This is a genomic window from Streptomyces sp. NPDC002619 (assembly GCF_042889305.1).
Taxonomy (GTDB): domain Bacteria; phylum Actinomycetota; class Actinomycetes; order Streptomycetales; family Streptomycetaceae; genus Streptomyces.
In genome coordinates this window covers 626,621-741,963 of sequence record NZ_JBIAQV010000001.1, presented here as the reverse complement: position 1 = coordinate 741,963, position 115,343 = coordinate 626,621, and the positions used below count along the sequence as shown (strand labels likewise).

The window sequence follows — 115,343 nt, the reverse complement described above, 5'->3', positions numbered from 1 at the left end:
TAGCTGCTCCGGCTCTGGCCGACTGCCGCCTCTCACCTTTCTGTCTTCGCACGGAAGAGCACTTCGTTTCGTTTTGCCTGATCTGAATCAGTGACGAAGCGCGCCACCGCGACGGTGCGGTGCTCCCCGCTTTGTGGACGTGCCAAACATCCGCAGTCGGAGACGTCCTCATTCCGGGTAGTTCCACCCGTCACCGCGGCCCTTCCGCGCTTCGCTGCCCGCTGCGAAGGAGCCTGTGCCATGTCGATGATCCGCGACCTGCGTGCCGTGGTCCGTCCCTCCCGTCCGTCGCTGCGCAAGGGCGTTCTGCGCATGGACACCGGGGCGTACGACACCACCCGCGACCCCTCGAGCCCCTCGGCCGTCGTCGACTGCGCCGTCTACCGCGACGGCGCCCGCGTCCAGAGCGCGAAGCCGCTGACGCCGCAGGAGGCGATGCGGCTGGTCCGCCGCGACGGGGGGTTCGTCTGGATCGGTCTGCACGAGCCGACCGAAGCCGAATTCGCCGGTATCGCGAGCGAGTTCGGGCTGCACCCGCTGGCCGTCGAGGACGCGGTGCAGGCGCACCAGCGGCCCAAGCTGGAGCGGTACGACGACTCCCTGTTCACCGTGTTCAAGACCATCCACTATGTCGAGCACGACCAACTCACCGCCACCAGCGAGGTCGTGGAGACCGGCGAGGTCATGTGCTTCACCGGACGGGACTTCTTCATCACCGTCCGGCACGGCGGGCAGGGCTCGCTGCGGGCGCTGCGGCACCGCCTCCAGGACGACCCCGAGCTGCTCGCCAAGGGTCCCTCGGCCGTGCTGCACGCCATCGCCGACCATGTCGTCGACGGCTACCTCGCGGTCGCGGACGCGGTGCAGGACGACATCGACGAGGTGGAGACCGAGGTCTTCTCGCCGGGCCGCAAGGGCGGGGTGTCGCGTGGTGTGGACTCGGCGCGGATCTACCAGCTCAAGCGTGAGGTACTGGAGTTCAAGCGCGCGGTGTCGCCGGTGCTGCGGCCCATGCAGCTGCTGAGCGAGCGGCCCATGAGGCTGATCGACCCGGAGATCCAGAAGTACTTCCGGGACGTCGCCGATCATGTCGCCCGCGTTCACGAGCAGGTCATCGGCTTCGACGAACTGCTCAACTCCATCCTCCAGGCCAACCTGGCGCAGGCGTCCGTCGCGCAGAACGAGGACATGCGCAAGATCACGGCCTGGGCGGCGATCATCGCCGTACCGACGATGGTGTGCGGGGTGTACGGCATGAACTTCCAGTACATGCCCGAGCTGCACTGGAAGTACGGCTACCCGGCGATCATGGGAGTCACCGTCGCGCTCTGTCTCGGCATCCACCGCACACTGAAGCGCAACGGGTGGCTGTGAGCGGCGGCCCGGGCGGCTCCGCTGCTGGATAGGCTGGGCGCATGACAAGTGAGCTGCTCGACCGGGCCCTCGTCGAGGAGGCCACGAAGAAGTCCGGCCTCGTCTGGGTCAAGGGCGCCGGCGCTCCGGCGGCGCGCGCGCTGTGGCACGTGTGGCACGAGGGTGCGGTGTGCCTGGTCGGCGACGGGCCCGGGGAGCAGGCGTTGCCCGGGCTGACCGACGGCGGCTCGGCCGAGGTGACGGTGCGCAGCAAGGACAAGGGCGGGCGGCTGGTCGGCTGGACGGCGACGGTGTCCGAACTGGCGCCGGGGTCTCCCGAGTGGGAGGCGGCGGTGGCGGAACTGAAGGGCAAACGGCTCAACGCCCCCGACGGCGAGGCGATGACGCGGCGCTGGCTCGACGAGTGCCGGGTACTCCGGCTGGTGCCGACGGGGGCGACGGCCCCGCTGCCGGACGCCAGCCTGGCGGCACCGCCACTGCCGACTCCGGCGACGACGCGGATGCCGATCCCGGCGGGGTTGCCGAAACTCCTGGCGAAGCGGCGTAGGCGTAAGTAGGCGGGACCCGGCGAGAGTCGGTACGCCGCCTACGACGTCGGCAACTGCTGCCCGTAGTCCACCGTCTCCGACTTCGGGGGCTGGGTCACCGTGAAGCTCTTTCCCCAGTCCGAGAAGCTGAGCGTCCCCGCGTTGCCGGCTCGTTCCAGGCGGAGGGGATACGGCTTGCCCTCCAGGGAGACGTCCAGTGTGCCGCCTGAGCCCTTGTCGCCGGTGATGCGGATGGTGCGGGTGCCCGACTGGGAGTGGTGACCGTCCGTCGCCAGCGTGCCGTGCAGGGTCAGCAGGCCGGAGAGGAGGACGTCCTTGTCCGTGAAGCCGCTGAACTTCTTGTACGCCGGGTCGCCCTGCGGCACCTTCACGTACTTGCCGCCCAGCTTGTCCGCCGCCGCCGTGTCCGGGTGCTTGGAGTTGTCTTCCGTGTGGTTCCAGAAGCCCGCGTCGGCCTTCAGATAGAGCTGCTCGCCGATCCGCAGCAGCCGGAACGTCGCCCCGTTCGAGGTGACCGACCCCGTCCCGCCGTCGTCCTTGAGCTGCATGTCCAGCGTGTACGTACGCCCGCTGGTGACCACGGTCCCCGACAGCCGCACCGTCCCGGCCGACTCCGCCGCCGTACGCGACATCGACTGGATCTTCTCGGGGGGCAGCTTGCCCACCCCGTTGGTGCCCGCGTCCGGGTCCTGTTCACTGCATCCCGTCAGGGCCGCCGACCCCGTCACGACCAGTGCGCACGTCGCGGTCAGCAGCGCGGCGCGGCGGATTCGGCCCCGGGGAATCGCAGTCACAGGTGCAGCTGCCTTTCTGACGGATCCTGATCGGCGTACGGCAGCGTACCGGGGCCGTGGGCACAGAGCGGAGCCAGTCCGTCCGGACCGCTCACCAGGGCGTACCCGATCGGTACGGGCTAGCCTGAAGCCCACTGAGCGGGCAATTCGGAATTCCGGTCGTTCCGATTCGGAAAAGGAACGCGATCAGCAGCACTCGGTACGCGAAGGACCACGCAAAGGAAGCACAGCCATGGCATCCGGCGCTCCCCGGATCTTCGTCTCGCACCTCGCCGGGGTCCCCGTCTTCGATCCGAACGGCGACCAGGTGGGCCGGGTGCGGGATCTCGTCGTGATGCTACGCGTCGGGCGCCGACCCCCGCGACTGCTCGGCCTGGTCGTCGAACTGTCCACCCGGCGCCGCATCTTCCTGCCCATGACCCGGGTGACCGGAGTCGAGTCCGGCGAGGTCATCACCACCGGGGTGCTCAACGTCCGCCGGTTCGAGCAGCGGCCGACCGAGCGGCTCGTCTTCGGGGAGCTGCTGGACCTGCGGGTCAAGCTCGTCGAGACCGGCGAGGAGGTCACGGTCCTCGACCTGGCGGTGCAGCAGCTGCCGGCCCGCCGGGACTGGGAGGTCGGCCGGGTCTTCGTCCGGAAGGGGAGGAAGGGCGGCGCGTTCCGGCGCGCCAAGGGCGAGACGCTGACCGTCGAGTGGTCGGCGGTGACCGGGTTCTCCCTGGAGGAGCAGGGGCAGGGCGCCGAGAACCTGCTCGCCACCTTCGAGCAGCTGCGCCCCGCCGACCTCGCCAACGTGCTGCACCACCTCTCCGCCAAACGCCGCGCAGAGGTCGCCGCCGCCCTCGACGACGAACGCCTCGCAGACGTACTGGAGGAGCTGCCCGAGGACGACCAGATCGAGATCCTCGGCAAGCTGAAGGAGGAGCGCGCGGCGGACATCCTGGAGGCCATGGACCCGGACGACGCGGCCGACCTGCTCGCCGAACTCCCCGAGGCGGACAAGGAGCGGTTGCTGAGCCTGATGGAGCCCGAGGACGCGGCCGACATGCGCCGCCTGATGTCGTACGAGGAGCACACGGCCGGCGGGCTCATGACCACCGAGCCGATCGTGCTGCGCCCGGACGCGACCATCGCCGACGCCCTCGCCCGCGTCCGCAACCCCGACCTGTCCCCCGCCCTCGCCGCCCAGGTCTACGTCTGCCGCCCGCCCGACGAGACGCCGACCGGCAAGTACCTCGGCACGGTGCACTTCCAGCGCCTCCTGCGCGATCCGCCGTACACGCTGGTCAGTTCGCTCGTCGACGACGACCTGCAGACGCTCGCGCCCGGCGCCGCGCTGCCCGTCGTCGCCGGGTTCTTCGCCACGTACGACATGGTCGCCGCGCCGGTCGTCGACGAGTCGGGGTCGCTGCTCGGCGTGGTCACCGTGGACGACGTACTGGACCACATGCTGCCCGAGGACTGGCGGGAGACGGAGTTCCACCTGGCCGAGGAGGCGACCGCGGATGGCGCCTGAGCGCGAGGGCATCGTCGCCCGTGAGCGTGTCCCGGTGGGCGCCACGGCTGCCACCCGGCTGCGGGCGCGGCTGGACCAGCCGCGCGCGCCCCGGCGCCGGCTGCTGCCCGAGTGGGACCCGGAGGCCTTCGGGCGGCTGTCGGAGAAGATCGCGCGCTTCCTGGGCACCGGACGCTTCATCGTCTGGATGACGGTCGTCATCATCCTGTGGGTGCTGTGGAACGTCGCGGCGCCGGTGTACCTGCGCTTCGACCAGTACCCCTTCATCTTCCTGACCCTGATGCTGTCGCTCCAGGCCTCCTACGCGGCCCCGCTGATCCTGCTCGCGCAGAACAGGCAGGCCGACCGCGACCGGGTCAACCTCGAACAGGACCGCAAGCAGAACGAGCGGTCCATCGCCGACACCGAGTACCTGACCCGGGAGGTCGCCGCGCTGCGCACCGGGCTCGGCGAGGTGGCGACCCGGGACTGGATGCGCTCCGAACTCCAGGACCTGTTCAAAGATCTGGAGGACCGGCGGCACCACGACGGACATCTCGTATTCCCGGCAGAACGGGCGGAGCGGTCGCAGGGGCGTGACGTAGAAGACCGGTGACAGGGCTTTCCGCGGCCCGGGCTGCGCGCCGTACCATCGTCCTTATGGCTACGGAAGACGCGGTGCGCGAGGCACTGGCGACGGTGAACGACCCCGAGATCAACCGACCCATCACCGAACTCGGGATGGTCAAATCGGTGGAGATCGGCGCGGACGGAGCGGTCGCGGTCACCGTGTACCTGACGGTCTCCGGCTGCCCGATGCGCGAGACCATCACACAGCGCGTGACCGACGCGGTCTCCCGCGTCGACGGCGTCCCACGGGTCGACGTCACACTCGACGTGATGAGCGACGAACAGCGCAAGGAGCTGGCGAACGCCCTGCGCGGCGGCCAGGCCGAGCGCGAGGTCCCCTTCGCCAAGCCCGGCAGCCTGACCCGGGTGTATGCGGTCGCCTCCGGCAAGGGCGGCGTCGGCAAGTCCTCGGTGACGGTGAACCTGGCGGCGGCGATGGCGGCCGACGGTCTGAAGGTCGGTGTCGTCGACGCCGACATCTACGGCCACAGCGTGCCGCGCATGCTGGGCGCCGACGGGCGTCCCACCCAGGTCGAGAACATGATCATGCCGCCGTCGGCGAACGGCGTGAAGGTCATCTCCATCGGCATGTTCACGCCGGGCAACGCCCCGGTCGTCTGGCGCGGTCCTATGCTCCACCGGGCGCTGCAGCAGTTCCTGGCGGACGTGTACTGGGGCGACCTGGACGTCCTGCTCCTCGATCTCCCGCCGGGCACGGGCGACATCGCCATCTCGGTGGCCCAGCTGGTGCCGAACGCCGAGATCCTGGTCGTGACGACGCCTCAGCAGGCGGCGGCCGAGGTCGCCGAGCGCGCGGGCTCCATCGCCGTGCAGACCCACCAGAAGATCGTCGGCGTCGTCGAGAACATGTCCGGCCTGCCCTGTCCGCACTGCGGCGAGATGGTCGACGTCTTCGGCACGGGCGGCGGCCAGACGGTCGCCGACGGCCTCACCCGTACCACGGGCACCACGGTCCCGGTCCTCGGCAGCATCCCGATCGACGTCCGCCTCCGCGAGGGCGGCGACGAGGGCAAGCCGGTCGTCCTGACGGACCCGGACTCCCCGGCGGGCGCGGCCCTGCGCGGCATCGCGGGCAAGCTGGGCGGCCGGCAGCGGGGCCTTTCGGGCTTGTCGCTGGGGATCACCCCGAGGAACAAGTTCTGAGCGGGTCGGAGTACGACGAAGGGGCGCCGAAATCCAGCGGCGCCCCTCATGTCATGCGTACGCGGCAACGTCCTTGATCATCGCGAACCCGAGCCCATAAGCGCTCATGCCCCTCCCGTACGCCCCGACATGCACGCCCTCCCCGGTGGAACCGGCCAGCACCCACCCGAACTCCGACTCCCGGTAGTGGAAGGGCGTGGGAACGCCGTCCACCGGCAGGGAGAGCGTCGACCACTCGGGGCCGGACAGGTCGTCGGCCAAGGCCCACGCCGTCTCCGTCTGCTGCTCCAGCCAGTTGTCGCGCAGGCTGTGGTCCATCTGCCCGGGCCAGGTGAAGGACAGCAGCCCCACCCCGGCCAGCCAGGCCGCCGAGGAGACGGAGGTGGCCTCCAGGAGGCCCGTGCCGTCCGCGCTGCGCCGTACGGGATTCGCCGCGACGGTCACCACGACGGCGAACTTCTCCCGGGAATCGTTCGCGGCGGCCGCCACCACATGCTCGTTGCGTACGGAGGGTTCGTCGCCGTGGCCGATCGAACCGTGCTCGACGGCGCCGTCCGCCGCCGTACCGACCTGCATCAGCCAGCGCGGCCCCGTGAAGGCCTCGTCGAGGCCGTACCAAGGGAAGGGCGCCAGCAGGTAGCCGTCGACCGTACGCCGGGCGGAGGGGAACTGCCGTCCGCCCTCCGCGCCCGGCGCCTGCGCGACTGCCCGACTTGTCGTCTCCATGTGCCCGGACGCCTCCTCGCTCTCGTCGGATCGGGCGGCCCGCCCCCCTTCGGGCGTACTCGTCCGGTCCGCACAACAACTTGGCAGCATAACCACAGACCTTCGGGGAGCCGGGAATCCGCCTGGTACGTGTGCCCGTACGAACGGCCCGTTCCGGCAGCACGCGACGCGTACGCCGTATGAAACGCGTCACGTCCCGGCGCGAGAGCGCGCCGGGACGTGCAGTTCAGGGACGTACGGGGGCCCGAGGGGGTACCAGAATCAGGTCGCGTCGGCGTCGAACGGCGGACGCTCGTCCGTTCCGGGGTCCTCGGGCTTCTTGGTCATGTCGATACGGCCACCCGAGGCGGAGGACGACGACGAGGCCTCGTTGTCGCGGCTGTGGACCGCGTCGGTGACCTCGGCCATCTCCTTCTTCAGGTCGAAGCCGTTGCGGATCTCCTTCAGCCCCAGTTCGTCGTTGTCCAGCTGCTTGCGCATGAACGTCTTGGGGTTGAGGTCCTCGAACTCGAAGTCCTTGAACTCCGGGCCCAGTTCCTGGCGGATGTCGTTCTTGGCACTCTCCGAGAACTCACGGATCTTACGGATCGTGCGCATCACGTCCTGGATGACCTTCGGGAGCTTGTCCGGACCGAAGACGAGCACGGCGAGCACGACGATCGTCACCAGCTCGAGCGGTCCTATGTCATTGAACACCTGAAGCTCCTTGCGATGTCCTCGGTCCTCGGCCCTCGGCGATGTCTGGTGCGGGTGTTTCCGTGGTCCGGGCCGGGTCCACGGTACCCGGCGTTCCGGTCCGACCGGTACTGTCCCGAGGTGAGGTTTCCGTCAGTTCCGGTCAATAGTTCCCATCAGTTCCGGTTCGACGAGCCGAGCACGAGTGAGATCCGCTTCTCGTGGCCGTCGCGTTTCACGGTCAGGTCCAGACGGTCGCCGGGGCGGTGGGCGCGGGTCCTGACGATCAGCTCCTCGCCCGAGTGGACGCGCCGGCCGTCGACCTCGGTGATGACGTCGCCGGGTTCGAGACCGGCCCGGGCGCCGGGACCGCCCTTGGTGACAGCGGGTCCGCCGTCGCCGCCCTCGGTACCGATGCGGGCGCCGTCGCCGGTGTAGCTCATGTCGAGAGTGAGCCCGATCACCGGGTGGGTCGCCTTCCCCTCGTTGATCAGTTCCTCGGCGACGCGCTTGGCCTGGTTCACGGGTATCGCGAAGCCGAGCCCGACGGATCCGGCCTGGCCGCTCTCGCCGTCGGAGCCGTCGGACCCGTCGTCGGCGGAGCGGATGGCGGAGTTGATGCCGATGACACGAGCCTTGGCGTCGAGCAGCGGGCCGCCGGAGTTGCCGGGGTTGATCGGGGCGTCGGTCTGCAACGCGTCCACGTACGACACGTCGCTCCCGTCCCCGCTCTCGCCGCCGGCGGTGATGGGCCGTTCCTTGGCGCTGATGATGCCGGAGGTGACGGTGTTGGCGAGGTCGAAGGGGGCGCCGATGGCCACGACGGGGTCGCCCACCTGGACGTTGTCGGAGTTGCCGAGGGGCAGGGGGCTGAGCCCGTGCACGCCGCGGACCCGGACGACGGCGAGGTCGTAACCGCTGTCCCGGCCGACCACCTCGGCCTTGGCGGTGTCGCCGCTGCTGAACGTCACGGTGATGTCGCCGCCCGGTCCCGCGGGCTCGACGACGTGGTTGTTGGTGAGGATGTGGCCGCGGGCGTCGAGGACGAATCCGGTGCCGGTGCCCTCCTCGCTGCTGCCGGTCACATGCAGCGTGACGACGCCGGGCAGGGCACGGGCGGCGATCCCCGCCACGCTGTCGGCGGGCCGGTCGGCGGGCTCCTTCCCGGCCTGTGGCAGCTGTACGTCCCGCACACCGCCGTTCCGCTCGAGATAGGCCCCCAGGACCCCGCCGGCGGTCCCGGACACCAGCGCGACCACCAGGGCCCCTCCAAGGACCACCTTCCAGGCACGCCGTCGCCGCTGCTTCACGGTGAGAACGGCGGCACCGTTCTGCTGAAGCGGGGTGGCGGGGGCGGCCCAGGGGTCGTAGCGGCGCCATGGGTCGGGGGTGGGTGTGGGGATGGCTGAGGTGGGTGGCGCGGCCCGGGGCGGTGTCGGAACCGGGTCCGGCGCCGGCGCCGGCGCCGGCGCCGGGATCGTCGTGCCGTGTGCCGGAGTGGCCGCCGGGTGCTGGACCGGTGGGGCGGGGGCCCAGGGGCCTGGCTCGCCGTACGGCGGGGTGCTGTACGGGTCGGGGTCGTGCAGAGGCTTGGGGCTGTCCGCCGACGGTACGACGGGGACGGGCGCGTCGGTCACGGGCTCGGCCGCGGGTTCCGCCAGTTCGAAGTCGCCCTCGTACCCGACGTCGGCACCACCCCGCGTCGGCAGGGGCCGAGCCAACTCGAAGTCCCCGTCCCCCTCTGCCGTCTCCACACCACCACCGCGCACCGCCACGGGCCGAGCCAACTCGAAGTCACCCTGACCACCATCGGCCCCCGCGTCCACGGACGAACCCGTCGAGCCCGGAGCGCGCTCCTCGGACTGCCCGTCAGGCACCTCGCCCGACACAAGCCCGGCGTCGATTCGAGGCCGACTCCACCACCTGCCCTTGGACGGTTTGGCGGACTGCGTCGGGTTGCCCTCGTTCATGCTCTCCCCACGGCCGGCCGCGGCCCGGCGCGTCAGCGGTGGCCACGGTTCGTCTCCTCCGCGCCCCGGATCTCCGTCACGGGCACGGCCCTCACCGGATTCAATCAGGTTCGCGGGCGGCCGCGCAGAGACCGGTCAGGGAGCCGGGCGGGAGGAGAGCGAGGTCGCGGACGACGGGGAGGGCACGGAGGCCGAGTCGGGGACGGGTGCGGCGAGCAGACCGGGACCGGGGGCCTGGGGAGCCGTGGTCCAGGCGGTCAGGGCGATCGGCGGGACCGTACTGAGCGGACGTATCAGCGGCGACATGGCTGCCGCACCGGCCATCACCGGCGTGGTCAGCGTATGCATGATGTCTCCGCCCTGTCCGCTTGCCGGGGCGGGCACCCCGGGCAGCAGCGGCGCGGAGACCGAGGTCGGCGCCGCCGGTGTCGCGCCGAGCGGCGAGCCCTGCGCCAGCAGCGGCCCGACCGAGCGGCGGCGCTGTGTCTCGGGCGCCGTCGGCCCGCCCGCCGTACGCGCCGGGGTCACATTGCTGCCCGTGCCGGAGCCGCCCCGGGCGTCCGCGGCGGAGTCACCGGGGATGCCCGTCGTCACGCCGCCCAGGGCGACCGCGGCCAGCGACACCGCCCCGGCGGCGACGAACGCGAACCGCATTCCGCGCGAGGCGGCCCGGTCGGCGTCGGGACGGCCGACGGGGTGGATGCGGAAGCCACGGTCCGCGGACGCGGGCGACCCGTGCGGGGGGGCAGGCACGTACCCGAACTCGAACCGGTCCTCCCGGCTCACGTCGAAGACGCCGTCGGTGCCCCCGCCGAGGAAGCCTCCGCCACCCAGTGGGGAGTCACCGCTGTCGGGGTCACCTCCCCCGGGGAGCCCCTGGAGACGGGCCAGGAAGCTCTCGGAGGGAGGCGGGGGCGCCGCCTCCGCGAAGACGTTCTTCAGCCGGCGCTGGGCGTCGGCCTCGGCCTTGCACCTGGCACAGGTCACCAGGTGGGCCAGGACGCGGTCGCGCGCCTCATGACCGAGCTCTCCATCCACCAGGGCGGAGAGCCGGTCTCCCAGGTGCTGCTCTGCGAGGGGTACCCCTGCAGGTTTCGGCCGTGATCCACTCACGCGGTCGCGCCCCCTCCTCCCAGAGCGGGAACACGGGCCACGAAGGAGCGGCGCTCGGCCTCCCGGGCCTGCGGGGACCGGTGGGCGAGGGCCTTGCGGAGCTGGGAGCGGCCGCGGTGGATACGGGAGCGGACCGTGCCGAGCTTCACGCCGAGCGTCGCGGCGATCTCCTCGTACGACAGTCCTTCGATGTCGCACAGGACGACCGCTGCGCGGAACTCGGGCGCGAGGGTGTCGAGGGCCTGCTGGACGTCCGCGTCGAAGTGCGCGTCGTTGAACGCCTGCTGGGGCGTGGGCTCGCGGCTGGGCAGTCGCTCGGCCGCGTCCTCGCCCAGCGCGTCGAAGCGGATGCGCTGCTTGCGCCGGACCATGTCCAGGAAGAGGTTGGTGGTGATGCGGTGCAGCCAGCCCTCGAAGGTGCCGGGCGTGTACGTCGACAGGGAGCGGAAGACCCGGACGAAGACCTCCTGGGTGAGGTCCTCGGCGTCGTGCTGGTTGCCCGTGAGGCGGTACGCCAGGCGGTAGACGCGACCGCTGTGCATGCTGACGATCTCCTCCCACGTGGGCGGAGTCCACGCCTGCCCGTCCGCGTCGGTGGCAAAGGTCGCGGTCTGGGCCTCGCCCGCGGCGAGGCTGTGGTCAGCAGCGGTGTCGTTCACGGATCTCGGCCTGCCTGCCGACCCGAGAAAGCGCCGCAGCACTCCTCCCCGATCCACAGGTGCAGCCGCACCTCCCCTGTCGGCTCTGGTGGTGTCCAGTGGAGCCCCTACCATAGCCACCTCGCCCGTTAGCTCCGGATAAGCGGTTTTACGAGAATTTGATCTGGGCTGGCACGGCTCATGCGGCTGCGTCAGCACTTGCTCGGCGTCCCCGTCCATCTCTTACCCCCCGTCACGTCCCCCCACCACCGGCTCATCCCTTTTAACGCCCGGTCCCATCTGCGGGTTCCCGGGGGCAACGGATACAGTCACGCCCAGGCAACCACGGGGACAGGAGAGGGTCATTACCGGCAACCGGCAGACGAGCTGGGCGTTCGCCGACGCCTTTGTCGCCGAGGACGACGCGCTGCGCTGGGCCCGTGACCGGGCCCGGGAGGCAGGGCTGCGCTCGGTGTCGCCCAGCACGGGCGCCGCACTGCGGTTGCTGGCCGCCTCGGTGGACGCGAAGGCGGTGGCAGAGATCGGCACCGGCTGTGGCATCTCCGGGATGCATCTGCTGGCCGGCATGCGGCCGGACGGGGTACTGACCACCGTGGACCCCGAACCGGAGCACCAGCAGTTCGCGCGGCAGGCCTTCCGCGCCTGCGGATTCGCCAGCAACCGGGCCCGTTTCATCCCGGGCCGCGCCCTGGACGTACTGCCGCGGCTCGCGGACGCGGGCTACGACCTCGTCTTCTGCGACGGCGACCGGCTGGAGTACCTCGACTACCTAGCTGAATCGTTGCGCCTGCTACGGCCCGGCGGCCTGGTGGTCTTCGAGGGCGTCTTCGCCAACGGCCGTACCGTCGACTCGGGCCCCCAGCCCACCGAAGTGCTGCGGCTGCGGGAGCTGCTGCGCACGATGCGCGAGAACCAGGAGCTGATGCCGTCACTGCTGCCGGTGGGCGACGGGCTGCTCTGCGCGGTCAAGCGCTGACCCGTTGCCGCAGCCGCTTTCCCGTACGTACGCCTGCGAAAACGTCTGCCCCGGCACCGCGTGCGGTACCGGGGGCAGACGAAAGGATATGGGTCGCTTGCGCGTCAGACGACGACCTTCTTGAGGGCGTCGCCGAGCGCTTCGGCCTCGTCAGGGGTCAGCTCGACGACGAGCCGACCGCCGCCTTCGAGCGGAACGCGCATGACGATGCCCCGCCCCTCCTTGGTCACCTCGAGCGGGCCATCGCCCGTCCGCGGCTTCATGGCCGCCATGCTCGTTCCCCTTCCTGAAACCAGCTCATCGTCAAAGCCGACGGCCCTGGAGGGCACGCGCGGACCGACATGGGACACGCGTCACCGGCATCGAACACATTGCTTCCAAGCCATTATCCCGCATCTCAGGACCCGATGACCAACATCAGTCGGCATCGCTTGGGCAACGCGCGCGAGCAAAACCACTCAATTCGGCGATGTGACTGCGATACTGCGCCGCCGCACGGACGTCTCCCGACCTGATCCGGACGAAAATTCTTTGACGCAGGTCACACGTCAGGTCCGGCGCTTGGACGGAGATCTCCGCCATGCTGTGCGTCAGACAACGGCGTACCGAGCGGTACGCCGGAGCCGCGACACTGAGGGGATGCGCCATGGCCGACACCGTGCTCTACGAGGTGAGCGACGGGCTCGCGACGATCACGCTGAACCGCCCCGAGGCGATGAACGCGCTGAACGTCGCGACCAAGGTCGCCCTGCGTGACGCGGTACGAACCGCCGCCGAGGACGACGCCGTACGGGCCGTGCTGCTGACCGCGGCCGGGGACCGGGCGTTCTGCGTGGGCCAGGACCTCAAGGAGCACATCGGGCTGCTCGCGGCCGACCGGGAGACCGGGTCCGGGCAGACGATGAGCACGGTGCGGGAGCACTACAACCCGATCGTGCGGGCCATCGCCGGGGCGGCCAAGCCGGTCGTCGCCGCCGTGAACGGGGTCGCCGCCGGGGCCGGCTTCGGCTTCGCGCTCGCGGCGGACTACCGGGTGGTGGCGGACACGGCGTCCTTCAACACCTCCTTCGCAGGAGTCGCGCTGACCGCCGACTCCGGGATCTCGTGGACGCTCCCGCGTGTCGTCGGGCCGGCGCGCGCGGCCGACCTGCTGCTCTTCCCGCGCAGCATCAGCGCGCAGGACGCCTATGAGCTGGGCATCGCGGGCCGGGTCGTACCCGCCGCCGAGCTGCACGCCGAGGCCGAGAAGGTCGCGCGGAAGCTCGCCGAGGGACCGACGGTGGCGTACGCCGCGATCAAGGAGGCGGTGGCCTACGGGCTGACGCACACCCTGGACGAGACGCTCGACAAGGAGGAGGAGCTCCAGTCGCGGGCGGGTCGGTCCGAGGACCACGCGATCGCGGTGCAGGCGTTCGTGAACAAGGAGAGGCCGAAGTATCTGGGCCGCTAGGGCCTGTCCGGCGGATCAGGTCGCAGAGAAGCGACGGTGCCAAATCAGCCCAGGTGAGCGGGGCCTGGTGCGTGCAGCTGCAAGGCGGAGGAGGGCGTCGACGCGGAGCGTCGGCAACCGACGACAACGCCGCAGATGTGCGTGCCAGGCCCCGCGCCTGTGGCATGATCCGCCGGACAGGCCCTAGGCGTCAGGGTGCGGGCGGGGTGTACCGGCTGACGCAGGCCACCAGGTGGTCGTCGACCAGCCCGCACGCCTGCATCAGCGCGTACGCCGTCGTCGGGCCCACGAAGCGCAGGCCCCGCTTCTTGAGGGCCTTCGACAGGGCCGTCGACTCCGGGGTGACCGCGGGGACGTCGGAGACGGTCTCGGGGGCCGGGCGGGCCGCCGGGTCCGGGGCGTGGGACCAGATCAGGTCGTCCAGCTCGCCGGCGTCCCAGTCGGCGAGCACGCGGGCGTTGGCGAGCGTCGCGTCGATCTTCGCGCGGTTGCGGATGATGCCGGCGTCGGCGAGGAGGCGTTCGCGGTCGTCGTCGGTGAAGGCCGCGACCTTCTCGATCCGGAAGTCAGCGAAGGCCGTACGGAAGCCCGGGCGGCGGCGCAGGATCGTGATCCACGACAGGCCCGACTGGAACGCCTCCAGGCTGAGCCGCTCGAAGAGGGCGTCATCGCCATGGACCGGGCGGCCCCACTCCTCGTCGTGGTACGCCACGTAGTCCTCGGTGGACAGCGCCCACGGGCAGCGCAGCGCGCCGTCCGGCCCGGCGATCGCGGCGCCGTCGCTCACTGGTGGTCCTCCGGATGCGCGGGCTTGTCGAAGCGGGGGCGCGTCGGCGTGTCGTAGCGGGGCTGGGCGGGTGTGTCGTACCGCGGGTGCGCGGTGTGCGCGGCGGCCCGGGCTCCGGCCAGAGCGGATTCCAGGTCGGCGATACGGGCGTCCCGCTCGGCGAGTTCCGCTCCGAGGCGGCCGAGGGCGTCGTCCACGTCCGCCATGCGGTAGCCGCGGGCGGCGAGCGGGAAGCGGAGGCTCTCCACGTCCGCCTGGCCGACCGGCCGGTCCAGGGGCAGTTGGTCCCGCAGCCGCTCCGGCGCCGCCTCCGGGAGGGGCGCGCTCTCGCCGCCGCCCACCACGGCGAGAGTCACCGCGGCGACCACGACGGCCAGCGCGACGACCAGGAACAAGAACATAACCATCGCTGGGTCCCCACGCTCGAGGTACTAGTCGGTACTCGTTGTCGAATGTGTCTGGGTCCGATCGTGCCATGCGACGCTGACAGTTAGGGTCGCAGGCGGTCGAAAGCCGGGACGTACGAGGAGAGGTCACAGCGGATGCTCAGGCTGGGCAGGCGGGAATTCGGGCCGCACGAGCAGGTGATCATGGCGATCGTGAACCGGACCCCGGACTCCTTCTACGACCAGGGCGCCACGTTCCGCGACGAGCCGGCCCTCGCGCGCGTGGAACAGGCGGTGGCCGAGGGGGCCGCGATCATCGACATCGGCGGGGTCAAGGCCGGACCGGGGGAAGATGTCTCCGCGGCGGAGGAGGTACGGCGGACGGTGGGGTTCGTCGCCGAGGTGCGGCGGCGGTTTCCCGACGTGGTCATCAGCGTCGACACCTGGCGGGCCGAGGTCGGGGAGGCCGTGTGCGAGGCGGGGGCGGATCTGCTGAACGACGCGTGGGGTGGGGTGGACCCCGGACTGGCGGAGGTCGCGGCGCGGTACGGGGTGGGTCTGGTGTGCACACACGCCGGTGGGGCTCAGCCGCGGACACGGCCGCATCGGGTGTCGTACGACGATGTCATGGCCGACATTCTTCGGGTGACCGTGGGACTGGCCGAGCGGGCGGTCGCGCTCGGGGTGCCCCGGGAGTCGGTGCTGATCGATCCCGGGCACGACTTCGGCAAGAACACGCGGCACAGCCTGGAGGCGACGCGACGGCTGGACGAGATGGTGGCCACGGGTTGGCCGGTGCTGGTGTCCTTGTCCAACAAGGACTTCGTCGGTGAGACGTTGGACCGCCCGGTCAAGGAGCGGGTGGTCGGAACGCTGGCGACGACGGCGGTGTCGGCGTGGCTGGGGGCGCGGGTGTACCGGGTGCACGAGGTTGCGGAGACGCGACAGGTACTGGACATGGTGGCGTCGATCGCGGGATGGCGAGCACCGGCGGTAGGACGCCGGGGCTTGGCCTAGGCCCCCTCCTGCCCACCCGACTCGGTGGGCTGCAAAGTTCCCGCACCCCGGGGCTCCGCCCCGGCCCCCGGCGGGGACTCCGCCCCCTGCACCCCTCTCGCCCGCCCACCCGACTCGATGGGCTGCAAAGGTCCCCAGGCCCGAAACTCCACCCCGCACCCCGCTGGGGACTCCGTCCCCTACACCCCTCTCGCCCGCCCACCCGACTCGATGGGCTGCAAAGGTCCCCAGGCCTGGGGCTCCGCCCCCGACCCCGGCGGGGACTCGGTCCCCTGCACCCCTCGCGGGGCTCCGCCCTGCGCCTCAGCAAGCTCCGCGGTCCGCGCCTCGGTGTGCAGCGCCCCGCAGCCTTGTCGGGCCTCGCCCCGCATGTGCTCGAGGCCCGACCCGACCCGCTCTGAGGGCTCCGGGGCACCCCGCGACCCGCGCTGGGGCTCTCCGCCCCGGCGCGCGGAAATCAGGCCGTCCGTCGTTTGCGGACGAGGCCGTTCAGGGCGATCCGGGGCGGGGCAGCCGGCGGCGCCCTCCCCGGGACCGTCCGCCGAAGCCCAGCGCTAGCGTGCCGCCTCCTTGGAGACCAGGGCCACCGCCTCCGCCACGTCGTCCGTGACGTGGAACAGGAGGAGGTCCTTTTCCGAAGCCTTGCCCGTGGCCACCAGGGTGTTCTTCAGCCAGGTGACCAGGCCGCCCCAGTACTCGCTGCCGAAGAGGACGATCGGGAAGCGGGTGACCTTCTGGGTCTGGACCAGGGTGAGGGCCTCGAAGAGTTCGTCAAGGGTGCCCAGGCCGCCGGGGAGCACCACGAAGCCCTGCGCGTACTTCACGAACATCATCTTGCGGACGAAGAAGTAGCGGAAGTTGAGGCCGATGTCGACGTAGGGGTTGAGGCCCTGCTCGAAGGGGAGCTCGATGCCGAGGCCGACCGAGAGGCCGCCCGCCTCCAGCGCGCCCCTGTTGGCCGCCTCCATCGCACCCGGGCCGCCGCCCGTGATGACCGCCCAGCCCGCTTCCACCAGACCGCGGCCGAGCCGCACGCCGGTGTCGTACTCCGGTGAGTGCACAGCCGTACGCGCCGAGCCGAACACACTGATCGCGGGCGGGAGTTCGGCCAGCGTGCCGAAGCCCTCGATGAACTCCGACTGGATGCGCAGTACGCGCCAGGGGTCCGTGTGGACCCAGTCCGAGGGGCCGCCCGCGTCCAGCAGCCGCTGGTCCGTCGTGCTGGCCGTCACCTGGCCGCGCCGGCGGAGGACCGGTCCCAGCCGCTGCTCCTCCGGAGGCTGCTTCTTGCCCTCGGGGTTGCCAGTAGCCATGTGCGCTCCCTCCACTTGCAGGACGTTCCGGGTCAGCGTAGATCGACGCCGGTTACGGGCGGGGGACCTGGGCGTGTCCGCAATGGAGCACGCTCCCCCCGTCCACGGCTCAGCTTGTCAGCCACGCGCGCAGGCGTTCCTCGCCCGCCAGGATCTTTCCGGTTTCTACCCGTTCGTCCCGCTTGTGCGCCAAGTGCGGGTTGCCGGGGCCGTAGTTGACCGCGGGGATTCCCAGGGACGCGAAACGGGAGACGTCCGTCCAGCCGTACTTCGGCTGCGGGGTGCCCCCGACCGCCTCGATGAACGCCGCCGCGGCCGGGTGCGACAGGCCCGGGAGCGCTCCGCCGCTGTGGTCGTCCACCACGAACTCCTCCACCCCGCAGTCCGCGAAGACCTCCCGGACATGGGCGATCGCCTCGTCCTCGGTGCGGTCTGGCGCATAGCGGAAGTTGACCGTCACGACGCACTCGTCGGGGATGACGTTGCCCGCGACCCCTCCGCCGACGCCGACCGCGTTCAGGCCCTCGCGGTACTCCAGGCCGTCGATCACGGGGTAGCGCGGCTCGTAGGCGGCAAGACGGGCCAGAATGGGGGCCGCCGCGTGGATCGCGTTCGCGCCCATCCAGCTGCGCGCCGAGTGGGCACGCTCGCCCGTGGTCTTCAGCAGCACGCGCAGCGTGCCCTGGCAGCCGCCCTCGACCTCGCCGTCCGAGGGCTCGAGGAGCACCGCGAAGTCGCCCTCCAGCCAATCCGGGTGGGCCTCGGCGACGTGCTTGAGGCCGTTCAGCTCCGCCGCGACCTCCTCGTTGTCGTAGAAGACGAAGGTCAGGTCGCGATTGGGGGCGGGGACCGTCGCCGCGATGCGCAGCTGCACCGCGGCGCCCGACTTCATGTCGCAGGTGCCGCAGCCCCACAGGACGCCGTCCTCGTCCAGCCGTGAGGGGACGTTGTCGGCGATGGGGACCGTGTCGATGTGACCGGCCAGGATCACCCGCTCCGACCGGCCGAGGTTCGTCCGGGCGATCACGTTGTTGCCGAACCGGTCGACGGCGAGGTGCGGCAGGGCGCGCAGGGCGGCCTCGATGGCGTCCGAGAGCGGCTTCTCCGTGCCGCTCTCCGAGGGGAAGTCGACGAGCTGCGCGGTGAGCGCGGCGGCGTCCAGCGTGAGGTCAAGCGTGGTGTCGGCCATGGTCCCGACCCTAACGCGCCAGCCCCGCACACCGGCTGCGTACCGGGCGGCACACCCGCCGCAGACGACTCAGGCGCCTCCAGTACCTTGTACGCGTGCCAGAGCCGTCCCCCACCTCTCCCAAGCGTCGTCGAGGCCGTCTCTTCCGTTTCGGCGCGGCCCTCGTGGTCCTGTTCGCCCTCGCGGGCTATCTCGTGGTGCAGTACGTCACGGGAGGAACGAGCGCTCCGGGCTGCAAGGTGGTCTCCGGCAGAGCCGACGGGAAGGCGTACGAGTTCACGCCGGAGCAGGCGGTGAACGCGGCGACGATCGCCGCCGTCGGCACCGGGCGTGGCATGCCGCAGCGGGCCGTGACCATCGCGCTGGCGACCGCGCTGCAGGAGTCGGGACTGCGCAACATAGAGCACGGCGACCGGGACTCGCTGGGCCTGTTCCAGCAACGGCCCTCGCAGGGCTGGGGCACCGAGAAGCAGATCATGGACCCGACGTACGCGGCGGGCATCTTCTACGAGCACCTGACCAAGGTGCCGGACTACAAGGACCTCCCTCTGACTGTCGCCGCGCAGCGCGTGCAGCGCAGCGGCTATCCGGAGGCGTACGCCAAGCACGAGCCGGACGCCGAGCTGCTGGCCGCGGCACTGACCGGGCGTACGGCGGCGTCGCTGACCTGCGAAGGTCGCCCGAGGACCGAGACGGCAACCTCCGCCGACACCGGCACCGGCACGAGCGCCGAGGCCGCGGTGACGGCCACCGGTCCGGACGCCGTACGGGCCGCGCTGGTACGGGACTTCGGGCGCGACGCGCTCCAGGAGGCCGGTGCGGAGGTGGGCGGCGCGCCGACGCCGACGCCCACGCCGAGCGTGACCGCCGAGGCACGGGGGCGGACCGTGACGGTACCGGTTCCGGACGACGCAAAGGCCGACGCGGCCGGACGCAGTGAGCGGGAGCGCGGTTGGCAGCTGGCGCACTGGGCGGTCGCCAACTCCGCGGCGCTGCACATCCGGCAGGTGGTGTACGCCGGGCGGGAGTGGGCCGCCGGGAGCACGGACAGCGCGTGGCGCAGCAGCGCCGGGGCGGGCGCGGACGGTGCGGAGAAGTCGGCGGGGTCCGTCCGGATCGTGACCGGGCAGTAGTACGAGGGGTCGCCCTCAGGAGTTACGGCGGGTAGGTCTTGGCCTGGGGTGCGCAGGTTTTCGTGCGGTCACTCTCGTGATCGCGAAAGCCCTTGGAAACACAGGGGCGTAAGGATCCTGCAGCTGCTCACTCCGGGCGCCCTTTGCCCGTTTTTATCCACACCCGATAATGCGATGCGTTATCAATTCTTTACCTTTGGGCTCCGCAACCTTCCCGGGCTTCGAGCGGTAGTCAGTGCGTCCGAGCCCGGACGATCACGACGTGAGGATCAACTGCCGGGCGCAGCAGGACAGTTCACCGTTCTTATCGATCTCATCGTTCTCCCGTCGAATGGAGCATCATGTCCCTCCCCCTGACCCGCCGGATCGCCCGTGCCGCGCTGCTCGTCGCAGCGGGAGCGGCCGCCGGGGTCGGTGCGGCCGGCTCCGCCGGCGCTGCGCCGAGCCTCCCGGCCACCCCGAACCTCGACGGGCTGACCGCCCTGGACACGGCGAGCGTCGGCAATACCGTCGACGGCGCGGCGCAGCACGTCACCGAGGTCGCCGGTGACACCGGCAGCAAGGCGGTCGAGAAGGCCGTACCGGCCGCGGGCAAGACCGGCAGCAAGGCCGTGAAGAAGGCGGCGCCCGCGGCACAGAAGGCCGCGGGCGCGGCGGCCGGGTCTGCCGCGGGCATCCTCGGGGACGCGGCCGGTTCGGTGACGAAGGGCGGACTGCCGACGGATTCCCTCACGAAGGGCGGACTGCCGACGTCGTCGCTGCCGCTCAAGGGTCTGCCGCTCGGCTAGCGCCTGGCTTTGGCCGGTGGCGGGGTCCAGGGGGTTCCCTGGACCCCGTTCTTGTGTGCTCGTCATCGGCAGGGGGCGCCGGTGTTCTCCGGTGCCCGGCACAAGGCTCATGGCCGACGCTGTGACTACTTGGTCAGCCGCTTTACCGCTGCCGCCACCCGTTCGTCCGTTGCCGTCAGGGCCACCCGTACGAACTTTTCGCCTGCCGTGCCGTAGAAGTCGCCCGGGGCGACCAGGATTCCTCGGTCGGCCAGGTGGGAGACCGTGGTCCAGCAGGACTCGTCTCGGGTTGCCCAGAGGTAGAGGCTGGCCTCGCTGTGTTCGATGCGGAAGCCGTGGGCGAGGAGGGCCTCGCGCAGGGCGGTGCGGCGGGTCGCGTAGCGTTCGCGCTGTTCGCGGACGTGGGTGTCGTCGGACAGGGCCGCGACGACCGCCGCCTGAGTGGGTGCCGACGTCATCATGCCGCCGTGCTTGCGGATCTCCAGGAGAGGGCCCAGGACCGCCGGGTCGCCCGCGAGGAAGGCCGCGCGGTAGCCCGCGAGGTTGGAGCGCTTCGAGAGGGAGTGGACCGCGACGATGCCGTCGTACGAGCCGCCGTTCACATCGGGGTGCAGGACCGAGACCGGGTCGGCCTCCCAGCCCAGTTCGAGGTAGCACTCGTCGGAGAAGAGCAGGACGTCGTGCTCGCGGGCCCAGGCCACGGTCCGCTTCAGCTCCTCCGTGCTCAGCACCTTGCCCGTCGGGTTTGAGGGGGAGTTCAGCCAGAGCAGCTTCAGGTTCGCCGGGTCCAGGGCCGTCGGATCGTCGTAGACCTCGTACTCGGCGCGGGCCAGGCGGGCGCCGACCTCGTACGTCGGGTAGGCCAGGCGCGGGTACGCGACCCTGTCGCCGGGGCCGAGGCCGAGCTGGGTGGGGAGCCAGGCGACGAGTTCCTTGGAGCCGACGATCGGCAGAACGTGGTGGTGGGTGACCCCGCGGGCGCCCAGACGGCGCTCCAGCCAGCCCGTGATCGCGTCGCGCAGCGCCGGGGTGCCCCAGACCGTCGGGTAGCCCGGGGAGTCGGCCGCGTCGATCAGGGCCTTCTGGATCAGCTCGGGGACCGGGTCGACGGGGGTGCCGACGGAGAGGTCGACGATGCCGTCCGGGTGCGCTGCGGCCGTCTTCTTGTACGGCTCCAGCTTGTCCCAGGGGAAGATCGGAAGGCGGTCGCGAAGCGACTCATTGGAAGGGTGGTGGCGGGCGACGGGCGGGGGGTCGGAGACTGCGGACACGGGAATCTGGCTCACTTTCGTCAGTACGGCAAACGCCTCGGTCCCGTGCGGCCGTGATCGGGGGGCGATCAGGCCGCACGGGACCGAGGCGGCACGAGTACGCGGGCCGCTTGAGGGTTACTCGGCCTGCGGCGGGAGCGCGGCGATGAACGGGTGGTCACGCTCGATCAAGCCGAGCTTGCTGGCGCCGCCGGGAGAGCCGAGTTCGTCGAAGAACTCGACGTTCGCCTTGTAGTAGTCCTTCCACTCCTCCGGAGTGTCGTCCTCGTAGAAGATCGCCTCGACCGGGCAGACCGGCTCACAGGCACCACAGTCGACGCATTCGTCCGGGTGGATGTACAAGGACCGCTGGCCCTCGTAGATGCAGTCGACCGGACACTCCTCGATGCACGCCTTGTCCTTGACGTCGACACAAGGCTGCGCAATGACGTAGGTCACGCTGTCGTTCCTCCTCGATAGGGCGCTGGCGGGCCTCCTCAGGCCCGCCGCCTGGGCGCGCGGAAACGCGGCGTCGTCGATGCCCGCCTCTAGTATCTCCGTTCTTGGGCATGATCCGAACAGGAGGGGTGAACTGACCTGTGGAAATCTCTGCTGCCGGGCGATTCGAGGTCCGTATCACCGCTGCTGACGTGGGCAAACGAGTCTCCGTACGGCGCTTGAGCGAACTTGATCGCCCGGGGGACAAGTTCACCGACACGGTGGGGGTTCTCACATCGTGGGACGACGGTGTGCTGCTGATCACACGGAAGGACGGGGAGGCCGTCCGGATCGCGGAGTCCTTGCTGGTCGCGGGCAAGGTCGTTCCCGCCGCTCCGGCGCGCCGGCGTGGTCCCGCGGCCACCTATGAGGAGCTGGCGCGGATCGCCTCGCGGGCGTGGCGGCCGGTGGAGAGCGAGTGGCTCGGTGGGTGGGAACTGCGGGCCGCCGGCGGGTTCACCCGGCGGGCCAACAGCGTGCTGCCGCTCGGCGACCCGGGCCTTCCACTCGACGCGGCACTGGAAGCCGTACGACGCTGGTACGGCGGGCGCGGACTGCCCGCGTACATCCAGACCGCGACCGGCGCGGAGAGCACGCAGGAACTGCTCTGCGCGGAGCTCGAGCGGCGCGGCTGGGTGCGCGAGGTGACCGCCGAGCTGTGGACGGGCGCACTGGCACCGGTCGCGGACCGGGCCGAGGGTGCCGGGGTGGTCCTGTCCCGCGTGGCGGACGAGGCGTGGCTGGCCGGGTATCAGCGCAAGGGGGTGAGCGAGGTGGCCCTGCGGGTGCTGGGGAGCGGTCCTTCGGTGTGGTTCGCGAGCGTGCCCGGTGCGGGCCGGGGTGCCCCCGCCGCGATCGGGCGGTGTGTCGTGGACGGGCGGTGGGCCGGGTTCGCCGCCGTCGAGGTGGATCCGGCCGTACGACGCCGGGGGCTGGCCACCGAGGTGATGGCCGCGCTGGCCCGGCGCGCGCTGGAGGAGGGCGCCTCGGCCGCCTGGCTCCAGGTCGAGACGGACAACGCGGGAGCACGGGCGCTGTACGCCAGGATGGGCTTCGCGGCGCACCACGCGTACCACCACTACCGCGAGCCTGACGTGGACGGGCCGGACGCCGTCGACCACGTCCGCGAGCCGGACGCCATCGGCCGCCGCCGCGAGCCGGACGCCGTCACCCACCACCGCGAGCCCGACCCCACCGCTCGCCACCGCGAGCCCGACCCCACCGCTCGCCACCGCGCGCCCGACCCCGTCGCCCACTCCGACGAACCCGACACCACCGGCGACCACCGCGAGCCCAACACCTTCGCCCACCACCGCGAGCCGCGCGCCGTCAGCCACCACCGCGAGCCCGACGCCGTCGCCGACGCCCCCGCGCCCGACCCCGTCGCCCACCACCGCGAGCCGGACGCCGTAGCCACTGACCGGCCGCGCGGATCGTCGTGAAAAGGCACAGGTCCGTCATGCCTCCGCCCTACCCCCCGCCCCCGGAACGGTCCGCCGAGCTGCGGCTGCGGTTCGGGGACGAAGCGCGGTCCGAGCGGCCCGATCTGTCGGCGCTGTGCCTGTTGATCGGCGCGGAGGCGGACGGGTCGCTGGACGAGGCCGGTATCGATGCCGCGCAGCTGGAGCTGGACCGGCTGGCGGGGCAGTTGCCGTACCGGCCCGGTGGGCCGCTCGCCTGGGCCAACGCCACGCACCAGCTGCTCGGCGTGCGCTGCGAGTTCGGTGGCGTTCCGGCGGACTACCAGCGGCTGGAGTCGTCGTTGCTGCACCAGGTGCTGCGGCGTCGGCGCGGGCTGCCGATCCTGCTGTCGGTGGTGTGGATGGAGGTGGCCAGGCGGGCCGGGGCCCCGGTGTACGGGGTCGCGCTGCCGGGGCACTTCGTCGTCGGGTTCGGGGAGGCTCAGGAGCAGGTGCTGGCCGATCCGTTCCGTGGGGGGCGGGTGCTCACAGGGACGGATGCCGAGCTGCTGGTCGCGGGGGCCACGGGCGCTCCGCTGCACGCGTCGATGCTCGTGCCCGCCGCTCCCGTCGATGTCGTACGGCGGATTCTGAACAACATCCGGGCGTGGGCCGCCGCGCGGCCGGAACGGTCCGATGTCGCCCTGTGGGCCGTGGAGTTGTCCCTGCTGCTGCCCTCGCATCCGGCCCGGCTGCGCTACGAGCGGGCGCAACTGCTCGTGCAGCGTGGTGAGTTCCTGACGGGAGCCGCGGAACTGGACGCCTACGCGGAACTGGTGTCGGTGGTCGACGAACCTACCGCGCAGCGCGTGCGACGGCAGGCGAACGCGGCCCGCGCCAAGCTCAACTGAGCGGCTACAGCCAGCCCTTTTCGCGTGCCGTGCGGACCGCCTCCGCCCTGTTGCGGACCGCCAGTTTCTGGATGGCCGTCGAGAGGTAGTTGCGGACCGTGCCCTGGGACAGGTGCAGGGTCCTGGCCAGTTCCGCGTTGGTCGAGCCGTCGGCCGCCGCGCGGAGGACCTCGCGTTCGCGGTCGGTGAGGGGATTGGCGCCCTCGGCCAGGGCCGCCGCGGCAAGGGTGGGGTCGATGACCCGCTCGCCGGCGAGGACCTTGCGTACCGCTTCGGCGAGTTGGGCGGCGGGCGCGTCCTTGACCAGGAAGGCGTCGGCGCCCGCCTCCATGGCGCTGCGCAGATAGCCGGGGCGACCGAAGGTGGTGAGGACGACGAGCTTCAACGCCGGGAACTCCCGGTGGAGTTCGGCCGCCGCCTCGATACCCGTGCAGCCCGGCATCTCGATGTCGAGCAGCGCCACGTCCACGTCGTGCTCCCGCGCGGCGGCCAGTACCTCGTCGCCGCGCGCGACCTGGGCGACGACCTCGATGTCGTCCTCCAGGCCGAGCAGGGCGGCCAGGGCCTCACGGACCATCGACTGGTCCTCGGCGAGGAGGACCTTGATCGTGCTGCTCATGCCCCGGATCCTACGTCCGCCGCCGTGGCCGCGGGCACGCGGGCGACGAGCCGGAAGCCGTGCCTGACGCGGCCCGCCTCCAGGGTGCCGCCGACCTTCTCCAGGCGCTCGGTCAGACCGGTGAGCCCGTTGCCGGGCCCTTTGCCGGAGCCGCCGGATCCGTCGTCCTCGACGGAGAGTTCGAGGACCGGTCCGTCCAGGGTCTGGCGGCGCAGCACCTCCACCGTGCAGCGTCTGGCGCCGCTGTGCCGTACGACGTTGGTGACGGCCTCCCGCAGCGCCCAGGCGAGCACGGACTCGGCGTCCTCGGGAAGACCGGCGAGGTCCGGTTCGGCGGGGACGTGGGCGACGACGCCGGCGGCGGTCAGGGCGACCTGCGCGCCGGCGAGTTCGGCGGCCAGGCGCGGGCGCCGGTAGCCGGAGACCGCCTCGCGCACGTCGACCAGGGCCTGGCGGCTGACCTGTTCGATGTCGGCGACCTGCTGGGCCGCCTTGTCGGGGTGGCCGGGCAGCATCCGGCCCGCCAGCTCGCTCTTCAGCGTGATCAGGGAGAGCGAGTGACCGAGCAGATCGTGCAGGTCGCGGGCGAGGCGCAGGCGCTCCTCGTTGGCGGCGAGCTGGGCGACGGTCGCACGGGCCTTGCGCAACTCGATGGTCGTGCGGACGAGCTGGCCGACACCGGTCATCGCGAAGCCGATGAGGAGGAGGATCAGGATCAGGTCGCGGGCCATGCCCGGGCCCACGCGCCAGCCGACCAGGAGCATGAGCCCGCCCGTCGCCGGGACCGCCCAGTACGCCCCGCGCGGCGGGAGGGTGGCCCCGCAGGCGACGGAGACGTAGCAGAACAGGCCGAGCCACGCCGCGCCGAGCGTGAGGCACAGCACGCTCGCCAGCGCGCTCAGGATGAGGATCAGGACGATGACGAACCGCGGGCTGAACGGGGCGCCCATGTTGCGGAAGACCAGCGCCAGATAGGCCCCGACGAACACCGTGAGGCCCAGCGAGCCGGCCACGGTGCCGCCGGTGCTGTGGTCCCCGGCGACGAGGTCGTGGACCGGCGAGCTGAGGAAGACGAGCCAGACGCCGATCCACACCAGCTTGCGCAGCACCATGTCGCGCTGGTTGCGCGGCGGCTGTCCGATGGGGACCAGCGGCCCGCGCCTCGCCTCCCCTGTCAGGGGGTCCGTCATGATGCTCACGCCTTCAGCGTGTCCTTCCGGTACAACCAGGCCGCGCCGCCCGCGAACAGGACGAAGAAGACGGCGAGGATGGCGATGTCCTGGGCCTCGGGGGCCCGGCTCTGCTCGATGGCCCGCCCCAGGGCAGCGTACGCGTGCGTGGGCAGCCACTTCGCGATGTCCTGCAGCCACTGCGGGAAGGTCGTGCTCGGCATCCACAGGCCGCCCAGGATCGACAGCCCGAAGTAGGTGATCATCGTGATCGGGCGGACCGCGTCCCCGCTGGCCAGATAGCCGAGGGCGACCCCGAGGGCGGCGAAGACCAGGCTGCCGGCCCAGATGGCGCCGGTGAGGGCGAGCCACTGCCAGGCGTCGAGCCGTACGTCCTTCACGATCGCGGCGACGACGAAGACGATGACGATGGACGGCAGGCTCACCACGGCCGCGCTCGCGGTCTTCGCGAGGACATAGCCGTGCCCCGGCAGGGTGGTCAGCCGGAGCTGCCGTACCCAGCCGCTCTCGCGCTCCTTGGCGATGCGCTCGCTGTTGCCCATCAGGACGGCGGTGAGGGCGCCGAAGGAGGCCATGGAGACCATCATGTACGTCGCCACGGTCAGGCCGGTGCCGTCGACCCTGGCCGTGCGGCCCGCGTTGCCCGCGATGATCAGGAACAGCACCGACGGGTACATCACCGAGAAGAACAGGAACTTGCGGTTGCGCAGGGCTCGGACGAGTTCGAGCTTGATGAGACTGTTCATGACTGCCGGGCCTCCTCGGCCTCCGTGATGGCGACGAAGGCCTGCTCGAGCCCGAGCCCGGCGACTTCGAGATTGCGGGGGTAGACACCGAGGCCGTACAGGGCGTGCACGGTGGCGTCGGCATCGGTGGACTGGATGCGGACGGTCTGGCCGCTGACGTCGATGGAGGTGAGGAACGGGAGGGTCCGCAGGGGCTCCTCGTCGATGACGTCCTGCAGGTCGAACGACACCCGCCGCGCCCCCGCCTTCGCCTTGATCTCGGCCGCCGTGCCGTCGGCCAGCAGCCGCCCCCGGTGCAGCACGAACACGCGGTCGGCGATCGCGTCCGCCTCCTCCAGATAGTGCGTGGCGAACAGGACCGTACGGCCCTGGTCGGCCTGTTCGCGCATGGTGGCCCAGAAGGCCTGGCGGGCGGAGACGTCCATACCGGTGGTCGGTTCGTCCAGGACGATCAGATCGCTGTCGCCGGCGGTGGCGAGGGCGAAGCGGACGCGCTGGGACTGGCCGCCGGAGAGCTTGTTGACCTTGCGGTCGGCGATCTGCGCGATGCCGGCGCGGGCGAGGACATCGCCCGACTTGTACGGCTTCGGGTGCAGCGCGCAGGCGAGCCCGACCAGTTCGGCGACGGTGACCTCGTCCATCAGCCCGCCGCTCTGCAGCATCGCGCCGACCCGCCCGGCGACGATCGCCTCGCGCGGGCTGGTGCCGAAGACGCTCACCGTGCCGCTGTCGGGGTACTTGAGGCCGAGGAGCAGGTCGAGGGTGGTGGACTTGCCGGCCCCGTTCGGCCCGAGGAGCGCCACGGTCTCCCCCGGGTGCAGCCGGAGCGAGAGCCCGTCCACGGCCCGCACGCTCCCGTACACCTTGCTCACCTGGTCGAATCCGACCACCGAAGCTGTCGTTGTCATGACGTCCATGCTGGCGGCGGTGGCCCCGGGCTCGGCAGTGTCGGCGGTCCTGACTGCGGCATGACAGATGTCATACGGAGGCCGTGGCATGCGAAAGGGGCGCCCGGCCGTCACCGAGCGCCCCTTCGCGGGCCGTGTCAGTTCGGGTTCGTCTGGATGACCCCGACCCGGTTGGTCTTGCTCGTCAGTGCCGTGCGCAGGGCGACGTACACGTCCTGCGGCGTGACGGCCGTCTTCGAGCCGTTGGCACGGGTGATCTTCACGCCGTCGAAGGTCTGGCCGTACAGCGCCTTCAGGGCGTTCAGGTCGGGCTTGTCGACCAGCTTGCCGTCGACGGCCGTCACCTTGAGGAACTTCCACAGCGAGTTCTGCGGGCTGAACCGGATCGAGTGCACGGCATCGGTCTGCACGGTCACGTTGTCGGACATCGCCGGCTCGGCGAAGGCCTTCATCTCGCGGTCGACCTCGGCGTTGGAGACCGCCGGCTGTTGGGTCGTCGTGGGCACGGTCACCGGGGACGCCGTGCCGGTCTCCACCAGCGTGCGGTACGCCTGCGCGACCGCCGGGGTCGCCTGGGCGGCCGCGATGCCCTTGCCGGCCTTGCCGTAGACGGCGACAGCCTTGCCGGACTCGAACTTGATCGTGCCCTCGGTCACCGAGCCGGAGCCGCCGCCCGAGGCCTGCAGGGCCGCCTGGAGCTTCTCCTCGTCGACCGGCATGACGGGTTCGATCTCGCGCTGCTGACCGAAGAGCGAGCCGATCACGGTGACCGGGTTGTAGTCGCTCCTGGCGGCCTCGCCGACCGTGGCCTGGAAGTCGAACTGGAGCCCGGCCTTGTCCGGTTCGAGCTCGATCGTCTTCCCGTCCACGGACAGTTTCAGCGGCTTGTTGACGCTCCCGCCGAACGTGTCGTCGAGCTTCTTGACCGCGTCGTCGCGGGTGCCGCCGCCGATGTCGACGCCGAGCACGGTGGTGCCCTTGGGCACGTCGGTGTGGTTCATCAGCAGCCCGGCGCCGTAGGCACCGCCGACCACGACGACCGCGCCGACACCGAGCAGGACGAGCTTGCTGCGGCCCTTCTTCTTGGGCTTGGCGGCCGCGGGCACGTTCTGCGCGACCGGCTCGGGCAGCTTCGGGGGCGTGTGCGGCACGGGGCCGTCGGGGTGCGTGCCCGGGCCGAACGGCGAGGCGGCGCCGGACGGGACGACCGGGATGCCGCTGGTGACGGTGTGCCCGGAGATGTTGTCCGCCGGATTGCCGTAGCCGGGCGTGCCCTCCGGGGCCGGCTTCTGCGGGGTGAGGATCGCGGTGTCGTCGCTCAGGCCGCCGCCGGGGCCGAGGTTGGCGCCGGGGCCGGCATGCCTGCCGGGGCCGCCCGCGCCGCCGCCGGGCGGCACCATCGGGCCGTCGCCGGTGACCGGGCCGCTGGTCGGGCCGGCCGGACCGTTCGTGCCGCTGAAGCCGCCGGGGCCGCCGGGGGCACCCGGGCCGCCCTGGCCGTTCGTGCCGCCGGGGCCGCCCGGGCCGCCGCCGTTCTCCGAGAAGTACGGCAGGTCGTCTCGGCGCGGTTCGCCGGGGCCGCCCGTGCCGGGCCGCGAGCCACCGCCCAGCGGGCCCGCGGCGAGGGCCTCGGTGACGTCGAAGGAGCCGGTGCCGCCGCCATGGCCGGGGGCGACGGGTCCGCCGGTGGCACCGGGCAACCCGGCGCCGTTCGTACCGCCGGGGCGGGGACCGCCCGGCGCGCTCATGGAGCCGACGACCCCGCCGGGCCGGCCGGCGCCCGGACGGGCACCGCCGGGGGCGCTCGCGCCACCGGGCCGCGCACCGCCGGAGGCGCCCGGAGCGGCGCCCGCGGCGGCGGCTCCGGCCGCCGAACCGGCGGACGTCCCGGCGCCGTTCGTGCCCGTGCCGCCCTGACCGCCCTTGGCCGGGCCGGACTTGCGCGGCGCGAACCAGTCGCTGGTCTTGTCCTCGGCGGCCGGCGCGGCGGGCTCGGCGGGAGCCTCCGCGGCGGCCGGAGCCGAGGACGGCTGCGGGGCCGCGGCCGTGTCGTCGGCGGAGCCCTCGGCGTCCGCGACGGGCGTCCGCACGACGACCGGCGGGATGGGCCGCGATCCGGGGATGTTGATCCGGATCCGGGTCGTCAGCGTGGTCTCGGTCTTGCGTTCCTCCGGCTGCGCGGCCGCGCGGCCCGCGTCCGTGCCGTCGCCGGAAACCATGGGGGTCCCGTACGGCGGCGTGCCCGAGGGGTATGCGGCTCCGCCGCGCCCGTTGGGCCCGGAGGACGGAGTGTCAGTTTCACGACTCAAGGCAGGTTCTCCCGGTTGGCTCCGCCGCCCGTCTCGACGTTGCTCGGGCTGCTCGGCGGCGCGCACCACCATACTGGCCACTTCCGGCCTGTATCCCATGACCGCCGGGGAAACCCACACGGCACTTGCACGCGCGCCTCACGGCGAAGTGGTACGTCACTTGGCAAGTCGGGCGCCGTTGCCGCCCGGTCGCCTCCCCAGTCCGATGGTGGCGCAGATCACAGCCACGGCCATGCCGCCCAGGAGGAAGAGATAGGAGCCACCTCCCGCGCCGAAGAGGAAGTCACCTTCCGGACGGCTGGCGGTGAGCAGGATGACGGCGAGCATCCAGCCGGCCGCGGGCGCGACCGCCCCGCCGCGGCCGCCGGTGGCACGTGCCCCGCCGAGGAAGAGCCCGGCCGAGCCGGCCAGGGCGAGCAGCAGTCCGCCGGGCAACCAGCCCGCTTGCACCAGCGAACCGGCGATTCCGACGACGGCACCGAGCACGAACAGTCCGAGGTGCGCGGCGATCCGCCCGGCGGAGGGGCGCTGCAGCGGCTGGGCGAGCATCGGGCCGCGTCCCGCCGTACTCATGGCGTCTCCTCGTGGGTGGCGCCGGTCCCGGCGAACAGATCGGTCTCGCCGGTCGCCTCCCCGTTCACCAGCTCGTAGTACTCGGTGGTGAAGATCGGCTGCGCCAGCTCGTTGGACAGCGCGAAGTACTCTCCGGCGACCTCGACCTGCGTGGCGTGGGCCGCCATCGCGGCGGCCTTGGCGGCGGCGTGGGCGGTGCCGTCGATCACGGTGGTGATCCGGTCGGCGTCCACCACGCCCGGCACGTCGTCGACGGCGCCGCTCTTGGCGAAGGGGAGGTCGGGCAGCGCGTCCGCGAGGCGGGCGAAGGCGGCCTCGGCGACGGGGCGCGGGACGCGGTTCCAGTAGACCTTGGCGATGCGGTGACCGGCGTCGGCAGCCAGCTCGACGGCGCGCATGGCGACGCGGTGGGCCTGGATGTGGTCGGGGTGGCCGTATCCGCCGTCGGCGTCGTAGGTGACCAGGACCTGGGGGCGGACCTCCAGGATCACCTCGGTGAGGAGTGCGGCGGCCTCGTCGACGTCGGCCTGCCAGAAGCAGTGCGGGTCGTCGTTGTCGGCGAGGCCCATCATCCCGGAGTCGCCGTACCGCCCGGCGCCGCCGAGCAGGCGGAAGTCGTCGACGCCGAGTTCACGCATCGCGGCCGTGAGCTCGCGTCGGCGGTGGGCGCCGAGGGGCGCGCCGGTCAGATGCCGCAACTCGGGCGGGATGACCTCGCCCCGCTCGCCCAGGGTGCAGGTGACCAGGGTGACCCGCGCGCCCTCGGCCGCGTACCTGGCCATGGTCGCGCCGTTGTTGATCGACTCGTCGTCCGGGTGCGCGTGCACCAGGAGCAGACGCCGGTCGGGCAGTTCCGTCATGGACCCCACCCTACGAGGCGGCACGGACGGTGCCGAGCAACGCGGGGTGGGAGGGCGGTCAGAACTTGATGCTACCGATCATGCTGGCGAGGTTCGTCGTGAGGTCGCTGATGGTGGGGGCAACCGTCGAGGAGGCGAGATAGAAGCCGAGGAGCATGCAGACGACCGCATGGCCGCCCTTCAGCCCTGACTTCTTGATCAGTAGGAAGACGATGATCGCCAGCAGCACCACCGCCGAAATCGAGAGTGCCACGGCGGCTCACCTCCAAGTGTCCCGGGGATTCGGGGGGTTCGGACTATGGGGGTTGTAGATCGGTACAGCAAATCCATGCGGATGCCTGCGGGTTGATACCCACGCAGCGGTAGTGATCATAACTATCCGTGCTCGCGCATCGCGCGGCGCACAGCCGCACAAGGGGGCGCATGGCCAATATGGTCAGGGCATGACGACCGAGCCTGACTCCTTCCCCCGACGGCACGCACGCACCCAGCGGTTCACGCTCGGCGCGCCGCGCGCGTTCACCGTGGCTCCCGACGGTTCCCGTGTCGCGTTCCTGCGCTCGGACTCCGGTACGGACCGGGCCAACTCACTCTGGATTCTCGATGTGGCGGACGGCGGGGAGCGCGTGGCGGCCGACCCGCGCGCCCTGCTGGGCGGGGCCACGGAACACCTCTCGCCCGAGGAGCGGGCGCGTCGCGAGCGCAGCCGCGAGGGTGGCGCCGGCATCGTCGGCTATGCCACCGACACGGCCCTGGAACTGGCGTCTTTCGCCTTGTCAGGGCGCCTTTTCACGGCGGAGCTGCGGGCCGGTACGGCACGTGAACTCACCGTCCCCGGGCCGGTGATCGACCCCCGCCCGTCCCCCGACGGACGGCATGTCGCGTACGTCGCGGAGGGCGCCCTGCGGGTGGTGGGCGCCGAGGGCGAGGGCGACCGGGCGCTGGCCGAGCCGGAGAGGGCCGATGTCACCTACGGGCTGGCCGAGTTCATCGCGGCCGAGGAAATGGGGCGTGAGCGGGGATTCTGGTGGGCGCCCGAGTCGGACCGACTGCTGGTGGCGCGCGCGGACGACACGCCGGTGCAGCGGTGGTGGATCGCCGACCCCGCCCATCCGGAGCGTGAGCCACACCACGTCGGGTATCCGGCGGCGGGCACGGCGAACGCGGAGGTGCGGCTGTTCGTGATCGGCCTGAACGGGGCGCGCACGGAGGTCGTCTGGGACCGGGCTCGCTATCCGTATCTGGCGCGAGTGCACTGGTCAGAGGCGGGTGCGCCGCTGCTTCTGGTGCAGGCGCGCAACCAGCGCAGCCAGCTGTTCCTGGCCGTGGACCTGGACACGGGGACGACCCGGATGGTGCACGCCGACGAAGATCCAACATGGCTTGAACTTTTCCCTGGGGTGCCCTGCTGGAGCCCCTCGGGACAGCTGGTGCGGATCGCCGACGAGGGGGGCGCGCGGGTGCTAACGGTGGGTGAACGCCCGCTGACAGGAGCCCAGTTGCACATCCGTTCGGTGCTCGACGTCGGCGCCGACGACGTGCTGGTCTCGGCGTCCGCCGGCGAGGAGGCGGAGGCGGCCGAAACCGGCGAGGTGCACGTCTACCGGGTGAACGAGCTCGGCGTGGAGCGCGTGTCGCAGGAGCCGGGCGTGCACTCGGCGGTGCGCGCAGGCGGGGTGACCGTGCTGGTCTCCGCAACGCTCGACCGGCCGGGTTCCCGGGTCCAGGTACTGCGTGACGGGAAGCCGACGACGACTGTCACGTCGTACGCCGAAGATCCCGGTTTGTCTCCTCGGGTGACCCTCACCGAGGGGGGCGCACGCCGAATTCCGTGCGCCGTGCTTATGCCACAGGACTACCACGGCGACACTCCCCTGCCGGTTTTGCTGGACCCCTACGGGGGTCCGCACGGGCCGCGGGTGGTCGCCGCGCACAACGCGCATCTGACCTCGCAGTGGTTCGCCGACCAGAGCTTCGCGGTGGTCGTCGCCGACGGCCGTGGCACCCCGGGCCGCTCCCCGGCCTGGGAGAAGGCGGTCCACGGCGACTTCACGGTCTCCCTGGACGACCAGGTCGAGGCGCTCCAGGACCTCGCGAAGCGCTTCCCGCTCGACCTGTCCCGGGTGGGCATCCGCGGCTGGTCGTACGGCGGCTGGCTCGCGGGCCTGGCAGTGCTGCGCCGCCCGGACGTCTTCCACGCGGGCATCGCGGGCGCGCCGGTCACCGACTGGCGCCTGTACGACACCCACTACACGGAGCGGTATCTCGGCGACCCGGCCCAGGACCCCGAGGCGTACGCGCAGAGCTCGCTTGTCACCGACGAGGGTCTTTCCGCCCCGGCCGAGCCGCACCGCCCGCTGATGATCGTGCACGGCCTGGCCGACGACAACGTGGTGGTCGCGCACACCCTGCGGCTGTCCTCGGCGCTGCTCGCGGCGGGCCGCCCGCACGAGGTGCTCCCGCTGTCGGGCGTGACGCACATGACCCCGCAGGAGCAGGTCGCGGAGAACCTGCTGCTGCTCCAGGTGGACTTCCTCAAGCGCTCCCTGGCGTAACATGACAAACAGCCATGAACTGCGTTAACACGCAGGCAACTCCACGGAAGCGGTGCCGATATACGGACGCGCGAGGCTGAACAGCGTACGGCCGTGCGGGTGCCGTAAACGGGCCGGGGTGCGCCATGTCACCCCGGCCCGTTGCCGTTCCCGGGCTCCTCCGTCGGCACCACCTGCTTCTCTTCCGCAAAGAGGCACGCCGAGTCGTGCGCCGCCGGGCCGCCCCTGAGCCGGAACTCGGCGGGCACCGCGAGCGCCGGCACCTCCAGGGCGCAGCGCTCCTGGGCCTTCCAGCAGCGGGTGCGGAACCGGCATCCCGAGGGCACGTTCGTCGGGGAGGGGACGTCACCGGTGAGGATGATCCGCTCGCGGTGCTCCCGGGCGTCCGGGTCGGGGACGGGGACCGCGGACAGCAGGGCCTGGGTGTAGGGGTGCGTGGGGTGCTCGTAGATCTCCGCGTCCCGGCCGATCTCCACGATCCGCCCCAGGTACATCACCGCGACCCGGTCCGAGATGTGCCGCACGATCGACAGGTCGTGCGCGATGAAGACGTACGACAGCTCGAACTCGGCCTGGAGCCGGTCGAGCAGGTTGATCACCTGCGCCTGGACCGACACGTCCAGCGCGGACACCGGTTCATCGGCGACGATCACCTCGGGGCGCAGCGCCAACCCCCTTGCGATGCCGATGCGTTGGCGCTGGCCACCGGAGAACTGGTGCGGATAGCGGTTGATGTACTCGGGGTTGAGGCCGACCACGTCGAGGAGCTCCTGGACCCGGCGGCGCCGGTCGCCCTTGGGGGCCGCCTCGGGGTGGATCTCGTAGGGCTCCCCGATGATGTCGCCCACGGTCATCCGGGGGTTGAGGGAGGTGTACGGGTCCTGGAAGACCATCTGGATGTTGCGGCGGACCGCCTTGAGGGCCTTGCCCGACAGTCTCGTGATGTCCTCGCCCTTGAACCTGATCGAACCGGCCGTCGGTTTCTCCAGGTTGCACAGCATCTTGGCGACCGTCGACTTGCCGCAGCCCGACTCGCCCACGAGGCCGAGGGTTTCGCCGCGGCCGAGCGTGAAGTCGACGCCGTCGACCGCCTTCACCTCCCCGATGTGCTTCTTGAACAGGATGCCCCGGGTGAGGGGGTAGTGCTTGACGAGTCCGCTGACCTCCAGGATCGGCTCAGTGGTCGACGTCATGCAGGCACTCCCTCCAGAAGTGGCAGGCGCTGGCGCGGTCCTCGGAGACCTCGTACAGCGGCGGCTCGTCCGTACGGCACACGTCACGGGCCATCGGGCAGCGGGGGTTGAAGGCGCAGCCGGGCGGGATGTTCATGAGGTTCGGCGGCAGGCCCTTGATGGCGTAGAGCTCCTGGCCCTTCTGGTCCAGGCGCGGGATGGAGTCCAGCAGACCCCTGGTGTACGGATGGGCGGGCGCCTTGTAGATGTCGTGGACAGGGGCCGACTCGACGATCCGGCCCGCGTACATGACGGCGATACGGTCGGCCACGTCCGCGACCACCCCGAGGTCGTGGGTGATCAGGATCAGTCCCATGCGGTACTCGCGCTGCAAATCCGCGAGCAGGTCCATCACCTGGGCCTGGACGGTGACGTCGAGGGCGGTGGTGGGTTCGTCGGCGATGACGAGCGCCGGTTCGAGGGCCAGCGCCATGGCGATCATGATGCGCTGGCGCATGCCGCCGGAGAACTGGTGGGGATAGTCGCGCACCCGCTCGGCGGCGGCCGGAATGCGCACCCGCTCCATCAGCTCGACGGCCTTGGCCCGCGCGTCCTTCTTCGACATCCCGCGGTGCACGACGAACATCTCGCCGAGCTGGTCGCCCACGGAGAGCACGGGGTTGAGGGCGGACAGCGCGTCCTGGAAGATCATCGCCATCCCGGCGCCGCGGACCTTGCGCCGCTCCTCCTCCTTCAGCTTCAGCAAGTCCGTGCCCTGGAAGAGGATTTCCCCGCCTGTGATCTTCCCGGGTGGCATGTCGAGGATCCCCATCACGGCCTGCGCGGTCACCGACTTGCCGGACCCCGACTCACCGAGCACGGCCAGGGTCTCCCCCGCGTCCACGCCGTACGAGACACCGTTGACGGCGCGGGCGATCCCGTCCCGGGTCCTGAACTCCACGTGCAGATCCCGCACTTCGAGCAGCATGGCGGCGCGTCACCTCAGCTTCGGGTCGAGGGCGTCGCGCACCGCGTCGCCGAGCATGATGAAGGCCAGGACCGTGATCGCCAGCGCTCCCGAGGGCCACAGCAGGGCGTGCGGGGCATTGCGGATATAGGGGGAGGCGGCGGAGATGTCGATTCCCCAGGAAACGCTGGGCGGTTTCAGGCCGACACCGAGGTACGACAGGGTCGCCTCCAGCGAGATGTAGGTGCCGAGCGCGATGGTCGCCACGACGATCACCGGCGCGACGGCGTTGGGCGCGATGTGCCGCAGCAGGATGCGGGAGTGGGAGGCGCCCAGGGCGCGGGCGGCCTGGACGTAGTCGTTCTGCTTGGACGTGATGACCGAGCCGCGGGCGATGCGGGAGATCTGCGGCCAGCCAAGGAGCACCATGAACCCGATGACGGGCCAGACCGTGTTGCTGGTCACCACGGACAGCAGGACAAGACCGCCGAGGACCACGGGAATCGCAAAAAAGACGTCGGTGATGCGGGACAGGACCGAGTCCCACACCCCGCCGTAGTACCCGGCGAGCCCGCCGAGCACCGAGCCGAGGATCGCCACCCCGAGCGTGGCGCAGACGCCGACCGTGACGGACGTACGTGCGCCGTACACGGTGCGCGTGTACACGTTGCAGCCCTGTCCGTCGTACCCGAAGGGGGCACCCTGCTGCGAACCCTGCTGGGACTTGGCGAGGTTGCAGGTCAGGGGGCTGCCGGAGGCGATCAGCGAGGGCCACAGGGAGATGACGACGAGGAAGAGGATCACGAGCGCGGAGACGATGAAGACCGGGTTGCGGCGCAGGTCGCGCCAGGCGTCGGACCACAGGGAGCGGGGCTTGCCGGCCGGGCCCGTGCCGAGCGGTCCGCCCGGAGTCCGCTCCAGGGTCTCGGCCTCGCTGGTCGCGAGGTCCATCCCGCCGCCCATTCCGGTGCCCGCGATCACACCGTCCGGCTCGTGCGGCTGATCAGGCATAGCGGATCCTCGGGTCGAGTACGGCGTAGAGGAGGTCGACGAGCAGGTTGGCCACCAGGAAGACGAGGACGAGGACGGTCACGAAGCCGACGACGGTCTGGGTGTTCTGCCGGAGGATGCCCTGGTAGAGCTGGTAGCCGACGCCGTGGATGTTGAAGATGCGCTCGGTGACGATGGCCCCTCCCATCAGCGCGCCGATGTCGGTGCCGATGAACGTGACGACGGGGATGAGGGAGTTGCGCAGCAGATGCCGGGTGACGACCCGGCGCCGGGGCAGGCCCTTGGCGATCGCCGTACGGACGTAGTCGGACCGCTTGTTCTCCGCGATGGAGGTGCGGGTCAGCCGGGTCACATAGGCGAGGGACACGGACGCGAGGACCAGGCCCGGCACGATCAGTTCGCCGAACGTGGCGTCCGAGGAGACGGACGGCTGGATCCACTGCCACTTGATGCCGAGCAGCAGTTGGAGCACCAGGCCGGTGACGAAGACGGGCACCGAGATGACGACCAGGGTGAGCACCAGGACCGTCGTGTCGACGGGCCGGCCGCGGCGCAGCCCGGTGAGCACGCCGAGCGTGATGCCGACGACGATCTCGAGGAGGATCGCCACGATCGTCAGCCGGATGGTGACGGGGAACGCCGTCGCCATCAGCTCGGTGACCGGCTGGCCGTTGAACGCCGTACCGAAGTCACCGGTGAAGAGGTGCCCCATGTAGGTCAGGTATTGCTGCCACAGGGGCTTGTCGAGCCCGAACTCCTTCTTCAGCTGGGCGGCCGTCGCCGGGTCGCACTGCCGCTCGCCGCACAGTCCCGCGATGGGGTCGCCCATCACGTTCACCATCAGGAAGATCAGCAGCGTGGCCCCGATGAACACCGGGATCATCTGGAGCAGCCGCCGGACGACATAGCGTCCCATGGCGGCTCAGCTGACCTTGATCTCGTTGTAGACGGGGACGCTGAACGGGTTCAGCGCCACATTGGACAGGCGCTGCGAGTAGCCGGCGCTGCCGTTCTGGTACCAGAGCGGGATGGCGGCCATGTTGTCCCGGACGACCTTCTCGGCCTCCTGGAAGGTCTGCACCGCCGTGGCCGTGTCGGTCTCGGCGTTCGCCTGATCGACGAGTTTGTCGAAGTCCTGGTTGGACCACTTGCCGTCGTTGGAGGAGGCGTTGGTGTAGTAGAGCGGCTGGAGGAAGTTCTGGATCAGCGGGTAGTCCATCTGCCAGCCGGCCCGGAACGGCCCGCTCATCTTGTGCTGCCCGATCTGGTTGCGAAAGTCGGCGAAGGTGCCGACGGGGTTGCCGACGCAGGCCTTCTCGTTGCCGAGCGCGTTGTTGATGGAGTTGCACACGGCGTCGATCCACTCCTTGTGCGAACCCGTGTCGGCGTTGTATGTGACCTTGACCTGGCCGCCCGGGATCCCGCCGCCCTCCTGGACCAGCTTCTTCGCCTCGGCCGGGTTGTACTCGCAGCCGTCCCCGCACAGCCCCTCCTTGAAGCCGCCCTCCGTGCCGAGGACCGGTGAGGTCCAGTCGGTGGCCGGGGTGCGGGTCTTCTGGAAGATGGTGTCCGTGATCTGCGCCCGGTTGATGGCCATGGACAGGCCCTTGCGGACCTTCTCCGAGCCGCTCTTGTTCCAGGCCGGGTCGTAGTACGGGAACGCGAGCGTCTGGATGATGCCGGCCGGGGTGTTGATGTACCGGTCGCCGAGGTCGTTCTTGACGTTCCTGAGCTGGGCCGCGGGGATGTCGTCGACGAGGTCGAGGTTGCCGGCCAGCAGGTCGGTGTAGGCGGTGTTGCTGTCGGTGTAGACCTTGAGCGTCACGCCAACGTTCTGCGCCTTGTCGTCGCCGGGGTAGCCGTCCCACTTCTTCAGCTCCATCTGCGAGCCCTTGGTGTACGACTCGATGGCGTACGGCCCGTTTCCCACCGGTTTGCTCAGCCAGCCGGCGTGATCGGTGAAGAAGGACTGCGGCAGCGGGTCGAAGGCCGCGTAGCCGAGGGTGTCGGGGAAGCTGGAGAACTTCTGGTTGAGCTTGACGGTGAAGGTCTTGTCGTCGACAACCTTGAGCCCGTCGAGCTTCTCGGCGGTCTGTGAGCCGCCCTCCGGGTGGACCTTGTCGTAGCCGTCGATGTAGCCGAAGAAGTACGCGTTCTTCTGGTTGTTCTTCAGGCTCGCGCCGTAGTTCCAGGCGTCGACGAACGACTTGGCCGTCACCTTCTCGCCGTTGCTGAAGGTCCAGCCGTCCTTGATCGTGACGGTGAAGTTCTGCGAGTCCGAGGTCTCGATGTTCTCGGCGAGCATGTTCTCGGCCGCGCCGGTCTTCGGGTTGTAGTGCTTCAGCCCCCGGAAGATCATGTCGAGGACCTTGCCGCCCTGCACCTCGTTGGTGTTCGACGGCTCCAGCGGGTTCTGCGGGTCGCCCCAGGAGGAGCTGAGCACCGCGCCGCCACCGCCGCCGCTGCTCCCGCCCCCGCCACCGCAGGCCGTCGCGGCCAGCACCACCGCCACCGCACCCGCGGCCCATCGGGTGTGTCTGGCTCCCCGCATGGCGTGCCTCCTCCGTGCGTACCGATCACGAATACTGACCCATTACCGGTCAATATCGGTCCGATCGGCTCATACCGCATGCACGCACCACCCATCCGAGGAGCTTTGAGCGGCCGGATCATCCGGATGCACGCAGCTCTCCGGGACGGGCTGGACGATCTTGAATCAGTGGGCAATGGATCTTCGCGTTCCGATGCCGAACCGTTGGATTGCGACCCTCAGGTGTACGGATTTCGACACGCTACCGTCCGCATATCGAACTCGTTGCCCGATTGGTCAAATTAGCCCGAATTAAGACACGGATCGATCACAGGAATCTACCCGCGTAGCTACGGAATGGTCATGGGCAGGCAAAGAAGGTAAAGAGAAACCCAACGTGCCCGAGATTTTGTTGACCGTGAATGAATTGCGTTGAAAAAGTCCGGCATAGCCCGTAGGGGAGCGTGCCCTGCGGAGTCATCAGACCCTCCCTTGGGCCAGGAGCACCATGACCCCCCCAACTCCATCTGCGTCTGCCCCGCTTGAGGTGACCGACGAGATCGTCGAGAAGTCGATCACTGTGGGCAACTCGAAGGGCAGCGAGAGCCGCTCTCCGGGACGCTTGGCCTGGAAGCGGTTCAAGCGTGACCGTACGGGCGTTATATCCGCGTACATCGTGATCTTCTTCTTCGTGATCGCGATAGCGGCGCCGCTGATATCCAAGCTTTACGGCAAAGACCCGTACACCACCTACGCGAGCCAGGACCCGAGCCTGCTCGACGCCTTCTCGTACCCCGCGGGTCCGAACGGCGGCATGAGTTCGCAGTTCTGGTTCGGCATCGAACCGCAGCTCGGCCGGGACGTCTTCACGTTCCTGCTGTACGGCATCCGGACCTCGCTGGGCATCGCCGTGGCCGCCACGATCCTCACCGTGGTCGCCGGCGTCGTGGTCGGCGTCACGGCCGGCTACCTGGGCGGCAAGACCGACTACCTGGTCGGCCGGGTCATCGACATCCTTCTCTCGTTCCCGTCCACGTTGTTCTTCATCGCGTTCATGCCGGTCGTCTACGGCATCTTCGTCGCGCCCGACGACAACATCCCGACCTGGCTGCGCGCCACCGCCCTGATCGTGGTGCTGTCCACGTTCGGCTGGGCTTCCATCGCGCGTCTGCTGCGGGGTCAGGTGCTGGGCCTGCGCGAGCGTGAGTTCGTCGAGGCGGCCAAGGTCACCGGTGCGCCCCCGATGCGCATCGTGTTCAAGGAGCTGCTGCCGAACCTGTGGACGCCGATCATCATCCAGTCCACGCTGCTGCTCCCGGCCCTCGTGACCACCGAGGCGGGCCTGTCCTTCCTCGGTGTCGGCATCATCGACCCGACCCCGGACTGGGGCGTCATGATCGCCCGAGGCGCCCAGTTCTACTCCCAGGACATCACCTTCATGCTCTTCCCGGGCATCTCAATGGTGATCTTCGTCGTCGCCTTCAACCTGCTCGGCGACTCCGTGCGTGACGCGCTCGACCCGAAGTCGAAGCGGTAGCACTCACCTTTTCACCCGGCCCGGTTCGATGACGTCCGGCTGGTTCCGACCGCCCGAATTGACCTCCCTAGGCAGGCTCAGCATGTCTTTTTCTCGTAGAAACTTCCTGATCGCCACCGGCGTGGCCGCGGCCTCCACGACTGTGCTGAGCGCCTGCGGCAGCGGCAGCGGCGACAAGGGCGCCACCGACAAGAACATCCCGTCGGTGAGCAAGGCCAAGACCATGAACATCCCGGTCGGCACCAAGGCCGACTCGACGGGTCCGGCCCCGGAGGTCGCGGGCGCGGTCAAGGGCGGGACCGTCTACGGCCTTGACCAGTTCGACATGGACCACATGGACCCGGCCCAGATCTACGTCGCCACCGAGGGCGCCATCACCCGGCCGATCCTGCGCGGCCTGACCGGCTACAAGGTCGACGACAACGGCGGCTGCACGCTCGTCGGCGACGTCGCCACCGACGCCGGCACCATGAAGAACGGCGGCAAGACCTGGTCGTTCACGATCAAGGACGGCATCAAGTGGGAGGACGGCACCGACCTCTCCCTGGACGACGTCCGCCACAGCTTCGAGCGACTCTTCGCGTCCTTCGTCACCGAGGGTCCGCGCTACGTCCAGCAGTGGCTGGTCGGCGGCGACAAGTACAAGGGCCCCTACAGCGGCAAGAAGCTCGGCTCGATCGACGTCTCCGGGAGGACCATCACCTTCCACCTCACCGAGGCCCGCACCGACTTCAACTTCACGCTGGCCATGCCGGGCTACAGCCTCGTGAACAAGAAGAAGGACACCAAGGAGAAGTACGACAAGCGTCCGTACGCCCTCGGCCCCTACAAGATCGGGGACCGTAAGATCGGCAAGTCGCTGACGTACGTGCGCAACGAGCACTGGGACCCGCAGACGGACTCGATCCGCAACGCCTACCCGGACCAGTACGTCTTCCAGTTCGGCTTCGAGCTGGTCGCCTCCACCGACCGCTACATCGCTGACCAGGGCAACGACCAGTCCGCGGTGTCGATCTTCAACGAGGTCGCCCCGGAGCGCATCGCCCAGGTCCTCACCAACGCCACGCTGAAGCAGCGTGTCCTCAGCCAGGTCGACACGGTCACCTACTACTGGCCGATCAACATGACCCGGGTCAAGGACCTGAAGGTCCGCCAGGCCATCAACTACGCCTGGCCGCACCTGCAGCTGCAGACCATCGCCGGTGGCAAGGCCGCCACCGAGATCGCGACCACCATCCTCAGCCCGGTCACCCCCGGCTACGAGAAGTTCGACCTGTACGGCACGGACAAGAAGCCGGGCGGCGACCCCGTCAAGGCGAAGGCCCTGCTGAAGGAGGCCGGCAAGGTCGGCCAGAAGCTGGTCATCGCCTACCAGGCGTCGGACACCGCGGTGAAGAGCGCCGTCGCCATCAAGAACGCGCTGGAGGCGGCCGGTTTCCAGGTCGTCAACAAGCAGGTGGACAAGTCGACCTTCTACACCCAGATCGGCAAGATCGACAACGGCTACGACCTGTTCGCGGCCGGCTGGAGCCCGGACTGGCCGAATGGCTACTCCGTCTTCTACCCCTGCTGGAGCGGCAAGAACATCGGCGACGGCCGCAGCAACTACGCCCAGCTGAACGACCCGAGCGTGAACAAGGCGATCGACGCGGCCGCGAAGATCACGGACCCGGACAAGGCCAACAAGGCCTGGGGCAACGTCGACCGCATGGTCATGGAGGTGGCGGCGGTCGTCCCGGACTACCACAAGATCCGCAACTGGATGTACGGCTCCAAGATCGGCAACGTCGTCTACGACGCCGGCAACACCTGCATCGCGCTCACCAAGCTGTACGTCAAGAAGTAAGCGCGCCAGCCCCCCGAGGGGCGGTCACGACCTGGCCGCCCCTCAGGTCCACCCCCCTAGCCCCGGCGACGGCGCCCCGTCCGGAAAGTCACGGCCCATGTTCCGCTTCCTTGTCCGCCGAGTCCTCGGCGCGCTGGTCATCCTGTTGATCATCAGCGCCGTCACCTTCTGGCTCTTCTACGCCATCCCGCGTGACCCCGCCATGATGTCGTGCGGCAAGAACTGCACGCCCGACATGCTCCAGCAGGTCCGGCACAACCTGGGCATCGACCACCCGGTCCCGGTCCAGTACTGGTACTGGCTGAAGGGCATCTTCGTCGGCCGCAGCTACGGCGACTTCGGCAACTGCAGCGCGCCCTGCCTGGGCTACTCGTTCGCCAACCGCGAGCCCGTCCTCGGTACGATCCTGGACCGGCTCCCGCTGACCCTCTCGCTCGCTTTCGGCTCGGCCGTCGTCTTCCTGATCTTCGGTATCGGCGCCGGCATGATCGCCGCGGTCAAGCAGGGCAAGTGGCAGGACAAGCTGGCCAGCTCGGGCTCGCTGATCGCCTCCTCGCTGCAGATCTACTTCGTCGGCTACATCGCGATGTACTTCCTCGTGTCCAAGCTCGGCATCCTCGACAACCCGTCGTACACGGCCATCACCGACAACCCCGTCAAGTGGGCCTCGGGGCTGCTGTTGCCCTGGCTGGTGCTGGCTCTGATCTGGACCGCCAACTACACCCGTATGACGCGCTCCCAGATGGTCGAGACGCTCAACGAGGACTATGTCCGCACGGCCCGCGCCAAGGGCATGTCCTCGCGCACCGTGTTCTTCCGGTTCGCCTGGCGCGGTGCGATGGGTCCGATCGTCACCATCTTCGGCATCGACCTGGCCACGCTCATCGGCGGCGCGATCATCACCGAGTCGGTGTTCAGCCTCCAGGGCGTCGGCCGGCTCGCGCTGGACGCCGTGAACAAGAGCGACCTGCCCATGGTGCTGGGTGTGACCCTTCTGTCCGCCGGCGCAATCGTGTTCTTCAACATCATCGTGGACGCCGTCTACGCCTCCATCGACCCGCGGATCCGGCTCGCCTGACCTCCGCCCCACCCCCTACCTCTCGCATCACCCCCCAGGAGCGTCACCGTGACGAGCACCGATCAGCAGCCGTTCCTCTCCGTCAAGGATCTGAGGGTCCACTTCTCCACCGAGGACGGCATCGTCAAGGCCGTCGACGGGCTCAGCTTCGACCTGGCCAAGGGCCAGACGCTCGGCATCGTCGGTGAGTCCGGCTCCGGCAAGTCCGTGACCAACCTGACGATCCTGGGGCTGCACGACCCCGCCCGGACCACGATCGACGGCGAGATCCTGCTCGACGGCAAGGAACTGCTCAGCGCCTCCGAGAAGGAACTGGCGCGGCTGCGCGGCAACAAGATGTCCATGATCTTCCAGGACGCGCTGGCCTCGCTGTCGCCGTACCACACCGTCGGCACGCAGATCGCCGAGACGTACCGCAAGCACACCGGTGCCTCCAAGAAGGAGTCGCGGGCGCGGGCGATCGAGATGCTGCGGCGGGTCGGGATCCCGCAGCCGGACGTCCGGGTGGACGACTACCCGCACCAGTTCTCCGGCGGTATGCGCCAGCGCGCGATGATCGCGATGGCGCTGGTCTGTGACCCGGAGCTGCTGATCGCGGACGAGCCGACCACGGCCCTCGACGTGACGGTCCAGGCGCAGATCATGGACCTGCTCAAGGATCTCCAGCAGGAGTTCGGCACGGCGATCATCTTCATCACCCACGACCTCGGTGTCATCGCCGACGTCGCGGACGACGTGCTGGTGATGTACGGCGGCCGGTGCGTGGAGCGCGGTACGAAGCGCGAGGTGCTCGGCGCGCCGCAGCACCCGTACACCGTGGGCCTGCTGAGCTCGATGCCGAGCCTGGAAGGGCCGGTCGACGTGCCGCTGTCGCCGATCCCGGGCGCCCCGCCCTCGCTGCTCAACCCGCCCACCGGCTGCCGCTTCCACCCGCGCTGTGCCTTCGCCGAGAAGGTCGCGGGCGGGCGCTGCTCCAGTGAGCGGCCCGCGCTCGACGTGGTGGACGGCCGGGGTTCGGCCTGCCATCTCACGCTGGAGCAGCGTGCGGAATTCTTCGCCGACCTCGCCGGTACCCGGCACCACTGACGGACACGAGACGGGACTTCACGATCATGAGCAACACGAACCCCCTCCTGGACGTCTCCGGGCTGACCAAGCACTTCCCGATCAAGGGCGGTTTCCCGATCCGGCGGACCGTCGGGGCGGTACAGGCCGTGGACGGGCTGGACTTCCAGGTCGCCGAGGGCGAGAGCCTGGGTCTGGTCGGTGAGTCGGGCTGCGGCAAGTCGACGACCGGCCGGCTGATCACGCGCCTGCTTGAGCCGACGGCCGGCAAGGTCCTCTACCGCGGCCAGGACATCACGCACGCGGGCCGCAGGGCGCTGGCGCCGGTGCGGTCCGAGATCCAGATGATCTTCCAGGACCCGTACGCCTCGCTGAACCCGCGGCAGACGGTCGGCAAGATCATCTCGGGTCCGATGGAGATCAACGACATCAACCCGCCGGGCGGCCGCGAGGCGCGCGTGCGCGAACTGCTGGAGATCGTCGGCCTCAATCCCGAGCACTACAACCGCTTCCCGCACGAGTTCTCGGGCGGCCAGCGCCAGCGCATCGGTGTCGCCCGTGCGCTGGCCCTGGAGCCGAAGCTGATCGTGGCGGACGAACCGGTCTCGGCCCTGGACGTCTCGATCCAGGCGCAGGTGGTCAACCTGCTCCAGAAGGTCCAGCAGGAACTCGGCATCGCGTTCGTGTTCATCGCCCACGACCTGGCGATCGTGCGGCACTTCTCGCAGCGCGTCGCGGTGATGTACCTCGGCAAGATCGTCGAGATCGCCGACCGCGAGGACCTGTACGGCAACCCGCGCCACCCCTACACCCGGGCGCTGCTGTCCGCGGTGCCCGAGGCCACGGTCGACGAGGACGCACCGGCGCGCGAGCGCATCCGCCTCGTCGGTGACGTGCCGTCCCCCATCAACCCGCCCACCGGCTGCCGCTTCCGCACGCGCTGCTGGAAGGCGACGGAGAAGTGCGCGACCGAGGCCCCGCCGCTGGTCCAGGTCGAGGGCAACAAGCCCGGCCACCTGACGGCGTGCCACTACCCGGAGACGGCGGGCACGATCTCGGCCGGCCTCTCCAAGAACCCCGAGGCGGCGGCCTGACACACCCCTTTCCGTCAGCCGCCCCTCGCGGAACGGACTCTCACCGGCCCCTTGACCCGAGCCCACGAACGTCCGCTCCAGGGGAGCGAGGGCCCGCACATCACATGATGTGCGGGCCCTTCTCGTTGCCTGGCGAGCCCCCACTTCCGTGCCCCCGGAACCGTGGAACCCGTGATGACGTACACGTCCGTATGACAGACTGCCGCGGTGGTCGATCATTCGTTCGCCGATCTCTCGCTCGCCGCGTTGTACGACAGACTCAATCCGTGGGGGCCGGGGGACGACTTCTACCTCGATCTGGTGATGGCCGCGGGGGCGGTGCTCGATGTCGGCTGTGGGACCGGACGGTTGCTGCGGCGGGCGTACGAGGACGGTCATCGTGGGCGGTTGATGGGGCTCGATCCGGCCGCGGCGATGCTCGTGCAGGCGCGGCGGGCCGTGCCCGGATGTGAGTGGGTGCTCGGGGATCTGCGTACGCGGCTCTGGGGCGGGGAGTTCGAGCTGGTCGTGATGACCGGGCATGCCTTTCAAGTGCTGCTCGACGACCATGAGTTGAGGGCCTGTCTGGGTGCCGTACGGGACGCGCTCCGGGACGGCGGGCGGTTCGTGTTCGAGACGCGCAATCCGACCGCGCGGGCCTGGGAGACGTGGACGCCGGACCGGGTTCGTGAAGTGACCGGCCCCGACGGCACCGCCGTACACGTGTGGCACGAGGTACTGGGTGACGGGCCCGTCGGGGACCGTGTCACCTTCACCGAGACCTTCGAGAGCTCCGTCTGGCAGCGTCCCCGCGTCAGCCGCGCCACCCTTCGGTTCCTCGAACCCGATTCTCTGTCCGGCTTCCTGGCCGAGGCCGGATTCGAGGTCCTGGAGCAGTACGGAGACTGGGCGCGGGGGCCGCTGACGGACTCCAGCCCGGAGATCATCACCGTGGCCGGCAAGAGCACTTCCTGAAGGGCAAGTCCCGGAGATACGCGAACAGCCGACGCGCCCGGGGCAGTTGCCCCTCGCGCGCCGGCTGTACGTCCAGCTGCTTGCCGGGTCAGTCGTCCGACTCCGCCGCCTCCTCCAGCGCCGCCAGCGCCGGGTCCAGGACGATGTCCTCGTCCCTCGCCTCGATCGTCGGCTCCTCCGGGAAGTGACAGGCCGTCAGGTGGCCCGTGCGGTTGCCGGAGATCCGGACCAGCGGGGGCTCCTCCGTGGCGCACTTGTCCTGCGCCTTCCAGCAGCGCGTGCGAAAACGGCAACCGGAGGGCGGGGAGATCGGTGACGGCACGTCACCGGCCAGGCGGATGCGCTCGCGTCCTACCGAGTCGTCGTCCGTGAGGTTCACCTCGGGCACCGCGGACAGAAGCGCGTGGGTGTAGGGGTGCCGGGGGCGAGTGTAGATGGAGTCCCGGTCGCCCACCTCGATGATCTTGCCGAGGTACATCACCGCGACGCGCTGCGAGAAGTGCCGTACCACCGCGAGGTCGTGGGCGATGAAGAGGAACGCGATGCCGAGTTCCTTCTGCACCTTCTGGAGCAGGTTGACCACCTGCGCCTGGATCGAGACGTCCAGCGCCGACACCGGCTCGTCCGCCACGATCAGCTTCGGCTCCAGGGCCAACGCCCTTGCCACACCGATACGTTGACGCTGGCCGCCGGAGAACTCGTGCGGGAAGCGGTTGTAGTGCTCGGGGTTCAGGCCGACGATCTCCAGTAGTTCGCGGACCCGCGTCTCGCGGCCGCCCGCCGGCTCGATGCCGTTGATCTCCATCGGGTTCGAGATGATCTTGCCGACCGTCTGCCGCGGGTTCAGCGACGAGTACGGGTCCTGGAAGATCATCTGGATCTCGGAGCGGATGGGCGCCAGTTCCTTGCGCGAGGCACGGCTGATGTCCTTGCCCCGGTACGAGATCCGCCCGGCCGTCGGCTCAAGGAGACGCGTGATCAGCCGACCGGTCGTCGACTTACCGCAGCCCGACTCCCCCACCAGGCCGAAGCTCTCACCCACCGCCACGGTCAGGTCGACGCCGTCCACGGCCTGCACCGCGCCGACGGTCCGCCGGATCGGGAAACCGCCCTTGACCGGGAAGTGCTTGGTCAGCCCCGAGACCTCGAGGAGCGGTTCGCCCGCTGCTCCTTCGGACGTCTCGAGCGGGCTGGGGAGGACGAGGTCCTCTTTCATGACGTGTCCTCCTAGCCCAGACGGGGCTTGATCTCTTCGATGAAGATGGTCCGCTTCTGCTCCGCCGTGAGGTGGCACGCCGAGGCCCGGTCAGGACCCAGCAGCGGCCGTACGTCGACACAGCGGTCGCGGAACTCGACGCGGTCCTGGAAGGTGCACCGCGGGTGGAAGGGGCAGCCGCTGGGCGGGTTGAGCAGCGAGGGCGGGGCGCCGGGGATAGGCTCCAGCGGAGCGTCGAGGTCGGCGTCCAGTCGCGGCATCGAGTTCAACAGGCCCCAGGTGTACGGGTGCTGGGGCGAGCGCAGCACCTCGTCGACCGTGCCTCGCTCCACCGCCCCGCCCGCGTACATCACCATGATGTCGTCGGCCATGTCGGCGATGACACCGAGGTCGTGCGTGATGAAGACGATGCCAGTCCCGAACTCCCGCTGCAGGTCCTTCAGGAGGTCGAGGATCTGGGCCTGGACCGTCACGTCGAGGGCCGTGGTCGGCTCGTCAGCGATCAGCAGGTCCGGGTCGCACACCAGCGCCATCGCGATCATCGCGCGCTGGCGCATACCGCCGGAGAACTGGTGCGGGTAATCACTCGCCCGCTCCTTGGGGTTGGGGATGCCCACCTTGCCGAGCATCTCCACCGCGCGGTTCCAGGCGACCTTCTTGGAGGCGCCGGTGTGCTTCATGTACGGCTCGGCGATCTGCCGGCCCACCGTGTAGTACGGCGACAGCGCGGTCAGCGGGTCCTGGAAGATCATGGCGACCTTGTTGCCGCGCAGCTTCTCCAGTTCCGACTCCCGGGCCGTCGTCAACTCCTGCCCTTCGAGCAGGATTTCGCCCTCGACGGTGGTGAACATGGGGTTGTGCAGGCCGAGGACGGTCAGATTGGTGACCGACTTGCCGGACCCCGACTCGCCCACGATGCCCAGGGTCCTGCCGCGCTGGAGGTCGAAGGAGAGCCCGTCCACGGCCTTGACGATGCCGTCCTCGGTCTTGAAGCTGACGTGCAGGTCCCGCACCGAGAGCAGGGGTCCGGCACCGGCCGGGGAAGGAGTACCGGCTTCCTTGGTGAGAGTGGTCACAGGTGCTCCTAGGCCAGCCGTACGCGCGGGTCGATGAAGGCGTAGCACGCGTCGACGATGATGTTGAACAGCAGGATCATGGTCGCGGAGAACAGCATCACGCCGAGCAGCAGCGGCAGGTCACTGAAGAAGACGGACTGCACCGCGAGGTTGCCGAGCCCCGGCAGGCTGAAGGTGTACTCGGTGATGATCGCGCCGCCGAGCAGTGATCCGAGGTCGATACCGAAGATGGTGACGATAGGGATCAGCGAGCCGCGCCAGGCGTAGCGGAAGAAGACGTACCGGCGGGACATGCCCTTGGCGCGGGCGGTGCGGACGTGCTCCTCCTGGAGCTGCTCGATCATCGACGAGCGCGCCATACGGGTGTACTGCGCGGCGAAGATCGTGGAGAGGACCGCCCAGGGGATGATCAGGCCCGTGAACCAGCTGACCGGGTTCCCCAGGAAGTCGTTGTAGGCCGGTTTGTCGAACAAGTGGGTCTGGTAGACGAGGATCGCCAGTGCCAGCGGGCCGAGGAAGTAGATCTGCATCGAACTGAGCACCATCGCCCCGGCGGTGGCCGTCTTGTCCACCATTGTGCCGCGCCGCCACGCGGCGAGCAGTCCGGTGCCGAGGCCGACGATCAGGAAGCAGACGGAGCCGCCGATGGTGAGCGAGACGGTGGTGGGCAGGCGGTCGATCAGGGTGCCCCAGACCTGCTCGTTCGTGTGGTACGAGTACCCGAAGCAGGGGGCGGGGCAGGGGCCTTGGGCAAAGTCGTTGCTGCCCAGGACGAGATTGTGCAGGAAGATCCAGTACTGCTCGGGGACGGACTTGTCGAGGCCGAGCACATGGTGGATGTTCGCGATGCTGTCCGGGTTGCAGGTCTTCCCGCACATCAGCAGCGCCGGGTCGCGTGGCACCCCGAAGAACAACACGAACGTGACGATGCTCAGCAGGAAGAGAATGACGACGGCGCCGAGAAACCGGCGGACGAGGAAGCGCAGCATGACAGGGGCAGCTCTCTGACGTCAGCGGGCCGCACCGTACCCGGTGCGGCGCCGCGCGAGGCGGACGCACGCACCGGGTACCGGCCGGGGACGATTACTTGATGAACAGGCGACGCGGGTCGATGCCACCGATCACGTCGTCGTAGACGAGGCCGCCGACCTTGGAACCGGCGATCTGGGACTGCTTGTAGTACGCGGTCGGGACGACGTTGGTGACGTCCTTCACGATGTACTGGTCGAGCTTCTCCCACTCGGCCGCGGCCTTGACCGGGTCGGTGATCGTGTTGATCCGGTCAATCTCGCTGTTGACCTTCGGATCGTTGACCTGCGAGTAGTTCTGCGCACCGTCGGCGATCACGCGACCGTCGTACAGCGGCGGGATCACGGTCGAGGCGGACGGCCAGTCGGCACCCCACGCGGTGTGGAAGATGTCGTAGTTGTTGTCGAGCTTGCTGACCTGGTCGTAGTAGGTCTCGGCCGGGATCTCCTGGCGCTGGACGTCGAAGCCGGCCTTCTTCAGGCCCGCCGCCATCGCGGTGGAGTACTGCTGGCCCTCGGGGGTGTTGATGTAGCCGAAGGTCAGCTTCATGTTGAGCTTGCCGGCCTCCTTGAGGAGGGACTTGGCCTTCTCCGGGTCACCGGCCGGCTTCTTCTTCTTGCCGAACGGGTCGAAGGAGGCGTCGTAGCCGGAGACGGTCGGGGAGATCAGACCGCCGGCGACCTCCATCGCGTCGGTGCCGCCGTAGGCGCGGACGAACGGCGTGATGGGAAGGGCGTAGGCGATGGCCTCGCGCACCTTCTTGTCCTGCATCGCCGGGTGCTTCATGTTGATGTTCATCTGCCCGACGTACGGCTGGTAGCCGGACACCGTGCGGGACTTCATCTTCGGGTCCTTGAGGACGTTGGACAGGTTGCCCGCGTCCACCTGGTTGTTGAAGCTGACGCCGGTCTGGTCCGCGCCGCTGTCCGCGAGCAGGGCCTTGGTGGACGTCTCGAACTGCTGGTTGAACGTGAAGTTGAACTGGTCGATGTACTGGTGGCGGATCGGGTCCGTCTTCGCGTCCCAGTTGGTGTTCTTGACCAGCACCATCGACTTGCCGGACTTGAACGACTGGATCTTGTACGGACCGGACGTCACGGGCGCCTTGTCGTAGCGCTCCTTGGTGTCGCCCTTCTCGGACACCACCGCGTAACCCGCCATGGCGAGCGCGTACGGGAAGTCGGGGTGGGCCGTCTTGAAGTGGAAGACGATCGTCTTGTCGTCCGGCGTCTCGAGGATCGAGTTCGGCAGGTGCTTGCCCTTGTAGGGGCCGTCCTTGAGGAGCTTGCGGTAGTCCGCACCCGGGGTGTCGGCCAGCCACTGCTGGATGTACGCCGGTCCCTGGTTGATGAACGGCGCGAACATACGCTCGAAGGTGTGCCGGACGTCCTTGGACGTGATCGCCGAGCCGTCGGCGAACTTGATGCCGTCCTTCAGCGTGTACTTCCAGGTCTTGCCGCCGTCCGTGGTGGTACCGGAGTCGGTGGCGAGGTCACCGACGACCTCGTGCTGGGAGCCGTCGTTGCTGGTCGCCTTGTAGCCCGTCAGGCCTCTGTGCAGCAGCGTGGCCAGCGAGCCCTCGTCGGAGACGTAGATCTGCGCCGGGTCGAGGTGCGCGTAGCTGTCGCGCTGCAGCACCTCCATCGTGCCGCCGGGCTTGGCGCCCGGGACCTCCGCGGCCGGACCCGTGGAGTCCGCGGCGTCGCCGAACTTGATCGACGCCTGCTGACGCTTGGCGTTCGCGTTGTCCTTCTTTTCGTTGCCGCCGCTGTCGCTGCCGCCCTTGCTGCAACCGGTGAGCACAAGAGCTCCGGCCGCGAGCACGGAGAGTGCGCCGTATACGTGGCGTCCGCCCCTACTCATCACTGAAGTTTCCCACCCATCTGTTGTGTCACCAGTGCGAAATCACTGCTGTGAAAAGCAGCTCCGGGAAAGAACCGGAACTCGTGGTACTGGCTGGTCAGCGCGCGGTCTTGGGGTCGAAAGCGTCCCTGACCGAATCCCCGAGCAGGTTGAACGCGACGATGAAGATGATCATCGAAATGCCGGGGAAGAACATGTAGGTGATGTCGTTCTGCATCACGAGTTCCGTCGACGCCTTGGAGAACATCTGTCCCCAGTCCGGCGTCGGTTCGACGATGCCCACACCCAGGTAGGACAGTCCGGCCTCGGCGGTCACGAAGGCCGGCAGCATGTACGTCGTCTGCACCAGCAGCGGTGTGACGACGTTGGGCAGGATCTCCTTGCGGATGATCCGCCACGGCGAGGCCCCGCTGACCTTCGCCGCCTCGATGAACTCCCGCTCGCGCAGGGCGAGCGAGGTGCCGCGCAGGATGCGGGCGAGACTCATCCAGCCGAGGAACCACTGGACGAGGATCAGCGCAACCACACGGACGTAAGTCGGCGTCTCATCACGGGGACTGACGAACAGTGAGACGACCACCGGCATGCTCGCGATGAAGAACAGCTGCGCGGGGAACGCCAGCAGGAAGTCGATGACCCGGCCGATGGCGAAGTCGGCGCGCCCGCCCAGATAGCCGGCCGCGACACCGAGCAGGATGCCGGTGACGACGACCGCGATCGTGACCGCGACGGAGATCATCAGCGAGGTGCGGATGCCGTAGATCAGCTTGGTGAGGACGTCGTAGCCGTTGCCGGGCTCGAGTCCGAACCAGAACTCGCTGCTGATACCGCCGTTGGGCTGGACGGGCACACCCGCGCTGTCGAACAGCTCGGGGCGTTCGTCCGCGTAGATGGTGTAGGGGTCCTTGCCGTAGAGCTTGGAGATCAGCGGAGCGAGCAGGCCGATCAGGAAGAAGAAGAGCACGACGTAGGCAGAGATCACGCCCGTGCGGTCCCGCTTGAAGCGGATCCACATCAGCTGGCCGGGAGACCGGCCCTCGAGCTTGACGGCCTCGGTCTTCGTCTTCGGGCCGGGTTCGCCGTCGACGATCACCGAAGTCCCGCCGCCCTCAATGTCGATAGGACTTGTCACGGTTCGTCCGTTTCACAGGTATGGGTGGAGGAGGCCCTGGGTACTCCGAGTACCGCGAATCCGCAGCCGGACGCGCGTAGTTGATCGGCCGCACTGAACGGCCGATCGATGACTCAGAGCTGGCCGCAGGACGAACGGTCGGGGTCCGGCCTGCCGGACGGCGCGAACGCGACCCACCTGGTGTTCGTGACACCGCGCATGGGTGTTCCTCCTCATGACTTCACGTCTTCACCAACAGGAGGGGGTAACCGTCCGAAACCTCCGACACCCCTGACGGAGGGTCAGACACCCCCTGGTGCTCGTGAGTCGGCGCTGTCCCCACAGCGCGTGACCCGTTGACCCGAGCGCTACGCGGCTAACTATCTGCCATGAGCCAACACCCGACCACTGTTCTTAAATCTCAATTCAGTCACAGCTGCCACCTAGACCTTCCAAAATCTGGACAAACTGTTCGAGCGAAGAAGGCCACGAAACGGACGTGTTACATGGCTATCGGGCAGCGATCTCCGCGTTTCGGACATCGGGGCCCGGAAAACGAGTTGCAAAAAGCCCGGGTGCCCCCACGATGGGGGGCACCCGGGCCGTACTTTTTGCGTCAGCTTTTATGACACCTGCGCCGGTTGTGTCAGCGGCACTTGTCGGGTCAGCCGTGCTTGGCCCGGCTGGCGGCGCGGGCGCGCTCACGGGCGTCCAGGTTCACCTTGCGGATGCGGACCGCCTCCGGGGTCACCTCGACGCACTCGTCGTCGCGGCAGAACTCCAGCGACTGCTCCAACGACAGCTTGCGCGGCGGGACGATCGCCTCGAACGAGTCGGCCGACGACGACCGCATGTTCGTGAGCTTCTTCTCCTTGGTGATGTTGACGTCCATGTCGTCGGAGCGGGAGTTCTCGCCGACGATCATGCCCTCGTACACCTCGGTGCCGGGCTCGGTGAACAGCACGCCGCGCTCCTGGAGGTTCGTCATCGCGAACGCGGTGACGGCACCGGAGCGGTCGGCGACCAGCGAGCCGTTGTTACGGGTGGCCAGCGTGCCGAACCAGGGCTCGAGGCCCTCGTGGATGGAGTGCCCGATGCCCGTGCCGCGGGTCTGGGTCAGGAACTCGGTCCGGAAGCCGATGAGACCGCGGGACGGCACCACGAACTCCATGCGCACCCAGCCGGAGCCGTGGTTGGACATGTTGTCCATACGGCCCTTGCGGACACCCATGAGCTGCGTGACCGCGCCCATGTGCTCCTCGGGGACGTCGATCGTCATGCGCTCGACCGGCTCGTGGACCTTGCCGTCGATCTCCTGGGTGACGACCTGCGGCTTGCCCACGGTCAGTTCGAAGCCCTCACGGCGCATCTGCTCGACCAGGATGGCGAGCGCGAGCTCACCACGGCCCTGGACCTCCCAGGCGTCCGGACGCTCGGTGTCGAGCACGCGGAGGGAGACGTTACCGATCAGCTCACGGTCGAGGCGGTCCTTGACCTGGCGGGCGGTGACCTTGCGGTCCTTGACCGCGGCCTTCGCGTCGGCGCCCTTGCCGGTGCCGCCGCGGCCGACCAGCGGCGAGGTGTTCGTACCGATGGTCATGGAGATCGCGGGCTCGTCGACCGTGATCAGCGGGAGCGCGATCGGGTTCTCGGGGTCGGCCAGGGTCTCGCCGATCATGATGTCCGGGATACCGGCGACGGCGCAGATGTCACCCGGGCCGGCCTTCTCGGCGGGCTTGCGGGTGAGCGCCTCGGTCATCATCAGCTCGGTGATGCGCACGTTGCCGATGGAACCGTCGCGCTTGATCCAGGCCACGGTCTGGCCCTTTCGCAGCTCGCCCTGCTCGACGCGCAGCAGCGCGATACGGCCGAGGAAGTTGTCGGCGTCGAGGTTGGTGACATGGGCCTGGAGCGGCGCGGCCTCGTTGTACGTGGGCGCCGGGATGCTCTCCAGGATCGTGGAGAAGAACGGCTCCAGGCTGTCGCTGTCGGCCGGGACCGTGCCGTTGTCCGGCTTGGTCAGCGAGGCGATGCCGTCGCGGCCGCAGGCGTACACGATCGGGAACTCGATCTGCTCCTCGTCCGCGTCCAGGTCGAGGAAGAGGTCGTACGTCTCGTTCACGACCTCGTCGATGCGCGCGTCGGGCCGGTCCGTCTTGTTGATGCACAGGATGACGGGCAGGCGGGCCTGGAGCGCCTTGCGCAGCACGAAGCGGGTCTGCGGCAGCGGGCCCTCGGAGGCGTCGACGAGGAGGACGACACCGTCGACCATCGACAGACCACGCTCGACCTCGCCGCCGAAGTCGGCGTGGCCGGGGGTGTCGATGATGTTGATCGTGATCGGGTCCCCGCCGTCCTTGGGGTGGTACTTGACCGCCGTGTTCTTGGCGAGGATCGTGATGCCCTTCTCACGCTCCAGGTCGTTCGAGTCCATCATGCGGTCATCGACCGAGTCGAGCTGGTGGGCGGCGAAGGCACCGGCCTGCTTCAGCATGCCGTCGACGATGGTCGTCTTGCCGTGGTCGACGTGGGCGACGATGGCGACATTACGGATGTCGTGGCGCGTGGCCATATTGCGACGTACTCCCAGAGTGTGAGGAAGGCCCTCTGCGTACGTCCGTGTGACGCGGGCCCTGCCGGGCTTGACATGCCACGGCCTCACCCCATATTACGTGGCCCCGCGAGGGTCGGCCTCCTCAGGGCCACGCGGGCCTCAGTTCCCGGAGGGGCTGGGCGACAGCTTCGCTCCCTTCTTCAGGAAGCCCATGTCCTCGTATACGGGTGTCTGGAAGCCGAAGGCACCCGCGTTGACCAGGTCCTTCCTGGCGCCGATCAGCTGGGGGCGCTGGTAGAGCGGGATGGAGCCGGCCGCCGCCCAGATCCGGGAGTCGGCCTTGCGGATCAGGGAGCGGGCCTCGTCCTCGTCGAGGGTGGCGGCGGCCTCGTCGAAGAGCTGGTCGACCTGGTCGGTGCCGATGCGGGTGTAGTTCTGCTCGACGTTCAGGGAGCCGTCGGCGGCCGCGGCCGGCTTGGCGTAGATCGGGCGGGCGTCGGTGGCGGGGAACGGCGTGGAGGGCCAGGAGTACAGGGCGAGGTCGTACTGGCCTGCCGCGATGTGGTCCTTGAAGTAGCTGTCGTCCGGGACCTTGGTGATCTCCGTGAGGATGCCGACCTTGTCCAGCATCCGCGTGATCTGGTCGGCGACGGCCCGCAGGCTCTCCGAACCAGGGCCCGAGGGGAGCACGAAGCGCAGGCTGAGCGCCTTGCCGTCCTTGGCCAGCGGCCGGGACACGGCGTCCGCCGGGGCCGCGGTGCCCTTGGGCGCGTAGGCGCCGGGCGCCCCGCCCTGCGGCGGGTGCTTGTCCGTGGACTGCTCGCCGTTCTGCGCGAGCCGCCTGCCGCTCTCCTCACCGTGCTCCGTGTGGTCGCGGGGGTCGGCCATGAGGGCCTGGGCGGTCTCGTGCGGCGCCTTGTCGTCCTCGGGGATGATGTACGTGCCGCCGTGACCCTTGTCGGAGTCGTCGGCCTTCTTCGCCTCGGGACCGGCCGCCTTCTCGGCCTTCTTCTGCGCCTTGACCGGCCCGCCGGGCACCCATCCGGCGTCGGCGAGGAGTGCCTGCGCCTCCGCGGTGTCCTGGCCGCCCAAGGCGCCGCTGTTGTCGGCGTAATCGACCTGACCGGAGAGCGCGAGGTGGCTGCCGACCGGCACGGCGGGCAGGCCGAGCGGGGCCAGGACGACCTTGGCGAGCTGCTTGCGGTCCAGGGCGCGGGCGACGGCACGCCGCACGCGCTCGTCGGCGAGGGGGCCGCCGGAGCCGTTCAGGGCGAGCTGGGTGTAGGCGGGCTCCAGGGACTTGCGGACCTCGACGCCGCGCAGGGCCTCCTGCTCGCGCAGATACGTCGCGATGGCGCGGGCCAGCTTCTCCTCGCCGGTGGGGATCTTCTCCGAGTCGAAGCCGTGGGCGAGGGCCCAGGTGCGCAGCTTCTTGGCGGAGGTGCGCCCGGCGCCCTGGAACGGAGTTCCCACGCCGTTCCCGCGGGCGGCCAGGGTGATGCGCTCCGCCTCGGCCGGGTCGACGTCGGCGAGGTCCACGGTGCCGGCGGCGAGCGCGGCGGCCCGCTGATCGCGGGGCACGGCCTGCAGCACGATCTCGGACAGCTTGGCGGGGTGGCCCCACCAGCGCGGGTTGCGGGTGAGGACGACTTCCTTGCCCTTGGTGTCGACCTTCTGGATCCGGAAGGGCCCGGCGCTGACCTTGAGCTTGCGGCGCGCCCCGTCGTTGAAGGCGTCCGGAGTGCCCATGACGTCCTTCGGGTACAGCGGTGAGAACAGGGACTTCCAGTCGGCGTAGGGGCGGCTGAAGGTGACCCGGACCTCGAGGTCGTTGGCGCCGCGCTCGATCTTGTCGATGCGGTCGTAGCCGGCGTTGCGGGCGGTCCAGTAGGCGGTGTCCTTGCCGGACAGGGCGCGCCACTGGGCGGCGAAGTCGGCGGCGCCGATCTCCCGGCCGTCGCTCCAGACGGCCTGCTGGTCGAGCTTGTAGAGGACGACCTGGCGGGGCTCGGTCTCGATGACCCGGGCGGACTCCAGGAAGTCGGGGTTGCGGTCCGGGCGGCCGTTCTGGTCGAGGCGGAACATCGATGGCAGGACGGCCTGGGCGATCTTGGTGGTGCCGGCGTCGGCGTCCGCCTGGAAGGTGTTCAGGGTCTGCGGCACGGCGTCGATGGCCCAGTGCAGGGTGCCGCCGTCGGTGACCACGTCGCGGGCGGCGGCGGCGATGTCCTGTCCGGCGAGCGGGCGGCTCACCTCTTCGTCGGAACCGCAGCCGGCGAGGAGCGGCACCGCGAGCACACCCGCGGTGAGGAAGGCGACCGAGCGCATGACCGCGCCAGGCGTCGCGTGGCAGGCGGGAGATTGACGATCAGGCCTAGGGCCGACGCCGTCGTGGGACATCTCTGCTACCTCCGGGGAGCCCGGTGACTTGGGTGTGTTCTGTTCACATTTGGCTGTATTTTGGTGCTGATCAGATCTATGGACCCGCGGACCCACTGAAGAGGAAAGGGTTCGCCCGCCGAGGGCGACACGGCGACGCGGGCACCCAAGCCCACCCGTGCGGCGCAACACGCGCCCCGGCGCACACACAGCGCGCGTGCGAGCGTGCGTGGCGGAGCACGATCCGCCAATCGCTGCACATGCCTTCACACCGGCACGTGTGACGCGCAACACTCGCAGGCGCATGAACGTTGCCACCTTGGACCGCGAGGTCCGTGGAAGTGAGGTCACGTCATGTCCGTGCACGACGACCTGACATCAGTCCAGCGCTGTCTAGAAGACCTACAGAGGTCGATCGGCCGTCTCGAGCAGCAGCTCGGGAGCGGTGGCCTCGAGATGCGCCGCGTCCGCGCCGACGCCGACCATCTGCGCGAGAGCGTGGCACTGCTGCGCGAGGCGGCCCCCGAGCTGTCCCCGCCGCGCCGCCCCGATCTCGTCACGATCTCCGACACCCCCTACGACATCAGCCTGTGGACGGACTCGGACGACGAGGGTCTCGGCGCCCGCGACCGGCACGCCCCCTGACCCGACCGGAGTCATAAGTTGGCCACTGGTACGGAACCTCATCCCAGCAGCGGCGGCGTACGCACCCCTACGCGCGCCGCGATCACCGCACCGCATCTGCGGACCGACCGCTGGTGGCTGGCACCCGCCGTCACCGCGGCCGGTCTGTTCGCCTTCGTCGTCTACTCGACCTGGCGGGCCTTCGCCAACGCGGACTACTACGCGGCGCCGTACGTCTCGCCGTTCTACTCGCCCTGTCTGGCGGAGAACTGCAAGACCATGCACGCGGGCCCGAACGCCGACCTCTTCGGGAGCTGGTGGGCGATCTCCCCGGCGATCATCATCCTGATCTTCCCGCTCGGCTTCCGGCTGACCTGCTACTACTACCGCAAGGCCTACTACCGCAGCTTCTGGGCGTCCCCGCCTGCCTGCGCCGTGGCCGAGCCGCACAAGAAGTACTCCGGCGAGACCCGCTTCCCGCTGATCCTGCAGAACGTCCACCGGTACTTCTTCTACTTCGCCCTCCTGGTCGCCGGAGTCCTCACCTACGACACCGTGCTCTCCTTCCGCAACGAGCACTACGAGTGGGGCCACATGGGCCTCGGTACGCTCGTGTTCCTCGTCAACATCGTGCTGATCTGGGCGTACACCCTGTCCTGCCACTCCTGCCGGCACATCGTCGGCGGCAAGCTCAAGCACTTCTCCAGACACCCCGTGCGGTACCGGGCCTGGCAGTACGTCGGGAAGCTGAACGCCCGTCATATGCAGCTGGCCTGGGCGTCGTTGGTGAGCGTGGCGCTCGCCGACTTCTATGTGTACCTGGTCGCGTCCGGTGTCTTCGACGATCCGCGCTTCTTCTAGATGGGGTGAGGCCTTCAGATGTCTGTGGTCGACCGACAGGAGTGGGACGTCGTCGTGATCGGCGCCGGCGGTGCCGGGCTGCGAGCCGCGATCGAGGCGCGGGAGCGGGGCGCCCGTACGGCGGTGATCTGCAAGTCGCTGTTCGGCAAGGCGCACACGGTGATGGCCGAGGGCGGGATCGCGGCGGCCATGGCCAACGTCAACGAGCACGACAACTGGCAGGTCCACTTCCGCGACACCATGCGCGGCGGCAAGTTCCTCAACCAGTGGCGGATGGCCGAGCTGCACGCGCGTGAGGCGCCCGACCGGGTGTGGGAACTGGAGACCTGGGGCGCGCTGTTCGACCGTACGAAGGACGGGAGGATCTCCCAGCGCAACTTCGGCGGCCACGAGTACCCGCGCCTCGCGCACGTCGGCGACCGTACGGGCCTGGAGCTGATCCGCACCCTCCAGCAGAAGATCGTGGCGTTGCAGCAGGAGGACAAGGAGGCGACCGGTGACTACGAGTCGCGGCTGAAGGTCTTCCAGGAGTGCACGGTCACGCGGATCCTCAAAGACGGGGAGCGGGTGTCCGGGGTCTTCGCCTACGACCGCGAGTTCGGTCGCTTCTTCGTCCTGGGCGCTCCCGCCGTGGTGATCGCGACGGGCGGCATCGGCAAGTCCTTCAAGGTGACGTCCAACTCGTGGGAGTACACGGGCGACGGGCACGCCCTGGCGCTGCTCGCGGGCGGTTCCCTGCTCAACATGGAGTTCGTGCAGTTCCACCCGACCGGCATGATCTGGCCGCCGTCGGTCAAGGGCCTCCTGGTGACCGAGTCGGTGCGCGGGGACGGCGGGGTGCTCAGGAACTCCGACGGCAAGAGGTTCATGTTCGACTACGTCCCCGACGTCTTCAAGGAGAAGTACGCGGAGTCGGAGGAGGAGGGCGACCGCTGGTACGAGGACCAGGAGAACAACCGGCGCCCGCCCGAGCTGCTCCCCCGGGACGAGGTCGCCCGCGCCATCAACTCCGAGGTGAAGGCGGGCCGCGGCTCCCCGCACGGCGGTGTCTTCCTGGACGTCTCCACGCGTATGCCCGCCGAGGTGATCAGGCGCCGACTGCCGTCCATGTACCACCAGTTCAAGGAGTTGGCGGACGTCGACATCACGGCGGAACCGATGGAGGTCGGGCCGACCTGTCACTACGTGATGGGCGGCATCGCGGTCGACTCCGACACGGAGGGTGCGCGCGGCGTGCCGGGACTGTTCGCGGCCGGTGAGGTCGCGGGCGGCATGCACGGCTCGAACCGGCTCGGCGGCAACTCGCTGTCCGACCTGCTGGTGTTCGGACGCCGCGCGGGCTGGCACGCGGCCGAGTATGCGGCGGGGCTGGCGGGCTCCCGCCCGCCCGTGGACGACACACAGGTGGACCTGGCGGCGGCCGAGGCACTGCGGCCCTTCTCCGCGGAGGGCCCGGCCCCTGGCGAGGACGACGGGCGCCCGCCGGAGAACCCGTACACCCTCCACCAGGAACTCCAGCAGACCATGAACGACCTGGTCGGCATCATCCGCCGGGAGGGCGAGATGGAGCAGGCCCTGGAGAAGCTGGCCGAGCTGCGGGTACGCGCCCGCCGGGCCGGCGTGGAGGGCCACCGCCAGTTCAACCCCGGCTGGCACCTCGCCCTCGACCTGCGCAACATGCTGCTGGTCAGTGAGTGCGTGGCCCGTGCCGCCCTGGAGCGCACGGAGTCGCGCGGCGGGCACACCCGCGAGGACCACCCGACGATGGACCGGCGCTGGCGCAAGATCAACCTGCTGTGCGCGCTGGCCGACCCCACGGGGGGCCTCGAAGCCACGGACCCGGTCCGCAGCCAGATCACTCTCACCCGCCTGACGACCGACCCCATCCGCCCGGACCTGCTCGCCCTCTTCGACAAGGAGGAGCTGGTCAAGTACCTCGCCGAAGAGGAGCTGTACGAGTGAGCAGCTACGAGGCCCGCTTCAAGGTGTGGCGCGGCGACGTCGAGGGCGGCGCCCTGGAGGACTTCAAGGTCGAGGTCAACGACGGCGAGGTGGTCCTGGACATCATCCACCGTCTCCAGGCCACCCAGGCGCCCGATCTCGCCGTCCGCTGGAACTGCAAGGCCGGCAAGTGCGGTTCGTGCTCCGCGGAGATCAACGGGCGCCCGCGTCTGATGTGCATGACGCGCATGTCGGTCTTCACCCGCGACGAGACGATCACCGTGACCCCGCTGCGCGCCTTCCCGGTGATCCGCGACCTGGTGACGGACGTCGGCTTCAACTACCAGAAGGCGCGCGAGGTTCCGTCGTTCGTGCCGCCCGCCGGTGTCGGTCTGGGCGAGTACCGCATGATGCAGGAGGACGTGGACCGCTCGCAGGAGTTCCGCAAGTGCATCGAGTGCTTCCTGTGCCAGGACACCTGCCATGTGGTCCGCGATCACGAGGAGAACAAGACGGCGTTCGCCGGCCCGCGCTTCCTCATGCGGGTCGCCGAACTGGACATGCACCCACTGGACGCGGCCGCCGAGAGCGGCCTGGACCGCAAACGAACGGCCCAGGACGAACACGGCCTCGGCTACTGCAACATCACCAAGTGCTGCACGGAGGTCTGCCCCGAGGGCATCAAGATCACGGACAACGCCCTGATCCCCCTGAAGGAACGCGCGGTGGACCGAAAGTACGACCCGCTGGTGTGGCTGGGGTCGAAGATCAGGAGGCGGACTTCGTAGGGGGCAGTCGGGGGGGACGGCCGGGGCGCTGGGCCAGCATCTGAATGCCCAGGCTCCCCATGAACACGAACCAGCCGATGAGCGGGATCACATCGAATTTGGCGGGGAACACACCGAGGAACATCCACAGAGAGGACCCGACCGCGCCGAGCAGCTGGCCGTACCCCCACAGCTTCGGCCGCAGGATGCGGTGCCGGCCGAACGGCACCACCCAGCCGGTCGTGATGCCGGCGATACCGGACACGGCCATCAGCGTCACGACCAGCGCTCCCGCGACGACCAAGTACAAGTGCATGACGGTCAGCATCCCACGTGGGCCAGAGCCCGCACCAGGTTGTACTCCGCGATGCCGCGCATGAATTCCCTGGCCGGATAGTCCCCGTCGAGCAGCCGGAGCGGGCCCGCCACCAGGTTCAGGTGCATGGCCAGCCGGTACAGCCGCAGGCGGTGTTCGTCGAGGTCCGGGACGCGCAGGACGTCGTAGTGGGGGCCGAAGCGGAACCGCAGGAACACGTGCTCCCACTCGGCGTCGAAGTACATCAGCCCCTCGATGTCGATGAGCACCGGGTCGCCGCCGGCGTCCACGAGGACGTGGTCCGGGCCGAGTTCGCCGTGGACGAGGGTGCGGTGGGCGCGTGGGCGGACCTCGGCCGCCAGAGAGTGCACGGCCTCCTCCAGCGCGTCGCGGGCTTCGGCGACCCTCTCGTCCCGTACGGCGGTCTCGGCGATGTCGGCCAGCGCGCGGTCGGTGACGAGCCGCTCACAGGAACCGCCGTACGAGGAGCCGCCGTTGTCGACGAGCGCGACCTTGCCGTAGCCGGCGGTGGTGCAGTCACGCATGATCTCCAGCATCTCGGCCAGACGCTCCACGGTGGGGCGCGCCGCGTCCGGGTCCCGATCGAGCGCCTCCTCCAGGCTGCCGCCCGGGACGTCCTCCACGACAGCGGCGTTCGCGGTGCTGTCCACGTGGAGCAGTCGGGGCGTGCGGACGCCGAGGGCGGACAGACGGGTGTGCGACGCCGTGAACAGGTCGAGGCCGGAGGCGTGCGAGAACGGGTCGCGGGGGTCGCTGTCCGGCTGGTCCCAGTAGTCCTCGTCCGGCGACCAGACATAGGCGACGGCTGTGGTCGCGTCGTCGAAGGCGAGGCGGTACACGCCCTTCTTGGAGCCGCCGCGCAGACGCGTGACGGCGGAGAGGGCGCGGGCCGGGCCGACGGCGACGCGGGCGAGCGGGGCGAGTTCGGCGACGGTCAGCTGCTGTCGTGTACGGGTCACCGGACCCAGTCTGCCTTGTACGCCGTCCAGTCCGCCTCCGTCGCCGCGAAGTCCACGTACAGGGCGACGCCGAAGTTCGCGCGCTTCGCGTCCGTGCGGGACAGGCCCAGGCGGACGCCGTGGACGGCGGCGGGGACCGTCTCGGCGTGTGCCCAGTGGCCGAAGCGGTTCTCGTGGAAGAAGGGCAGGCCCATCAGGAGGTCCGTGTCGGCGGGGGTGACCTCCAGGGCCAGGGAGGTCTGCTGGGCGACATAGCCGCCGTACAGGCTCTGGAGCGGCTGCACGGTGTCGTACGACATGACGGCGATCTGGTCGACCCGGCGCGCGACCTGCCCGAAGTAGGCCTGCGACCACCACTTGGGGTGGCCGGTGGTCGTGCCCCAGAAGGAGTGGAAGGCGGGCACCGGGTCGATCTGGTGGGCGGCGACCGAGAGCTGGGCGCCGTGGTCGCGGGTGACGTTGCGCAGGTTGTCGAGGAGGGAGAGGTAGTTCCGGTCGCCGGAGTGGAGCGGCTCCAGGTCGAAGTGGGCGCCTTCGAAGCCGACGGCGAGGATCTCGCGGGTGGAGCGGACCACGGCGGCGCGGGTGCCGGGGCGTTCGAGACGCAGGCCGTCGGGGCTCTCGGTGGCGAGCTTGTCGCCGAGCCAGGCCTGGACCCGTACGCCCGGGAGGTCGCGGTGCACCGCAGCGATCAGCCAACGGGCCTTCGGATACGCCGACTTGGGAAGCGTGCCGTCGTGCTCCAGCGGGCCCGAGTGGACGTACAGGTCACGGATGCCGGTGTCCTTGAGGCGGCGGGCGAGGGCCTCGACGTCGGGGTCGCTCTTGCGGCCGTCGACCCAGGCGTGGCCGAGCCAGATCGCGTCCTTGTGCCGGGTGTACGTGCCGTCCGCCGGGTCACCCGTGTAGTTCACGCGCAGGGCGATCTCGGCGGCGAGGAGGGGGACGAGGAGCACGAGGACGAGGGTGAGGGCCACGCGCCACGCCCACCTGAGCCAAGGGCGCCGACGCGCCCGGGGTTCCTCCCGTCCGGTCTCTTCCCGTTCGGTTTCCCCCTCCGCCAGTCCCGCTTGCTCTGCCATCCCGTACCCCCCTGTCCTCGTTGTTCTCGGCGTCCCCCACGCGTATCCACCCCGGTCGCGGACCCGCTCACCTGCCCATACGCTCCGAAATGTGACGCCATCCTTGATCCGGGGCCGGCCCAGGCGCGCCAGGTCGCACATATCCGTGCGGGTGGCACACACCGTGCTGGGCGGTGCGGTCGGCGTCGTGTGGCTGGTGTTGCCGGGGATGACGATCGGCGCGGAAGATCCGGTTCCCGCGGCGCGCGCCGAACCGGTGGCGGTGACCGCCGCGCCGCCGGAGCAGGACGAGACGTCCGCCGTCGACCTCGTCCTGCCGCTGGCCGCCGTCGCGGCGGCGGGCGTGCTGGCGACGTACACGTACGTACGGCGGTCACGGCGTGCCCGGACCCGGACGACGCCCGGCGTGGTGTCCGTGCGGCCGCCTGTGCCGACACCGGACGACTTCGAGCGGCAGACGCGGACCGCGCTGGTCGTCGCGGACGACAGCGTGCGCACCAGTCGGGAGGAACTCGCCTTCGCCGAGGCGCGGTTCGGGGCGGAGGCCGTCGAGCCGTTCTCCCATGCCGTGCGGGCCGCACAGACCGAACTGTCGGCCGCGTTCGCGATCCGGCGGCGGTACGAGCAGGGCGTACCGAAGGACGACGCCGCCCGGCGGCAGGCACTCGTCGGGGTGATCGGGCGGTGCGCGGAGGCCGGGCGGCGGCTGGACGCTCAGGCGGAGGCCTTCGATCAACTCCGGGCGCTGGAGCGGGGCGTGGGCGAGGCGCTGGAGATCGCGGAGGGGCGGTTCCGGGAGCTGGCCGGGCGGACGGGGGCCGCGGAGGCGACGCTGGCGGGGCTGGGCGATCAGTACGCGTCCTCCGCCTCCGCTCCCGTCCTCGGGTACGGCGAACAGGCCAAGGATCGCCTGGTGTTCGCCACGTCCGAGCTCAACCGGGCGCGCCGGACGGCGGATTCGGGAGCGGTGGAGCAGGCGGCCCGCCCGCTGCGCGCTGCCGAGGGTGCCATCGCGCAGGCCGACGTCTTCGTCAGCGGGGTGGAACGGCTGTCGGCGGAGCTGGAACAGGCCGCGAACCTGGTCCCGGCGGCGCTGACCGGCGCGGAGGCGGAGCTGGCGTCGGCACGGGCGTGGCTGCGGGACGGACACGACGTACCGGTCCCCGCCGGTGAGTTGCGGGCCCGGATCGGTCACGCCGGCGTGGTACTGGCCGCCGTACGCGAGGAGTTGACCGGTGGACCGTACGACCCCCTGGACGCCCTGCGCCGGATCGCGCGGGCCGTCGCGCCGCTGGGGGTGAGGCGGGCCGGTGTCGTGCCGCTCGCCGGATGGCTCGCCGCCCGCAGTGCCGTGGCCGCCGTGACCGACTTCGTGAGCACGCACCGGGGAGCGGTGGGCGCCGAGGCCCGCACCCTGCTGGCCGAGGCGGTACGCCTCCTCGCCACCGGCGACGACACGGCGACCGCCGACGAACTGGCCCGGCGGGCACGGGAGTCGGCCGAACGGGACGTACGGGTGCACGGGAACCCGTACGACGGTCCGGGTGACCACGTGAGCGGCCTGGCCGGAGCCGTCCTCGGCGGCATCCTGCTGGCCGAGGAACCGGACGGCGGCCCCCCGGTATCCTTCGGCGGCCCAGCGACACGCGGACGCCGCAGACTCCCGGAGGGGTAACCGCGACGGCCCCGGCCCCGTCGGAACAAGCGCCGCGACGCCCCCCGCCTCGCCGAAGTCATGACCGGCGCCGCGACAACCCGGCCTCGCCGGAGTCGGAGTCGGACAAGCGCCGCAACACCCCGGCGCCGGGAAACACGCGGAGTCCGCAGACTCCCGGAGGAGTAACCCGTCAGAACAGGCTGAGCAGCGCCTCCGCCGGGTCTGTCAGGCCCGTTTCGCCGTCGGGGAGCGGGAGTTCGAACCAGACCGTCTTGCCGCGCGGCGTACGGCGTGAGCCCCAGGCCGCGCTGAGGAGGCCGACGAGTTGGAGGCCCCTGCCGCCCTCGTCCGTGTCGCGGGCGCGGCGGCGACGTGGCTGGACCAGGCCGGAGTCCCAGACCTCGCACACCAGGGTGCGGTCCAGGAGGAGCCGGAGGCGGATCTCGCCCTCGCCGTAGCGCAGCGCGTTCGTCACCAGCTCGCTGACCAGGAGTTCCGCCGTGTCGACGAGCGGTTCCAGGTCCCAGGCCATCAACCGGCCGCGCGCGAGCTCCCGGGCCCGGCCCACGCTGCGCGGCTCGCGCGGCAGCGTCCAGTCGCCGACGGACTCCGCGGGCAGGCCCTGGACGCGGGCCATCAGCAGGGCGATGTCGTCCTCGCCGTGGTGGGTGTCGAGGGTGTTGAGGACGTGGTCGCAGACGTCCTCGAGGGGACTGGCCGGATCCGTGAGCGCGCCCACGAACGCCTGGAGGCCCTCGTCCAGCGGGTGGTCACGGGACTCGACCAGACCGTCGGTGTAGAGGGCGAGGAGGGCACCCTCGGGGAGTTCGACCTCGACCTCCTCGAAGGGTTCGCCACCCACGCCGAGCGGCATCCCGGGCGGCACGTCCAACATCAGCGCCGGCTCGCCGGGTTCGACCAGGACCGGTGGCAGATGGCCCGCGTTGGCGAAGGTGCACCGTCTGGTCACCGAGTCGTACACCGCGTACACACAGGTCGCCAGGTACACCTCGGAGAGGTCGGCGTCCCGGGGCTGGCGGGCCGCGCGGGTCGCCTGCTGGACACCGCCGGGCGTGCCGAGGCCGCGGGCGATCTCGTCCAGCGCCGAGAGGACCTCGGCCGGTTCCAGGTCGAGCAGGGCCAGGGTGCGGACGGCGGTGCGCAGTTCACCCATGGCGACCGCCGCGCGCAGCCCGCGGCCCATCACGTCGCCGACCACCAACGCCGTGCGGTGCCCGGGGAGTTCGATCACGTCGAACCAGTCGCCGCCGACCTCCGTCGCCGCGTTGCCGGGAAGGTAGCGGCAGGCGATGTCCAGGCCGGAGGCCTCGGGGTCGCCGGGCGGGAGCAGGGAGCGCTGCAGTATCAGCGCGCGCTCATGCTCGCGGCGGTACAGGCGGGCGTTGTCGATGCAGACGGCGGCTCGCGCGGCGAGCTCCACCGCGAGGTCCCGGTCACGGTCGCCGAACGGTTCGCTGCCCTTCGTACGGGAGAACTGCGCGAGTCCGACCACCGTGTCGTGGGCGACCATCGGGACGGCCAGCGTGCACTGGACGAGGCCGGTCTCCTCGGCCGGGACGTGCTGCGGGCGGGCGGTGCGCAGGGCGTCCGCGCAGGGCGAGTTGAAGGCGAAGTGGTGGACCGAACCGACCGGGACGGTGGCGCCGCCGTCCACGAAGGGGGCGTCGGAGACCGCGCTGGCGTAGGCGACGCGGCGCAGTTCGGCGCTGCCGTCGGCGAGGCCGGGCGGGGCCTCGTCGCCGGCCAGGAGGCCCTGGTAGAGGTCGACGGTGGCCAGGTCGCAGAAGCCGGGCACGACCACGTCGAGGAGTTCGCGGGCGGTGGTCTCCAGGTCGAGGGAGTTGCCTATGCGGGCGCCGGCCTCGTTGAGGAGGGCGAGATTGCGCCGTGCGGCGGCGGCCTCGCGGGCGGCGGCGCGGCGGGCGGTGATGTCGGTGCCGAGCCAGGCGATGCCGATGGGCCGGCCGCTGCCGCTGTGCACGCGGTAGAGGTTGATGGACCAGTGGCGGCGCTGCTCGGTACCGGGCGCGAAGCCCGTGACGTGCATGTCCGTGACGGAGTCGCCGGTCCGCAGGACCCGGCGCAGGACGGCGGAGACCCGTTCGGCCTCGGTCCGCGGCAGATAGTCGTGGACGCCGTTGCCGCGGTGGTCGTCGGGGGTGCCGCCGAAGATGGAGGCGAACCGTTCGTTGGCCCGGCGGACCCGCAGGTCGGGGTCGATCAGCAGGAAACCGAACGGAGATTGGCCGAATATCGCCTGCGAGGCGGCGAGGTCGGTCTCGATGCTGCGCAGGGTGCGGACGTCGACGACGATACAGACGGCGGCCCTGTCGCCCTCGGCGGTGCGCGTCGGCATGACGTAGACCTCGGCGAGCCCGTCCTCGCCGCGCTCCCCCTCCGCGCTGTCCGGCATCCGGAAGGGGACGACGCCGGTCCACTCGCGGCCGTCGAGGATCTCGGCCATCTTCCGCTGGCCGCGGTCGCGCAGGTCGGGGTCGATGAAGGCCTCGATGGGGTCCATGCCTACGGCGCGCTCGGCGGGGATGCCGAAGATCTGCTCGGCGCGCAGACTCCACTGGTCGACGAGCCCGCCGGGGCCGATGGAGAAGGACGCGACCTTGATGTAGTCGTAGATGGAGCCGGGCGGACTGCTCTGCCACATGGCGTCGCCGGGCACGGCGGCAGACCCCGCGGCCCCCACCCTCGCGCCGTCCGACGGGTCCTCGGACTCCGTGGCCTTCGCTGGTATCTCGCTCACGCGAACCGTCCCCTCCAGCTCACCGCGTCCGGTACCGGTCACCGGAGGCGGCTGCCCGCAGTATCCAGCACTACGGCGCCGCACGACACGGTGTTCACGATCACAGCATGGTCCAGCCGGTTTTCGGACCGGACTGGGACCGCACTCCCAGTCTTCTAACCAGGGAGCACGCGGTCGAATCCCGCGCTCCGGCACGCGTACGCGGCCCGCGCCTCGGGCTGGACGACGGGTGGGGGTGTGTACACCGTTTCATCCCGGAATCGGGATCATCCGGGATCGACTTCATCCAGGATCGACTTCATCCTGGAAGCGGGGTCATCACGGGACGGCCAGCTCGAACCAGACGGTCTTGCCGGTGTCTCCGGGGCGGGTGCCCCAGCGGCGTGAGGAGCTGGCGACCAGTTGGAGGCCACGGCCGCTCTCGTCGTCGGGGGTCGTGGCGCGCTCGCGCGGCGGGTCGGGCAGCGGGTCGGAGACCTCGACGCGCAGCGTGTCCGCGAGTCCGGCCGAACGCACCAGGCGCACGCCGATCGGACCCGCCGCATGCCGCAGGGAGTTCGTCACCAGCTCGCTGACCAGCAGCGCCGTGACGTCGGCGAGACTCTCGAGCCCCCACCCGCGCAGTTGCTCGCGAACCGCACGGCGGGCCGTGCGCACGGCGCCCGGGTCCGCGGGAAAGGTCCACTCGGCGCAGTCGCCTTCGGTGTCGATCACACCGATCACTTCCCAGGCAGCGAGCTCACCATGTCCGGTTTCATAGGGTTAATGGGCACATACCCGATATGCGGGGACGAGTACCGCCCGGAACGGCGCACTGTGGCGCGAACGGCGTACCCCGCGCTCAACGCGCCCCCGTCTCGAGACGGGCCACCACCTCGCGCACGGCGGCGACGTCCTGGTCGAGCCAGTCCACGTCCCAGATCTCGCCGGGGGCGAGGCGGCGCAGTGCGTCGTGGTCCTGGAGGGGTTCGGGCTCGGCGGAGCCGGGGCGCAGCCGAACGGTCCAGACGTGCAGAACGTAAGGAGGTTGCAGCGGCCACTCCCCCGGGACACGCTCGACGACCTCGGCGTCGACGCCGAGTTCCTCGCGCAGTTCGCGCTCCAGCGCGTGTTCGGGACTCTCGCCCGGTTCGACCTTGCCGCCGGGCAGTTCCCAGCGGCCGGCCAGCTCGGGGGGTGCGCTGCGGCGCGCGGCGAGCAGTCGGCCGTCGTCGAGCAGGGCGGCGCCGACCACCACAATCCGTTCCGTCATGCGCCGGAGCCTACGGGAGCGCGGGCGGGGTCAGTGGCGTGCACCGTCTCCGTTGTGGCCGATGCGCTCGACCCAGTAGAGCTGCTTGTGTCCGCGGTCGTCGAGGCTGTCCGCGATCTTCTGGGCCTCGGCGCGGGTCGCGTACCTGCCCACGCGATAGCGATTGCCGTTGTCGTCCTGCCGTATGACGAGCCAGGGGAGAGAGACCGTGCCGTCGCTCATCGCACCCCTCCGCTGTCCGTCGCCTCGCCCTCTAAGGAAACCGCAATCCGCATATGCCTGAGCCTACGCCCAACCTTCACTCAGCGAATACGCCTTTTCACAAAGAGGTACGCAACCAGCCAGAACGGTGGGGGCGCACGATGCCGAACGCGCCGTCTGTGCGCCCCGGTACAACCGGTCCGAGGCATCCCGGGGCAGCCGGGACCACCTGCGAGAACGGCCGGATTCCAACGGCCCGCGGACGGAGGCGGATCGGTGCGGAATGGGAGGTGGTGGGCAGTCAACTGCCCGGGGGTGTGCGCTACTTCACTGGCAGGTGGTACGACACACGGTAGCGGTCGGCGGGAATCACCACGTCGGCCGTCTCGACCGGGCGGCCGGAGGCGTAGTAGGTGCGCTGGACGACGACGACGACATGTCCGGGGACGCCGCCCAGGGTGAGGAGTTCCTCGGCGAGGCCGGGGCGGGCGCCGACCTCCTCGGTGACGTTGTCGACGATGACGTCGATGGCCCGCATGCGCTCGACGACACCCATGCCGCCCAGCGGGCCCTCCTCGGGCAGCATCACGGGGGTGCGGCCGGTGACGGCGAGGGGCTCCCAGGAGGTGGAGAGCATCATCGGCTCCCCGGCTTCCCGGAACAGGTACTTGGTGCACATCACGCGGTCGCCGGGCCGGATGCCGAGCCGCTCGGCGACGCCCCGGCTCGCCTCGGTCTGCGCGCTACTTGACTCCCATGTACCGCGTGCGGCGGCGTCGGCCTGCTCCTGCCGGAACGGGGTGGCCCCGCCGACGGGCCGGTACCCGGAGCGGGCCACGCTCCGCGGCACCGGCCGCTCACGCACATACGTCCCGGAGCCGGAGCGGCCCTCGACCAGCCCCTCGGCCATCAGCACCTTGCGCGCCTCGAGAGCGACGGTGTCGGAGACGCCGTACTCCTCACGGATCCGTGCCTGCGACGGGAGTCGGGTATGCGGTGGCAGTGAACCGTCGACGATCTTCTTGCGGAGATCACCCGCGACGCGCAGGTACGCCGGCTGCTCACCGAAAGTCACTGGCCGCTCCCATCAGGTTGTACAGACAGCAACAGCGTGGCAACCGTGGGTTGAGACGTGCAAGCGAAGGCCAGAGAATCACTCGATGTGATGAGAAGTGGTGGCGGTGGGGTTTGCCCAGGCACTTTCTCCCCGGTCCGCCCGCCGTCACACCTCCATGCCGCCGCCGTCTCCTCCGCTGCCCGTGCCGCCGCCGTCCGTGTCGCGCTCCGGCGGGGTCGTGGCGAGGCCCAGAGCCTTGCGCGCGGTGACCGTCGTGGTGGGGTCGAGCAGGTCGAAGCCCTTCTCGTAGTGCGCGTAGAAGGCGTCGGCGTCCTTGGCTTCGGCGGCCGCCGCCCACTCGGACCGGGCCCTGCCGAGGCCCGGGATCAGGCCCGTGACCGGCTTCTTCGTGTCAGCCGCCCAGTCGTGCGCGCGCAGCATCCCGGACTGCTCGCCCAGCGCGGCCGAGACCCGCCCCGCCCAGGCCTTGTGTCCCGGCAGGTCGTCCTCGACGTACTCGGCGTCGGGCGCGCTGTCGAGCGCGGCGTTCAGGACGTGCGCGGCCTTGAGATAGGCGACCTGGTCGGCGTCGAGGACGGTCTCGTCGTTGCGCAGCGAGCCGGTCAGCCCGGCGTCCTCGACCGTGTTGCCGAAGACGCAGGTGACCTCGCGGTCGCCCGCCCGCCAGCTCTCCCGGGTGGGCGTGAGGTAGTAGACGTCGACGTCGTCGGGGAGGGCCCAGCCGTCCATGGCGTAGCTGTCCTGGAGCGCGTAGCAGCGCTCGTCGGCCGTGTCGGTTACCGAGTCGAGGCCGGGGAAGCGGCCGCCGGGCAGCTTGAAGGTGGCGAACACCTCGCCGTCGTGCTCGCCGTCGCAGGACACCTGGTCGACGTCGTACGTCTCGCCCTCCAGCGAGCCGCCCGGCGCGTCGAAGCATTCGCCCTTGCTCAGCGAGATGCTCGCGCCGCCGTTCGCGCCCTCCTTGAACCCCTCCCAGAAGTCCGACACCCCGCCCGTGGCGAGGGCCAGCGCCCATACCGCGAGCCCGAGTACGGACAGCACGGAGCCACCGATCGCCAGACCCTTGCCGCGCTCGCCCCGCTTCTTGATCTGGCGGAGCGCGATCAGCCCGAAGACCAGTCCCACGCCCGGCAGACAGCACAGGACGCCGAGGACGAGGGAGGTGATGGCGAGCCCGTTGACGGGTGCCGGCTGGTTGTACGGGCTGTAGCCCTGCGCCCAGGGCTGGTACGGCGGTTGGCCGTAGGTGCCCTGCGGGTATGGCTGCTGCCCGTACGGGCCCTGCGGGTACGGCCCCGGCTGCGACGAGTACTGCCCTTCGGGCTGGTGGGGACCTGGGGGCGGAGGTATGGACACGGGTACCGTGCTCCTGGGTTCGGGCGGCGGCGGTGCTGGACCGGCGTACTGGCGTACGACAGGCCGCATGGTAAGCGCGTAACTGGCGGGGGCGGAACGCGCTGTGTCACCACCAGGATCCGCGCCGCCTACGACCACCCCTTCGGCTTCCTCGCCGTGCGTCGCCGCTCACGCCTCGTCCTCGCGGCCGGCCGGGTCGCCGAGGCGACGCCGTACGACGCGAGGACGAGGGACGACCTCATGGAGCGAGCGTCAGAACTGGAGCGCCCAGGAGTTGATCCTCCCGGTGTCCAGGGACGCGTTGTCGCTGACCCGCAGCTTCCACGTGCCGGCTGCCACCTCGGACGAGGCGTTGACCGTGTACGTGGTGTCGATGTTGTCCGCGCTGCCGCCGGTGCCGTACGCCTTCAGCGTGTACGCCGAGCCGTCGGGGGCGATCAGCTGGACCTGGAGGTCACCGATGTAGGTGTGGACGATGTGCACCTCGACGGCAAGGGCCGAGGGCGCGTTGCCGCTCACGCCGCTGACGGTGATCGGGGACTCGACCGTCGCGTTGTCGTTGATCGCGTAGTCGGTGGTGTTCTCGAAGCGCGGGCCGGTCGGCGGCGGGGGCGTCGAGCCGTTACCGACGTACAGGAGCCGGTTGGGCGAGCCGGTGCCGGGGCTGCCGACGACGCCGGTGGTGGCGGCGCTCACCAGGGCGGAGGAGACCGCCGAGGGTGTGGCCGTCGAGTGGTCGGCGAGGTAGAGCGCGGCCGCGCCGGTGACGTGCGGGGTCGCCATCGACGTACCGGAGATGGTGTTGGTCGCCGTGTCGCTGGTGTTCCAGGACGAGGTGATCGATGAGCCCGGGGCGAACAGGTCGAGGACCGAGCCGTAGTTGGAGTAGCTGGCGCGGGCGTCGCTGGACGTGGTGGCGCCGACGGTGATGGCCTCGCTGACGCGCGCGGGCGAGTAGTTGGAGGCGTTGGCACCGTCGTTGCCGGCCGCGACCGCGAAGGTGACGCCGGCCGCGATGGCGTTGCGGACGGCCGTGTCGAGGGCGCTGTCGGCGCCGCCGCCGAGGGACATGTTGGCGACGGCGGGCTTCACGGCGTTCCGCGCGACCCAGTCGATACCGGCGACGACCTGCGCGGTCGTACCCGAACCGGCGTTGTTCAGCACGCGCACGCCGACGATCTTCGCCTTCTTGGCGACGCCGTACGAGGTGCCCGCGACCGTGCCGGCGACGTGCGTGCCGTGGCCGTTGCCGTCCTGGGCGGTGTTGTCGTTGTCGACGGCGTCGTAGCCGTAGGAGGCGCGGCCGCCGAAGTCGCTGTGCGTGATGCGGACACCGGTGTCGATGATGTACGCGGTCACGCCCTGCCCGGCCGAGTCCGGGTAGGTGTACTTACTGTCCAGCGGGAGGTTCCACTGGTCGATGCGGTCCAGGCCCCAGGAGGGCGGGTTGGTCTGGGTCGCGTCCATGTGGAAGGTGCGGTTCTGGACGACGGAGGCGACGGCCGGGTCGGCGGCGAGGCGCTTGGCCTCGGCCGCGGAGGCCTCGATCGCGTAGCCGTTGAGGGCCTTCTGGTACGTGCGCTGAATGCTGGCCCCGTACTCCTTGGCCAGCGCGCGGCCCGCGACGGAACCGGCCTTCGGGGCACCGGGCTTGAGGGTCACGACGTAGCTGCCGGGGACGGCGTTCGCGGCGCCCTCGTACTGGACGGTGCCCTCCCGGTCCTGAGCGGCACCGGCAGGGAGGGCGGAGACGAGGCTCGCGACGAGGGCGGCGGTGGCCGCCGCGCCGAACACGGCCAGTCTTCGGCGGGCGTGACGTATCACTGCCATCTGAGGGGTCCTCCTTCAGTTAGACATGATCATGTCAATTTTGGGTTTCTTTGCCTCTGCTGTGCAATTCCGGTACCTGAGCGAAAGATTGGGGCCTGCGGAGGAATTGCACAAGGGCGCCGGACGGGGCGTGCCACGGGCGTCGTCGGTGACACCGACGACTCACGTGGGCTCGGTGGGGCCCGTGTTGGTGACCGCCCAGGGCTTGGGGTCACGCGTCGAAGGCGGTGGCCCGGGTGAGTTTCTCCCAGGCGGCGATGTCGGTGCGTACGGCGTCCAGCTGCGCGAGTACGGCGGTCACCGCGTCGTCGCCCAGGGACAGGTGCAGCGGTGTCTCCTCGGCGTCCAGCGCGGCGAGGATCAGCGCGGCCGCCTTGGCCGGGTCACCGGGCTGGGTGCCGTCGCCGCTCTCGACGTAGCCCCGGGTCTCGGTGACGCTGGCGTACACCCCGCTGTCGGCGCTGGCCCCGGCGCGTCCGGCGTCGAACAGTGAGGTGCGGAAGGCGCCCGGCTCCACGATCAGCACCTTGATCCCGAACTCCCGCACCTCGTCCACGAGCGCCTCGGACATGCCCTCCAGCGCGAACTTCGTGCCGCTGTACGCCGAGAACCCCGCGAAGGACATCTGCCCGCCCACGCTGCTCAGCTGCACGATCGCCCCCGAGTGCCGCTCCCGCAGGTACGGCAGCACCGCGCGGACGAGGGCGGCCGGCCCGAAGACGTGCAGGTCGAACAGTGCGCGCAGTTCGGCGTCCGTCGTCTCCTCGAAGGCGCCGACGTGCGTGCGGCCCGCGTTGTTGACCAGGACGTCGATCCGCCCGTGCCGCGCCACCACGTCCCGTACGGCCGGTTCGGCGGCGGCCGTGTCCGTGACGTCCAGGCGCAGCGGCTCCAGTCGGCCGGGGTGTGCGGCGGCGAGCCCGTCCAGCGCCTGCGGCCGCCGGGCGGCGCCCACGACGGTGTCACCGGCGGCGAGTGCCGCCTCGACGATCGCGCGCCCGAACCCACTGCTCGCGCCGGTGATCAGCCACACCCTGCTCATACGACCGCTCCCTGTTCTCCGGTGCTCCTACGGTCCCGGAAACCAGCGAACCACCCTCCCCCGGGCGCCAGTTCACGTCCAACGGGTTTCGCCGCGCGTTCACCGGCCCGGCGTACGCGACCGCGCTCGGCTCACCCCCCGACGAGCGCGACCAGTTTGATGAACACCAGGTCGGAGTCCGTCCCGAGGTCCACCACTTCGTCGAGGCTGTCGACCTGCCGGTCGCCGGTCAGGACGAAGAAGCCGTTGGCGAGGAAGGCACGTTCGGCGACCTCGGCCTGGCGCTGCCAGTCGAGGGGGCGGGGTGTACGCAACCGGTAGCCGTTCAGGTCGGTCTCGGCGTCGTCGGGCCGCACGAGACCGTTGAAGCGGTGACCGGGCCGCGCGTTGTACCGGGCGACCTCCTCCCGCACCCGCAGCCGTATCAGCTCCCGCACGGTCATGAGGTCCGGCACCCCCTCGACCTCCCACGCGGCGACCGCTTTCCCGGTCGCGGTCTCGTCCCGGAACGTCACGGTGGCCATCAGGCACTCCTCTTGATCTGACGGAGGATGGTGGGGTCGGTGATCTCGCTGTCGGCGGCGAGCAGGAACGCCTTGCTGAGGATGAGGGAGAGCCGCTCGTCCTCGAAGGGCAGGAACAGCTTCCCGTCGCCCTTGCGGCGATCGGGGACGACGCACAGGTAGGCGTCGTCGGGCGCCATGAGGATGTTGGCCGAGCCCAGATGGATCCGGTACGTCGTCACATCGCCCCGGACCGTGAGGTAACGCCCCTCCAGCGAGCACCGGTCGGCGATCTTCAGGCGGGGCAGGATGCGGGCGAGCACGTCGCGGCGGGCCTCGGCGCTCTCGGTCAGCTCGGCGAAGCCGGCCCGCTCCCAGTACGTGCGGGCGGGGCCCCGGTCGGTCCAGTCGGGGTCGGCGGCGATCGAGGTCACGCCCACGAACAGGTCGACGTCCCGCATCGCCTCGCTGAACACCAGCGACGGCACCTCGGACAGGGCCACTTCGCGCCAGGTGCCGCCGTCCCGTCTCCGGAACCGCACCTGGTCGGTCGAGGCGAGCAGGTCCTCGCCCGCCGAGTCCGCCATGGCGTGGTGGAAGTCGACCCGCCACTCCCCCGCCGCCAGGGTCCGCTCGGCCGCGTCCTCGTCTCCGAGGTCCCACGGTCCGAGCCTGCGGCTCTGCCAGCCACGGGCCCGGAACAGCGCGAACATCCGGTGGTAGTGGACGATGTGGGCGGCGAAGCGGTTGGAGTAGACACGGGTCTCCTCCTCGGCCGGGGTGAGGACGTAGATCTCGCGGAACGCCTGCTTGAAGGGCTGGCGTATGCGGTGTTCGGTGATCAGGTCCCGCCACGCCCGTACCGCGTCGGGCTCGGAGCGGATGGGGTGCCAGAGGCGTACGGAGGTGTCGTCGGGCGCGTCGGGCAGCTCAGCCGCCTCCGGCAGGACGGCCCGCCAGTCGCCGGGAGCCACCTCGATCTCCCAGATCAGCCGGCCCACGACGGACCGGGCGAGCGGATGCCCCAGCAGTTCGGCACGCCACCAGCCGTACGGATGGACGGTGTCGACGACCAGCCCGCCCTCCAACGCCCGGGCAAGCGTGCTGAGTTGGATGCCCGCCCGCTTCACCAGGTCGCGCAGCTCCTTGACCAGGCCGGCGTGCTCGCGGCGGACGGGCGCCGGGACCGAGCGCAGGGCGCGGCCGTCCTTGGCCCAGGTCAGTTCCACGCTCTCGCCCACCGTGACGACGGCCTCGTACCCCCCGGCCTCGCGGCGCAGCACCCCGTCGGCGCCGAAGCCCAGCGCCGGCAGCCGCAGCGCCACGTCGGTGCGCTCGGCCAGGGCCGCGTCGAGCTTCTTGGACATCTTGTCGAGCCGCTTGGGCACTCCGGCGTGCCGGATGGTCGCCCGCACGGTGCGCAAGGCGGTCACCAGCTCGGGGGTCGGGAACTCCTGTCCGGCGCGGACCAGTTCGTACAGCAGCGCCTGTGACGGCAGGGTCCTGGCCGTTGTGGGGGCGAGGCAGATGCCGGGCAGGAGCCGGTCGAGCAGGTCCGGCAGCCAGGGCTCGTCGCGCAGCAGCGCCACGCGCGCGGCCCGGCCGAGCGCGCCGACCTCGCCGTCCGTGAACGCCTTGTCGGACCGGTAGGGGATCGTGCCCGCGTGGATCGCGTCGGCGCGGGCGAGCGCGGCCTCCAGCGCGCGGCGCGCGAACACGGCGTACGCGGGGATCAGGGCGATCCGCTGCCAGGTGTCGGGGAGCATCGGCGGCGAGCTGTACGTATGGGTCTGGCCGGCCTCGACCAGCAGCGCCCGTTCGGCCGGGGCGAGGCCGGCGACTACGGCGGTCTCGTCCTGGTGGATGACGCCTTCGGTGCGGCCGAGCCGCTCCACGACGGCGGCGAGGGGCTCGGCTCCGGCGAGTGCTGCCACGGCGAGCAGTGCGTGCGGCTGGCGCATGTCGTCCTTCTCCAGGAAGAACTCGGTGAGGGTGCGGGCGGGTTCGGCGAGGTCGGGCCAGGGTCCGGTGCAGCGCAGCAGCGTGCCCGTCCCGCGCGTGAGGTCCGCCCAGTCGCGCTCGGGGAGCCGTTCGACGAGTGCCTCGAACATCCGGCGGCACGCGTCGGGCGTGTAGCGGGGCTGGCGCTCCCGGCCCTCGTACTCGACGGCGAAGCGCACCGACGCCACCCGGTGAGGGGCCTTCGCGCCCACCCGGTAGGCCTCGGGGAGCAGTTCGCCCAGCTCGTCGTCGGAGATCCGCGCCAGATCCGGCCGGCCGACGTCGATCCCGCAGTCCGGGTCGGTGAGTACGCGCATCAGCTGCGCGGCGAGCTCCATCAGGCACCCCTGTTGATCTGGCGGAGGATGGTCGCATCGGTGATCTTGCTGTCCGCGGCGAGCAGGAACGCCTTGCTGAGAATGAGGGCGAGCCGCTCGTCCTCGAAGGGCAGGAACACCTTGCCGTCGCTCTTGCGGCGGGCCGGGACGATACAGAGATAGGCGTCGTCGGGCGCCATGAGGATGTTCGCCGAACCCAGGTGGATCCGGTACGTCGTCACATCACCCCGGACCGACAGATAACGGCCCTCCAACGAGCAGCGGTCGGCGATCTTCAGGCGGGGCAGGATCCGAGCCAGCACGTCGCGGCGGATCTCGGCGCTGGGGGTGAGCTCGCCGAACGTCGCCGTTCGCCAGTATGCGGTGTGGCGGGCCTCTCCCCGGTCGGTCCACTCGGCGTCGGCGGCGATCGAGGTCACGGCCACGAACAGGTCGACGTCCCGCATCGCCTCGCTGAACACCGGCGGCGGCACCTCGGACAGGGGTGCTTCGCGCCAGCGGCTGCCGTCCCGTCGCTCGAAGCGGACCTGGTCCGTCGCGGCGTACTGGGGTGCGTAGTCGCGGCCGTCGTCCTCGGCGGGCTCGTGGTGGAAGCAGGCCCGCCACGCGCCGTCGCCGAACTCGGCCCGCGCCTTTCCGTCGTACCCGCCGTCGTGTCTGCCGAGGAAGTTGGCCTGCCAGCCGCGCTCCTTGAACAGCGCGTAGAGCTGCCGGTACCGGACGATGTGGGCGGCGAAGCGATTGGAGTAGACGCCGGTCTCCTCCTCGGCCGGGGTGAGGAGGTAGATCTCGCGGAACGCCTGCTTGAAGGGCTGGCGCAGGCGTTCGGTGACGATCCGCGTCCGCCATGTCCGGATGTCGTCCGCCGAGGCGCCGATCGGATGCCACAGCCGCACCCGTACCGAGTCGGGGTCGTGCGTGGCCGGAAGTGCCGTGTGCCAGACGCCGTCTGTGTCCTGGAACTCCCAGATCAGGGCGCGGGTCAGGGCGCCCGTGACGGGGTGGTCGTGGTAGTGGCGGCGCCATTCGTCGTACGGCCACTCGCGCGCGGCCGACAGCAGCGCCTCGACACGGACCCGCTCTCCGGACACCGTGCTCCGCACCTTCTTGGCCAGGGCCTTCAACTCGGCGAGTCCGTCCGGGAATCCGTCCTTCACCGCCGCCGGGGCCGTACGCGACGTATCTCCGTCCGGGCCCGTGAACGTGAGCCGGACCGTCGTCCCGTCATCGATCGACAGCCGTACCCGGAACTCACCCAGCGTGCGCTCCAGCGAGCCGTCGTCGGCCAGGCCGTGCCGGGGCACACCGCGCTCGACGAGCTGCCCGGCCGTGATGCCCTGCCGCGCGGCGGCCGTCACCAGCGCGGTGTCGAGTTGCTTGCCGAGGGCCCGGTGCCGGATCCGGGACCGCAGCCCCCACAGGGCGTCCAGGGCGGCCGGATCGCCGATCGCGGCCAGGGCGTTGAGCGCGGCACCGGCGAGTTTGTGGTCCGGCGTCACACCAGTCCCCCGGCCGGCGGCCCGGCGGGCGAGAGCGCCGAGGTGCGCCACCGTCTCCGCGTCGCCGGTGAGCGCGGCGGCCCAGACGGCGCCGCGCGCCAGGTCGCCGTCGTTCTGGTGGACGAGGTAGTGGTAGTGGTACCTGCCCTCCTTGCGGCGGCACACCGGGTCGCCCTCGGCCAGCTCGCGCAGCGTCCCGGCCACCGTCTCGCGCGCCGCCGCCCGGTCCGCCAGTTCGACGCACGTCCGCCGCCAGCGCTGAGTGGGGCGGGGGCTGCCAAGACTCGCCAAGTGCCGTACAAAACCAGCCAGTTCCGGTGTCGCCGCGATGTCCGCGGCGTCCCGCAGCGGGGCCGCCCAGGGGGCGTCCGCCGGTATGAGCCCGTCGGGGATGTGCGCCTCGTCGACGCTCGCGAGCAGCGTGCGCAGGCGACCGGCCAGGGACGGGCGCCGGTGTGCGTCGCCGTCGGTGTCCATGAGTTCCGCGTGCGCTCGCCGCAGCCAGGGGGCGAGGGCCCGGCGGCCGTCGGCGTCCAATTGCTCGGCAGCGATCAGCACCTTCGCGAGGGAATCGAAGTACCAGAACCCCATGTCGTACTCGGCGACGCGCACGAGCATCACCGCCACCTCCTCCGGCGTCCAGCCGCGCACCCGGTCGATCAGGGCGGCGATCTCCGCCTCGTACTGCCAGAAGCCCCAGTTGTCGAAGCACGCGGCGAGCAGGAGGGTCAGGGTGGCGGCGCGGCCGTCCTCGTCGGACCGGTGCGCGAGCCAGGTGTCGGTCTCCGCCTGGATCGCCGCGCAGCGGGCGCGGAAGCGGTCCTGCTCGTCCGGCCCGGCGCCCCCGGCGTGCTCGGCCCGCTGGCGCTCCAGGAGTGCCACAAGTTCACGGGCGCGGGCGAGCGCGGCGGTGCGTACGTCGTCGAGCGAGTCGTCGCGTCGGGATTCGGCCACGAGGGCGTCGTACAACATGCCGGGATCATGGCAGGGGGCACTGACAACGCCCTCGACTCGGCGCCGTGCCAGGCCTGTTCACCGCCCTCGACGGGCTGACGGAGGGGACTGTCAGTGGGCCCGCTTACTGTGGGCGACACCTGATCAAGCGATCACCACTGGGCATGGAGTCGGCGGAGGAGGGGCTGTGCGGCGCTGGGAGTTTATCGGTGACGGGTCGTCGAAGTTCTGGGAGGCGGCGGCGGAGGACGCCACGGTCACCGTGCGCTACGGACGGGTGGGCACGGAGGGCCGTACGCAGCTGAAGGAACTGGACTCGGCCGAGGCGGCGCGGGCGTACCTCGAGAAGGCGATCGCGGAGAAGGAGCGCAAGGGGTACCGGGAGATGCAGGGTGTCCCGGTCCCGGGCCCAGTTCCGGTTCCGGTCCCGGCGGAGGGCCGTGCCGATGACGCTCCCGTGGCGCCCGGCTTCCCCGACGAGGACACCTTCACGATGCCGGCCGCATGGGCGCGGCAGGTGTATCCGCGGCGGGGCGGGATCCGGCGCGCGGTCGCCGCGCCGCACGCCGAGGCCGAGCAGTTGACGCGGAAGCGGCTGACGGAGGAGGCCGGCTGGGTCGAGCGGATGCTGACCGCCCCGAAGAGCGATCCCCGGATCGTGGAGGCCACGCGCGCGCATCTGGACGGGAGCCACAATCCGCTGGGCGCGGCCGTCGTGGCGACGCTGACGATGCACTGGCAGCTCCCCGACGGCGTCTTCGTGGACGCCTGGACCGGCGCTCACGGAACGGCCTTCGCCGCGCGCGCGGTGGTGGAGTACTTCGGCGTCGAGGCCCACTGGATGCAGCACGGGGGACAGCGGAGCGATCCCTGGATCGCCTTCCGCTCCGGGTCCGCCGACGGGTACTGGGCCCGGCCCAAGTTCGCCGACCGGATGCGCTTCGTGCTGGCCGCGGCCGACGAGGAGACGTACGGCCAGGTGGTCGCGGCGCTCGCGGACTGCCGGGACGACGTGACGCGCCGGATCGTCGTGTCGTATCTGCTGCCCGGCGAGCAGGAGTGGGTCGCCGAGTGTCTGGCGGACGTGCCGACGGCCGACGAGACCCTCCGGGCCATGCTGCTGTGCTCGGTCGGCTCCCCCGAGCAGCTGACCCACTTCGGGAACCGGTCGCACATCGGCTGGAACGGCTGGACGACGCAGCTCGTCGCCACGCTCGCCGAGGGCACGGGCAAGGCCTTCGCACCCTTGCTGGACGAGGCTCTGGACGCCGCGTACGGCTCCGACCGGACCAAGTCCTTCGGCTCGGCGCTGGTGCAGTTGCCGTCCGACGACGCCTTCCGGGTCCTCCTCGCGCGCGTGGAGGACAAGTACATCCGCCCGTTCCTGCTGGAGGCGATGCGCCGCTACCCGGTGCGCGCCCTGCGCCTGCTGAGTGCGGCGGCGACCGGCACCGCCAAGTACGCGTCAATGGCGGAGCAGTTGCTGGCCGCGCACGTCCGCTCCCACCCGGAGCTGACGGCGGCCGCGCTGCCGGACCTCCCGGTGGAGGTCGCCCACCTCGTCGAACCGCTGCTCGGCCGGGCCGACCGGGTGCCCGAGGCCCCTGTCGAGGCGCTGCCCGGACTGCTGGTCGCCCCGCCGTGGACGAGGAAGCGTACGGCCCGCAAGGCCCGGGTGGTCGCACAGGCGGCGGTGGCTCCCGCGCCCCAGGTCGTCTGGCAGCACGGGGAGCGGGACGCCTGGGCCGGCACCAAGTCCTGGTACTCCCGGTGGCGCCGGACGTACGACTGGTCCCGGGAGATCGCGGTCCTGCAGCGCGGCGAGCTGTTCAAGGACGTCCGGGACGCCTTGCTGTTCGTCCGCGGTCCCGAGGACGTGGTCCGTCCGCTGCTGGCCGTCTGCGAGCCCGAGGACTACTGGGACGGCGAGGCCACGCTCAAGCCGGTGGCCGCGAAGTGGGGCGTGGAGGCGCTGCCGCTGCTGCTGCGGGCCGCCGCCCGACACCCCGCCACGATGGGCGGACTGCTGCTGCCCTATCTGGACGTCGAGGTCACCCGACTTGTGTGCGACTGGTTGGCACGGCTCAAGTCGGCCGACGCCACGGCCCGTTCGTGGCTGACGCGGCACGGGCTCGCGGCCGTCCCCGTGCTCGTCCCGCACGCGGTGGGACCGGCCGGCACGGTGCGGCGCGGTGCCGAGAAGGCGCTGCGGCTGCTGGCGGCCGGCCACGGTGACGAGGCGGTACTCACGGCTGCCGCCGGAAGCGGTGCGGAGGCCGTGGACATCGTCGCGGACCTGCTCGCCGCCGACCCGCTGGAGAGCGCCTTGCCCGCCCGCATGCCCGCCGTCGGTGCCTGGGCCGACCCGGCGCTGCTCCCGCAGATCCTGCTGACCGAGGGCGGTGCGCTGCCCGACGACGCGGTACGGCACGCCCTGACCGTCCTCGCGCTGTGCAAGCCGGGCGAGCCCTACCCCGGGCTGACCGTGCTGGTCACGCACTGCACCGCCGACTCCCTCGCCGCCTTCGCCTGGGGCCTGTTCGAGCAGTGGCGGCTGGCCGGCATGCCCGCCAAGGACAGCTGGGCCCTGCACGCGCTCGGTGTGCTCGGGGACGACGAGACCGTACGGCGGCTCACTCCCGTGCTGCGCGCCTGGCCCGGCGAGGGCGCGCACCACCGAGCGGTGGAGGGCCTGAACGTGCTGGCGGAGATCGGCACCGACGTGGCGCTGCTGCATCTTCACGGCATAGCGCAGCGCGTGTCGTTCAAGGCGCTCAAGCTGCGCGCCCAGGAGAAGATCGCCGAGGTCGCGGAGGGGCTGGGGCTCACAGGCGAGCAGTTGGGCGACCGGCTCGTCCCCGATTTCGGCCTGGACGCCGACGGCAGCACGGTCATCGACTACGGCACCCGCCGCTTCACCGTGGGCTTCGACGAGCAGCTGCGCCCCTATGTGCGCGACGCCGACGGGAAGCGGCGCAAGGCCCTGCCCGCCCCCGCCGCCAAGGACGACCCGGAGCTCGCGCCCGCCGAGCGCAAGCGGTTCGCCGCACTGAAGAAGGACGTGCGCACGATCGCCTCCGACCAGGTACGGCGGCTGGAGGCCGCGATGGTGGCCCAACGCGCATGGACGGCCGCCGAGTTCCAGGAGCTGTTCGTGGCCCACCCGCTGCTGTGGCACCTGATCCGCCGGCTGGTCTGGCTCAGCGAGAGCAACGGCGAGGTGACCGCCTTCCGGGTCGCCGAGGACCGTACCTTCGCCGACGTCCAGGACGACGAGTTCACGCTGCCCGCAGAGGCGAGCGTCCGGCTGGCCCACCCGCTGCACCTGGGCGCTGAACTGGCCGCCTGGTCGGAGCTGTTCGCCGACTACGAGATCCTTCAGCCCTTCCCGCAACTGGGCCGGGCCGTCCAGGCCTTCACCGAGGAGGAGGCGACGGGCCACAGGCTGACCCGGTTCGAGGGCGCCACCGTGCCGGTCGGCAAACTGCTCGGCCTCACCAAGCGCGGCTGGGAGCGCGGCGAACCGCAGGACGCGGGCGTGGAGCGCTGGTTCCACCGGCGCATCGACGACGACCACTACGTGGTGATCGGCCTCGACGAGGGCATCGCCGTCGGCGTGGTCGACATGTTCCCCGACCAGACCTTCGAGAACGTGTGGCTCGACAGCAGCCCGGGCGACTACTGGAGCAGCCGCTCGCACCCGCTGCGCTTCGGCGACCTCGACCCCGTCATCGCCTCCGAGATTCTCGCCGACCTGACCGAGGTGACCGCGAAGTGACCGCGACCGTCTCCGATGAGCAGCTTCAGCGTCCGCCCGCCGAGGTGCGGTACGCCGACGAGCTCGCCGCCCTGCGCGCCGCCGACGACGATCCGCGTCCGCCGGGCTGGCAGCTCAGCCTGCGCGCCGCCCGCCGGTTCGTGGTCGGAGACGAACGGGCTGGCATCAGCCGGAAGTTCGTCGGCAACACGTCCCTGGTCGAGCGGGCCCTGGTGACCCTGGCCACCAATCGCGGCCTCATGCTGGTGGGCGAGCCCGGCACCGCCAAGTCGCTGCTTTCCGAGCTGATCGCGGCGGCCGTCAGCGGCAGTTCCGCGCTGACCGTGCAGGGCGGCGCGGCCACCACCGAGGACCAGATCAAGTACTCCTGGAACTACGCCCTGCTGGTCTCCGAAGGCCCCTCGACCCGCTCCCTGGTGCCGGCGCCCATGCTGCGTGGCATGGCCGAGGGCCGGATCGTGCGCTTCGAGGAGATCACCCGCTGTCCGCTGGAGGTGCAGGACTGCCTGCTGTCGCTGCTGTCCGACCGGGTCATCGCCGTACCCGAGCTGGACGGGCCGCAGGGCATGGTCTTCGCGCGTCAGGGCTTCAACGTCATCGCCACCGCCAACACCCGTGACCGGGGCGTCAACGAGATGAGCGCCGCCCTCAAACGGCGCTTCAACTTCGAGACGGTCTTCCCCATCCCCGACTTCGACACCGAACTGGCGCTGGTCGAGGCCGAGGCCACGGCCCTGCTACGGCAGTCGGGGGTGGAGCCGGCGCCACGCCGGGACGTGCTGGAGGTCCTGGTCGGCACGTTCCGCGAGCTGCGCGGCACGGCGGCGCCGGGCGAGCGGATGTCGACGGTGATGAGCACCGCCGAGGCCGTGTCCGTCGCGCACGCGGTCGGGGTGCGCGGCTGGTTCCTGCGCGGGGAGCCGGGCAGCGCCGCCGACGTGGTGGCGTCTCTCGCGGGCACCGCCGCCAAGGACAGCCCGGAGGACCTCGCCCGGCTGCGCCGCTTCCTGGAGCAGGAGGTGCCGCGTCGCAAGGGCTCGCAGTGGCGGGAACTGCACGACGCGCGTCATCTGCTGGCCGACTGATGCAGCCCGCCACTCCCGACCCGGTTGTCTTCATCGGCGTACGGCATCATTCGCCCGCCTGCGCCCGCCTGGTGAGCGAGGCGATCCGGGCCCTGCGACCGGCATACGTGCTGGTCGAGGGCCCGGCGGACATGAACACGCGGCTGGACGAGCTGCTGCTCGGACACCGGCTGCCCGTCGCGGTGTTCAGCCACTACCGCGACGAGTCACGCGTCGCCACGTCCTGGGCCCCGCTGTGCGACTACTCACCGGAGTGGATCGCCCTGCGGGAGGGGCACGCCGCCGGTGCCGAGGTGCGGTTCATCGACCTGCCCTCCTGGCATCCGGCGTTCACCGAGCGGACCGAGCGGTACACCGACCGCTACGCCGACGCCGAGGCCCGGTACGCGGAGGCGACGGCCCGGTTGTGCGCCCATTTCGCCGTCGACTCGGTGGACGCCCTGTGGGACAGCCTGTTCGAGGTGACCGACGCGGCTGACCTCCAGCCGCGTCTGGACGCCTACTTCGAGCTGGTACGGGGCGACGCCGAGGCGGACCCGGGCGACCAGGCACGCGAGGAGTACATGGCGTCCTGGGTACGGGCGGCACTGGCCCACGCCGGCGGGCGGCCGGTGCTGGTGATCACCGGCGGCTTCCACCAGCCCGCGCTGCGCACCCTGGCGCACAGAAACGGACCCGCCGACTGGCCCGAGGTGCCCGCGCCGCCGGAGGGCGCTCTCGGCGGAAGCTTCCTGGTGCCGTACTCCTTCCGGCAGTTGGACGCCTTCGCCGGATACCGGTCCGGTATGCCCTCGCCCGGCTACTACCAGCGCCTGTGGGAAACGGGCCCGGAGACGGCGGCGCGAGATCTGCTGCGCTCGGTCGCCGAGCGGCTGAGGGCACACGGGATCCCTGTGTCGACGGCCGACCTCATCGCCGCGCGCGGGCTGACCCAGGGGCTGGCCCTGCTGCGCGGTCATCCGTACGAGACGAGGGTGGACGTCCTGGACGGCCTCGCCGGTGCGCTGATCGGCGACGACCTGGAGGCGCCACTGCCGTGGACCACCGGCGGGCCGCTCGGCGCGGGCTCGCATCCGGTGGTCGTGGAGATGGTGGCCGCCTGCACCGGCGACGCCGAGGGACGGCTGCACCCCGGCACACCCGCACCGCCCCTGGTCCACGACGTCGCCGAACAGCTCGCCCGTCTGGGCCTTGCCGACGCCGACGCGTCCCTGACCCTCGACCTCACCGATGCGGCCGGCCGCGCCCGCAGCCGGGCACTGCACCGACTGCGTGTGCTCGGCATACCCGGCTTCACCCGCGCCGCCGGCCCGGCCCACGGCGCCGACCCGGTGTTCACCGAGCGCTGGGAGCCCGGCCCGGCGACCGGGCGCGAGGCCGCGCTCATCGAGGCGGGTGCCTACGGCGCGCGGCTGGACGAGGCGGCGTCGGTGGTGCTCGGCGAGCGGGTGCGGGCGGCGGGCACGGACGTGGGACCGCTCGCGGGGCTGCTGTTCGACACGGTGCTGTGCGGGGTCGGCCCGCTGTGCGCCGAACTGCTCGGCACGCTCGTCACCCAGGTGAGCCAGGTCCCCGAACTCGGCCCGCTCGGCGAGGTGTTGGCGGCGGCGCTCGGTCTGTGGCGGCACGACCGGGTGTTCGGCGTGGCCCGCGACCGGCTCCTTGGCGAGGTGGTGGCGAGCGCCGTCGACCGGGTGTTCTGGCTGGCGGAGGGGCTGCACGGTGGCGCCGGGGTGGACTTCGCCCGGCTGCGCGCGCTGACGGCCGCGCGGGAAGCGCTGCTGCACGCGCCGGACCTCGTGCCGGTCACCCGGGAAGCCGCCGCAGCGGCCGCCGCCCGGATCGGCCGCGATCCCCGGGCCCCCGCCGACCTGCGCGGAGCCGCCTTCGGCCTGCGCTGGGCGCTCGGCGCCCCGGACGACCCCGCCCCGGCGGTGCGGGCCCTGGCCGCCGACACCCTCGGGGACTGGCTCGCGGGCCTGTTCGCACTGGCCCGCGAGGAGGTGACGCGCGGTACGGCCGCCGAGGGCGAGGGGCTGGTCGACGTGCTCGACGGGGTCGTATCGGCGCTGACCGAGAACGACTTCCTCACCGGCCTACCCGCGCTCCGCCAGGCCTTCGCCTTCTTCCCGCCCCGCGAACGCGAGCGCATCGCACAGCGCCTGCTGGACCGGCGCGGCGCCCACGGCTCCGCCCGCTCCCTGCTGCGCACCACCGCCGACCCGCTGCTGCTGGCCCGTGCCAGGGCCCTGGAGGACAACGTGGCCCGACTGCTGGAACGACACGGGCTGGGGGCGTCGCGATGAACTCCCCTTCGTCGGACCCCCTTTCGGCACCCGACCCCACCCTCGAACGCTGGCGGCTGATCCTCGGCGCCCCCGCCGAACGCTGCACCGGCCCCCTGCACGGCGAGGCCGCTGCCCGCGACGCCGCACTGGACTGGCTCTACGGCCGCGACGAGGACCTGCGCCGCCGAGGTGTACGGCGCGGCCCGGCCGACTCGCGCGATGGCGGCACCGGACCCTCCCAACTCACCGCCGTGGACTGGCTGGACGACGTCCACCGACTGTTCCCCAAGGAGACGGTGGAGCGGCTGGAGCGCGACGCCGTGGAGCGGTACGAGATCCACGAGATCGTCACCGACCCGGACGTCCTCGCCCGCGTCGAGCCCAGCCAGACCCTGCTGCGCGCCGTCCTGCGCACCAAGCACCTGATGAACCCCCAGGTCCTCGCGGCAGCACGCCGGATCGTCGAAACGGTCGTACGACAGCTGATGGAGCGCCTGCGACCGGAAGTGCACCGCTCCTTCAGCGGCTCCCGCTCCCGCCGCCCCAGCCGCATCCCGCTGGCCCGCGACTTCGACTTCAGGGGCACCATCCGGGCGAACCTCGCCCACTACCAGCCCGAGGAGCGCCGCGTCCTCATCCAGCGGCCGCACTTCCACTCCCGCACCCGCCGCCATCTCGAGAACTGGCAACTGGTCCTGCTGGTCGACCAGTCGGGCTCCATGGCCGGCTCGGTGATCCACTCCGCGGTGACGGCGGCCTGTCTGTGGAACCTGCCGGGGCTGAAGACGCATCTGGTCGCCTTCGACACCCAGGTGGTGGACCTGACGTCCGACGTGACCGACCCGGTGGAACTGCTGATGCGGGTCCAGCTGGGCGGCGGCACCGACATCGCCCGGGCCGTGGACTACGGCGCCGCCCTGGTCGACAACCCGCGCCGGGCCATCGTCGCGATCGTGTCCGACTTCTACGAGGGCGGCGACCCGTACCGGCTGGTCCGTACCGTGCGAGGGCTGGTCGAGCAGGGCAGCACCGTGCTGTGTCTGGCCGCCCTGGACGAGGAGGCGGACCCCGTCTACGACCGGGCCCTGGCCGGGCGGCTGGCGGAGGCCGGCGCGCAGGTCGGGGCGATGACGCCGGGCCGGCTCGCCGAGTTCGTCGCCGAGAAGGTCGGCCGGGGAGGACAGGCCCGATGACCCGCGCGGATCTGCTGTCCCTGACCCCCGAGACGCTCGCGTCCCTGGCCAACCGCGGCCTGGTCAAGCGCGCGGAGAAGGACCTCGCGGCGGGGTCCGGCCCGGAGTTGACCACGACTGCCGAGGGCGCCGTACGCGGTTCGTTCCCGGACGGCACGCAGACCGTACTGCCGCCAGGGCTCGGCCTGGACGCGGTGGGCTGCACCTGCGGCGCGACGGGCGTGTGCCGCCACCGGATCGGACTCGTGCTGGCGTACCAACGGGCCACCGAGGCCGGAACGGAGAGCGCCGGGGCGGCGTACGAGGACTGGTCCCCGGGCGAGTTCGACGACGAGGCGCTGGCCAAGGCCGTGGGCCTCCCCGCGCTGACGGCAGCGCGCCGGGTCAGGGACCGGGGCTACACCGCCCGCGTCCACCCTCCCACCGCCGAAGACCCGGTACCGCGCGTGGAGTTGCCGACGTGCACGGTCCGTTTCCCGGTCCCGCACGAGCTGGGCTACGCCCTGACCGACGCGTCCGCCGCACTGCGCGGCGAGATGGTCGCGCTGGCGGTGTGGGCGTTCCGGGCGGCGGACGAGGGGGAGACGACGGAGGTGAGCGTCGGAGGACGCGCGACGCCCCGCGCGCAGGGTGCCGACGACGCCCTGCGCACGGCCCTGTCCCTCGCCGACGAACTCCTCCTGGACGGCGTGCAGCAGGCGGGCCCGGTGTTCGCCGGCTCCCTGGACCGGGCCCGGCAGGAGCTGACCGCCGCCTCGTGCCACTGGCCGGCCGGAGCGGTGGCGGATCTGGCGGAGCAGCTCGACGCGTACGCGGCACGCGCCACCCGGTACGAGCCGGAGCGCTTCGCCTCCCTCCTCGCCGAACTCCACGCCCGTCACCGCGCCGCCGACCGAGACCCGGTCGGCGTGCTGGGCACCGGAGAGGCACCGCAGACCCCACTGCGCCGGGTGCGCCTGGTGGCCCTCGGCTGCCGCATCACCGGCACCACCCGGGACCGCACGGCGGAGACCTACTTCGCCCACGCCGACGCCGGAATCGCGCTGGTGCTGCGCAAGCGATGGGAACTGACGGACGAACAGGCGCCCACCGGCCACGAGTTGTCCACCCGTCGACTGCTCGGCTCCCCGCTCCACGCGCTGGCCACGGCGAACGTGGTGAGCGAACACACCGCACGCGCGGCGGACCGTACGGTGTCGATCTCCCGGGGCCGGATCGCCGCCACCAGCGTCACCCCGGTCGGCTCGGCGTGGACCGAACTCCCGGCGAGCCTGCTGCTCCACGACACGGCAGCGCACCTGCGGCGCACCCTCGCGGACCGTCCCCCGCGCCTGATCCGCCCACGGGTGGAGGCGGATGCGCTACGGGTGGTGGCGATCGGGACGATCGATTCATTCGGCTACGACCCCGCGGCCCAACTCCTGGAAGCGGCCCTGCGCGATTCGGCGGGCAACGACATCCTGCTGCGCGCCGAGTACAACCCCCTCTCCCCCGGCGGCCTGGACGCCCTGGCCAAGGCACTCTCCGAAGACCGGATCACCCACATCAGCGGCCTCCTGACCCGCACCCACGGCCGGACAACCCTGGCCCCCATGGCCCTACTGACCCCCACGGGCGTAGTGGTCCCCGACCTGTCCCCCGGCACGGGCGACACACCCCTCACCACAACCCCCGCCCACCGGACCGACCCGATCACCACGGCCCTCCGCTCGGCCCTCACCACCCTGGCCGACGCGGCCCACCAGGGCCTGCGCCACCTCACCACGTCGACCCGCACCCGCCTGACGGACGCCGCGGCCCGCCTCCACCGCACGGGCCTGCACACGGCCGCACGCCTCCTCCGCGACCTGGACCAGACCCTCACCGGGCAGGGCGCGACGTCAGCCGTCCCGTTCTGGGTGAACGCCCAGATCAACCTGGTGACGAGTCTGGAACTACACGAAGAGGGACAAGAGGGATCGACCGGTCACACGGACCCCGGATGAAATATCTATTCACAGTTGGTACACCTTTCACTCAATCTTTACCGCGGGGTACAGTGCGCTGACCCTCACCGCTCACTCGTTCGAGCGGCATCCGCATGTCCACCGTCGGCGGCTTGTGCCCTGTTTTAGCCAAGGAAGTCCGTGAAGCGCATCCTCATCCGGTCCGGCAAGAGCCCCTTCCGCGTCGCCACGCCGACGGAGTTCATCCACCAGGACCTGATCGGCACGAACACCGGCAACCTGCTCTTCAGCGACTCGGCGCACAAAATGCTGCTGACCCCGAACACCGAGGTCACCTCCAACGGCATCCGTACCGATCACTCGGCGGAGCGCGCGGCAGAGATCAACGAGGCGTACGACGTCTTCGTCGTACCACTGGCCAACGCCTTCCGCCCGCAGTTCCAGGCATCGCTGGACCGGCTCTCCACGCTCATCGAGCAGCTCACGATCCCGGTCGTGGTCTTCGGCGTCGGTGCCCAGGCCGGCGACGACTACGAGACCGAACGTCTCAAGCCGATGGAGGGCTCGGTCAGGCGCTTCGCGGCAGCGGTCCTGGAGCGCTCGGCCAGCATCGGTGTCCGCGGTGAACTGACCGCCCGTTACCTGAACAGCATGGGCTTCGAGGACACCGAGATCATCGGTTGCCCGTCGATGTTCCTGTACGGCGACACCTTCCCCACGATCCGCGACTCGGGGCCCCTCACCACCGGCTCCCGCATCGCCATCAACCTCTCGCCCGACGCGATTCCGGTCGGCGACGTCTCGGACATCGCCCGGTACGCCCACGAGCACTACCCGAACCTGACCTACTACGCACAGAACCTGGTCGACGCCGAGACGCTGCTGTGGGGCGACACCACCGTGGAAGCGGGCGGGGACAACCCCTTCCCTCTCGAGCGTTCGCACCCGCTGATGCGCGAGGGCAAGGTCCGCATGCCCCTGGACCCGGCGACCTGGATCAGGGAACTGGGCACGTACGACTTCGCGTACGGCACCCGTATCCACGGCAACGTCGCCGCGTTGCTGGCCGGCACCCCCAGCGTCGTCCTCACCCACGACTCCCGGACCCTGGAGCTTTGCCGGTACTTCGACATCCCGCACCGTCCGCTGAGCGGGCTGCCCGCCGACACCGACCCGCGCGACCTGCACGAGGCGGCCGACTTCTCCGCCATGCTCAAGGGCCACCGCGAGCGTTTCGAGCGCATGACGGCATTCCTCGATCACAACGGTCTGGAGAACACCTACCAGCACGGTGACGGCGGCGCCGCCTACGAAGCCCGCGTCGCCGGCCTGGAGCTGCCGGAGTCCATGCGCGTCTGGAACGGCGAGGACGACGGCCACCTGCCCTACCGCATCGGCCGGCTGCGCGAACGCATCGCCGTCACCGACGACAAGGTGCGCACGCTCACGCAGAAGAACCGGGACCTGACCACGCGCCTGGCCGCCGTGGAGAAGAAGGCCACCGAGACCGCCACCCTGCGCAAAGAAATCTCAGCCGCCCGCGAGGAGCTCGAAGCGCTCCGCAAGCAGCTGGCGGCAACCACCCGCCGAGTCGACGGCATCGACCGCCGCGTCCTGGTCCGCGTCGGCCCGGCCATCCGCCGCCGCGCCCGCAAGCTCTCACCCCAACGCACGAACGACTGACCTGGCGCCCGCAAACACAACGGCGTTGAAGCGGAACCTTCAACACGGAGCTCCGGCCTGTGGAATCGCGGATTTTCGCGACCGCATCCAGCACCGATCCAGCACGGTGGGGGGGTACGCCCAGCACGCCCGACCGCTACGCCGCGAAGCCCATTCGGCCACGATGGCGCACACCCTGGGTGCCGTTGTGTACACATGCAACACTCGGTACCCTTGGGCGCATGACACGGCCGCTGCCCATAGAGTCCATCCGCGACGTGCGCGCACACCTCGCTGAGGTCGTGGAGCGTGCCGATCGCGACGACGTGCCCACCGTGATCACCCGCCGAGGCAAGGAGGTCGCCGCCGTCGTCTCCATCGAGGTGCTGCGCAAATACCAGGAATGGGAAGAGCGCGAGATCAACCGGATCATCGACGAGCGCATGGCCAATCCAGCGCCCGGCATCCCGATCGAGGACATCATGAAGGAGACGCTGGCGCGCAGTGAGTGAGTGCCGAACCGTCTTCCGGCCCGAGGCGCAGGCCGAACTTCGGAAGATCCCTCGCGACATGGCGCTGCGTATCCTGGCCAAGCTGACCGAGCTGGAAAGCGATCCGCTCGGCTTCAACACCACCGCACTCGTGTCGCAGCCAGAACGCCGCCGACTGCGAGTCGGCGACTACCGGGTCGTCTACACGATCGACAACGGAGAGCTGGTGGTGTGGGTCGTGCACGTCGGACATCGCTCCACGGTTTACGACACCTGATCCCGGCCGGCCCAGCATCAGAATATGCAGCACCCATCCAGCACCGGGATGGCGAAGGGGCCGACTCCCGGAGGAGCCAACCCCCTCCTGACCTGCATGCTTGACGAATCACTTAACGCATAGTGGTGCGCTACTTACACGTTGAACCTGAACTCCACCACGTCGCCGTCCTGCATCACGTACTCCTTGCCCTCCATGCGCGCCTTGCCCTTCGCGCGGGCCTCTGCCACCGAGCCGGTTTCCATCAGGTCGGCGAAGGAGATGACCTCGGCCTTGATGAAGCCCTTCTGGAAGTCGGTGTGGATGACTCCGGCGGCCTCGGGGGCCGTGGCGCCCTTCTTGATCGTCCAGGCGCGGGCCTCCTTGGGGCCGGCCGTGAGGTACGTCTGGAGGCCGAGGGTGTCGAAGCCTACGCGGGCCAGGGTGGCGAGGCCCGGCTCCTCGGCGCCGACCGACTCCAGGAGCTCCAGCGCGTCCTCCTCGTCCAGCTCGGCGAGGTCCGCCTCGAGCTTGGCGTTGAGGAAGATCGCCTCGGCGGGGGCGACCAGCGTGCGCTGCTCGTTCTTGAAGGTGTCGTCGGTCAGTTCGTCCTCGTCGACGTTGAAGACGTAGAGGAAGGGCTTCGTCGTCAGCAGGTGCAAGTCGTGGAGGAGTTCCGCGCGCTCGCTGCCCTGGACGATGCCGTGCGTGAAGAGCGTGTCGCCCTTCTCCAGGATCTCCTTCGCCGCCTCGACCGCGGCCACCTTGGGCGCCACGTCCTTCTTGATGCGCGACTCCTTCTGGAGGCGCGGCAGGACCTTCTCGATGGTCTGCAGGTCGGCGAGGATCAACTCGGTGTTGATCGTCTCGATGTCGTCCTTCGGCGAGATCTTGCCGTCGACATGGACGACGTTCTCGTCCTTGAAGGCACGGATGACCTGGCAGATCGCGTCCGACTCGCGGATGTTCGCGAGGAACTTGTTGCCCAGGCCCTCGCCCTCGGAGGCGCCGCGGACGATGCCCGCGATGTCCACGAAGTCGACCGTCGCCGGGAGGATGCGCTGCGAGTGGAAGATCTCGGCCAGCTCGGTGAGGCGCGCGTCGGGGACACCCACCACGCCTACGTTGGGCTCGATCGTGGCGAACGGGTAGTTGGCCGCCAGCACGTCGTTCTTGGTCAGGGCGTTGAACAGGGTCGACTTGCCGACATTCGGCAGACCGACGATTCCGATCGTGAGCGACACGTTGCGACTTCCCGTATGTGGAGTGGGCCAGGAGGCCAGGGGACCGGCCGATCCACCAGTTTACGGCGTGCCGGGGCCCACCCCGGCGGCCGCGTCGAACCCTTGCGCAAGCTCCACTCAACGGCGTGTCTGAAGGGCGAATCGGCACATAAGCCGACCTAAGTTGGTCCAGTGGAGCAACACAGGACCCGCCCCCCGCACCCCGGACCGCGTCGCGGCACCCCGTCCGCGCCCCTGCCGCCGCAGGCGAGACGCCGCCCGGCAGGCGTCCGGCAGCCCACCGCGGGTCCGGCGGTACGTCTCGTGCCGACCGATCGCCGGTGGCCCAACCCCCGGCTCACCGGGCTCGGCGCGGGTCTGTTCTGCGCGCTGGCGATGTTCCTGCTGGGCTTCCTCGACGAGCTGCTGTTCGGGGCGCGGCTGCCGGTGTACGGCGTGCTGTTCCTGCCGGTGTGCGTGCTGAGCGCGCTGTGGGTGCGCGGGAGCGATCTGATGACCCCGCCGATCGTCCTGCCGATCGCCTTCACCGTGGGCCTGCTGCCCGTCGCCGACGGCGGCGGGGGGGCCGCCGGCCGGCTGATGGGTCTGGTGACCGCTCTCGCCACCCAGGCCGTGTGGCTGTACAGCGGGACGCTCGTCGCCGGTGTGATCGTGATCGTCCGCCGGGTGCGGCTGGTGAGGCGGCGCAGGCGCGCCTGACGGCCGGCCTCGGCTCACGGCCCCGTCAGCTTGCCGAAGCGTCCCTCGAGGCGTGCATCGCCGCCCCCACGATCCCCGCGTTGTTCTGCAGCTGCGCCGGCACGATCTCGGCCTTGATGCCTTCGATGAGCGGCAGGAACTTGTCCGCCTTGCGGCTGATCCCGCCGCCGATGATGAAGAGCTCGGGCGAGAACAGCATCTCGACGTGGGCGAGGTACTTCTGGACGCGGCGCGACCAGTGCTCCCACGTCATCTCGTTGTCCTCCTTGACCTTGCTGGAGGCCCGCGTCTCCGCGTCGTGGCCGCCCAGCTCCAGGTGGCCCAGCTCGGTGTTGGGGACGAGCGCGCCGTCGAGGAAGACGGCGCTGCCGATGCCCGTGCCGAAGGTCAGCAGGATGACGGTGCCCCTACGGCCGCGCCCCGCGCCGAAGCTCATCTCGGCGACGCCGGCCGCGTCCGCGTCGTTGACGACCGTCACCTCGTGACCGCCCAGCCGCTCGCTGAACAACGTGCGCGCGTCCAGGTCGATCCAGCTCTTGTCCACATTGGCCGCCGTACGGATGGTGGATCCGCCGGTGACCACGCCCGGGAAGGTGAGTCCGACCTTTCCCGTCCAGCCGAAGTGCTCGACGACCTCCTTCACACCGTCGGCCACCCCGTCAGGCGTCGCCGGGTGCGGAGTGAGCACCTTGAAGCGCTCCTCCGCCAGGTCGCCACGGTCCAGGTCCACGGGTGCGCCCTTGATCCCGGATCCACCGATGTCCACGCCGAAGATCTGCATGGATCTACGTTACGTCGCACGACTGACGGTCACGCATCGGGCGTACGGACACTCACGCGTCCGACGTACCCGACCCGCCGCGCTCGGCCACCAGGGCCACCGCCTCCTCGCGCAGGTCACGGCGGAGTTCCTTGGGCAGCGAGAAGGTGATGGACTCCTCGGCCGCCTTGACGATCTCGACGTCGCCGTAGCCACGCTCGGCGAGCCACTCCAGGACCTGCTCGACCAGCACCTCGGGGACGGAGGCGCCGGAGGTGACGCCGACGGTGGTCACGCCGTCCAGCCAGGCCTCGTCGATCTCGCTCGCGAAGTCCACCAGGTACGCCTCGCGGGCGCCGGCGAGCTTGGCGACCTCGACGAGCCGCTTGGAGTTGGAGGAGTTGCGGGAGCCGACCACGATGACCAGCTCCGCCTCCTCGCCCATCTGTTTCACGGCGAGCTGACGGTTCTGCGTGGCGTAGCAGATGTCGTCGCTGGGCGGCGAGATCAGCTGCGGGAACTTGTCCTTCAGGGCGTCGACGGTCTCCATCGTCTCGTCGACGGAGAGCGTGGTCTGGGACAGCCAGACCACCTTGGAGGGGTCGCGGACCTCGACCTTGGCGACGTCCGAGGGGCCGTCGACCAGCTGGATGTGCTCGGGGGCCTCGCCGGAGGTGCCGATGACCTCCTCGTGGCCCTCGTGCCCGATCAGGAGGATGTCGTAGTCCTCCTTGGCGAAGCGGACGGCTTCCTTGTGGACCTTGGTGACCAGCGGGCAGGTGGCGTCGATGGTGGCGAGGCGGCCGCGCTCGGCCTCCTCGTGGACGACAGGGGCCACGCCGTGCGCCGAGAACATCACGATGTTGCCCGGCGGCACCTCCTCCGTCCGTTCGACGAAGACGGCGCCCTTCTTCTCCAGGGTCTGCACGACGTACTTGTTGTGGACGATCTCGTGCCGGACGTAGATCGGGGCCCCGTACTGCTCCAGGGCCTTCTCGACGGCGATCACGGCGCGGTCCACGCCCGCGCAGTAGCCCCGGGGGGCGGCGAGCAGGACACGGCGGCCAGGCGAAGCGGTCATGTGCACCATCGTAAGGCCGCGTTCGGGGGGTCAGAGATCCCGTCCGGGTGACGATCCCGGGGAGACCGGGACGCAGGCGACGCGAGGAGGCAGTCGATGTCCGAGACCGCCGTGCGCGGCCGTGAGCATCCTCGTGGCGGCGGTGTGGGTGGCGCGGTGGGGCGACGGCATGGACGACCTGGTGTCGGTGGTCGACATCGGCGCGCTGAGCGCCTTCACGTTGCTGCACGCGAGCGTGGTGGGTGGTTCGCGGTGCGGCGGCGGGGTGGCGTGGTGGCGGTGGCAAGTGGCTGCGCCCGTGCTGGGGACGGTGATCACGGTGGCCGTGATCGGTACGGCGTCCGGGGCGGCGCAGGTGGTGGGGGCGGGGTGGTTGGTGATCGGGGTGGGGGTGTTGGTGGGGCAGCGGGGGCGGTCGGCGGGGGTTGAGTGGTGGGCTGCCTGCAGCCGCGGCCCGTAGCCGGGGGGGTGTCGGTGGGGGCGGTTAGTCTCGGCGGCATGGCTGCTAACACGTCTCCCGAGGCGCCCCTGCCCGTCGGTGAGGTCTCTCGGCTCATCGGGGGGTGGATCGATCGGCTCGGGGCGGTTTGGGTCGAGGGGCAGATCACTCAGTTGTCGCGGCGGCCGGGTGCCGGGGTCGTGTTTCTGACGTTGCGGGATCCGTCGTACGACATCTCGGTGAGCGTGACCTGTTACCGGCAGGTCTTCGATGCCGTTGCCGATGTCGTCGGCGAGGGCGCGCGCGTCGTCGTACTCGCGAAGCCCGAGTGGTACGCCCCGCGTGGCCAGCTGTCGCTGCGCGCCACCGAGATCAGGCCGGTCGGAGTCGGTGAACTGCTCGCCCGGCTGGAGCAGTTGAAGAAGTCGCTGGCGGCGGAGGGGCTCTTCGCAGCCGAGCGGAAGAAGCCCCTGCCGTTCCTGCCCCAGCTCATCGGCCTGGTCTGCGGCCGGGCCTCCGCCGCCGAGCGGGACGTGCTGGAGAACGCCCGGCACCGCTGGCCCGCCGTCCGCTTCGAGGTGCGCAACGTACCCGTGCAGGGCGTGCACGCGGTGCCACAGGTCGTGCAGGCCGTGAAGGAGCTCGACGAGACCGACGCCGTCGACGTGATCATCGTCGCGCGCGGTGGCGGCAGCGTGGAGGACCTGCTGCCCTTCTCCGACGAACAGCTGGTCCGCGCGGTCGCGGCCTGCCGTACGCCGGTCGTGTCGGCCATCGGCCACGAGCCCGACACGCCGCTCCTGGACTATGTGGCCGACCTGCGCGCGTCCACGCCGACCGACGCCGCGAAGAGGGTCGTACCGGACGTGGGCGAGGAGTTCGAGCGGGTGCGGTTGCTGCGCGACCGGGCGCGGCGGTGCGTGGAGGGGTTCCTGGAGCGGGAGGAACGGGGGCTCGCGCACGCGCTGGCCCGGCCGTCGATGGAGGACCCGCACCGGATGGTCGAGGAGCGCGCGGACCACGTCGCCTCGCTGGTCGAGCGCTCGCGGCGCACGCTCGGCCACCTCCTGGACCGCGCGGACTCGGAGCTGACGCACACGCACGCACGCGTGGTGGCCCTCTCCCCCGCGGCGACGCTGAAGCGCGGGTACGCGGTGCTGCAGAAGGCCGACGGGCACGTGGTCCGCGACCCGGCCGTGGTGGCGGAGGGCGAGGCGCTGCGGGCGCGGGTCGCCGAAGGCACGTTCACTGTGGCCCGCGTCGACTGAGCGGCGTGGACGAGTTCGGGTCCGGCCGGGGGTCCGGGGGTAGCCCCCGGGAAAGCACAGCACGGTACGAGTCGATGTCTAGGGTGGGCGGATGACCAGCAAGGTGCAGGAAGAGGCGCTCTCGTACGAGCAGGCGCGGGACGAGCTGATCGAGGTTGTACGGCGGCTGGAGGCGGGCGGGACGAGCCTCGAGGAGTCGCTCGCCCTCTGGGAGCGCGGCGAGGAACTGGCCAAGGTGTGCCGACGCTGGCTGGAGGGGGCGCGTGCCCGGCTGGACGCCGCGCTGGCCGAGGAGGAGGGAGAAGAAGAGGAGGACACCGCCGCGTCCGAGTGACCGGCCCGGCGGGACCGTGAAGCGGATCACCACCCTTCGCTATTTGTAGAGTATTGAATCTTCTCGGAGGTACCGTCGTTCCGTAAGCCGGACCGGGACTCGGATCCGGACACGCTCTCGAGGAAGTCCACGCATGTCTCTCGTTCTTGACCCCGCCGCCCAGGACCTGCTGTTCCGTGAGGCTCGTACCGCGAACACCTTCACCGACGAGCCGGTGACCGACGAGCAGGTCAAGGCCATCTACGACCTGGTCAAGTACGGCCCGACCTCCATGAACCAGTCGCCCTTGCGCATCACCCTGGTCCGCTCCCCCGAGGCCCGCGAGCGTCTCGTCCAGCACCTGGCCGAGGGCAACCAGAAGAAGACCGCCGCCGCCCCGCTGGTCGCGATCCTCTCCGCGGACAACGAGTTCCACGAGGAGCTGCCGGAGCTCTTCCCGCACTTCCCGCAGGCCAAGGACGCCGTCTTCGGCGACCGCGCCATGCGCGAGAGCAACGCCGCTCTGAACGCCACCCTCCAGGCCGCGTACTTCATCATCGGCGTCCGCGCCGCCGGTCTGGCCGCCGGCCCGATGACCGGCCTGGACTTCGAGGGCGTCCGCAAGGAGTTCCTCGACGACGACCACACCCCGTTGATGGTGGTCAACATCGGCAAGCCCGGCCCGGACGCCTGGTTCCCGCGCTCCCCGCGGCTGGACTACGACGCGGTGATCACCACCGTCTGAGCGACCCCTCGGACACGAGAGGCCCCCGGCAACGGCGCCGGGGGCCTCTCGTACGTCAGGGGACAGGTCCAGGGGCGTCAGGCCAGCTTCAGCGCACCGGCCATCGTCGCCAGCTCGCCGAAGGGCGCCGTACCCGCGACCACCGTCGTGGAGCCAGGGGTGTCCTCGAGCACGAGGGCGTCGTAGCGACCGCCGGTGTAGCGCGTCCAGGTGCGGTCGCCGATCTTCTGTGTGACCTTGGTGGCCCTGGCGCCCTGACTGGCCTCGTCGATGAACTCGGCGCGCTTCTGAGTGGACTGCTCGATCTGCACGTACTGACCGTCGGGGATCTGGAACCCCAGGTGCCAGCGGTCGGCGTTCGCCCCCTGGAAGCGGACCGAGGTGGCCTTCCAGGTGCCGGGCAGGCCCTCGGGTGCGGCCACCGGGTAGCTCGCGGCGCGCCTCGCCGTGAGGAGCTCCACGCGGTAGTCGACCCGCTTGATGTCGGGAGCGTGGTCGTCGTGCGGGATGAAGACGTAGATGACGCCCGCCGCGATCCCGATCAGGCCCAGGGAAAGGATCATGTCCCGGACCGACTTCTGCTTGCCGTTCGAACCTGCCACGTCCCTATCGTCGCAGGTGCCCGTCCCGCTCATCCGTGGGGGCCCCTGCTCATTTTGTCTGTCTGACGATAGAGTCGGGACGAAAACCCTCATCCGGCCGTCGCCGTATCAGAAAGGTGCGCTCCGATGACCGAGCATCATCACCTGCCGTCCGAACTCGATGTCCCCTCCGAAGCCCCCGACCGCAACCTCGCCCTGGAACTCGTACGGGTCACCGAAGCCGCCGCGATGGCCGCGGGCCGCTGGGTCGGGCGCGGCGACAAGAACGGCGCCGACGGAGCCGCGGTGCGCGCGATGCGTACCCTCGTCTCCACCGTGTCGATGAACGGCGTGGTCGTCATCGGGGAGGGCGAGAAGGACGAGGCCCCGATGCTCTTCAACGGGGAGCGTGTCGGCGACGGCACCGGGGCCGAGGTCGACATCGCCGTCGACCCGATCGACGGCACCACGCTGACGGCCAAGGGCATGCCGAACGCGATCGCCGTCCTCGCCGCCGCCGAACGCGGCGCCATGTTCGACCCGTCCGCCGTGTTCTACATGGACAAGCTGGTCACCGGCCCCGAGGCGGCTGACTTCGTCGACATCGACGCGCCCGTGTCGGTCAACGTCCGCCGGGTCGCCAAGGCCAAGCGGTCCACGCCCGAGGACGTCACCGTCTGTATCCTCGACCGGCCGCGGCACGAAGGCATCATCAAGGAGGTCCGGGAGGCCGGCGCGCGCATCAAGCTGATCTCCGACGGCGACGTCGCCGGCTCGATCCTCGCGCTGCGCGAGGGCACCGGTATCGACCTCCTGCTCGGCGTCGGCGGCACCCCCGAGGGCATCATCTCGGCCTGCGCCGTGAAGTGCCTCGGCGGCACCATCCAGGGCAAGCTGTGGCCGAAGGACGACGCGGAGCGCGGGCGTGCGATCGACGCGGGGCACGATCTCGACCGGGTGCTCACGACGGAGGATCTCGTGACCGGGGAGAACGTGTTCTTCGTCGCGACCGGGATCACGGACGGGGAGTTGCTGCGGGGGGTTCGGTATCGGTCGGAGACCGCTACCACCGATTCCATCGTGATGCGGTCTCGGTCCGGGACCGTGCGACGGATCGACTCCGAGCATCGGCTCAGCAAGCTGCGGGCCTATAGCGCGATTGACTTCGATCGCGCCAAGTAGGGCGCCGTGCGGTTTCGGGTGCGGGTGCGTGGGGGGCTTCGCGCCCACGCGGCGGAGCCGTATATCGACACTGCCCCGCGGCCGTTACAGGTAGGACCAGTGCCCGCTCATTGAAAAGGGCGCCCCCTTTGTGCGGAAGGGGGGCGCCCCACTCACATGTACCGGACTTCGTCAGCCCGCCGCCGCTATGCGGTTCGTCGCGCGTGCCGCCTTCTTCAGTTCCAGGTCGCGGCGGCGGCGCCGGGCCAGGACCACGCGGCGTTCGGCGGCGGTCAGGCCGCCCCAGACGCCGTACGGCTCGGGCTGGAGCAGTGCGTGCTCGCGGCACTCGACCATCACCGGGCAGCGCGCACAGACCCGCTTGGCCGCCTCCTCTCGGGACAGCCGGGCCGCCGTGGGCTCCTTCGAGGGCGCGAAGAACAGGCCGGCCTCGTCGCGTCGGCACACCGCCTCGGTGTGCCAGGGTGCGTCTTGGTCCCTGTCGCGCGCCGGACCCCGCTGGGCCGGTACGGCAGCTACCTGCAGGGACGAATGCGGCGGTTGCAGCACGGTCTACTCCTGACGACGGCTTCGCGAGCGAGAGACGATGCAGCAAGCCCTACCCGTTGTACGTACGCCTATGCACTGCGTTCGCAACCGAGGGCGCGCGACGGCCGGTTCACGACCCCCCGCGGCGGACCGGGTTCACGACCGTCAACGGTCGAGGTGTTTGCGCAGTGTCCGGTCGACCTTCTGGTGAACGCGGTCGAGGATGTCCGCGACTAGCTTGCCGCGCCGCGGCCGCGCCTCGACATTGCCCAGCACGGCCCACCCGTCCACGTAGACGACGGGCGCCTCGGAGTCGACCGAATCCAGCGTGTCCACCTCGAAGTTGCCGAGCACGCCGCCGCCGGTGCCGCGCAGCGACACGTTCTCCGGGACGCGGATCTGGACGTCACCGAGGACCGAGACCGCCTTGATCACGACCTGCTGGTACTCGAAGATCGCCTCGCTGAGGTCGATCTCCACGGTGCCGAAGACGGCGTACGCGTGCAGCCGGCGGCCGGCGCGCCAGCGGCCTTTGCGGGCGGCGGAGCTGAACACGGCGACAACGTTGGCGTCGGCCTCGGCCGGGATCGCGCCGGATTCCGGTCGGGGTGGCACAGGGGTATAGGCGGGCGCTGCGGAGCGCTGGTGGGCCGCGGGCAGGTCCTGGATGAAGACCTCCAGCTCACCGACCGTCTTGGCGTTCAGCACCCCCTCCACGCGCTCGGCGTGCTCTTCTGCCGTGACGCGCCCTTCGCCGAGGGCGTCGCGCAGGATGTCGGCGATGCGGTCACGGTCGGCGTCCGAGGCGCGCAGCTCGGTCACGCGCGGCGCTGCGGTCTCCTGTTGGGCGTGCTTCTGAAGGTCCACGACAGCAGCGTACCGAAACGCGATAGATCGCGACTAGGGTCTGTTCCGAGTTCCCCGTCGTTCGCGCGGAACGCGAGCGACGCGGCGTTCGGTGCGTGCGATCGGCGTGCGGCATCGCAGGTCATGTGGCGGAGCCACCTGTCCTGTGGCGCAGGCCCCAGGAGGTCTAGGCCAGCCGTGGCGTGAACTGAGCCCAACCTCACAGAATCGCCGTCAGTGGCAGGTTCTACGCTGGTGGGCGCTGCCAATGGAGGCCAGCCGCTGTCTGCCGAGTGAGGAAATGGCTGAGATGCCTGAGTTCGCGTATACCGATCTGCTCCCCCAGGGAGAGGACACCACCCCCTACCGGCTGGTGACCTCCGAGGGTGTCTCCACCTTCGAGGCCGACGGGCGGACGTTCCTCAAGGTCGAGCCAGAGTCGCTGCGCAAGCTCGCCGAAGAGGCCATCCACGACATCCAGCACTACCTGCGGCCCGCGCACCTCGCCCAGCTGCGGCGCATCATCGACGACCCGGAGGCGTCCGGCAACGACAAGTTCGTCGCGCTGGACCTGCTGAAGAACGCGAACATCGCGGCGGCGGGCGTGCTGCCCATGTGCCAGGACACCGGCACCGCGATCGTCATGGGCAAGCGCGGCCAGAACGTCCTCACCTCGGGCGAGGACGAGAAGGCCCTGTCGCACGGCATCTACGACGCCTACACCAAGCTGAACCTGCGCTACTCGCAGATGGCTCCGCTCACCATGTGGGAGGAGAAGAACACCGGCTCCAACCTCCCGGCGCAGATCGAGCTGTACGCGACGGACGGCGGCGCCTACAAGTTCCTCTTCATGGCGAAGGGCGGCGGCTCCGCCAACAAGTCCTTCCTGTACCAGGAGACGAAGGCCGTCCTGAACGAGGCCTCCATGATGAAGTTCCTGGAGGAGAAGATCCGTTCGCTCGGTACGGCCGCCTGCCCGCCGTACCACCTGGCGATCGTCGTCGGCGGTACGAGCGCCGAGTACGCCCTCAAGACCGCGAAGTACGCCTCCGCGCACTACCTGGACAACGCGCCCACCGAGGGCTCGCCACTCGGCCACGGCTTCCGGGACAAGGAGCTGGAGGAGAAGGTCTTCGAGCTGACTCAGAAGATCGGTATCGGCGCTCAGTTCGGCGGCAAGTACTTCTGCCACGACGTCCGCGTCGTCCGCCTCCCCCGCCACGGCGCGTCCTGCCCGGTGGCCATCGCCGTGTCCTGCTCCGCCGACCGCCAGGCCGTCGCGAAGATCACCGCGGAGGGCGTGTTCCTGGAGCAGCTCGAGACGGACCCGGCGCGGTTCCTGCCGGAGACGACGGACGAGCACCTGAACGAGTCCTCCGACGTCGTGAAGATCGACCTGAACCAGCCGATGGAGTCGATCCTCGCCGAGCTGACCAAGTACCCGGTGAAGACCCGGCTTTCCCTCACCGGTCCGCTGGTCGTGGCCCGCGACATCGCGCACGCCAAGATCAAGGAGCGGCTGGACGCGGGCGAGGAGATGCCGCAGTACCTGAAGGACCACCCGGTGTACTACGCGGGCCCGGCGAAAACGCCCGAGGGGTACGCCTCCGGTTCCTTCGGGCCGACCACGGCGGGCCGCATGGACTCCTACGTCGAGCAGTTCCAGGCGGCGGGCGGCTCCAAGGTCATGCTGGCCAAGGGCAACCGCAGCAAGCAGGTCACCGACGCCTGCGGCACCCACGGCGGCTTCTACCTCGGCTCCATCGGCGGCCCCGCCGCCCGGCTCGCTCAGGACTGCATCAAGAAGGTCGAGGTCGTCGAGTACGAGGAGCTCGGCATGGAGGCGGTCTGGAAGATCGAGGTCGAGGACTTCCCGGCGTTCATCGTCGTCGACGACAAGGGCAACGACTTCTTCCAGGATCCGGCACCGCAGCCGACGTTCACGACGATCCCGGTGCGCGGGCCCGGGCTGGCGTGATCTGACACCGACCGGCGTGAGGGGCCTCGGGCGCTGTCGCCCGGGGCCCCTTCGTGTGCCGGTATCCGGGTGGCGTTCGGGGCGTCGGGGGCTGTCGGGAGCACGCGCGTGACAGGAATAGCCTCGGCGCGGACCGCGCTGACCCGGACGGAGGTGATCGGCTGTGGCCGACGGTCAGCAGGAGCAGACGTACCGGATCGAGCACGATTCGATGGGTGAGGTGCGGGTCCCCGCGGATGCCAAGTGGCGTGCGCAGACCCAGCGGGCGGTGGAGAACTTCCCCATTTCCGGTCAGCGCATCGAGCGGGCGCACATCGAGGCACTGGCCCGGATCAAGGCGGCCGCCGCGAAGGTGAACGCCGAGCTGGGTGTGGTGGACAAGGAGGTCGCGCAGGCGATCCAGGACGCGGCGGCCGAGGTCGCCGAGGGGGCGTGGGACGCGCACTTCCCCATCGACGTGTTCCAGACGGGGTCCGGGACCTCGTCCAACATGAACACGAACGAGGTCATCGCCACCCTGGCGAGCGAGCGGCTCGGCCGGGACGTGCATCCGAACGACCACGTCAACGCCTCGCAGTCGTCCAACGACGTCTTCCCGTCGTCCATCCACATCGCCGCGACCGCCGCCGTCACCCGCGATCTGATCCCGGCCCTGGAGCACCTCGCCGCGGCGCTGGAGCACAAGGCGGAGGAGTTCGCGGACGTCGTGAAGTCCGGGCGGACGCATCTGATGGACGCCACGCCGGTGACCCTGGGGCAGGAGTTCGGCGGGTACGCCGCCCAGGTGCGGTACGGGATCGAGCGGCTGCGGGCGTCCCTGCCCCGGCTCGCCGAACTGCCGCTGGGCGGCACCGCGGTGGGCACCGGCATCAACACCCCGCCCGGCTTCTCCGCGGCCGTCATCGAGGAGGTGGCGCGGGCCACCGGGCTGCCGCTCACCGAGGCGCGCAACCACTTCGAGGCGCAGGGCGCGCGGGACGGGATCGTCGAGACCAGCGGGCAGCTGCGGACCATCGCCGTCGGGCTGACCAAGATCGCCAACGATCTGCGCTGGATGTCCTCCGGACCGCGCACCGGGCTCTCCGAGATCCAGCTCCCCGACCTCCAGCCCGGCTCCTCGATCATGCCGGGCAAGGTCAACCCGGTCATCCCGGAAGCGGTGCTCATGGTGAGCGCGCAGGTCATCGGCAACGACGTTGCCATCGCCACGGCCGGCGCGGCGGGCAACTTCGAGCTGAACGTCATGCTGCCGGTCATCGCGCGCAACGTGCTGGAGTCCGTACGACTGCTCGCCAACGTCTCCCGGCTGCTCGCCGACCGCACCGTGGACGGCATCACCGCGAACCGCGAACGTGCCCGCGAGTACGCCGAGTCGTCGCCCTCCGTGGTCACGCCGCTGAACAAGTACATCGGGTACGAGGAGGCCGCCAAGGTGGCCAAGAAGGCCCTCGCGCAGCGCCGGACGATCCGTCAGGTGGTGCTGGAGGGCGGGTACGTGGAACGCGGCGACCTCACCCTGGAGCAGCTCGACGAGGCGCTGGATGTCCTGCGTATGACGCGTCCGTGACCGGTCGTGAACCTTTCCGGGGGAGGGCGAGAACCGTGACGCGCGCCGCAGCGTCGTATGCCTGGGGCACCTAATATCTGTGCATGGCAGACGGCGGAGCGGTGAGACGCGTGGAACGCGGAACGGCGGCGGACCCGGCGGGCTTCTGGGCGCCCGGGAGTCACATCCTGTGGCGGTACCGGGAGAACGCCTCTGAGCGCTTCCACATCGCGCGCCCGGTCACCGTCGTACGGGACGACCCCGAGCTGCTCGCCGTGTGGCTGGCGCCCGGCACCGAGTGTGTGAAGCCGGTGCTGGCCGACGGCACGCCGGTGCAACTCGAGCCGCTCGAGTCCCGGTACACCAGGCCGCGCGGCGTGCAGCTCGACCGCTGGTTCGGCACGGGTGTGCTCAAGCTGGCCCGGCCCGGCGAGCCCTGGTCGGTGTGGCTGTTCTGGGAGCCGGGCTGGCAGTTCAAGAACTGGTACGTCAATCTTGAGGAACCGCTGGCCCGTTGGGCTGGCGGGGTCGACTCCGAAGACCACTTCCTGGACATCTCCGTGCACCCGGACCGCAGTTGGCACTGGCGCGACGAGGACGAGTTCGCACAGGCCCAGCGGGACGGCCTGATGGGCGCTGAACTCGCCCAACGGGTACGGGAGGCGGGGAGCTCGGCGGTGGCGGCGATCGACGCCTGGGGCCCGCCGTTCGATCAGGATTGGCAGCACTGGCGCCCGGACCCGTCCTGGGCGGTACCGTCACTGCCCAAGGACTGGGACCGTACGCCCGCGCACGTGTCCACATGAGACCCTTGATGCGCCCCCGGTCCACAACCGTAGGATCGTCCTCCGCAAGGGCGCAGCCACAACTCCCGGATCTTGTGCCGGGCTTGACCGAACGTCACCGAGGGGCGGCAGGACGTGAGCGAGGGGTACGAGGGCAACACCGGCCTGAACCGCAGAGGGTTCGCCGGTGGCACAGGCACAGCCTCTGACCACGCGGGAATTCCGTTCCTGGGACACGTATTCCGGGTATCGGCATTTCGGCGGGACGAACTGCGTGCGCGGTGCGCAGCCCCGGACGGACGGATGCGACACGCGTGACGGAGCACCCCACCTCCTACGAACGCCCTCAGCCGGGCGCCGACCCCGCGGATCCCCGCGGGGCGCTGCTGCGTTCCCCGAAGCCGTTCGGCGCCGCTTTACCGGCACAGGCCCGCACCGGCGAGACGCCGGCGCCGGGGACGAGCACACCCTCCGGGAAGCCGGGGACGAACACGCCCCCCGGGAAGGGGAAGGAGCCCCCAGTCAACGGCCCCGAGCACTCCCAGCCGGCCGCGGCGGAGACCGACACGCACCGCCCGCGCCCCACGCCGGCGCCGGAGGCGATCCCGCCCCAGCCGGGCGCCGAGCAGGAGCGGGCCGCCGGCTCCCAGGAGCGCCGTACGGGGCGGGGACTGCCGCCCGGGCGGCCGATGCCGATGCGGCGGGACGGGGACCGGCTGCGGTTCGTGGGCGCCGCGACCCGGCGGATCGCCCGCGGCATCGACCTCGACGAGATCGTCATGGGCCTGTGCCGGGCCACCGTGCCAACCTTCTCGGACGCGATCCTGGTCTATCTGCGCGACCCGCTGCCGGTCGGCGACGAGCGCCCCACCGGGCCCGTGGTGCTGCGGCTGCGCCGCACCGACCGGATTCCGGAGGAGCGTGACACCGAGGGCGGCTTCCTGCCCGCGCCGGCGCCGGAGCCCGACGGGTCGGAGCTGTCCGGGCTGTCCGCGCTGACGGCCGAGCTGTGCGAGGTACGGCCCGGCGGCGCACTCAACGAGGTGCTGCGCGGCGTCCGGCCCGTGTTCGCGGACACGCCCGCCGCCCGCGCCGCACTGCCCGAACTCCTCGGCGAGGGCGGTGAGTCGGTGGTGCCCGGCGGACAGCACGCGATCCTCGCGCCGCTGCGCGGCCGCCGCCGGGTCATCGGTGCCGCGCTGTTCCTGCGCCGCCCCGAGCGCCTGGCGTTCGAGGCCGACGACCTGCTGGTCGCCGCCCAGCTGGCCACCCACAGCGCGCTCGGCATCGACAAGGCGGTGCTGTACGGCCGCGAGGCGTACATCGCCGACGAGCTGCAGCGCACGATGCTGCCCGAGCATCTGCCCCGTGCGACGGGCGTCCGGCTGGCGTCCCGCTATCTGCCCGCCGCCGAGACCGCCCGCGTCGGCGGCGACTGGTACGACGCGATCCCGCTGCCCGGCAGCCGGGTCGCGCTGGTCGTCGGCGACGTGATGGGCCACTCCATGACCTCCGCCGCGATCATGGGCCAGCTGCGCACCACGGCGCAGACCCTGGCCGGGCTGGACCTGCCGCCCCAGGAGGTGCTGCACCATCTCGACGAGCAGGCCCAGCGGCTGGGCACCGACCGCATGGCGACCTGCCTGTACGCCGTGTACGACCCGGTCTCGCACCGCATCACCATCGCCAACGCCGGCCATCCGCCGCCGGTCCTGCTGCACCTGGGCGGCCGGGCCGAGGTGCTGCGGGTGCCGGCGGGCGCGCCCATCGGCGTCGGCGGGGTGGACTTCGAGGCCGTCGAGCTGGACGCGCCCGCCGGGGCCACGCTGCTCCTCTACACGGACGGCCTGGTCGAGTCGCGGCTGAGGGACGTGTGGACCGGCATAGAGCAGCTGCGCGAGAAGCTCGCCGCGACCGCGCAGCTCACCGGCCCCGATCACCCGCCGCCCCTCGAAGCCCTGTGCGACGAGGTGCTCGACATGCTCGGTCCGGGCGACCGGGACGACGACATCGCGCTGCTCGCCGCCCGCTTCGACGGGATCGCGCCGAGTGACGTGGCGTACTGGTTCCTGGAGCCGGAGGACGCGGCGCCCGGCCGGGCCCGCCGGCTGGCGCGGCGCGCGCTGTCCCGCTGGGGTCTGGAGGACCTGAGCGATTCGGTGGAGCTCCTGGTCAGCGAGGTCGTGACGAACGCCGTGCGCTATGCGTCACGGCCGGTCACGCTGCGTCTGCTGCGGACGGACGTGCTGCGCTGCGAGGTCGGCGACGACGTGCCGCAGCTGCCGCGCCTGAGGCAGGCGCGGGCGACCGACGAGGGCGGGCGCGGGCTGTATCTGGTGAACAAACTGGCCAGACGGTGGGGCGCGACACGGCTGAGCACCGGGAAGGTGGTCTGGTTCGAGCTGAACCGGAATTAGACCCGGTCCAAATGTTGCTGATGTCCTTGCACCGGAGTTGACTGGCTGTGGTGAGCGAGACGACCTGACCACCCACGTGCACGACGGGAGGACGCTCGTGACGCAGGCACCTCAGCAGGTTCCGTACACGACGAACAACGCGGGAATCCCGGTGGAGAGCGACGAACACTCGCTCACCGTCGGGTCCGACGGACCGATCCTGCTCCAGGACCACTACCTCATCGAGAAAATGGCCCAGTTCAACCGCGAACGGGTCCCCGAGCGAGTGGTCCACGCCAAGGGAGCGGGAGCGTACGGCTTCTTCGAAGTCACCAACGACATCAGCCAGTTCACCAAGGCCGACCTGTTTCAGCCAGGGAAGCGCACGGAGATGCTGGCGCGCTTCTCGACCGTCGCGGGTGAGCAGGGCTCCCCCGACACCTGGCGCGACCCGCGCGGTTTCGCGCTCAAGTTCTACACGGAGTACGGCAACTACGACCTGGTCGGCAACAACACGCCGATCTTCTTCGTCCGTGACTCGCAGAAGTTCCAGGACTTCATCCGCTCGCAGAAGCGTCGGCCGGACAGCGGTCTGCGCGACAACAACATGCAGTGGGACTTCTGGACACTGTCCCCCGAGTCCGCGCACATGGTGACGTGGCTGATGGGCGACCGCGGCATCCCGAAGACGTACCGCAACATGAATGGCTACTCGTCCCACACCTATATGTGGGTCAACGGCGGCGGTGAGCGGTTCTGGGTCAAGTACCACATCAAGACGGACCAGGGCATCGACTTCCTCACCCAGGCCGAGGCGGACGAGCTCGCCGGCACCGACGCCGACGTCCACCGCCGCGACCTGTTCCAGTCGATCGAGTCCGGGAACGCGCCGAGCTGGACGATGCACGTCCAGGTCATGCCGTTCGAGGACGCGCCCGACTACCGGTTCAACCCGTTCGACCTGACCAAGGTGTGGCCGCACGGCGACTACCCGCTGATCGAGGTCGGCCGGATGACCCTGAACACGAACCCGGACAACTACTTCGTCCACATCGAGCAGGCCGCGTTCGAGCCGTCCAACATGGTGCCGGGCATCGGCCCGTCCCCCGACAAGATGTTGCTCGGCCGGCTGTTCTCCTACCCGGACACGCATCGCTACCGGATCGGCCCCAACTACGCCCAGTTGCCGCCGAACCGCGCCCACGCGCCGGTGAACTCGTACGCGAAGGACGGCCCGATGCGGTACGAGGCCGCGCGGACCGGCGCGGTGTACGCGCCCAACTCGTACGGCGGACCGGCCGCGGACGTCGGGCGGTTCGGGGACGTCGCGGGCTGGCGGACGGCCGGCGAGATGGTGCGGGAGGCGTACGCCTTGCACGCCGAGGACGACGACTGGGGGCAGCCGGGGACGATGGTCCGTGAGGTCCTCGACGACGCTGCGCGTGATCGGCTCGTGTCCAACGTGAGCGGGCACCTGAAGCAGGGCGTGTCCCGGCCGGTGCTCGACCGCGCGCTGCAGTACTGGCGCAACATCGACAAGGAGATCGGAGACCGGATCGCCCACAAGGTCAACGGGGGTTGAGAAGTTCGCGGGGAACTGCGCGTCCGTTGTGGCTGGGCGTACAGTTCCCCGCTCTCTTTGAGCACTGTGACCTACTGTTGGCTATTCGGTTCCAAGGGGTCCAGTGTGATGCCGCCCGTCGGGGTCTGTGTCGGCGGTGTTGGCACCCTCGTCGTCGGCGTCTGTGACGGCGCCTTCGTCGTCGGCGTCTGCGTCGGGGTTTGCGTCGGGGTTTTCGACGTGGGTGGCGCCGATGTCGGTGTCTGGGACGGGGTTTCCGATGTCGGCGGGGCCGTCGTCGGGGTCTTTGTCGGCTGTACCGCCGCGCCCTGGTCGGTGTCCAGGTTGAACTTGGCCGTGTCCGTGACGCCGAAGGTGTACGCCGCCCAGATCTGCGCCGGGTAGCCACCGCCGTTGATCCTGCCGGTGCCGGGGATCAGGCCGGTCGCGCCCGCCAGGGTCGTGTGCTCGTGGGTCTTCTGGTCCTCGCCGAACAGCCCGACCGAGGTGACCAGGTCCGGCGTGTAGCCGGTGAACCAGGCCGACTTGTTCTCGTCGGAGGTACCGGTCTTGCCAGCCACCTGCTGGCCCTGGCGCAGCGGGTTGTTCGCCACCGACTGCCGGGCCGTACCGTCGTCGACCACGCCCGTCAGCACCGACGTCACCGTGTCCGCGGCCGTACGGCTGATCACCTGGTCGCCGATCGGGTCGGGGATCTCGGCGCTGCGGTTCTTCTTCTCCGCCGACTTGAGGATCGACGGCGTCACCTTCTTGCCGTGGTTGTCGAGGGTGGCGTAGATCCCTGCCATCTCCAGCGGGCTCGCGCCCATGGAACCCAGCGTCTGCGCGGGCACCGCCTGCATGCCCTTGGTGTCCATGCCCAGGCTCTTGGCCGTGCCCATCACCTTGTCCATGCCCACGTCGATGCCCATCTGTGCGAAGACGGAGTTGACCGACTTGTTCATGGCCGTCTGGACGGTGATGTTGCCGTAGTTCTGGTCGTCCTCGTTGGGCGGGTGGAAGCCGACCTTCCTTCCGTTGTCCACGGCGTCACGGCCACTCGTGCCGTCGTAGACCGTGTTCGCGTCGATCGGCTTGCCGCTCTGGGTCTGGGCGTTCGACTCCAGGGCGGCGGCGAGGATCACCGGCTTGAACGTCGAGGCGGGCTGATAGTCCCGGCGGGTCGCGTTGCTCAGGTAGTGCTTGTAGTAGTCCACGCCGCCGTACAGGGCGACGATCCTGCCCGTCTTGGGGTCCACGGAGACGGCCCCGGCCTGCACGTGGTCGTCGACCTTGCGCTTCTTCGGGTCGAGCTTGCCGGTCAGCTCCTCCTTGACGGCCTTCTCCAGCTGCGCCTGCTTCTTCCGGTCGATGTTCAGAGTGATGGTCCAGCCCTGGTCGACGACCGCGGTCTCCGCCTGGGACTGCGTCAGGCCCTCCTGGTCCATCAGCTGCTGTTCGAGCTGCTTGTTGGCCAGATCGACCAGATAGCCCTTCTGCCCTTCCAGACCGGGGGCGCCCTTGGGCGCGAGAGGCACCGGGAACTTCATGGCGTCGCGCTTGGCCTTGTCCAGCCAGCCCTCCTCGACCATGTTGTTCAGGACGTAGTTCCAGCGGTCCTTCACCAGCCTCTTGCCGGTGTCGGACGCGACGGCCCAGTCGTACTGGCTCGGCGCCTGGAGCAGGGAGGCCAGGTACGCGCCCTGTTCGACCGTGAGGTCCTGCGCGTCGACCCGGTAGTAGGCCTGCGCCGCGGCCTGGATGCCGTAGGCGTTGCGGCCGTAGTAGCTGGTGTTGATGTAGCCCGCGAGGATGTCGTCCTTGGACTTCTGGCGGTCCACCTTGAGCGAGATGACCAGTTCCTTCAGCTTGCGCGTGACGGTCTGGTCCTGGTTGAGGTAGTAGTTCTTGACGTACTGCTGGGTGATCGTCGAACCACCCTGCTTGCCCTTGCCCGACAGCGTGTTGATCAGACCGCGCGCGGTGCCCTTGAAGTCGACGCCGGCGTCTTTGTAGAAGCTCTTGTTCTCGGCGGCCACGAAGGTCAGCTGGACCTTCCTCGGCACCCTGGACAGGTCCACGATCTCGCGGTTGACCTCGCCTTTGCGGGCCAGGATGGTGCCGTCGCTGTACTTGTAGACGTTGCTCTGGCGCTGGGCGGCCGTGTTGCCCTTGGGCACGTCCACCACCAGGTACAGCACGATGAAGGAGCCGATGCCGAGCAGGCACAGTCCGAGGAACGTGCCGAGGATCTTCTTCCAGGTGAAGAGCCTGCGTATGACGCTCTTGCCGGAACCGGCCGACGAGCGGTTCCTGGGCGCCGCGCGGTGGCCACCGCGCTGTCGCGCTCGTCTCTCTTCCGCTCGCCCCATGGGTTGGTCGCTCCCGTTTCCGTGTCGAGGTCAGCTCAGAAAGCTAGCACCCGTCTATATGACAAACGGGCTGTGATCCGCTCTTTTACGGACGTGACAATCAGCACCCCGTTCCATAGGAACCGACGGCCGAGAGGGTTCGAGGGTTGCTTTGGCGGGGTAAAGTGATATCAGTTAGATAGATAGAAGCTAAGCCGTCACGAGAACGGGGGACCCACCATGCCCACACACGACGACGTACCCGAGATGCCCGCCCCGCGCGTCCGCGAGTTCACCGCGCACAGCATCGGCGGCGGGCTCGCGCTGCTGCTCGGGCTGGTCGGGCTGGCGGGAGCCGTCGCCCTGATCGTCGCCTCCTCGGCGGTGACCGCGGGCGGTGCCAAGGCCGGGCTGATCGTCGCCGGCGTGCTCGTCTTCCTCGCCGCCGTCATCGCGATGCGCGGCCTGAACACGGTGGCGCCGGGCGAGGCGCGGGTGGTGCAGCTCTTCGGGCGGTACCGGGGGACGATCCGGCAGGACGGACTGCGTTGGGTCAATCCCTTCACCTCACGCACGAAGATCTCCACGCGCGTGCGCAACCACGAGACCGCCGTCCTCAAGGTCAACGACGCCTACGGCAACCCGATCGAGCTCGCCGCGGTCGTGGTCTGGAACGTCCAGGACACCGCCCAGGCCACCTTCGAGGTCGACGACTACACCAAGTTCATCGCCACGCAGACCGAGACGGCCGTACGGCACATCGCGATCGAGTACCCGTACGACGCCCACGAC

97 protein-coding genes and 1 pseudogene (1 of these 98 cut by a window edge) are annotated in these 115,343 nt (G+C 70.3%); 44 read left to right on the top strand and 54 right to left on the bottom strand.

Annotated features, from left to right (window positions below):
- Positions 1–240: 240 nt before the first annotated feature.
- Together ACFYXB_RS03640 and ACFYXB_RS03635 are read left to right on the top strand one after the other, a co-directional pair.
- Positions 241–1,374, top strand: coding sequence for a magnesium and cobalt transport protein CorA (locus ACFYXB_RS03640; RefSeq protein WP_351343944.1), 1,134 nt, complete (start codon positions 241–243; stop codon positions 1,372–1,374).
- A 41-nt stretch (positions 1,375–1,415) separates the two neighbouring features.
- Positions 1,416–1,931, top strand: a complete 516-nt coding sequence (locus tag ACFYXB_RS03635) for a hypothetical protein (RefSeq protein ID WP_351343947.1) — start codon at positions 1,416–1,418, stop codon at positions 1,929–1,931.
- A 29-nt stretch (positions 1,932–1,960) separates the two neighbouring features.
- On the opposite strand, the gene ACFYXB_RS03630 is transcribed toward ACFYXB_RS03635, so the two are convergent.
- Positions 1,961–2,716: a hypothetical protein gene (locus tag ACFYXB_RS03630; RefSeq protein WP_351343950.1), complete on the bottom strand. Its 756-nt coding sequence runs from the start codon at positions 2,714–2,716 to the stop codon at positions 1,961–1,963.
- Positions 2,717–2,948: 232 nt separating this feature from the next.
- On the opposite strand from ACFYXB_RS03630, the gene ACFYXB_RS03625 reads away from it, so the two are divergent.
- Genes ACFYXB_RS03625 through ACFYXB_RS03615 form a run of 3 tightly spaced genes read left to right on the top strand, consistent with a single transcriptional unit; the run spans position 2,949 to position 6,005 of the window.
- Entirely contained in the window at positions 2,949–4,232 is a 1,284-nt protein-coding gene (locus ACFYXB_RS03625; RefSeq protein ID WP_389577270.1) for a magnesium transporter MgtE N-terminal domain-containing protein, read from the top strand.
- Positions 4,222–4,827, top strand: coding sequence for a DUF1003 domain-containing protein (locus ACFYXB_RS03620; RefSeq protein WP_389577268.1), 606 nt, complete (start codon positions 4,222–4,224; stop codon positions 4,825–4,827). Before ACFYXB_RS03625 ends, ACFYXB_RS03620 begins: the two co-directional genes overlap by 11 nt.
- A 44-nt stretch (positions 4,828–4,871) precedes the next feature.
- A complete protein-coding gene (locus ACFYXB_RS03615; protein WP_389577266.1) occupies positions 4,872–6,005 on the top strand; it encodes an Mrp/NBP35 family ATP-binding protein in 1,134 nt (377 codons plus the stop codon).
- Between the two features lie 51 nt (positions 6,006–6,056).
- On the opposite strand, the gene ACFYXB_RS03610 is transcribed toward ACFYXB_RS03615, so the two are convergent.
- The 5 genes from ACFYXB_RS03610 to sigE form a co-directional block, all read right to left on the bottom strand.
- On the bottom strand, positions 6,057–6,731 hold the full coding sequence (locus tag ACFYXB_RS03610; protein WP_388497558.1) for a hypothetical protein: 675 nt from the start codon (positions 6,729–6,731) through the stop codon (positions 6,057–6,059).
- Between the two features lie 261 nt (positions 6,732–6,992).
- The gene (locus ACFYXB_RS03605; RefSeq protein ID WP_389577264.1) at positions 6,993–7,427 is read right to left on the bottom strand and encodes a sec-independent translocase; all 435 of its coding nucleotides are present in this window, start codon (positions 7,425–7,427) and stop codon (positions 6,993–6,995) included.
- Positions 7,428–7,582: 155 nt separating this feature from the next.
- Positions 7,583–9,376 carry a trypsin-like peptidase domain-containing protein gene (locus ACFYXB_RS03600; protein WP_389577262.1) on the bottom strand — a complete coding sequence of 598 codons (1,794 nt, stop codon included), beginning with the start codon at positions 9,374–9,376 and terminating at the stop codon, positions 7,583–7,585.
- A 135-nt stretch (positions 9,377–9,511) separates the two neighbouring features.
- Positions 9,512–10,489: a zf-HC2 domain-containing protein gene (locus tag ACFYXB_RS03595; protein WP_389577260.1), complete on the bottom strand. Its 978-nt coding sequence runs from the start codon at positions 10,487–10,489 to the stop codon at positions 9,512–9,514.
- Complete coding sequence (gene sigE / locus ACFYXB_RS03590; RefSeq protein WP_351344470.1) at positions 10,486–11,190, bottom strand: RNA polymerase sigma factor SigE; 705 nt, start codon at positions 11,188–11,190, stop codon at positions 10,486–10,488. The genes ACFYXB_RS03595 and sigE overlap by 4 nt, the downstream gene beginning before the upstream one ends.
- A 235-nt stretch (positions 11,191–11,425) precedes the next feature.
- On the opposite strand from sigE, the gene ACFYXB_RS03585 reads away from it, so the two are divergent.
- Entirely contained in the window at positions 11,426–12,124 is a 699-nt protein-coding gene (locus ACFYXB_RS03585; protein WP_389577452.1) for an O-methyltransferase, read from the top strand.
- Positions 12,125–12,228: 104 nt separating this feature from the next.
- Here ACFYXB_RS03585 and ACFYXB_RS03580 read toward each other — a convergent pair whose 3' ends face one another.
- Positions 12,229–12,396, bottom strand: a complete 168-nt coding sequence (locus ACFYXB_RS03580; RefSeq protein WP_018544333.1) for a DUF3117 domain-containing protein — start codon at positions 12,394–12,396, stop codon at positions 12,229–12,231.
- Between the two features lie 374 nt (positions 12,397–12,770).
- Here ACFYXB_RS03580 and ACFYXB_RS03575 point away from each other — a divergent pair, with 374 nt between their 5' ends.
- Positions 12,771–13,574, top strand: a complete 804-nt coding sequence (locus ACFYXB_RS03575; protein WP_389577258.1) for an enoyl-CoA hydratase-related protein — start codon at positions 12,771–12,773, stop codon at positions 13,572–13,574.
- A 190-nt stretch (positions 13,575–13,764) separates the two neighbouring features.
- Here the strand turns inward: ACFYXB_RS03575 and ACFYXB_RS03570 are convergent, their stop codons facing one another.
- Both ACFYXB_RS03570 and ACFYXB_RS03565 read right to left on the bottom strand, forming a co-directional pair.
- The gene (locus ACFYXB_RS03570) at positions 13,765–14,361 is read right to left on the bottom strand and encodes a DNA-3-methyladenine glycosylase I (protein WP_389577256.1); all 597 of its coding nucleotides are present in this window, start codon (positions 14,359–14,361) and stop codon (positions 13,765–13,767) included.
- A complete protein-coding gene (locus tag ACFYXB_RS03565) occupies positions 14,358–14,768 on the bottom strand; it encodes a DivIVA domain-containing protein (protein ID WP_389577254.1) in 411 nt (136 codons plus the stop codon). The genes ACFYXB_RS03570 and ACFYXB_RS03565 overlap by 4 nt, the downstream gene beginning before the upstream one ends.
- A 135-nt stretch (positions 14,769–14,903) precedes the next feature.
- Here ACFYXB_RS03565 and folP point away from each other — a divergent pair, with 135 nt between their 5' ends.
- Positions 14,904–15,764, top strand: a complete 861-nt coding sequence (folP, locus tag ACFYXB_RS03560; RefSeq protein ID WP_389577253.1) for a dihydropteroate synthase — start codon at positions 14,904–14,906, stop codon at positions 15,762–15,764.
- A gap of 554 nt (positions 15,765–16,318) precedes the next feature.
- Here the strand turns inward: folP and ACFYXB_RS03555 are convergent.
- Both ACFYXB_RS03555 and dapE read right to left on the bottom strand, forming a co-directional pair.
- Entirely contained in the window at positions 16,319–17,077 is a 759-nt protein-coding gene (locus ACFYXB_RS03555; protein WP_389577251.1) for a TIGR00730 family Rossman fold protein, read from the bottom strand.
- Positions 17,078–17,186: 109 nt separating this feature from the next.
- Entirely contained in the window at positions 17,187–18,266 is a 1,080-nt protein-coding gene (dapE, locus tag ACFYXB_RS03550; protein WP_389577249.1) for a succinyl-diaminopimelate desuccinylase, read from the bottom strand.
- Positions 18,267–18,361: 95 nt separating this feature from the next.
- On the opposite strand from dapE, the gene ACFYXB_RS03545 reads away from it, so the two are divergent.
- On the top strand, positions 18,362–19,399 hold the full coding sequence (locus tag ACFYXB_RS03545; RefSeq protein WP_389577247.1) for a heavy metal transporter: 1,038 nt from the start codon (positions 18,362–18,364) through the stop codon (positions 19,397–19,399).
- A gap of 341 nt (positions 19,400–19,740) precedes the next feature.
- Positions 19,741–20,187, top strand: coding sequence for an ATP-binding protein (locus ACFYXB_RS03540; protein WP_389577245.1), 447 nt, complete (start codon positions 19,741–19,743; stop codon positions 20,185–20,187).
- Positions 20,188–20,312: 125 nt separating this feature from the next.
- Here ACFYXB_RS03540 and ACFYXB_RS03535 read toward each other — a convergent pair whose 3' ends face one another.
- Together ACFYXB_RS03535 and fdxA are read right to left on the bottom strand one after the other, a co-directional pair.
- Positions 20,313–21,464, bottom strand: a complete 1,152-nt coding sequence (locus ACFYXB_RS03535; RefSeq protein ID WP_389577450.1) for a bifunctional succinyldiaminopimelate transaminase/glutamate-prephenate aminotransferase — start codon at positions 21,462–21,464, stop codon at positions 20,313–20,315.
- Between the two features lie 111 nt (positions 21,465–21,575).
- Positions 21,576–21,896 (bottom strand): ferredoxin, encoded by a 321-nt coding sequence (fdxA, locus tag ACFYXB_RS03530; RefSeq protein WP_030929316.1) that lies wholly within the window; start codon positions 21,894–21,896, stop codon positions 21,576–21,578.
- Positions 21,897–22,036: 140 nt separating this feature from the next.
- Here fdxA and ACFYXB_RS03525 point away from each other — a divergent pair.
- Together ACFYXB_RS03525 and ACFYXB_RS03520 are read left to right on the top strand one after the other, a co-directional pair.
- Positions 22,037–23,038, top strand: a pseudogene (locus ACFYXB_RS03525) (GNAT family N-acetyltransferase); the annotation flags it as partial.
- 356 nt (positions 23,039–23,394) lie between these two features.
- Complete coding sequence (locus ACFYXB_RS03520) at positions 23,395–24,246, top strand: tetratricopeptide repeat protein (protein WP_389577243.1); 852 nt, start codon at positions 23,395–23,397, stop codon at positions 24,244–24,246.
- A 4-nt stretch (positions 24,247–24,250) separates the two neighbouring features.
- Here the strand turns inward: ACFYXB_RS03520 and ACFYXB_RS03515 are convergent, their stop codons facing one another.
- The 8 genes from ACFYXB_RS03515 to ACFYXB_RS03480 all read right to left on the bottom strand — a co-directional run bounded on the left by ACFYXB_RS03515 (position 24,251) and on the right by ACFYXB_RS03480 (position 31,704).
- Positions 24,251–24,865 carry a response regulator transcription factor gene (locus ACFYXB_RS03515; RefSeq protein ID WP_351343999.1) on the bottom strand — a complete coding sequence of 205 codons (615 nt, stop codon included), beginning with the start codon at positions 24,863–24,865 and terminating at the stop codon, positions 24,251–24,253.
- Positions 24,862–26,055 (bottom strand): sensor histidine kinase, encoded by a 1,194-nt coding sequence (locus tag ACFYXB_RS03510; protein WP_389577448.1) that lies wholly within the window; start codon positions 26,053–26,055, stop codon positions 24,862–24,864. Before ACFYXB_RS03510 ends, ACFYXB_RS03515 begins: the two co-directional genes overlap by 4 nt.
- Positions 26,056–26,060: 5 nt before the next feature.
- Positions 26,061–26,801, bottom strand: coding sequence for an ABC transporter permease (locus tag ACFYXB_RS03505; protein ID WP_351344002.1), 741 nt, complete (start codon positions 26,799–26,801; stop codon positions 26,061–26,063).
- Entirely contained in the window at positions 26,798–27,709 is a 912-nt protein-coding gene (locus ACFYXB_RS03500; protein ID WP_389577241.1) for an ABC transporter ATP-binding protein, read from the bottom strand. The genes ACFYXB_RS03505 and ACFYXB_RS03500 overlap by 4 nt, the downstream gene beginning before the upstream one ends.
- 137 nt (positions 27,710–27,846) lie before the next feature.
- Positions 27,847–30,018: a hypothetical protein gene (locus ACFYXB_RS03495; protein ID WP_389577239.1), complete on the bottom strand. Its 2,172-nt coding sequence runs from the start codon at positions 30,016–30,018 to the stop codon at positions 27,847–27,849.
- 156 nt (positions 30,019–30,174) lie between these two features.
- Positions 30,175–30,591 (bottom strand): DUF6113 family protein, encoded by a 417-nt coding sequence (locus tag ACFYXB_RS03490; protein ID WP_389577237.1) that lies wholly within the window; start codon positions 30,589–30,591, stop codon positions 30,175–30,177.
- A complete protein-coding gene (gene mshB, locus ACFYXB_RS03485; protein ID WP_389577235.1) occupies positions 30,588–31,451 on the bottom strand; it encodes an N-acetyl-1-D-myo-inositol-2-amino-2-deoxy-alpha-D-glucopyranoside deacetylase in 864 nt (287 codons plus the stop codon). The genes ACFYXB_RS03490 and mshB overlap by 4 nt, the downstream gene beginning before the upstream one ends.
- Positions 31,452–31,509: 58 nt before the next feature.
- Positions 31,510–31,704, bottom strand: a complete 195-nt coding sequence (locus tag ACFYXB_RS03480; protein ID WP_189310777.1) for a hypothetical protein — start codon at positions 31,702–31,704, stop codon at positions 31,510–31,512.
- Positions 31,705–31,894: 190 nt separating this feature from the next.
- On the opposite strand from ACFYXB_RS03480, the gene ACFYXB_RS03475 reads away from it, so the two are divergent.
- Positions 31,895–34,006, top strand: coding sequence for a prolyl oligopeptidase family serine peptidase (locus tag ACFYXB_RS03475; RefSeq protein WP_389577234.1), 2,112 nt, complete (start codon positions 31,895–31,897; stop codon positions 34,004–34,006).
- A gap of 128 nt (positions 34,007–34,134) precedes the next feature.
- Here ACFYXB_RS03475 and ACFYXB_RS03470 read toward each other — a convergent pair whose 3' ends face one another.
- Genes ACFYXB_RS03470 through ACFYXB_RS03450 form a run of 5 tightly spaced genes read right to left on the bottom strand, consistent with a single transcriptional unit; the run spans position 34,135 to position 39,707 of the window.
- The gene (locus tag ACFYXB_RS03470; RefSeq protein WP_389577233.1) at positions 34,135–35,199 is read right to left on the bottom strand and encodes an ABC transporter ATP-binding protein; all 1,065 of its coding nucleotides are present in this window, start codon (positions 35,197–35,199) and stop codon (positions 34,135–34,137) included.
- A complete protein-coding gene (locus tag ACFYXB_RS03465) occupies positions 35,183–36,166 on the bottom strand; it encodes an ABC transporter ATP-binding protein (RefSeq protein ID WP_389577231.1) in 984 nt (327 codons plus the stop codon). Before ACFYXB_RS03465 ends, ACFYXB_RS03470 begins: the two co-directional genes overlap by 17 nt.
- Before the next feature lie 9 nt (positions 36,167–36,175).
- On the bottom strand, positions 36,176–37,156 hold the full coding sequence (locus ACFYXB_RS03460; RefSeq protein WP_389577230.1) for an ABC transporter permease: 981 nt from the start codon (positions 37,154–37,156) through the stop codon (positions 36,176–36,178).
- On the bottom strand, positions 37,149–38,072 hold the full coding sequence (locus ACFYXB_RS03455; RefSeq protein ID WP_351344032.1) for an ABC transporter permease: 924 nt from the start codon (positions 38,070–38,072) through the stop codon (positions 37,149–37,151). The genes ACFYXB_RS03460 and ACFYXB_RS03455 overlap by 8 nt, the downstream gene beginning before the upstream one ends.
- Before the next feature lie 6 nt (positions 38,073–38,078).
- Positions 38,079–39,707 (bottom strand): ABC transporter substrate-binding protein, encoded by a 1,629-nt coding sequence (locus ACFYXB_RS03450; protein WP_389577228.1) that lies wholly within the window; start codon positions 39,705–39,707, stop codon positions 38,079–38,081.
- Positions 39,708–40,233: 526 nt separating this feature from the next.
- Here ACFYXB_RS03450 and ACFYXB_RS03445 point away from each other — a divergent pair.
- From ACFYXB_RS03445 to ACFYXB_RS03420, 6 genes are all read left to right on the top strand, one after another.
- A complete protein-coding gene (locus ACFYXB_RS03445) occupies positions 40,234–41,223 on the top strand; it encodes an ABC transporter permease (RefSeq protein ID WP_351344038.1) in 990 nt (329 codons plus the stop codon).
- Between the two features lie 82 nt (positions 41,224–41,305).
- A complete protein-coding gene (locus ACFYXB_RS03440; protein ID WP_389577226.1) occupies positions 41,306–43,069 on the top strand; it encodes an ABC transporter substrate-binding protein in 1,764 nt (587 codons plus the stop codon).
- A gap of 97 nt (positions 43,070–43,166) precedes the next feature.
- The gene (locus tag ACFYXB_RS03435) at positions 43,167–44,147 is read left to right on the top strand and encodes an ABC transporter permease (protein WP_389577224.1); all 981 of its coding nucleotides are present in this window, start codon (positions 43,167–43,169) and stop codon (positions 44,145–44,147) included.
- Between the two features lie 48 nt (positions 44,148–44,195).
- Positions 44,196–45,233, top strand: coding sequence for an ABC transporter ATP-binding protein (locus tag ACFYXB_RS03430; RefSeq protein ID WP_389577222.1), 1,038 nt, complete (start codon positions 44,196–44,198; stop codon positions 45,231–45,233).
- Positions 45,234–45,259: 26 nt separating this feature from the next.
- Positions 45,260–46,306 carry an ABC transporter ATP-binding protein gene (locus ACFYXB_RS03425; RefSeq protein WP_388497600.1) on the top strand — a complete coding sequence of 349 codons (1,047 nt, stop codon included), beginning with the start codon at positions 45,260–45,262 and terminating at the stop codon, positions 46,304–46,306.
- A 207-nt stretch (positions 46,307–46,513) separates the two neighbouring features.
- Positions 46,514–47,260: a class I SAM-dependent methyltransferase gene (locus ACFYXB_RS03420; protein ID WP_389577220.1), complete on the top strand. Its 747-nt coding sequence runs from the start codon at positions 46,514–46,516 to the stop codon at positions 47,258–47,260.
- An 88-nt stretch (positions 47,261–47,348) separates the two neighbouring features.
- On the opposite strand, the gene ACFYXB_RS03415 is transcribed toward ACFYXB_RS03420, so the two are convergent.
- The 7 genes from ACFYXB_RS03415 to ACFYXB_RS03385 all read right to left on the bottom strand — a co-directional run bounded on the left by ACFYXB_RS03415 (position 47,349) and on the right by ACFYXB_RS03385 (position 58,509).
- Positions 47,349–48,476: an ABC transporter ATP-binding protein gene (locus ACFYXB_RS03415; RefSeq protein ID WP_389577218.1), complete on the bottom strand. Its 1,128-nt coding sequence runs from the start codon at positions 48,474–48,476 to the stop codon at positions 47,349–47,351.
- An 11-nt stretch (positions 48,477–48,487) separates the two neighbouring features.
- The gene (locus ACFYXB_RS03410) at positions 48,488–49,552 is read right to left on the bottom strand and encodes an ABC transporter ATP-binding protein (RefSeq protein ID WP_389577216.1); all 1,065 of its coding nucleotides are present in this window, start codon (positions 49,550–49,552) and stop codon (positions 48,488–48,490) included.
- Between the two features lie 8 nt (positions 49,553–49,560).
- Positions 49,561–50,541, bottom strand: a complete 981-nt coding sequence (locus ACFYXB_RS03405; RefSeq protein WP_388497607.1) for an ABC transporter permease — start codon at positions 50,539–50,541, stop codon at positions 49,561–49,563.
- A gap of 94 nt (positions 50,542–50,635) precedes the next feature.
- Positions 50,636–52,444, bottom strand: coding sequence for an ABC transporter substrate-binding protein (locus ACFYXB_RS03400; protein ID WP_389577213.1), 1,809 nt, complete (start codon positions 52,442–52,444; stop codon positions 50,636–50,638).
- A gap of 97 nt (positions 52,445–52,541) precedes the next feature.
- The gene (locus tag ACFYXB_RS03395; protein ID WP_351344066.1) at positions 52,542–53,576 is read right to left on the bottom strand and encodes an ABC transporter permease; all 1,035 of its coding nucleotides are present in this window, start codon (positions 53,574–53,576) and stop codon (positions 52,542–52,544) included.
- Between the two features lie 643 nt (positions 53,577–54,219).
- Complete coding sequence (gene typA, locus ACFYXB_RS03390) at positions 54,220–56,127, bottom strand: translational GTPase TypA (RefSeq protein ID WP_351344069.1); 1,908 nt, start codon at positions 56,125–56,127, stop codon at positions 54,220–54,222.
- Between the two features lie 141 nt (positions 56,128–56,268).
- Entirely contained in the window at positions 56,269–58,509 is a 2,241-nt protein-coding gene (locus ACFYXB_RS03385; protein ID WP_389577210.1) for an ABC transporter family substrate-binding protein, read from the bottom strand.
- Positions 58,510–58,842: 333 nt separating this feature from the next.
- Between ACFYXB_RS03385 and ACFYXB_RS03380 the strand changes: the two genes are divergently transcribed.
- Genes ACFYXB_RS03380 through ACFYXB_RS03365 form a run of 4 tightly spaced genes read left to right on the top strand, consistent with a single transcriptional unit; the run spans position 58,843 to position 62,702 of the window.
- Complete coding sequence (locus ACFYXB_RS03380) at positions 58,843–59,133, top strand: hypothetical protein (RefSeq protein WP_389577209.1); 291 nt, start codon at positions 58,843–58,845, stop codon at positions 59,131–59,133.
- A gap of 18 nt (positions 59,134–59,151) precedes the next feature.
- Entirely contained in the window at positions 59,152–59,973 is an 822-nt protein-coding gene (locus tag ACFYXB_RS03375) for a hypothetical protein (RefSeq protein ID WP_389577207.1), read from the top strand.
- Between the two features lie 18 nt (positions 59,974–59,991).
- The gene (locus ACFYXB_RS03370; protein WP_389577205.1) at positions 59,992–61,935 is read left to right on the top strand and encodes a fumarate reductase/succinate dehydrogenase flavoprotein subunit; all 1,944 of its coding nucleotides are present in this window, start codon (positions 59,992–59,994) and stop codon (positions 61,933–61,935) included.
- Positions 61,932–62,702 (top strand): succinate dehydrogenase/fumarate reductase iron-sulfur subunit, encoded by a 771-nt coding sequence (locus ACFYXB_RS03365; protein ID WP_389577203.1) that lies wholly within the window; start codon positions 61,932–61,934, stop codon positions 62,700–62,702. Before ACFYXB_RS03370 ends, ACFYXB_RS03365 begins: the two co-directional genes overlap by 4 nt.
- Here the strand turns inward: ACFYXB_RS03365 and ACFYXB_RS03360 are convergent.
- From ACFYXB_RS03360 to ACFYXB_RS03350, 3 genes are read right to left on the bottom strand one after another with little or no spacing between them, the layout of a single operon-like run.
- Positions 62,683–62,997: a hypothetical protein gene (locus tag ACFYXB_RS03360; protein WP_389577201.1), complete on the bottom strand. Its 315-nt coding sequence runs from the start codon at positions 62,995–62,997 to the stop codon at positions 62,683–62,685. The genes ACFYXB_RS03365 and ACFYXB_RS03360 overlap by 20 nt on opposite strands.
- 5 nt (positions 62,998–63,002) lie before the next feature.
- Complete coding sequence (locus ACFYXB_RS03355; RefSeq protein WP_389577199.1) at positions 63,003–63,977, bottom strand: phosphotransferase; 975 nt, start codon at positions 63,975–63,977, stop codon at positions 63,003–63,005.
- Positions 63,974–65,059, bottom strand: coding sequence for a hypothetical protein (locus ACFYXB_RS03350; RefSeq protein WP_389577198.1), 1,086 nt, complete (start codon positions 65,057–65,059; stop codon positions 63,974–63,976). Before ACFYXB_RS03350 ends, ACFYXB_RS03355 begins: the two co-directional genes overlap by 4 nt.
- Positions 65,060–65,267: 208 nt before the next feature.
- On the opposite strand from ACFYXB_RS03350, the gene ACFYXB_RS03345 reads away from it, so the two are divergent.
- Positions 65,268–66,734, top strand: coding sequence for a hypothetical protein (locus tag ACFYXB_RS03345; RefSeq protein WP_389577446.1), 1,467 nt, complete (start codon positions 65,268–65,270; stop codon positions 66,732–66,734).
- 172 nt (positions 66,735–66,906) lie between these two features.
- Here the strand turns inward: ACFYXB_RS03345 and ACFYXB_RS03340 are convergent, their stop codons facing one another.
- The 11 genes from ACFYXB_RS03340 to ACFYXB_RS03290 form a co-directional block, all read right to left on the bottom strand.
- Positions 66,907–69,495: a SpoIIE family protein phosphatase gene (locus tag ACFYXB_RS03340; protein ID WP_389577196.1), complete on the bottom strand. Its 2,589-nt coding sequence runs from the start codon at positions 69,493–69,495 to the stop codon at positions 66,907–66,909.
- Between the two features lie 318 nt (positions 69,496–69,813).
- Positions 69,814–70,218: an ATP-binding protein gene (locus tag ACFYXB_RS03335; protein WP_351344102.1), complete on the bottom strand. Its 405-nt coding sequence runs from the start codon at positions 70,216–70,218 to the stop codon at positions 69,814–69,816.
- 118 nt (positions 70,219–70,336) lie between these two features.
- Positions 70,337–70,747, bottom strand: a complete 411-nt coding sequence (locus ACFYXB_RS03330; protein ID WP_351344105.1) for a (deoxy)nucleoside triphosphate pyrophosphohydrolase — start codon at positions 70,745–70,747, stop codon at positions 70,337–70,339.
- Positions 70,748–70,777: 30 nt separating this feature from the next.
- The gene (locus tag ACFYXB_RS03325; protein ID WP_351344108.1) at positions 70,778–70,969 is read right to left on the bottom strand and encodes an SPOR domain-containing protein; all 192 of its coding nucleotides are present in this window, start codon (positions 70,967–70,969) and stop codon (positions 70,778–70,780) included.
- A 301-nt stretch (positions 70,970–71,270) separates the two neighbouring features.
- On the bottom strand, positions 71,271–72,023 hold the full coding sequence (locus tag ACFYXB_RS03320; protein ID WP_389577193.1) for a GntR family transcriptional regulator: 753 nt from the start codon (positions 72,021–72,023) through the stop codon (positions 71,271–71,273).
- Positions 72,024–72,170: 147 nt separating this feature from the next.
- Positions 72,171–73,382, bottom strand: a complete 1,212-nt coding sequence (locus ACFYXB_RS03315; protein WP_389577191.1) for a DUF4190 domain-containing protein — start codon at positions 73,380–73,382, stop codon at positions 72,171–72,173.
- A 252-nt stretch (positions 73,383–73,634) separates the two neighbouring features.
- A complete protein-coding gene (locus ACFYXB_RS03310; RefSeq protein ID WP_389577189.1) occupies positions 73,635–75,212 on the bottom strand; it encodes a S8 family serine peptidase in 1,578 nt (525 codons plus the stop codon).
- A 211-nt stretch (positions 75,213–75,423) separates the two neighbouring features.
- A complete protein-coding gene (locus tag ACFYXB_RS03305; protein ID WP_389577187.1) occupies positions 75,424–76,254 on the bottom strand; it encodes an oxidoreductase in 831 nt (276 codons plus the stop codon).
- Positions 76,255–76,385: 131 nt separating this feature from the next.
- Positions 76,386–76,778, bottom strand: coding sequence for a hypothetical protein (locus ACFYXB_RS03300; RefSeq protein ID WP_389577186.1), 393 nt, complete (start codon positions 76,776–76,778; stop codon positions 76,386–76,388).
- The gene (locus tag ACFYXB_RS03295; RefSeq protein WP_389577184.1) at positions 76,778–79,096 is read right to left on the bottom strand and encodes a DUF4132 domain-containing protein; all 2,319 of its coding nucleotides are present in this window, start codon (positions 79,094–79,096) and stop codon (positions 76,778–76,780) included. The genes ACFYXB_RS03300 and ACFYXB_RS03295 overlap by 1 nt, the downstream gene beginning before the upstream one ends.
- A complete protein-coding gene (locus ACFYXB_RS03290) occupies positions 79,096–81,567 on the bottom strand; it encodes a DUF4132 domain-containing protein (protein ID WP_389577182.1) in 2,472 nt (823 codons plus the stop codon). The genes ACFYXB_RS03295 and ACFYXB_RS03290 overlap by 1 nt, the downstream gene beginning before the upstream one ends.
- A gap of 169 nt (positions 81,568–81,736) precedes the next feature.
- On the opposite strand from ACFYXB_RS03290, the gene ACFYXB_RS03285 reads away from it, so the two are divergent.
- The 8 genes from ACFYXB_RS03285 (at position 81,737) to ACFYXB_RS03250 (ending at position 94,269) form a co-directional block, all read left to right on the top strand.
- Entirely contained in the window at positions 81,737–85,327 is a 3,591-nt protein-coding gene (locus ACFYXB_RS03285; RefSeq protein ID WP_389577180.1) for a DUF4132 domain-containing protein, read from the top strand.
- On the top strand, positions 85,324–86,412 hold the full coding sequence (locus tag ACFYXB_RS03280) for an AAA family ATPase (RefSeq protein ID WP_389577178.1): 1,089 nt from the start codon (positions 85,324–85,326) through the stop codon (positions 86,410–86,412). The genes ACFYXB_RS03285 and ACFYXB_RS03280 overlap by 4 nt, the downstream gene beginning before the upstream one ends.
- Positions 86,412–88,718 carry a DUF5682 family protein gene (locus ACFYXB_RS03275; protein ID WP_389577176.1) on the top strand — a complete coding sequence of 769 codons (2,307 nt, stop codon included), beginning with the start codon at positions 86,412–86,414 and terminating at the stop codon, positions 88,716–88,718. Before ACFYXB_RS03280 ends, ACFYXB_RS03275 begins: the two co-directional genes overlap by 1 nt.
- The gene (locus ACFYXB_RS03270; RefSeq protein WP_389577174.1) at positions 88,715–89,893 is read left to right on the top strand and encodes a VWA domain-containing protein; all 1,179 of its coding nucleotides are present in this window, start codon (positions 88,715–88,717) and stop codon (positions 89,891–89,893) included. The genes ACFYXB_RS03275 and ACFYXB_RS03270 overlap by 4 nt, the downstream gene beginning before the upstream one ends.
- Positions 89,890–91,878 (top strand): hypothetical protein, encoded by a 1,989-nt coding sequence (locus ACFYXB_RS03265; protein WP_389577172.1) that lies wholly within the window; start codon positions 89,890–89,892, stop codon positions 91,876–91,878. Before ACFYXB_RS03270 ends, ACFYXB_RS03265 begins: the two co-directional genes overlap by 4 nt.
- A gap of 141 nt (positions 91,879–92,019) precedes the next feature.
- Entirely contained in the window at positions 92,020–93,522 is a 1,503-nt protein-coding gene (locus tag ACFYXB_RS03260; RefSeq protein WP_389577170.1) for a polysaccharide pyruvyl transferase family protein, read from the top strand.
- A gap of 221 nt (positions 93,523–93,743) precedes the next feature.
- Positions 93,744–94,013 (top strand): type II toxin-antitoxin system Phd/YefM family antitoxin, encoded by a 270-nt coding sequence (locus ACFYXB_RS03255; RefSeq protein WP_389577169.1) that lies wholly within the window; start codon positions 93,744–93,746, stop codon positions 94,011–94,013.
- On the top strand, positions 94,006–94,269 hold the full coding sequence (locus ACFYXB_RS03250; RefSeq protein ID WP_389577168.1) for a type II toxin-antitoxin system RelE/ParE family toxin: 264 nt from the start codon (positions 94,006–94,008) through the stop codon (positions 94,267–94,269). Before ACFYXB_RS03255 ends, ACFYXB_RS03250 begins: the two co-directional genes overlap by 8 nt.
- A gap of 134 nt (positions 94,270–94,403) precedes the next feature.
- Here ACFYXB_RS03250 and ychF read toward each other — a convergent pair whose 3' ends face one another.
- Positions 94,404–95,492: a redox-regulated ATPase YchF gene (gene ychF / locus ACFYXB_RS03245; protein ID WP_351344156.1), complete on the bottom strand. Its 1,089-nt coding sequence runs from the start codon at positions 95,490–95,492 to the stop codon at positions 94,404–94,406.
- 171 nt (positions 95,493–95,663) lie between these two features.
- Here ychF and ACFYXB_RS03240 point away from each other — a divergent pair, with 171 nt between their 5' ends.
- Positions 95,664–96,191, top strand: a complete 528-nt coding sequence (locus tag ACFYXB_RS03240; protein ID WP_389577167.1) for a DUF6542 domain-containing protein — start codon at positions 95,664–95,666, stop codon at positions 96,189–96,191.
- 25 nt (positions 96,192–96,216) lie between these two features.
- Here the strand turns inward: ACFYXB_RS03240 and ppgK are convergent, their stop codons facing one another.
- A complete protein-coding gene (gene ppgK, locus ACFYXB_RS03235) occupies positions 96,217–96,972 on the bottom strand; it encodes a polyphosphate--glucose phosphotransferase (protein ID WP_389577165.1) in 756 nt (251 codons plus the stop codon).
- A gap of 52 nt (positions 96,973–97,024) precedes the next feature.
- Positions 97,025–98,032, bottom strand: coding sequence for a 4-hydroxy-3-methylbut-2-enyl diphosphate reductase (locus ACFYXB_RS03230; protein WP_388497652.1), 1,008 nt, complete (start codon positions 98,030–98,032; stop codon positions 97,025–97,027).
- Positions 98,033–98,153: 121 nt separating this feature from the next.
- On the opposite strand from ACFYXB_RS03230, the gene ACFYXB_RS03225 reads away from it, so the two are divergent.
- From ACFYXB_RS03225 to ACFYXB_RS03210, 4 genes are all read left to right on the top strand, one after another.
- Positions 98,154–98,492: a hypothetical protein gene (locus tag ACFYXB_RS03225; protein WP_389577163.1), complete on the top strand. Its 339-nt coding sequence runs from the start codon at positions 98,154–98,156 to the stop codon at positions 98,490–98,492.
- Between the two features lie 38 nt (positions 98,493–98,530).
- Positions 98,531–99,739: an exodeoxyribonuclease VII large subunit gene (gene xseA, locus ACFYXB_RS03220; RefSeq protein WP_389577161.1), complete on the top strand. Its 1,209-nt coding sequence runs from the start codon at positions 98,531–98,533 to the stop codon at positions 99,737–99,739.
- A 91-nt stretch (positions 99,740–99,830) separates the two neighbouring features.
- Positions 99,831–100,073 carry an exodeoxyribonuclease VII small subunit gene (locus ACFYXB_RS03215; RefSeq protein WP_389577159.1) on the top strand — a complete coding sequence of 81 codons (243 nt, stop codon included), beginning with the start codon at positions 99,831–99,833 and terminating at the stop codon, positions 100,071–100,073.
- A gap of 133 nt (positions 100,074–100,206) precedes the next feature.
- On the top strand, positions 100,207–100,797 hold the full coding sequence (locus ACFYXB_RS03210) for a malonic semialdehyde reductase (protein ID WP_389577157.1): 591 nt from the start codon (positions 100,207–100,209) through the stop codon (positions 100,795–100,797).
- Positions 100,798–100,874: 77 nt separating this feature from the next.
- Here ACFYXB_RS03210 and ACFYXB_RS03205 read toward each other — a convergent pair whose 3' ends face one another.
- Positions 100,875–101,399 (bottom strand): DUF4245 domain-containing protein, encoded by a 525-nt coding sequence (locus ACFYXB_RS03205; protein ID WP_389577156.1) that lies wholly within the window; start codon positions 101,397–101,399, stop codon positions 100,875–100,877.
- Between the two features lie 126 nt (positions 101,400–101,525).
- Here ACFYXB_RS03205 and glpX point away from each other — a divergent pair, with 126 nt between their 5' ends.
- Positions 101,526–102,560, top strand: a complete 1,035-nt coding sequence (glpX, locus tag ACFYXB_RS03200) for a class II fructose-bisphosphatase (RefSeq protein ID WP_389577154.1) — start codon at positions 101,526–101,528, stop codon at positions 102,558–102,560.
- A gap of 171 nt (positions 102,561–102,731) precedes the next feature.
- Here glpX and ACFYXB_RS03195 read toward each other — a convergent pair whose 3' ends face one another.
- On the bottom strand, positions 102,732–103,109 hold the full coding sequence (locus ACFYXB_RS03195) for a WhiB family transcriptional regulator (RefSeq protein ID WP_389577152.1): 378 nt from the start codon (positions 103,107–103,109) through the stop codon (positions 102,732–102,734).
- A gap of 144 nt (positions 103,110–103,253) precedes the next feature.
- Positions 103,254–103,955 carry a DUF1707 domain-containing protein gene (locus tag ACFYXB_RS03190; protein WP_389577150.1) on the bottom strand — a complete coding sequence of 234 codons (702 nt, stop codon included), beginning with the start codon at positions 103,953–103,955 and terminating at the stop codon, positions 103,254–103,256.
- A 280-nt stretch (positions 103,956–104,235) separates the two neighbouring features.
- On the opposite strand from ACFYXB_RS03190, the gene ACFYXB_RS03185 reads away from it, so the two are divergent.
- The 5 genes from ACFYXB_RS03185 (at position 104,236) to ACFYXB_RS03165 (ending at position 112,221) form a co-directional block, all read left to right on the top strand.
- Positions 104,236–105,912 (top strand): fumarate hydratase, encoded by a 1,677-nt coding sequence (locus ACFYXB_RS03185; protein ID WP_389577148.1) that lies wholly within the window; start codon positions 104,236–104,238, stop codon positions 105,910–105,912.
- A gap of 163 nt (positions 105,913–106,075) precedes the next feature.
- Entirely contained in the window at positions 106,076–107,479 is a 1,404-nt protein-coding gene (locus ACFYXB_RS03180; RefSeq protein ID WP_389577146.1) for a class II fumarate hydratase, read from the top strand.
- A gap of 83 nt (positions 107,480–107,562) precedes the next feature.
- Entirely contained in the window at positions 107,563–108,264 is a 702-nt protein-coding gene (locus ACFYXB_RS03175) for a DUF402 domain-containing protein (protein ID WP_389577144.1), read from the top strand.
- A gap of 293 nt (positions 108,265–108,557) precedes the next feature.
- Positions 108,558–110,660 (top strand): SpoIIE family protein phosphatase, encoded by a 2,103-nt coding sequence (locus ACFYXB_RS03170; RefSeq protein ID WP_389577142.1) that lies wholly within the window; start codon positions 108,558–108,560, stop codon positions 110,658–110,660.
- Positions 110,661–110,757: 97 nt separating this feature from the next.
- A complete protein-coding gene (locus ACFYXB_RS03165) occupies positions 110,758–112,221 on the top strand; it encodes a catalase (RefSeq protein ID WP_389577140.1) in 1,464 nt (487 codons plus the stop codon).
- 71 nt (positions 112,222–112,292) lie between these two features.
- Here the strand turns inward: ACFYXB_RS03165 and ACFYXB_RS03160 are convergent, their stop codons facing one another.
- Positions 112,293–114,572 carry a transglycosylase domain-containing protein gene (locus ACFYXB_RS03160; RefSeq protein WP_389577138.1) on the bottom strand — a complete coding sequence of 760 codons (2,280 nt, stop codon included), beginning with the start codon at positions 114,570–114,572 and terminating at the stop codon, positions 112,293–112,295.
- 219 nt (positions 114,573–114,791) lie between these two features.
- On the opposite strand from ACFYXB_RS03160, the gene ACFYXB_RS03155 reads away from it, so the two are divergent.
- On the top strand, positions 114,792–115,343 hold the 5' portion of the coding sequence (locus ACFYXB_RS03155; protein ID WP_389577136.1) for an SPFH domain-containing protein. The gene runs 369 nt beyond the window's last position; only the first 552 of its 921 coding nucleotides appear in the window; its start codon is at positions 114,792–114,794; its stop codon lies beyond the right edge, outside the window.

Coding starts and splice junctions, on each gene's coding strand:
- ACFYXB_RS03610 (WP_388497558.1), bottom strand. CDS start 6,731: ATGGAGACGACAAGTCGGGCAGTCGCGCAGGCGCCGGGCGCGGAGGGC.
- ACFYXB_RS03295 (WP_389577184.1), bottom strand. CDS start 79,096: ATGGAGCTCGCCGCGCAGCTGATGCGCGTACTCACCGACCCGGACTGC.
- ACFYXB_RS03400 (WP_389577213.1), bottom strand. CDS start 52,444: ATGAGTAGGGGCGGACGCCACGTATACGGCGCACTCTCCGTGCTCGCG.
- ACFYXB_RS03455 (WP_351344032.1), bottom strand. CDS start 38,072: ATGGGACGCTATGTCGTCCGGCGGCTGCTCCAGATGATCCCGGTGTTC.
- ACFYXB_RS03625 (WP_389577270.1), top strand. CDS start 2,949: ATGGCATCCGGCGCTCCCCGGATCTTCGTCTCGCACCTCGCCGGGGTC.
- ACFYXB_RS03360 (WP_389577201.1), bottom strand. CDS start 62,997: ATGCACTTGTACTTGGTCGTCGCGGGAGCGCTGGTCGTGACGCTGATG.
- ACFYXB_RS03460 (WP_389577230.1), bottom strand. CDS start 37,156: ATGCCTGATCAGCCGCACGAGCCGGACGGTGTGATCGCGGGCACCGGA.
- ACFYXB_RS03255 (WP_389577169.1), top strand. CDS start 93,744: ATGACACGGCCGCTGCCCATAGAGTCCATCCGCGACGTGCGCGCACAC.
- ACFYXB_RS03515 (WP_351343999.1), bottom strand. CDS start 24,865: ATGAGCAGCACGATCAAGGTCCTCCTCGCCGAGGACCAGTCGATGGTC.
- ACFYXB_RS03640 (WP_351343944.1), top strand. CDS start 241: ATGTCGATGATCCGCGACCTGCGTGCCGTGGTCCGTCCCTCCCGTCCG.
- ACFYXB_RS03575 (WP_389577258.1), top strand. CDS start 12,771: ATGGCCGACACCGTGCTCTACGAGGTGAGCGACGGGCTCGCGACGATC.
- ACFYXB_RS03230 (WP_388497652.1), bottom strand. CDS start 98,032: ATGACCGCTTCGCCTGGCCGCCGTGTCCTGCTCGCCGCCCCCCGGGGC.
- ACFYXB_RS03600 (WP_389577262.1), bottom strand. CDS start 9,376: ATGAACGAGGGCAACCCGACGCAGTCCGCCAAACCGTCCAAGGGCAGG.
- ACFYXB_RS03310 (WP_389577189.1), bottom strand. CDS start 75,212: ATGGCAGTGATACGTCACGCCCGCCGAAGACTGGCCGTGTTCGGCGCG.
- ACFYXB_RS03435 (WP_389577224.1), top strand. CDS start 43,167: ATGTTCCGCTTCCTTGTCCGCCGAGTCCTCGGCGCGCTGGTCATCCTG.
- ACFYXB_RS03500 (WP_389577241.1), bottom strand. CDS start 27,709: ATGACAACGACAGCTTCGGTGGTCGGATTCGACCAGGTGAGCAAGGTG.
- ACFYXB_RS03425 (WP_388497600.1), top strand. CDS start 45,260: ATGAGCAACACGAACCCCCTCCTGGACGTCTCCGGGCTGACCAAGCAC.
- ACFYXB_RS03565 (WP_389577254.1), bottom strand. CDS start 14,768: ATGGTTATGTTCTTGTTCCTGGTCGTCGCGCTGGCCGTCGTGGTCGCC.
- ACFYXB_RS03555 (WP_389577251.1), bottom strand. CDS start 17,077: ATGGCTACTGGCAACCCCGAGGGCAAGAAGCAGCCTCCGGAGGAGCAG.
- ACFYXB_RS03325 (WP_351344108.1), bottom strand. CDS start 70,969: ATGAGCGACGGCACGGTCTCTCTCCCCTGGCTCGTCATACGGCAGGAC.
- ACFYXB_RS03450 (WP_389577228.1), bottom strand. CDS start 39,707: ATGCGGGGAGCCAGACACACCCGATGGGCCGCGGGTGCGGTGGCGGTG.
- ACFYXB_RS03405 (WP_388497607.1), bottom strand. CDS start 50,541: ATGCTGCGCTTCCTCGTCCGCCGGTTTCTCGGCGCCGTCGTCATTCTC.
- ACFYXB_RS03540 (WP_389577245.1), top strand. CDS start 19,741: ATGTCCCTCCCCCTGACCCGCCGGATCGCCCGTGCCGCGCTGCTCGTC.
- ACFYXB_RS03580 (WP_018544333.1), bottom strand. CDS start 12,396: ATGGCGGCCATGAAGCCGCGGACGGGCGATGGCCCGCTCGAGGTGACC.
- ACFYXB_RS03175 (WP_389577144.1), top strand. CDS start 107,563: ATGGCAGACGGCGGAGCGGTGAGACGCGTGGAACGCGGAACGGCGGCG.
- ACFYXB_RS03470 (WP_389577233.1), bottom strand. CDS start 35,199: ATGACGTCGACCACTGAGCCGATCCTGGAGGTCAGCGGACTCGTCAAG.
- ACFYXB_RS03415 (WP_389577218.1), bottom strand. CDS start 48,476: ATGAAAGAGGACCTCGTCCTCCCCAGCCCGCTCGAGACGTCCGAAGGA.
- ACFYXB_RS03465 (WP_389577231.1), bottom strand. CDS start 36,166: ATGCTGCTCGAAGTGCGGGATCTGCACGTGGAGTTCAGGACCCGGGAC.
- ACFYXB_RS03265 (WP_389577172.1), top strand. CDS start 89,890: ATGACCCGCGCGGATCTGCTGTCCCTGACCCCCGAGACGCTCGCGTCC.
- ACFYXB_RS03440 (WP_389577226.1), top strand. CDS start 41,306: ATGTCTTTTTCTCGTAGAAACTTCCTGATCGCCACCGGCGTGGCCGCG.
- ACFYXB_RS03345 (WP_389577446.1), top strand. CDS start 65,268: ATGACGATCGGCGCGGAAGATCCGGTTCCCGCGGCGCGCGCCGAACCG.
- ACFYXB_RS03305 (WP_389577187.1), bottom strand. CDS start 76,254: ATGAGCAGGGTGTGGCTGATCACCGGCGCGAGCAGTGGGTTCGGGCGC.
- ACFYXB_RS03510 (WP_389577448.1), bottom strand. CDS start 26,055: ATGACGGACCCCCTGACAGGGGAGGCGAGGCGCGGGCCGCTGGTCCCC.
- ACFYXB_RS03370 (WP_389577205.1), top strand. CDS start 59,992: ATGTCTGTGGTCGACCGACAGGAGTGGGACGTCGTCGTGATCGGCGCC.
- ACFYXB_RS03615 (WP_389577266.1), top strand. CDS start 4,872: ATGGCTACGGAAGACGCGGTGCGCGAGGCACTGGCGACGGTGAACGAC.
- ACFYXB_RS03270 (WP_389577174.1), top strand. CDS start 88,715: ATGAACTCCCCTTCGTCGGACCCCCTTTCGGCACCCGACCCCACCCTC.
- xseA (WP_389577161.1), top strand. CDS start 98,531: ATGGCTGCTAACACGTCTCCCGAGGCGCCCCTGCCCGTCGGTGAGGTC.
- glpX (WP_389577154.1), top strand. CDS start 101,526: ATGACCGAGCATCATCACCTGCCGTCCGAACTCGATGTCCCCTCCGAA.
- ACFYXB_RS03185 (WP_389577148.1), top strand. CDS start 104,236: ATGGCTGAGATGCCTGAGTTCGCGTATACCGATCTGCTCCCCCAGGGA.
- mshB (WP_389577235.1), bottom strand. CDS start 31,451: ATGACGGAACTGCCCGACCGGCGTCTGCTCCTGGTGCACGCGCACCCG.
- ACFYXB_RS03290 (WP_389577182.1), bottom strand. CDS start 81,567: ATGTTGTACGACGCCCTCGTGGCCGAATCCCGACGCGACGACTCGCTC.
- ACFYXB_RS03210 (WP_389577157.1), top strand. CDS start 100,207: ATGTCTCTCGTTCTTGACCCCGCCGCCCAGGACCTGCTGTTCCGTGAG.
- ACFYXB_RS03620 (WP_389577268.1), top strand. CDS start 4,222: ATGGCGCCTGAGCGCGAGGGCATCGTCGCCCGTGAGCGTGTCCCGGTG.
- ACFYXB_RS03505 (WP_351344002.1), bottom strand. CDS start 26,801: ATGAACAGTCTCATCAAGCTCGAACTCGTCCGAGCCCTGCGCAACCGC.
- ppgK (WP_389577165.1), bottom strand. CDS start 96,972: ATGCAGATCTTCGGCGTGGACATCGGTGGATCCGGGATCAAGGGCGCA.
- typA (WP_351344069.1), bottom strand. CDS start 56,127: ATGGCCACGCGCCACGACATCCGTAATGTCGCCATCGTCGCCCACGTC.
- ACFYXB_RS03475 (WP_389577234.1), top strand. CDS start 31,895: ATGACGACCGAGCCTGACTCCTTCCCCCGACGGCACGCACGCACCCAG.
- folP (WP_389577253.1), top strand. CDS start 14,904: ATGCTCAGGCTGGGCAGGCGGGAATTCGGGCCGCACGAGCAGGTGATC.
- ACFYXB_RS03215 (WP_389577159.1), top strand. CDS start 99,831: ATGACCAGCAAGGTGCAGGAAGAGGCGCTCTCGTACGAGCAGGCGCGG.
- ACFYXB_RS03330 (WP_351344105.1), bottom strand. CDS start 70,747: ATGACGGAACGGATTGTGGTGGTCGGCGCCGCCCTGCTCGACGACGGC.
- ACFYXB_RS03275 (WP_389577176.1), top strand. CDS start 86,412: ATGCAGCCCGCCACTCCCGACCCGGTTGTCTTCATCGGCGTACGGCAT.
- ACFYXB_RS03490 (WP_389577237.1), bottom strand. CDS start 30,591: ATGAGTACGGCGGGACGCGGCCCGATGCTCGCCCAGCCGCTGCAGCGC.
- dapE (WP_389577249.1), bottom strand. CDS start 18,266: ATGGCCGACACCACGCTTGACCTCACGCTGGACGCCGCCGCGCTCACC.
- ACFYXB_RS03520 (WP_389577243.1), top strand. CDS start 23,395: ATGCCTCCGCCCTACCCCCCGCCCCCGGAACGGTCCGCCGAGCTGCGG.
- ACFYXB_RS03635 (WP_351343947.1), top strand. CDS start 1,416: ATGACAAGTGAGCTGCTCGACCGGGCCCTCGTCGAGGAGGCCACGAAG.
- ACFYXB_RS03300 (WP_389577186.1), bottom strand. CDS start 76,778: ATGGCCACCGTGACGTTCCGGGACGAGACCGCGACCGGGAAAGCGGTC.
- ACFYXB_RS03385 (WP_389577210.1), bottom strand. CDS start 58,509: ATGTCCCACGACGGCGTCGGCCCTAGGCCTGATCGTCAATCTCCCGCC.
- ACFYXB_RS03160 (WP_389577138.1), bottom strand. CDS start 114,572: ATGGGGCGAGCGGAAGAGAGACGAGCGCGACAGCGCGGTGGCCACCGC.
- ACFYXB_RS03380 (WP_389577209.1), top strand. CDS start 58,843: ATGTCCGTGCACGACGACCTGACATCAGTCCAGCGCTGTCTAGAAGAC.
- ACFYXB_RS03350 (WP_389577198.1), bottom strand. CDS start 65,059: ATGGCAGAGCAAGCGGGACTGGCGGAGGGGGAAACCGAACGGGAAGAG.